Genomic DNA, 115343 nt, shown 5'->3' with positions numbered 1-115343 from the left:
AAATCCAATTGAACACCGGGAAGTGATAAGTTTGTGCGGGAATTATTTTCTCCCGACATATTATGAAACTCGCCCATCACCATCACCACAACATCAGAAGCGGAAGCTACTCTAACAGCTTCGGCAAACCCTTTCGTATCATCACTCTGTATATCGCAGCCTTTGGCATAAGAGATTTTGTCTTTACCGATGGCTTCAACCAAACCATCATACACACTTACAGGAATCGTATCACGATTTCCCATTGCAGACCAACAACCCAATATTTCATACTTATCTTTCGCCAAAGGGCCAATCAGTGCTATTCTCTTATTTTCTTTCAATGGTAAAGTTTGCTTGTCATTCTTTAAGAGAACCATCGATTTGCGTGCCATGTCCCGGACAGCCTCTTTATTTGCAGGTGTGAGAATATCGGTCTTCTCTCTGTTGGCATCACAATATCGATACGGATCTTCAAACAGTCCTAACTTATATTTTATTTTCAGAATTGCCCGAGCCGCCTCGGTTACATCTTTCTCCGAAACTTTTCCTTCATCTATAAGAGTTTTCAGATGATTCATATACACACCTCCCTGCATGTCCATATCTACACCGGCATTCATCGCTATTTCAGCAGAATGCTTCTCGTCTTTAGCATATCCGTGCGGTATCATTTCATTGATAGAGGTATAGTCTGTAACTACAAATCCATTGAAATTCCATTTATCATGAAGAATGTCCTTCAGCAAGTATTTATTCCCTGTGGCTGGTATTCCGTTCAAATCATTGAATGAGGTCATTATCGTACCACATCCGGCATCGAGTGCAGCCTTGAATGGAGGAAGATATGTATTCCACAGTTCATTGAGAGACATATCCACCGTATTGTAATCTCTCCCTGCCATAGTCGCCCCATAAGCAGCATAATGCTTCACACAGGCAACTACAGTATTTACAGCCGATAGATTATCCCCTTGAAACCCTTTTACACGTGCTGCTGCAATTAACGAGCCTAAATAAACATCCTCACCCGCACCTTCGGCTACACGTCCCCAACGAGGATCACGAGAGATATCGACCATCGGAGCGTATATCCAGTTTATACCTTCGGCTGTAGCCTCGGAAGCGGCAATTCTAGCAGAACGTTCCATAGCTTCGAGATCCCAACTGCATGATTCGGCAAAAGGAATAGGAAAGATAGTTCGCTGTCCATGGATCACATCGTAACCAAAGATGAGAGGAATACCTAAACGGGTTTCTTCGACAGCTATTTTTTGCAGACTACGTGTATAGTCCGCACCAACAGCATTAAAGATACCTCCAACCATTCCTTTCTTGAGGTATTCTTTGTAGTTTGGGTCAACTGTGGGGCCTGTTATAACATCATAACCGCTGGTATATAAAACCGTTTGCCCGATTTTTTCTTCCAAAGTCATTCGGCTAAGCAAGTCATCAACAAATTTATCCACCTCAGCATCCCTCTGATCTTTGTCTTTACCACAGCCCGTAAATATAAGCAGACAGAGCAAAGCAAAAGATGTAATCCAATTCAATCTCATCTTCAATTTATTTAATAAACACTTCTTTTACCATTCGCTGAACATCGGGATCTTTCATAAACAAATTCCAAATAAGTCCTGTACGGTAATTCTCTATCATCACCGTTACCGGAGCTTGGTTAAGCCCCATATAAATGTTAGCACACCAATTCTCGTTCAGATTGAACGCATCACGGAAACCATATTCACCCCACAAGAAAGAACCATAATTACGATAATAATTCTTCAATGCCGCCATCGATTGCTCTGGCAGATAAGGGAATGAAGCCAAAGCCCCTGTCGGTGCCATCGTTCCCACATCCTGATGATCTACCGGTTCGGCGGCACGATAACCCCAAGGTCCGTCACTCGCCGTAAGACCCCAATTATCTGCTCCATATCCGATATTCTTTTTAGGATTCTCTACACAGTAACGGTAGTTTATAAGAGCTATATTCCGAAAGTTCTCGAAGTAATTTTCAGAAACATATTTATCTTTTATCTTGTGCGGATCAAGCCCCAAGTATGAATAGTGAATGAAAAACAATGGCCCACCATTAGACACTCCCACATCGAGCTTTACTCCGAAATATGTATTTCCGTTAGAGTACATTGCCCCATCACGTGTTTGTCCCCAGTCGACACGATAATCCTGCGCCAGCTTTTCCTGACTAGCCCATCCCGAATAATACATGTCTTTGCCTATACCGTGGGTTGGTGAGGCTATTGCCAGCAAATAAGTTATCATTGTCTCGTTCCAGCCGATAAGATTGTGGTTTATCACCCATTCCTGGTCGGGAGACCAGTGCCAATACAAATATTTACTATCTTTTGTCTTTTTGAACCAATCCCATTCTATATTTTTCCACAGTTTGGTGATTGTATTTCTAATGTATTTCTCATCATCACTGTTCTTGTCAAAGTATTGACGGGCTGTTAATAGCCCTTGAAACAAAAAGGATGTTTCTACCATATCGGCTCCATTGTCACGCATTCCGAAAAATGGTTCCACTTTACCTGTTGTTCCATCTATAAAATGAGCATAACCTCCATGAAAAGTTTCGGCTTTGTCGAGAAATGCGACTATTTTTTTGAACCGTTGTATGGCTTCCTCCCGAGTGATATATCCTCTCTCTACACCGGTTACAATTGCCATCATCCCAAAACCCGAAGCTCCTGTTGCAATCATATTTCTGCGTCCCGGAATATTTTCGAGGGCTAGCCCTGAATTTGGTTCTGCACCATCCCAATAATATCTGAACGAGGCTTCCTGCACCATATCCAAGAGTTGCTCGTCAGTCATATAGCGGGTTGTTGCTTCTACGATATTAGATAGTTGTGATTCGGAGTAGTCATAATTTACACAAGCAATGCGGTAGCTGAATGTCTTATTAGGTTCGTTTGTGAAATCTGCATAACGTCCTGTATAAGGATATTGTATGCCTACCTGCTTGAACTCTCTCCCATCTTCGGAGCGATATATTTTTATATATTTTATATTTTTCAACCCTGATTTATCCCACCACAAGTCTACATGACGCTCATAGGCCTTTGCTTTTATCGCCGGGACTATCACGTTTGAAACAGGTTTTTGGATAGGACTTAATTCTACCTGATCTATATATAAAGTATGCTCTTTTCCGTCTTGTGAATTTTGTTTGAAAAGAACTTCTTTTATTTCTTTTGTATTTGTGTAGCTTAAATTTTTAAATTCAGATAGAGGGATGGATACTGATACCCATTCCTCTTGTTTGAATTGAGATATATAGTCGTTAAAGTTGATAAAGGACGATGTAGTTGTTTCTTTCTTGTTAATAGCACCTATGGCAATAAGAGGTAATTCTTCTGCTTCTGTTCCCGATTTGACAAATAATTTAAAGTCCAGAGATTTACCCTCTTTCACAAAGTCTTTTCCCCGCCAATCATGATAAAGAATCGACGCCGACCAGCTTCCATTAGGTGCAGACACATAGTTTAATAGCAGTGAGTTTTTTGCTGTAAAGTATTCCTTTTCGGATACAGGTAGTTTATTTTCTATATTCTGGATATAGCTAGGAGATGTATAATCGGCTCTACTGTAATAGTAACGCCCTGTCATCAAACCATTGTCAAAAAAAATGTGATCGTATTCCGGTTCTTGCGCGGGAGCAGATAAACATCTTATAACTAACAGACAGAAAATAATTCTTAATTTCATGATATGGCATTTACGTTGATAATAAAAACTTACACATTACAATATATTCAGTACAAGAAGAGACGAATACCCAGCACCTTTTCAAGTACTGAGTATCCTCTCCTGATAGTTTCTTATTTAAGATTTGGATTCAAATCTTTTTGAGCTTGAGGTATCGGATAAAATTCGGACTTACCTTCGGTAAATCCAGGAAGTGTTCCGGCAGCCTTACCTGTACGAACAAGATCGAAGAATCGTTCGCCCCATTCGCACGCTAATTCAACTCGTCTTTCTTCCAAAATCTGATCCAATGTAACATTAGTCAATGTTGGCATTTTTGCTCTGGTTCTCACCAAGTTGAAAGGAGCATCCCCATTTTCATTTTTACGAACTTTTGCTTCGGCATTCAATAGAAGGATGTCTGCATATCTCATCACACGGATGTTATTACCAAATCCATACCCTGTTCTTCCTTCCGGAAGCTGAGTGCTAGGCAGATACACTTTTCCATTAAATACTCTATCGTTTCCGTCTGCTGCTGTACTTGGTTTTAGCACATCCCCTTCCTTGGTTGTAGATCCCGCATACAAGAAAGTAGTTTCTTTACGTACGGTCTCACCCCTGTCTTGGAATAGTTTTTCTAAAGAAGCACTAGGAACCATGAAGCCCCAGCCCCCTTCAATATTTGTTCCTACAAATCCATTTCTTGGACCTTGGAATGCAAACCACGCATCAGACTCTATTGCTGTGCTACCAACCAAACCGTATTGTAGTTCGAATAGATTTTCGTTTGATAAGCATCCCGGCTTTTTGAAATAATCATAAAAATCGGGATAGAGCTCAAACTTGTTACTGTTGATAATCTCATTTGTTGCAGATAGTACAGCATCCCAATTGTTGATATCAGAGTTTGCTTTTGCCCTCAGTGCCAGAGCTGTATATTTAGTAACCTGACCTTTCAGAGGCATTTCGTTAGGACGTAAAGCCGGAAGATTGGCTTCACAGAAATCCATCTCATCATTAATAAACTTGTAGATATCAGCCCGAGGGGTAACATTAAGTGTACCTAATACTTCTTTGTTATCGGTAACAAGCAATGCATCGCCCCAGAATCTGGTTATCTGAAAATAAGCAAAAGCTCTGATAAAACGTACCTCTGCCTGATATTGAGTATTCAGTTTTTTATCCGCCTCAGTTGTTGTATACTCGTTATATCTATTCAGGTCTACCAAAGCAGAGTTACAACTCAACACCAAATTGTATAATCCTGTCCATGATGAGTTTAATGCCCAATATCCACCAAGCTGATTGTATTCGAATGACTTTGCATAGTTTAACTCTCCCTGATCGGAAGGTGAAGAACCTTTATTTATATCATCACCTCTTACGCTCAGTAGGCCAAGTCTTCCCCAGAAACTAAGTCCACTTCCTCCACGCATACGTGCATAGATACCGATTAGCGGCTGGTTCATATTTTCGGTCAGAGTATAATCAAGCCCCTCGACATCTAATACATTTTCGGGTTCCTTATTTAGCCAGTCGCTACAACTGCTTAATAACAATAATGCTGATATAATGTATATATAAAATTTCATAACTATAATTTCTTATTTCTTTAATTAATATACCAATCTGAAACCAATACTGTAAGTTGAGGTTAAAGGATAAACATCGTTATCTATTCCATCAGCCACGTCTGTAGTAAATCCATTATAGGAGAAGAAGTTGAATGGTCTTTCTGCCGTAAAACTTACTCTTAAGCTAGATTTGTTTCCACTCTGAGGGAAAATATTCTGGAAAGTATATCCCAACTGTATATTCTGAATCGTAAATGTATTGGCACTTTCAACAAAGAATGAGTTGAAGCGGCTATATGTCCATGTATGTCCCAAAGCTGCGCCTGATACATATTTGTTTGTAGAGCCTTCACCTGTCCAACGGTTTTTAACGATATCTTCGTCGAAATTTATATCAGTTTGTTTTTGTCTTAAGAACCGTTTCTGATTCAGGATCTTATGACCAAACTGTCCTTGGAATGCAGTACTAAAGTCAAAAGCCTTGTAGGTGAACCCGAGATTACCACCCAAGAAGAACTTAGGCAGTGGAGAACCGAGCAATGTTCTGTCTTGGTCTGTCAGTTTTCCGTCGCCATCTATGTCTTTAAACTTAATATCTCCCGGAACCGGTTTGCTGGCAATATCTGTTAAAGTTTTATCATTATCAATTTCTGCCTGATTCTGATAAATACCTTCCATTACATATCCATAGTAAGAGTCTACTGTCTGACCAATCTGTCTGATACGTCCATAGTCCCCGGATGTAATTATGCGATCCAAACCATCAAGGTGAGTGACCTTATTTTTCAAAGTCGACATATTTACACCAACATTATAAGTAAAATCACGCCCGATCTTATCATCCCAGTTTAGAGATACTTCTACACCCGAGTTTTGGATCTCACCGTTATTCATTAATAATGATCCGGCTCCTGCCTGAAGGCTTTTCAAGAACACGGCATCTTTTGTTATACGTTTGTAATAATCAAGTTCTCCCGATAAACGGTTATTCAGGATAGTAAAGTCCAAACCAAAATCCAATTCTTCTACTTGTTCCCATTTCAGAGAAGAGAAAAACGAAAGGCTGGATGTACCAGGCATAAGTTGTCCGTTGAAATATCCTGTTTCTTGAGTAATGGAAGCAAATCCATCATTTCGTTGTATCTTATCGTTACCCAGCATCCCCCAGCTTCCTCTTAATTTCAGGAAGTCAAATACTTTCTGATTCTTCATAAAGTTTTCTTCCGAAAGTACCCATCCAAGACCTACAGAAGGGAAATACCCCCACGTCTCTTGATACTTTGAGCTGCCATCGGCACGGATTGTAGCAGATAATAAATATTTGCCTGCATAGTCATACATCAAACGTCCGAAAAACGAAGCGCCTCTATTTTCTTCTGCATTGTCGTACCAAGTATCGGCATCTGCTCCTTGCTCGATAATAGAACCGTTGTGTAAGTACCAGTACTCGTCTCTTCCATCAGGGATACCTTCGCCTTGCAAGCGCATTCTTTCCCATCTCTCTTTTCTTATAGAATTACCTGCCATCAGAGTCACATTGTGTTTCTCAGCAAAAGTATCTCTATACGTCAGGATATTATCTATCAACCAATTGTTTGTATATTTCTGAGATTTAGTCAACTGCGTTTTCTTATTTTGTTGACTGGCCGAAACGGTGTATATCGGCAAGAATAAACGATTGCGTTGGAAAGACAAATCCTGATTGTAAGAAGTTCTGAATGTCAACTTATTTTCTAAGAAAGACAACTCCATGTAAAGTGCCGGAAGAACTTCTGTCACCCCCACTTTGTTGTTATAATAATCAGCAATAGCCACCGGATTCCAAAAGTAGTTTGTTAGCCCGACATCTTGTGCCGATCCATATTTGGTAGGCGATGCAATGCTATTATTCGCATCATAAGCCGGATATATAGAAGGTGATGTATACGCATTACCAAAAGCACTGTTATTTGCAAGCTTTTGATCACTGTTTACAACAATAAAGCTACCTCCTACTTTCAACCAGTTGGTGATACCTATATCTACCTTAGAACGCATATTTAATCTCTCATAACCATTGTCGCTATCCAAGATACCTTTCTGGTTCAAGTAACTAATACCGATTGAATACGTTGTTTTTTCTCCACCTCCGTTAACATTTATAGCATGGCTATGCATAGGTGCTACTCTCAATATTTCGTCATACCAATCGGTATTTACAGCGGGAATACCATTAGTACCACCAAACTTAGCGATAGACTGATCGATAGTATTTGTATTACCTATTTCTTTCATCACTGTCGCATATTGCTGAGAGTTAGCCATCTTTACCAGGTTAGAAGCTTTTTGCAAACCAAAGTAACCATCGTAAGTAACCTGAGGTTTTCTGTCTGTCAAGCCTTTTTTAGTTGTCACAATGATAACTCCATTCGCTGCACGTACTCCATAAATAGCAGCAGAAGAAGCGTCTTTGAGTACGCTCATGTTTTCGATATCACTGTTATTCAAGAAGTCGATATTATCGAAGAACATACCATCTACAACATACAAGGGTCCGGTTTTAGAATCATCATAGTTTCCGACACCACGAATACGTACTTTAGGCGAACTTCCCGGTTGACCGGTATTGATTACCTGTAGTCCGGGTACTTTACCCTGCATTGCTTGCATCGGCGATGCTGTAAGATGCCTGTTGACATCATCCCCTTTGATAGTAGCAATAGGAGATGTCAAGTCTTTTGCTTTTGCACTACCATAACCGATCACGACTGTTTCGGCAAGCATCCGGCTGTCGTTTTTCATAACTACATCGATACTTGCTTGTGAGCCAACAGTTACTTCTTGTGTTTGCATTCCCACATACGTAAATACTAAAACATTGCCTGTAGCAGCTGCAATAGTATATCTACCATCGATATCGGTAATAGTACCATTGTTTGTTCCCTTTATTTGTACAGTAACGCCAATCAGCGGTTCATTGGCTTCGTCCTTTATAATTCCTGAAATAGTTTTCGTTTGAGCATAAATATTTCCTGTGGTTAATAGGAAACAAAACAGGAATAATAAATACCGCAAAATCAGTGAATTCAGATTCCCTGAAATAAAGTCTTTTTTGGATTTTTTCATAGTTCAAATTACTTTAATTAACTGTTAACCAATTAATCTAAATAATAAGGCAGGAGTAATGTTTACAATAGCCAACCGGCTATAGAGTGAGGTGACTCTTTCCATGATATTTAGATTTATGCCAAAATTAAAGCACACAGACAAAATGATATAAAAGGAGGGTTCACATCAAATACGCACACGCTCTATTTAACGTACATTAACAATGCACACTTTCCACTCTAACATACATAAATACATGTATTACAGAATATTATTTTAAATTAATCGAGATTTAAAATAAAATCATTTAGATTCTGTGTAGACCTGAGGTTAAGTTTCTTCCTTAATCTATAACGATTGTTTTCGACCGATCTGGTCGATAAGTTCATAAGAGAGGCAATGTCTTTTGTCTCGAGATTTAGCTTCAAACATGCGCAAAGTTTAAGGTCGTTCGGGGTGAGTTCGGGATATAGAATCTTCAATTTCTTGAAGAAATTAGTGTGTTTCTGTTCAAATTTTATTAGTAAGATTTTCCAGTCATTATCATCCTCCAAATTATTGTTTAAGATAGGCAATACCTTCTGATATAAAAGCTTCAAAGTTTTATTATCACTTGAAAGACAAAACTCATCAATCACTTCTTTTATAGACAGTATAATCTCATTCTTTTGGATAGTAAATGAAGTCTGGTCGAAGATTTCCGCATCTTTTTTCTCTATTTCACTTTGCAATTCCTGATTTATGGTTTGTAGTCTTTCGGCTTCTCTCTGTCTTATTTTTTGCAGGTGTTTATTCTTATATCTCCTTAGGATGATAACCCATACGATATATGCAACAAACATAATAAGTAATATATAGATCAGGTAAGCCCACAAAGATAAATACCAAGGAGACAATACAACAAACTGAGATGTAGTAATCTCAGATGTGTAGCCAATATTGTCTGTAGTACGAAGCATGAACGTATATTTTCCGGCAGATAAACGGTCATAGGTTACTTTATCTATCTTCTGCGGTTTCGACCATTCATTATCGATTCCTACCAGCTTGTACTGGAATAAAAGATTCCGGCTTAATACCTGATCGGATATAAAACTAAAAGTAACCGAATTATATTCGTAAGGAACCTCAGACAATGTTGCCGGATCTCTAAAATCGAACTTTCCTTTCGTTGACTTTATCTCTAAGGTTTCCAGATATGGTCTATCCTGAACGGACTTATATTTCTTTGCAGGAATTTTGTCATTATAGAGTAGGAAGCCATTATCTAAACAAATGAAGTTTATTGAATCATTCAAGATAGAAATATTCTCGTATCCTTCTACTAACGACAGTTTGTGAACACCAATATTATATCTTTCTTCAATTTTGGCATCACTTCCATCGTAACTGAATTTGAAAAGGCTCTTATCCGTTATAGCCCAAAAAGAATTATCTTTGATATGAATAATCTTCTTTATTTTATTAATAGACTTAAAGCAGTTGTTCAGCTTCTCGTTTGGCTTGATCGTATTATCTATTTCGTCATACGTCAGAAAATTATTATCCCCGAATAAGATTATACGCCCTCCCACTTTAAACATGGATAATTTATGAGGAAGATTTTCTTGTGTATTATCTCCATAATAACTCCAACTCTTTACACCCATCACATCCTCATTGAATAGGTATCTGTAAGTCCCTTTGTATGGATGCTGAACCCATATATTTCCCAGATGATCGAGTTCACTCTTGAAGACAGGTCCTCGGCTATCGTCTATATCATACACCTTATTTGTTCCTTTATGAACTATCTTCAGGTGATTGTAAGTTGATACAGCCAATATTTCAGCTTTATTTACCGTATATTCTTTTATGTCATAGATGCCAGACATTATAAAAGGCAGGTAAGGATATGACTTATCATCCTCGATAATCATCGCACCACGATTGTGGCAACATATCAGTTTATTGTCTATAACACGCAAGCTCCATACTTGTCCTTGCGTTCCGTTTACCAATCTAAGGTTTTCTAGAGAGTTTACTGATTGCAGTTTACCCTCAGGCATATAAAACAGCCCCTGATTAGTTCCTATATAGAGTTTATTTTTCCAATAAAAAGCATCATATACAGCCCCTATATTTCCATTCGGGTCAGTATAATAGCTCATGTTGTCGAGATACTGTATATATGCTATCCCCCTATCTAATCCGGCCCAAAAATTTCCGTTTTTGTCTTCGCGCAACGATAATACCGTATTGTTGTTAAGCTCTGTGGCTGTAGAAAAATGATTTAATATATTGCCGTTTCCGTCAACCTCATATATACCGTTAAGGATAGAACCAAAGAAATATGTCCCTCGTGAAGTGAGTAATCCACAATTAAGTTCATTTAGCTTCAACGCTGATGAAATGGGAGTATTCCAAGGGGAGATTTTCACCCCATCATAGATATAAAGACCGTTAGTTGCAGTACAGATCAAATATTGATCTTTTTTGTAAGGTAAAATCGTTCTGACATCTTTCCCTGTGAAAAACGCTCCATCGTTTATTTTTGTAAGCTTATCGTCTATCAATCGGAACAATTCGCCTTGCATTTCTTGTACCCAAAATTGTCCACGTACTTTCAGCAAAAAAAGAATATTCTTATTTATCTTTATTTGCTTAACAGTTTTATAATCATATATGAAAATGGAATTAAAAGATTGAAAGTACACCTTATTATCATTAAACCATATCTTCCAGAAATCATTTTCCTGCATCGATTTCTGATCAACCAAAGATTTTAATGATGTATATTTCAATTGCCCGGAAATGTCCCTTTTCCAAAGGCCAAATTCTTCATAACCGCCGGTAAATATCGTTTGATGATCGAGTACTGCCACACTCCTTACCACAGACCTGTTGGCCATCTGAAAAAGCTTCCACTCTACGCCATTAAATTGTAGCAACCCGATATCATTTCCAAAATAGGTACACCCTCTTTCATCCTGATCTATAGACCAGTTTTTGTTTGCTGCACCGTATGTGTTTCTATCAAAGTTTACAATATATGGATTATTTGCTTTTGCAAAAGAGGAATATAAACAAAGCAATAGGATACATAATAAATAACTAGCATAACTCTTTTTCATGTGATATCTTGTGTTACATATTTGTCTATATTACTACTTCTACGAACTTGTACAAAAATAACAACATAATTTCAAATAAATAAGATGATATATGACTTAAACTTTTTGGATAGAGAGTATACTGTGGTTAAAAGCCTTTCATTCGGTAGACAGTAGAGATTGTACTCCTTTTAAATAAAAAAGAAATGCTTGTGTTTTTATTTAACACAAGCATTTCATAAGTATTATCTTTTTTATAAGTTACTTCTCAAGGCTTATCGTAAAGTTGTAACTATATTCTTTATCAGTAAAACTATACTTGCTTAAAGGTCTTGCACCCCACGAATCTAAGCCGGCTACACCGCGTTGAAACAAATCAACACAAAGCACGACTTCATTTCGAGGCAATACATCCGACCAGTGCTGTTGCTTTTTGGTTCTACCCGGATCCAGATCTTCCGGCTTATAATTAGTTGCACCTACAGACAAAGGTTGTCCTCCTTCAACACGAATGCCCTTATTCTGGACATTTGTGAGAGTCAACCAACGCACATCAGTTTTATTTCCTGTTTCTTGTGGACGATAATAACTAAATGCCTGATCTTCTACTTTTCCTTTCCAAACACCCATGAATGTATCATGTTTGCGATCTATATAATTTTCATGAGGACCACGTCCATACCATGCAAAGTCATTGTATTCTCTAGGCAAAGTCATTATCATTCCAAATCGCATCATATCCGGCAAATTATCTGACAATGCCTTATAATCAGCTTTTATATTCAGGCTTCCATCTTTATTCACGGTATACGTCAGGTCTACTTTTGCTTCTATGGCAGACAGTTTGCATTCATATTTTATAGCAATATTTCCGTCTTTCTCTTCACTGCCCAAATAGCTGTAACGCGTATTATCTCCTGCCACTTCCCACAAGCGAAGATTAATCTGATCGTTTGCTCCAAAGTCATTATCGGTAGGCCCCCTCCAGAAGTTGAGACGAGGCAATTCGCGCATTACAGGTCTTCCGTCGCTCTCAAACCGGGTAAGTCCACGACGAATGTCTTTTGTCGCAAACTGATATTTCAGAGTGCCTGCTGTTACGATTATCTGATCCTGCTCTTTAGAAATATTTAATGAGCCTGACTTTCCTTTTTCAGTAAAATAGTTGTTTGTATCGTATGCAAATTCTTCTTTTGCTACTTCAAATCCGGCCTTTAGGAAAGCTGTTTCTTTCTTATTGTAAGCGTAAACTTGCAAGAAATGCTCTACTCCCGGCTCAGCCTTTATTTGCGGTATATTTAGTTTCACATCTTTCTGAGAGTCGGCAGGGACGGATACGTCAAATATTCCTTTCGATTCCACGTTGCCATTCTTCAACAACACCCATTCGTAAGAGTAATTGTCATTTGTAAGATCAGTGAATTTATAATCATTTATCACTGTTATGATACCATTATTCAAGTCTTTCACTTTGAATAGTATATTCTGATACACTTTCTTTACAATGTGAGTATGTGGCAAATAATTCTGATCGGGGCTAATCATACCATCCATACAGAAATTTCCATCATTGACAAGGTTATATCCTCCCAGATCGCCACCATACGCCCAGAAGAATCTGCCCTGATCATCTTTTGCAGGGAAACCATGATTGTACCATTCCCAAATAAAACCTCCTTGCATATTCTTGCTGCTACGCATAACGTCCCAGTATTCTTGCATATTACCCATACTATTTCCCATAGCATGTGCATATTCACACATAATATAAGGTTTCTCCAAATCTCTGGCAGCATCACGCTTCATAGACTCCCATGATGGATACATAGGGCAGAATATATCAGTATTCCTGTCTCTTTGATGTGCTTGTTCGTATTGCACAGGGCGACTCTTATCTCTTCCTTTTGCCCAATCATAAGTATCGAAAAATGCTTTGCCATTGCCGGACTCATTCCCTAACGACCAGAAAATAACAGACGCATGATTTTTATCTCTTTCCACCACGTTCTTTATTCTGTCCATATGAGTGGCATTCCATTCAGGAAGGTTAGATACATTGCTCGGACCATATCCCAATCCATGCGACTCTTGATTTGCCTCATCCACCAAATAGATTCCGTATTGATCGCACAGCTTATACCACAATGTAGGCTGAGGATAGTGAGATGTACGCACGGCATTAATATTCAATTCTTTCATCAACTGTATATTGCGCATCATCACCTCGCGGTTTACAACCTGCCCTGTCTTATAATTATATTCGTGCAGATTGACTCCTTTAAAGTACACCTTTTTGCCATTAATAAGGACTTGCGCATTTTTGATTTCTATTTTACGGAAACCTATTTTACTAGATGTAACCTCTACAATATTGTTTTTCTCATCTTTGAGAGAGATCAGCAAAGTATATAAGTTAGGCGTTTCGGCTGTCCATTTTAACGGGTTAGACACTGTACCGCTAAAAGTTGTTTCTTTCAAACCATTAGAAGGAACCGTTACTTTTTGAGATTTACTAAATACGCTTTTTCCTGCACCATCGAGCAAAGTAACTTCTACTGTTTGGTTTTTATTCTGGGTAGCATAATTTTTCAATTCCACATCAAGACTAAACAACCCATTCTTGTAATTAGCATCCAAGTCAGGATGTGCAAAAAAGTCTGATATACGTGTCTCTGCTGTGCTATAGAGATAAACACTGCGGTTGATACCTCCCAATCGCCACATATCCTGATCTTCAATGTACGACCCATCACTATATTTATAAACCTGACAAGCCAAAGTATTTTTTCCTTTTCGCACATAAGGAGTAATATCAAATTCAGCCGGGCTCTTCGCATTCTCGGTATACCCTACCTTCTGGCCATTTATCCACAGATACATAGCGGTAGTTCCTCCTTCAAAGTGAATGAACACTTTGCGTCCGTCCCATGTCTGAGGGAGATCAAATTGATGCTTATACGAACCTACAGGATTATCGTTATCATTTACATAAGGGGGATTTGTTGGGAATGGGTAAATTACATTGGTGTAAATAGGAATACCAAATCCGTTAAACTCCCAATTTCCCGGTACAGGCATATCTGTCCATTTGCTTACATCATAGTTTTCTTTATAAAAATCAGCAGGAGCTTCGGATGGCTTAGCCACCCAATGAAACTTCCAGGTACCATCTAACGACATAAAGTAAGGTGATGCCGAATAGTCATCTTGAGCTGCAAGCTTTGCATCGGGATAGGGCAAGAACGTGGCTCTGGGTTTTTCTTTATTGATAGCAAAAACTTCGGGATTCTCCCAATCTCTTGTTTGAGATGTTGCCATAACAGCAACCAAAAGGAATGCTAAGATCAAGTTTAATTTCATGAATTTTTATGATATAAAATTAACAATTAAATAATTTACACTGGCATTTGACTTAAAGATGTTAAATATAGTCATTTTCAACCATCCTTGCAAAATGTTTCTATGCTTTTGTATTCGGTTGTTATACAACAATAGCGGCTATAAGCATTCTATAAGCCGCTATCTGAAATCAAATGGGTAAAACTTAGGAGGAACTCATTCTCTAATGATCTACCAAAAGATATTTATTTTCTTTGAGGCAGAGAGGTTGTCAACTCTCTTTCTTTGCGAAGCATTTTACCTGCTTCCCCTACCAACCATAAATAATGATCACTCTGCAATCCTTCTTCGATAGGAACAAAGGTACTTCCCGATATGCCAACAGGAACTTGTGTTGCACATTTGAAGATGGCTGTTCCCTCATCAATTTCATCAAACATTGCTATATATAGAGACTTTGCACCTGCTTTTATCGACTCACTCATCTGTTTCCACAAGAATGAACCTCTATTGCGAGGTATCTGCAAGGTATTATCACCTTTCAGATTTTTCCAAGAGAAGCCGGGGAAGGCCAAAGGAACATAATCTACTTTATTTTCTTTACACCAGGCTATGTCTTCAGATATAAGCTTGGCAAAAAGATGATATGAAGCCTCATTGTAACGCCCTACAAACCAAGGCATAATTATATCACTTTTTCTTATCAACTCATGGAGCTTCGAATCTTCCATAGTATCTGAAGTAAGAGTACGCCAGTATGTAGGGACTCCCAGCATAATACTAAATCCGCTTTCTTTAAGTTTATCCACCATGATTTCTATATCAGATAATCCGTATGCTCTATTATCATTAAATCCTACGCCCCATATCACCACCAATGGTTTTCCATTGTGATGGAGATAAGACGGATTTTTCTTTTGATCTTTGATGTCATAAGCTTTTACCAACTCGTCAAAATCGTCCAGCAAAACTTTTTCATCACCCGAGCGCATGCCACTCAGGTCGTACATCACACATATAGCCCGTTGATATTTCTGCGCTGCCTTCATTGCCGAGGTCAGCACTTTGTTGAAATGATTCTTGCCGCTCGGATTCTTTATTTCATTCACAAACCGTTGCATAAATACACCATCGAGTCCATATTCTTTCATCCATCGAAAATGAGTATCAACAGTAGACTCGTCATACGAACTAAAGGTATATGCAGGACTTCCATCGGGAAAAACAAACTCTGTCTTATACGTCTTCTCATATTCCGATACATCAGGCCAATAGTCCACTGAGCTCGATCCGGGACAGAATCCTTTTTTCCCTTTGTAATGATACCAACCCCTGTTAGCACCATCATCCGGGGCATTGAACCAACCCTGATAGCCCGCCATTACCAAACCATTATACGAATCGTACTTATAGTTCTTATCATTCTCTTTCGAAGTGCTATTTTGTTTCTGTCCACAAGAGACTATACAAGTCAATATGAAAAAGGATAATAATATCGATTTTATTTTCATGTCTTATTCTTTCTTTATTTCACGTTATCTTACTACAGACGATAATATCTGCTTCATAAAGTTTTTATCTGCCGAGTTGAAACGGATGTTCGTTTTTATCTGGGAATTATTCCTCGGATTCACCAATTTTATAACCATATGATTCCATCCTTTATCCAGCATTATATTAGGAACCTTAGTCTCTGCCTGCCCAACGCTTTCTTTTGAAAATACTTTATTCTTGTTCAAGTAAACTGCAAATCCACCTTCAAAGTCTAAAAACATATCCAAACTCGGCATATCAGGCTCAGCCAGCAGATTACTCAATGAGCGTGGGCTATATATCCAAAAACTCATATAAGCCACAGCCGTTCTGTCTCTTTCGGGCTTTGCCAATGAAAACAATCCATTTTCGGCAATTGCTACTGCCCACGATTGATTGTCAGATATTGTATTCAGTTGAGGAATAATATCCGCCTCACCCTTCAGAAAATCGGTTGACAATAAATCTTCTACCGAATCAGCATCTTTACTTAAGGATACAACTAGTGACTTTTGTAACTGCGCCTTAGTATCTAATGCCTGCATGCTTTTTATATTATCATTGGAAATAGCAGCTCCCAGATTCAACAGCATTTTGGTAAGCAAAGACTGAGTCTCCAAGGCTATTTCTGAAAGGTCGAGTGTAGAAAGAATTATTTCAGCATTCCCCTGTTTGAGAGAGGCTATTACCACATCTGCTCCTTTAGATTCTCGCTCGCTACGGAAGACATTTCCGGTCTTCGATGTCTCAGCCTGATAATTCCAACGTTGCCAATCGGTATTGCATGATCTCAATAATACATCCGATTTCATTACAAAATCTCCTGACATACCATAATGCATTGCCGTTTTGCCTCGTGGAATAAGTTCTGAGAAATAAAAATCAGCATGATTTAATCCTTGCAACAAAACAGGTGTTCCCTCTTTCAGAAATGAAGTAGCTTTTCTGCCTTCCAACGATACAGAATAAGGAAGGATAGCATTGATGAAATCTCTTGATTGTGGATTTACTCCCATTACGAGAATTTTTGCTCCGGCTTCAATCGCCTTCTGTATTTTTAACTGTTGTTCTTTAGTGTTTGTCGGAGGATTATTTCCGTCTATTATTACCAAAGTTTTATTTGTGATCTTTGCATCAGTGAGGATTTTCAATCCTAAATTTTCAAGATTTTCCTTTAGTTTCGAATCTGCCGAGGCATATAATACAATAGCATCGACGGCTGGGACTACTTTTTCTATTTCTTTTTTATCCTTTATCTTTCCGCTATACGGCAGCATCGGCGTTGCATTAGCTTTACGCACAGCGTCTAGCAAAGGCCATTCTCTATAAAGCGGCAGCGACATATCATATCCCGGATTGAGAGTAGTAGTATATGGGCCTAAGCGCTCCGGCTGCATTCCATATCCGCCTTCTTCGAAGTCGAAGAAGATACCATCATCTGCAACAGGAGGGCGTGTTGTATCTTTCATTCCCAGCTCAAGAGGTTGTAATCCATACCATACCAGATTGAATATACTGCTATACGAAGCATTCAGCTCACGTTGAGTTTTTATAAGTTCATAGCTTTCTATTGCTACACCCTCCATCCTACCGAGCATACTCTCGTAAGATCTATTACCGTTATACTCTGACGATTGTTTAGGAGTTCCGTAATATGCCATACTCTGCTCTCCTATCCCCCACGGTTTTCCTTCCGATGCCCATTTCCGCATACCGCCCATACCACCGTAATGACCGATAACAGTAGGCAGATCGGTTGGTCGGTCGGTTTCTCCATCGCCCGATATCCAAGGTCGGGTAGGGTCTAGTTCGGCTGTCACCTTTACCCATCGATTTATCTCATCTAGTTGTTTTTGAATGAGCTCTTCAGGTGCTTTAAATACATGTACCGCTACAGGAACTGTTTCGTTGCAAACACTCCAGCCGAACACCGATGCATGGTTCTTATCTCTTTTTATAAGACGGCGAATATGCTCTACACAACTCTCCCAATAATCGTCGCTATCGATCTTCGGTCCTCCGTCGCTCGACCAGATACCCGTTTCATCCAGTATGCAGATACCCATTTCGTCGGCAACATCCAGATAAAAACGAGGGAAAGGCTGAGCATGTAAACGAACTGCGTTTGCATTCACGTCTTTAAGCATACTAAACCACGCCCAAGGGTAGCGGCGCGTCATCTGAGGTACTCCCATAAAGTGCCATGAGTCGCCTCTTAAGGATATCTGTTTGCCATTCAGCAACAACCTATCTCCTGAAATTGTAAACTGACGCCAACCAAAACGGTTATACTTCTTATCTATTGTTTTATTGTTTTCGGTCAGATTTACGACCAAGCCATAAAGATTTGGTGTTTCGGGTGTCCAATATTCGAGTTCTCCGTTTACAGCCTTTTCGATTGTAACTTTTGTAGTTGAGTTGGGTTGTAATACAATCTTTTTTTCTGTAGGAAAAGTCAATGAAGCGAGAGAAGCGACCTCTCCTTTCTGTTCGGGACTTTCATTAATTGTACGTCCAGCCAGATTGTACCATTTTTTTACCTCTGCATCCAAGGTTACAGTTCGCTTCTGCGAAGATGCGTTTTTTATATCGAGCTCTATTCTTAATTTTTTATTCTGTACATCGGGCTGAATAAACAAGTCTTCTACATACACCGGATTATAGGCAAACATATATACATCTTGCCATATCCCTGCCATTTCGATACCCCACATAGACCCTCCTACGTAGGTTCTACGCCCATATTTTCCATGATTATCAAACAAGCTGCCTTTGGCTACACCCACAAGTATTTCATTTTCTTGTCCGGGCTTTATGAAAGATGTTATATCAGCTTCGAAGGGTAGGAATAATTCAAAGTTTTCAGCCACTTTCTGACCATTTACATACACCTCGGTTTTTCCCATCACAGCTTCAAAATGAAGAATAACCTGTTTACCGCTCCAATCTGAGGGTACAGACACATTCTTCCGCATCCACCCTATCTCGGCTTTTTCCCACTCTTTGGGATAACTTCGATAAGCGGTAAAGTCTCCCCCCTGTCCGTCTGTAAAATGATTTACATTCCATGGTGACGGTATCTTTATAGCAACGTTTTCTTTTTTGAAAGTCACAGGCTTCTTAAAGTCTGACGCTTTCGCTCCGTATATCGGCATAAAGTCCCATTTACCATTCAAGCATAATTCTTGTCGGTATGGCTTTTCCACATCATTTACCAACCCCTGCATAGGGTTGAACGGGTAAGGATATTTTATTCTTTCCGTTGCATACATACTAATGGAAAGGGCAATCAGAACAGTTAGTATAAAATACTTTCTCATTTTTATTTTGTTTGGCATTTATTCAGGTTGCAGAAGCATTAACCTTTTAAATTTATAAAATTATCTCAGTTATTTTTCGTATAAAATCAATATAATAATACACCATAAAGTATTATTCAAGAATATTAATTATTCTCTTTTCGGCATTTTGATACTCAATGGTTTTTCTTTACGCATCATTTTTGTTGCTTCTCCTGTAAGCCACAAATAGTGGTCGGATGGCATACCGTCCATACCTACAAACTTGGCTATATCACTTACCGGAGGATTGTCGCTGCATTTAAATATGGCTGTGCCTTCGTTTACCTCATCAAACATAGCTACATAAAGCATACTAGCCCCTGCATTAATAGCCGTGGATATCTGTTGCCAGTAAAAACGCCCGCCCTGACGCGGTATCGACCCGGAGGGTTTAATATCATCAGGGAACTCGAACCTACTGAGATTATGCCAGCTAAAACCCGGTGTAACACAAGGCACATAATCTATTTTGTTTTGTCTGCACCACTCTATATCTCCGATTATTAAGTCACGATAGCGATCCATATCATTGTGCAATAGAGGAGAAAAACGCTGTACAGTCCACGGAAGAACAATATCTGCCTTGCGTATAATTGTATGCAAGTAAGGATCGGGAAGGCAGTCTGCATTGAGTTCGCGCCAGAAGGTAGGAACTCCAAGCATTACACTACAGCCTCCATATTCAGGATCATTTTTGAGAAAATCGATAAAACGATCAATACCGATATCACGAGTATTATAAGGCCTGTCGGGAAATCCGATACCCCATATCGCAACAAGCGGCTTACCATTAAAAAACAAGTATGTTTTATTTCCTTTCTGGTTTGTCACCTTTATAGAGTCAACCAAGTATTTCCAGTCTTCTATGAGGCTTGAGCAGTCTTCTCCCGACTTGCTGAGTCCCGAAAGATCGTACATGATAGCGATAGCACGCTGATACTTAGACGCTGCGTCAAATGCATTCTTGATAACTGCCGTTTGACCGCCTTGCCGTGCTTTAGCCTGAGCAGCACTGAAGAAGCGTTGCATAAAAACACCATCAACTCCATACTCCTGCATCCATTTGAAATGCAGATCAACTGTACTCTTATCTGTAGAACTGAAAAAGCGTGCAGTAGACCCATCGGCTAGTTTAAGCCCCGTGGGATATGTTTTCTCGTATTCTCGCACATCGGGCCACATGTCTATGCGTACTTGTTTTTCGTCGGGATACATAACTCCATCCGCTGGAGCCCGAAACCACCCTTGGTACCCAGCCATGATCATTCCTTTGTAGCTGGGATATGCTGTTGTTGGCGCATGCTTTCGCCCTTGCGCCAATATTCTACCCGAGGGCAGCATTAATATTATTGCGGCAAGCACAAAAAAGATTCCTTTAAAATTCATTTGGTATTTTATTTAATTAATTGTTTCGTCTTTCTTTGCGATATCACTTAGCTACGACAATTCGTTAGGCGAATACATCTCCCCAATCAAGAGAAGAGATGAAGGCATATTTCATGATATTTTTTACTTTACTACAAAAAAAAAGGGAGATACTTAAATTTACATAAACACGCCTATTAATTAAGAATTAAAATTCAGTTAAAATGCTCTTTAAAGATAAAAGCTATAAAAACTCCCGTATTCCTTTATTTTTTAAATCACTTATTATAAAGTTCTCATAACTTATCATGAAAAAAATCATTAATTTTGTATGTTACTTATTGGTTGTATTGTTCACACAAAGACCTTTTTAAATAAAAGCTTCCATGAAATACACACTCGCCCTATTTCTCCTGTTATTCAATATTGTCGAACCCTGCATATCAGATAATTCTGAGTACGGATTAAGATTTAAATCGTACGAGGTATTAGCAGCAGATCGGACAGGATTGCTTTTGGAAAACGGAAACTATATCGACATCAAAGACGAATTGACTCTGGAGTTTGATTTGAAATATGAGAATACATCTATATTATATGGCTCCACTGTAAAAATAATCAGTGAATCGAAATCCTCAGTAACTCTCGGATTTAGTTCGGGCAATAGTGGAAATTTTCCAATCATGGTAATTAATGATGAAATTATCCCCATACTAACAGATCTCAAACTAAACGAATGGTTTCACGTAGCAATAACGATATCAAACAAAGATCAATCACTAAAAATAAAGTATAAAGATTTTTCCAAAACTTTGACATTAAAGAAAGGAGATTGGAAGGAAGCCATTATCTGTTTCGGGAAGTCAAACCTTACAGGTTTTTCAACAGAAGAAGTTCCGCCGATGATCATAAAGGATATTAAGCTATCGCATGGAGATAAATTATTCAGGCATTGGATTCTAAAGCAGCACAATAAGACCGAATGCTATGATGATCTGAAACAAGCCCAAGCCACAGTAATGAGCCCCGACTGGATAATAGACTCTTACGCCAACTGGACCAAGCATTTTTCATTATCTACAAATAATAAAACATATATACAGTATGCATTCGATGCAGGAAGAGGTATTATATATTTTATTCCTGACAATAAACAGATTATTTCTTACAATGTAATCACCAACCAGCAAGATACTATATATGTAAAATCTGGAAGGCCTGCAAATATAAATACGAATCATGTTGTTTTTAACCCTAAAAAGAATGAACTGATTTCGTATAATCTGGAGGAAAAGTTTATATCTGTTTTTTCTTTCGAAAATAAAACATGGAGCAGCAACCGTGCACCTGCTTTAGAGCCGTCGTATTGGCATCACACGTCCGCTTTGTGGAATTCAAATTCCTCAATAATTACATTCGGCGGCTATGGGTTCTATCGATATAAAAACGATTTGACCGTGATCAATCCCGCCACCAATGAATGGAATACCCAACAACTAAATGTAATTTCCCCTCGCTATTCGTCGGCATCGGCAATCGTTGGCGATACATTGTACATTTATGGAGGAGAAGGAAACCAAAGCGGAAAACAGGAATTGACTTCTATCATTACCGCCGACCTTTATGCTATCGACCTGAAAACAATGAAAGTATCTCTATGCTGGGAATATAATAATTCTAATCATTTTCTGCCATGTGGAAATATGATCTATAACAAGGAAGAGGATTCATTTTTGGTTATATCAAAAGCTCTTGGAAAACAAATATTGCTAAAGGTGGCCAGAAAAAAACCTGTAATTGAAGAATTGGCCTATATAGACTCTTTGGAATTGAATGCTGATTACAATTTTTCGACTCTGATGAAGCCCGAAAAAGAAAACAAACTGTACGCTCTATTCTGTAAAGATTACAAAAGAGGCAATTCGGAAATCGATCTGTATAGCATAGCATATCCGCCTATAGCATCTGGCCAAATATTGCAATCGGCTAAAACCTCCGAGTCAAATGAGTCTAAAACAATATATATTGCAGCAGCTTTCGCTGTGATATGCTTAGTCGCAGGATACACCATTTATAGAAGAAAGAGAAAGAAGAAAGAGAAATCTATTCATTCCGCTTTCTCATTAACGGATGATCTTACAGAAGATGAATCCCTGATAAATAACGATGAAATATATTACGATCGTTCTCGTCAGGCTATTTCCCTACTCGGTTTTTTCAACGTAAAAGACTCTGAGGGTAAAGACATTACAGATCTCTTCACTCCAACACTAAAAAGTCTGGTACTTGCTATAATCTTAAATAGTGAAAATGGTCCCGGCATAAACAGTAAAGTGATAGATAGCCTGATATGGCCCGACAAAGATGAAAAATCGGCAAGAAACAACAGAAATGTATCCATGAACCGACTCAATCAGGTGCTAGAAAAGATTGGGAATGTGCAAGTACAAAACAACAATAGCTTCTGGAAGATAGCCATTGAAGACAACTCTATTTGCGATTATCTTGAGGTACTTAAATACATGAGGCTACCTCAAAAGGCAATAATGGAAGATACAGATTCCGAGTCCAAGCTATTGGAACTATTAGGTTATGGACAGCTCTTACCTTTCACTCAAGAAGAATGGCTGGACTCTTATAAAGCCACATATTCAGATTTTGCAATCGACTTCTTATTGGGCATACTTCTGCGTGAAATTAATTCAGGAAAAGCCAACGCTATTCTTAAGGCATCCAACCTGATTTTCTTATTTGACACACTCAATGAGGAAGCTCTTTTTGCGAAATGCAGGGTGTATTACAAACAAGGTAAAAAAAGTCTCGCTAAAAGTACATATAACAGTTTTTGCAAAGAGTATGCAACGCTGTTAGGCGAAAAATATCAAGTATCTCTGGCTCAGATTATCAGCAGTAATTAGTGTAAGGATAGAAATACTATAAAGAAAAGGCTGCCTGAAAATTACTTCTCAGGCAGCCTCTTTTACATTTATGAACATTAATAAGCAAATGCTAACTTTAATTTCACCCCAATAGATATTGGATACATTTTTTCGGTAAGCGCTTTTGTACCCTCTGCTTTAAGATACTTTGATGCAGTTATACTATTTACTTCGAAATCGGATGGATGTTGCTTATTATACCCCAACAAAGAACCCTTTTCTTTGTTTTTCCGCACATCGTTAAGTCCGTAATCACAGTATACACCCGAGTAAAGAGCTAGCTTATCGGTAAGCCTCCATTTATTTCCAACCTCGGCAGATAACATAAAAGACAGCTTCATATCCAAATCAGCTTTCTTCTCTGCCCCTGCAAAATGACCTATACCATTTACTTCATTATCTTTATCGATAAGAAGATCAATGTCGGCATAATAAGCAGTAGTAGACAAATTGGAAAGAGTAGTTGTATATTTTCCACTGACCGGTATTCCTATTTTCCCTCCAACGGCAGCATAAAAACCTTTCGATACAGATTGTTGGAATTGAACCATAAGAGGTATATTCAGGAATATAGCATTCTGCTTCTCTTCAACCGAATGAATGGAATATGCAAATCGAAATTCATCGTTATTGGCATCTATAGCATTATACTCATCAGAGATATTATCCATAAGTCCTTTCGAGTTCATAAAAGATAATTCGAGCCCGGTATTCAACGCCCAGTTTTCTGAGAGAAAGTAATTGTAACCCACCCCAACAGAAGAACCAAACGCCAGCTTATTATCTCCTTCATTTATTTTATATTTCAATGAAGATATTCCTCCAGTTGCAGAGAAAAACACTTCATGTTTGTTATCCTGCGAGCGTATGGCAAAACTGGTAAGTAATGCCATAGCCAACAGAATTGTAATTTTCTTGATTTTCATATATTATACTTATTTTGCTATTATCTTAAACTCTTCTTCAAAGCCACTCTTTGTTCGAAGTTTTACTATAAATGTTCCTGCTTTGGATAGTGTAAACTGTGTTACTTTACCTACCACAGGAATTGATTTTTCTAAACTTCCCGCAATAGTGTATACTTGTAGTTTTGCCCCTTTCAACATATCCTCATCCAAATCTGTTTCCAAACTGATTACTTCTAAAGCATTTACCGGATTAGGATATACCTTTGTTGACGAACTCTTAAGGAGTGCACTTCCCTGGCAGGTAGAAAAGCTTTTCCCGTCTGCTGTCGTCATCCTTACAGAATACAAAGCAGCTTTATCGAGAATGTCGGTTTCTTTACCTCCGGCAGAATAATATTGTTTGTTGGTTCCAATCTTTTCTCCATTTCTAAACCATTGGTAATCTTTGAAAACGTAACCTCCATTTGTAGCCGCATTATTATTAACAGCTAAGATATTGTTCCACTTCTGTACTACTATACTATTGAAAGGAATTGGCACTTCTACTTTCAGCGTATAGCTTTTGCTTGCTATACCATCTGCGGCAGTTACTGTGATAACCTTCTCATACAAACCCGGCTTTTTCACATCCATAGAGAAAGACTTGCCTCCACTTACTGTGGCTCCGATAGCAGGAATAACGGCCACATCGATCTTATCCGCTGAAGAACCACAATCTAAAACATAAGTATTCTCAATATTCCAATCATCACCATTTACCTTCAGCGAGCTTATGTCGGTATCTGAATACATATCACTCAGGTTAGGAACAATATATTTATCCTTGTCTGCATCTAACTTGTAGTAGAAAGCAACACTAAAATTATATAATGGATAATGTTTTCCATCAATAACATTCCCTGAAGCATCCATTGGTTCTCCGCTTGTAGTAGGAGAATTGTTCCATGTTTTATGTTCGTAATTGAAGAATGCCTGATAGTCATCGCTATCGCGCAGATTCCCATGTCCTCGCAAGTTTCGCCCCGACAATGTAGCATCTACACCCGCATAAGTAACCTCGATAGCTCCATCCAGGTTATTGGCACAAGTAATAAGAACACAATCCTGTTCCGATCCGTCTATCACTACGTTCTGAATGCTTTGCTCTACATCGTTCAGATAAACGTTAAATCCATAATTAGGCATTTCTAACAAGGTTTTGGTATCAAGCACCAATGGCAGCTTCGGAGCAATGTATTTTATGCGCACTTGCTTTTGATTTCCTTCAACACGAGAAATTTCTATTGGTTGCAGTGGTGTAAAAGTTTCACCTAAAACCTTCGTTTTATATATCACCTTCCCTATCATTTCACCGTACCAACGGTAACCATTTGCATCCAAGTGCCCTCCAACGTCTGTCATCGGATAAATGGGTCCAACACATATAATATCACTATTTGCATTCGCAGCTTCCAGTTGTGCCATTCCTATTTCTAAGCTTCTACCTTTTGTATATTGAGCTCCTGCCTGATAGGTATAGAAAACCGGATTGTCAGCCTGCTGGTACTGTGCTTTAGCATCTGCTTGCATATTATTTTTTAGCGTCATAAGCAAATTCTTATATGTCGCTTTATCTCCCGATGCAGTTCCCTCGTGTCCATCAAGTCCTGTACCATACTCGTTGTAATAATTGAATTCTCCTTGCATGAATATGATAGCCGGACAAGAAATAGTACTGTTGGTTCTATGAACAATCGTTTTTGCTTTTTCCAGAGCTGTGATATAATTATTATATAATACTTCCGAGCCTTGGTATTCTTTCGAAAGCTCTTCTATATTCTTTCCACTTGTTCCACTCGATGTTGCCAAAATACGATTCTCTTTACCCGTAGCATCATGTATTAACGGAATTTGCTTACGTAAATGATTGACAGCACCGTGCAACGGACTCTCACCCAAAGCTGTACCATATTCAGTAGCTACTAAAGGGCTCAATGTGTTCAGTGCCTGATTTCCATAATTTATCCAGACTTGGCTTCCTATCATATAGTTTCCATCAAGATTATCGGTAGACAGCTTATCCGATTCATGCCCTGTAGACAAGCTTTGTCCGTACATGATGTAATGCTCATAGTTGTGAGAGTTGGAGATCGGAGTCGTTGCATTTGTGTTATATACCCTAAATTCATGTATCGACCAGTAACCACCCGGATTAGTTCCTGTCTGAACAATGCGGATATATCTGTACTTCTGCGACTCAAACTTTATAATAAAGCTATTCGGGCTGCCATTACCTGTATGTATAGGGCTTCCCCATGTTGTACCGTCATTAGAGACATATACTTCGTAAGAAACAGGAAAATCATTCGGACTTTTGGTACAGTCCAACACCAATTTATCAAACTCCTGTTCTTTTCTCATATCTACCATAAACCACTGTCCCGGAGCTTGAAGAGCTTCTGTATCCCATCGGGTTTCATCATTATAATCTATTGCATTCTGAGCCGCATTCGTATTATTCGATGCAGAAGCAATCCATCCTGTCATATCCAGAGGAACTTCCTCGGCTACTTCTTCAGACTTATAAACATAAAATTCGTGGATTGACCAGTACAAGTCTTTCGATCCGGTCTGGTTTATTTTTATATATCGTCCTTTTACTGTTTGGTCTAAGATAACAAACAACATGTTGCTATTCCCTTTTCCTGTAGCTACACTATTCCACGAAGCCCCATCGCTTGACACGAGAATCTCATAACCTACAGGATAATCTCCCGAGCTGGCTGAATAATCAAGAATAATAGCATCAATATCTTTTTCTTCGTTCATATCTACCAAGAACCATTGCCCCGGAGCTTGAACCGCTTCAGTATCCCATCGGGTAGCAGGATTGCCATCCAATGCGTTTCTTGCGCCATTTGTATTATTCGATGCAGAAGCCGACCAGCCTGTACGGTCGTAAACATTTTCGCCTGACAGCTTTGGAGAATGGGCAAGGTTATTTTTCCAAAGTTTCACATTGGCAGTATTAATTCCCGAAGAGTTTGTTATCGACGAAACGACTGACAATCCCGCTTCTCCTCCACCTATCAAAAGGTTGTTGACAGGCATAACAGATGAAGCCTGAAGGCTCAACTCTGAGCCGGAAGCTAATGATGCCAATCCTGTTTGTCCGGGGTGATGGAAATGTGCCGTTTGCATTTCTACCTTTCCTCCCGACAATGCAAGTCCTTTTGTTGGATTTCCCCAATAGTCAGAATTAAAGAAAGTAACCTTTCCTGTAAAGTTCGGGCTTGTTTCAATATATCGGCTATCGCTACCAAAAGCAACGATCTGGGTATTGATAAGATCAAAAGACTCGATTCCGCTTCCAACTACCTTGAATGCACTTATACTACCGTCTATGCCCAATCCTAAAGATGAGCCTTTGGCATTGTTATTCAGTATAAAACCATTATGCCCTCCAAAGATAAAGTCGTTATATAAGCGTAAGTTTTCACACGAACCTACCTCTAAAAACTGAAGATGATTTGTTCCATGCACGTAAGAAGCGTCGATGAGATTTCCTTCACTACTCGGATTAGGCGAATTTGGCCAGCTTCCCCATTTCGATTCGCCACCGTAGGCATAAGCGTTTACATTCACATGCACATTTTGTACAATCCCGTCTTTGGAGTTGCCACCGATCTTTACACCGGATGTAAACACATGTCCCATGACATAGTCTACAAAATGATTATCGCATTTGTAAGTAAACATATCGAGAAATTTATCTGTAGCCCTTACCCCTATATTTATAACATACGTATTAGCTCCTGTAGCCTGGATACAATAAGGATATGATGGCATATTAGGTAGTAAACGTGCATCCTGTTCGGGATAATTAAACGCCAGTGCACGAATACCGCTATTTGAAGACAACTTAATAAATGGAGTTCCGTTCGGATTGCCTTTGTCTGCATAAACTTCTATAATACTACCTTTGCCAAGTGGAGAAGAAGGTATATCAGACGCCCCTCTTAGTTCTACCCCCGAAGGAATTGTCAGGTGTCCCAAGACTTTATACTTACCCGGAGGAAGAAAAACAATCCCTCCGCCATCAGTTCCGGCCTGATTCAAGGCTGTTTGTATGGCATTCGTATTATCAGTTGTCCCGTTTCCTATAGCATTGTATGGTGCAGCCGCAGCATTGTAAAGCACTTCTCTCGATGGCTTTCTGCTCTGATCCTGTATTTTATCAAAGCTTGGTACTTGTGCCATAGAAACAGGTGTATGGTCTATTACATTTTCGAGAATAGATTTATTCTTGATATCAACCCCTTTCGAGAAACGATTTCCATTTAAAATAGACCTTGCAGCAATACCAATAGTTATCTGCGGCTTATCATTGTTGAAATCATTATTATTGGCAACAAGCGAACCTCCGCCGATGTTGATTGCACCTTTGCTTACTAACGACTGATTCAACAAAATTTTTGTACCCGATGATTTATCCACTGAAATAGCCTCGGAGGTAGCTTCAATCTGAGAAGCTTGTATCTGAAATACTCCGCCTGTATTCGGTCTGAAAGAAAATCCGGTTTCACAATTTTGTATTTTCAGATTAGAACACAAGAGACCTACATCATTCACCGCTTCGGCATAGACTGCTGTCTTACAATCCTTAAACGTCAAATCATAATAATGCCCGTTTGGAGTAAAACCTTCGCTGCCTGCCGACATCGAATAGCCCAATAGTATTCCTTTATTGTATTGTTCTATATGAACATACGTAGTATACGACCAGTCGTTCCTGCGCATTACTATTCCTGTCCCATGCTCGTATATCCAGTTGGCAAAAGCACTTCCGGCAGCAGGAGAGCCTGTCAGCCCTGATGAAGCCCAATAACTTGGTGAGAAATCGATATTCTCAATTCGCCCTACATCACCTATATTATCTATTTCTACACCTACCGAAAGCGGTGTTCCATACATTCCGTTTACAATAGGGCAGCCGCCTGTATTTGTTCTCGAATACATGAGCCCGATATATGAATTTACAAATGTCACGTTCTTTGCATTCGCAAAGTCATTACCCCAATAGCCGGGTTTTCCGAACAAAATAGATGGAGGATATGCAACTATATTATCGGGGTTCTGTTCGGGATACCAAATAGCGATATCCATAACAGCCGATGCAGATTCGAGAGTGAGCAAAGGCGAGCCATTCACATCGCCCCTACCGGCAAATCCCATAAGGATCGTACCACCTATCGGCTCTCCTTTCACAGGCTTTTTCCAATCGCCACGGAGAATAACTCCTTTAGGAATTATCAGTCCGCCATTGATTACATATTTGCCATCGGGCAGATAAAGAGCACCTCCACCCCATGTTGCTATGTCGTTTAAAGCTGTTTGCATCGCAGCTGTATTATCGGTGACTCCGTCGCCCACAATGCCCCTATCGGTAGCCGATAAGGCGGAAACAAAAGTTTCTAATTTAGGATACTGATCCGATCCCGAAGCCTTCCACGATTGTCCGTACAATGGACTATACACTCCAAGAATAAAGAGTATAATCCAAACAAGAGATTGTCTTGTAAACACTCTGTAATGTGAAGAATTTTCCATGATTGATAATGTTTTTGATAAAAAATTAGATTATATAGGTATATAAAGAGCGTGTAGACGGCTCTAACGGTTACGTTTCGAGCCGACCACTTTAATTGTTTACGACAATAAGCTCTTCAACAGTTTTTCTAAGAAATCAGTGCTTTCTGAAGATGAAAAGAAGCTACTGAAATCTATTTCGCTGGCATTAGATTATACTTTTCAGATAACTTGATATCGGAAGAAGACGCTCCAACCATAAATTCATATACTCCTTCAGGAACTACAAATTTTCCCAACTCTTCATTCCAATATCTCAACTGTTCTTTTTTGATTTCAATTTCAATTCTCTTTGTTTCTCCTTTCTTTATAAAGCTTCTTTTAAAACCTTTCAATTCTTTAATAGGCATTATTACTCCTGTTTCGGGTAACTTTACATATACCTGCGAAACTTCATCACCATCCATCTTACCGGCATTCTTCAGGTCGAAAACCAGATTTACGAATTCGTTATTTTCGGTCAGTCTAAGATTCTTATATACGAAAGATGTATAACTTAGACCATATCCGAAAGGATATAAGGGTTTCTCCTTGAAGTACTGATAGCCCCGTCCTTTGGTTACATCATAATCATCAAAAGCAGGAACTTCATTCAAGCTGCTATAATATGTAAGAGGTAGTCTTCCGGCAGGATTATAACGACCAAATAATACCTCGGCTACAGCCTTTCCTCCCTGTTCGCCGGGATACCAAGCATTAACAATCGCCGGAATTTTGTCTTCCATCCAATTGATTGCAAGAGAACTTCCCGCAACCAATACAACCGTAATATTTGGATTCACTTTATAGATTTCCTGTATAAATTCCATCTGATCAGCAGGCAAGTGTATATCGTATCGGTCTTGTCCTTCCCTTTCTATCGTTTTATTGATACCTAATACAGCAACTACCTGCTCACACTCGCGAACAGCTTTACCCGCTTCGCCATACATATCAAGTCGCTGTTGTGTTCCTATAGTTGGTATTTTCCAGTAAAGCTTAGCAACAGAATTATCCCGATTATTAAAATATTCGGCTCTAAGATCATACTCCTTCCCTGCTTCAAAATAGTAAGTAACTGAATCTGTAGCAATGCTCCTTTCTTGCCAAGCATCTATGAGTTTTTCGCCATTGATGAAAAGACGAGAACCATCATCGGCAGTATAGTACAACGTATAATTTCCCGACACGGTGGGTTTGAGTTTCCCTGTCCAACGGATAGATAAAGGAAAAGGCGGAATAAAGGGATCGGGAGCCTGATTAGCAGGCTCAAAGTTTACCCACTCCTCGGTGCGCACCTTCGGTGTACCCGATAGTTCCATATTTGTAAAATATTCCGATTTCAATCCTTGTGGAAAATAAGACGCAGATATCATTTCTTTTCCATCGGCAGCAGATTTCCATGGTGCATATACGACTTTCACATCCTTCCCTACCTGATCTTTTATTCCTTGCAGTATAGAGATGGGGGCATTGGCGGGAATACCGCTATAATCTCCGAACACACTATTACCGGCATTTATACCTACAACTGCTATTGATTTTATCTTTTTAGGATTTAATGGTAATGCCTTGTCTTTGTTTTTCAACAAGACAATACTCTGACGTGCCGATTCGAGAGCCAGCTCTTTGTGCTTTTCTGCCCCTATCACCAAAGGCGATATTTTGCTGTACGGGTTATGGTCAGGATCATCAAATAATCCTAATTTCATCCGTGCCCGCAGCACTCTGTATGCAGCAGAATCGATGTCAGCTTGCGAAACCATATACTGATTGTATGCATTCAAAAGAGGTTGCATATATACATCATCGCCACACTCGAGATCAAGTCCGGCTTTGATTGAAAGTGTTGCTGCGGCTTCTTTTGTCTTTACATATTTCATCGCCGAAACCAGAAGACTTGGACCTCCACAGTCTGAAACAACATATCCGTTAAATCCCCAATCGTTCCTTAAAACTTTGGTCAACAACCAAGGGTTTGCCGTACACGGAACATCATTAATGGCATTGTAAGCCGACATGATGGACGCTGACTTCCCTTCTCTTACACACATTTCGAAGGCAGGAAGATAATATTCCCTCAATTGCCTTTCCGATATCTGAGGATTCGCCGTAAAACGATTATGTTCTTCATTATTTGCAGCAAAATGTTTTGGAGTAGCTACTATTTTCAGATAAGTGGGATCGTCTCCCTGCAAACCTTTTACAAATGCAGTACCTAAAACGCCCGACAAATAAGGATCTTCACCATAGGTTTCGGGAGTACGCCCCCAACGTGGGTCACGAGCCATGTTCACGGTAGGAGACCAAAATGTAAGAAGGTCTGTAAAGCGTTCTTTTTGAAGCCTACCTTGCTCCAGTTGATTCCATCTCGCACGTGCTTCGTCAGAAATGGCTGTTGCTATCTGATAATGCAACTCCGGATTCCACATGCTGGCAAGTCCTATAGCTTGCGGAAATACAGTGAACCGTCCGGGGCGTACTACTCCATGCAGAGCCTCATTTCCATGATAGTATTTAGGAATTTCTAAACGCGGAATACCGGGCGAAGTGGCGGTAAGAAGGCTTATTTTTTCTTCTATCGTTAGTTTTGACAATAAGTCTATGATACGATCGTGCATAGGAGCTCTTTCGTCTCTGAATAATTGCTCTTGCTGTGCACATAATGGGATATGACTAACAAGTACAAACCACATGATAAACAGCAGTTTACCATAACGTTTTCTAAAAAATATCATGCTTTATAATGTTGAATTATTTGTTAAATAGTTTTATAAACAGAGAGTATCAGAGCTTGTTCGGTTTCGGTCTATTTATTTGATTAAAACAACGATACAGAGAAAATATATTTTGTATACTTCTGTACCGTTGTTACTTCAACCTTTTTTACCTAAATCTACATCATTATATACATCGACTCCCATCTATAACTTTTTCTATCTTTTTAAGGCTGCCTGAGAAGTGATTTTTGAACTTCTCATGATAGCCTCTTAATCATTATGGTATTGTTATTTCTTTAATCTCAAAATAATTATATCCCTTTACGATAGGATCTGCAACACGTGCTCCGGCTCTGAGGTAGAATTTGCGCCCCGACTTAAGCCCGTCGATAGTCATAGAATGCTCGGTTGCATAGATCGTAGCATTAGTCATACCTTTCAGGTCTAATTCGTTTCGTCCGTAATCGCTTATGTATGCACCATTACCCACAAAGGATGTATTGTTTACAAAAACCTTCGCATCGGTAACCTGATACATATCCACCTCGCTCGAAATCTTGAACTTGACAGTAGCAGAAGTTCCGTTCTGAATGATATCTGTTATTTCGAGATGTAAATATGGTTCAACAGTGAAATCTTGAGTTACTGTACCTTTGATATCTATTTCTACCGGATCGATGGGAACAAAAGGTCCATTTTCTAAAGTGACTCTGTAGTGTCCTTTGAAAATCATGGAATTGAAATATGTCCCATCCTGCTTATTCCCAAAGTATTGAGGGGTTGGAGTATCACTCCAGCTCAATTCTTCGAGCTTAATACGCATATGCCCTGTTTCGGTCATCATCGGTTTTCCCGTAAATTTGTCATAAACAGTCCCTTTGAGCGTTTCTTTCGGTGAATCAAAATCATCAATATCTGTCATACAAGATGTAACAGTGAATGCGATTGTGATAAAGAATAAATATTTAAATATCTTTTTCATAACTCCTGATTTTTAATATAGTGGATTATTAGGTAATAGATTAGGGTTCTTACCTATTTCACCACCAGGTATAGGTTCGTAATATTGTATTATATTGAATGTGTACCCTGTACGATGAGGCTCTTCCGCCTTCTTAAATATCCATTTATTCTCATTGATGATATAATATGGATAAAGGGCATGGTAGCGTTTCTCTCTTATTTGTTCACCTATTCTCCAACGACGCAAATCCCACCAAGTCTGGTTTTCGAAGGCTAATTCACATTGACGCTCTGTTCTGATTTTATCTATTGTCAATTCAGAAAGGTTTAACGAGTTGTCGCCCCCCCTGCTTCTTATCTTGTTGATCTGAGCCAAAGCATCTGCTTTCATTTCGCCTGTTCCCAATTCAAATGCAGCTTCTGCCCTATTAAGGAGTACCTCTGCATAGCGGATATCAATCCATGCCTGAGTAGATTTCCAAAGATTTGCTTCAGCAACACTTACTTTGTAATTGTTGTACTTCCTCATGTGCAAACCAGTAGGACTGGATGGCGATGCAGCTGTACCAATACCATCATAACCTATAATGTTGTATTCTTTACCATTGGTCGCTTTATATTTTGCATAAATATCATTGGTTCTTATCGGCTCTGCTGTAAGGCTATAATTCTCATAGAGTCCTGCCTGGACATCAACCACTTTTCCTCTGAAAACTTCTCCCGGGAAGAGGGCTATTGCTCTCTGACGTGGAGCTAAAGTAGTCAACAGGTCTTCTCTTGCATTGAATTTTATAGGATTGCCTTGCGTGTCGTTTACCTTTACTTCTCCAAGCATTTCAACAACATCTAATGTAGGGCAAAGAGCACCCGCATAGCTACTCGAACTAGACCGTGGTGAAGCAAATGCATCCCAGCTGTGACGTGATCCCTCTACATTGTCCATATAAACGAAGTCTTTTATAAACACGTTTTCGGGGCTATTCGTATCCAAGAATACATCTACATAGTTTTGCACCAAATCCGAATTTTTTTGATACAGATCATAATGACCTTCAAGCAACTTAGCGGCATCGTAACTCTGCTTAAAATAATCTGTAGCTCTACCTTCAGGTATACCAACCAATCCGGCATCGTGAGCAGGAGTTCCTACAAAGTAATCTTTGCCATATTTGGCGATAGAACCCGCAAACAACATGGCTCTGGATTTCAATGCAGCTGCAACATATTTATTAGCTCTGCCGGATACGCTTCTCTCGGGTAAGTGATCGACAGCCCATTGCAAGTCTTCGCTAATAAAATCATAGACAGCTTCTTCCTTATCTCTCGGAACTCTCAGCTCCTCAATGGATTGTTCAGGATATGATTGCAATTCTTTTACGATAGGCACTCCACCATAGCGTTTTACCATTCCAAAGTAATAATATGCCCGACAAAAACGAGCCTCAGCCAACCATGCATTCACTTGCTCTTCGGTATACTTTGAAGCATATTCTCCCAAGTATTTAAGAAAATAATTTGCATTACGAATATCTGAATAAGGCCAGTAACCAAAACCATTTCCATTTATATCCCACTGTCTGAAATCATTTGCCTGAAGCCATTCTCCTGTATTTGCTCCTAATCCCCAGAAAGCTGTAAACTTATTAAAGCCTTCTGTTCTGTTATATTTGAAGTCCTCAATGGGCAACTCACTATACAAACGTGTCAAGTAGGCTGTTACACCCGATTCTGAGTTGAAGATATCTTTATCAGTCAATATATTAGGGGGATCAACTTCGAGATCGTTACAAGCAAAGAATCCTCCAACAACCAAAGCCAATAATAAATATTTTAATTTTTTCATAATAGTATATCTTTAAAAAGTAAGACTAAAGCCGACATTATATGTACGAGTTAATGGATACATATAGCCATATAAGTCATTTTCGGGTTTATCATTAGCATCTGCTCCTCCGCCCGGATGCTCCGGATCGATATATTTCAACCCTGTAAGAGTAAACAGGTTATAAGCATTTACATAGATGCGGGCATTGCTTACCCCAACCTTTGTTGTCAGTTTTTTAGGCAATGTATAGCCAAGCTCTATAGACTTCAGACGCAAATATGCCGCATTCTGAACTGCTCTTGTACCTTCGCCCCATGCCGACCCGTTACCTGTCATCGGGAAGAATCCAGAAGTCCATTCCGTATTCGGATCATAAACATCGGCATTAGGATCTGTCGGATGCCAACGATCCATAAAGAAATCTAAGGTGTTCTTATCAAACGCTAATGGCACATTTAACATTTCGTAATATCTTGTCCACGACTTAGCTGTTCCCTGAAATAGCATATTTATGTCTATCCCTTTATATTCAGCAGCCAGAGTAATACCATAATTTATATAAGGCAATTCTCTTGTGGCAATAGGAGTTTCGTCCCAACCATCAATAACACCGTCTCCATTCAGATCTTTATAGTAATAATCTCCCGGCAATGTAGCATGATTTCCTCCGCCTGCATTGACGTCATAATTAAGGATCTGGTCGTAAGAGGTAAATTGTCCGCCATAGGTTTGTCCCCACCAGATGTTTTTGTAACGATTGTTGTAATTGCCTTTCCAATGTTCGTATGAGTTACCTGCACGTCCTTGCTCGAAATAGTCGTTTTTGGTACGAGTAAGCGACATGTTTGCAGACACATTATAAACAAAATCACTAACTTTATTTCTGTGAGTCAAAACAACCTCATATCCCATTGTTTTATCACTATTCAGGTTCTCCTGAGGAAGTTTAGCTCCATAAGTTCCCGGTAGTGAAAGTAGACGGTCTGTAAACAGCCCTTCTCTTTTTCTGATAAAATAGTCATATTGGAAACCAAGTAAACCATCCCATAGGTCGATATCTACTCCAATATTAAATGTCTTAGAGGTGTACCATGTAAGGTATGTATTGGCTATACCACGGAATCCAATACCATTAATAAACTCACCTCCAAATACAGCACCTCCCGAAGGATAATCATATCCGGTAAGGAATTGATAGTTTAATGCTCCGTCATCACCCATTTCACCATAGCTGGATCTGATCTTCAGATTATTAATAAATGATAGTGGCTCAAACTCCTTCACAAACTTTTCTTCCGAAATTCTCCAACCGGCAGACGCAGATGGGAACCATCCCCAACGACCATTTGAACTAAATTTGGATGAACCGTCACGTCTGAAGCTGAATTCGAGTAAATATTTTGACGCATAATCATAGTTAATACGACCTACAAAACTTTTTCGCTGCTGATCATAAAGTCCTCCTGCATCCATACCTGCAATCTGACCGTCTGCATCACCCGCAAACAGGTGCAAAACCTCTAAGGAAAGATTACGTTGTGCATTGAAGTTGTCTCCTTCATTACCACTTTCTTCATAAAGGAACAACGCCTTCACATTGTGTTTTTCGAAGAATGTACGATCATAATTTAAAGACAGCTGCATCAAATTTGAAATATTTTTGCCAAATCCACGTGCAACTTTAGACGGTGTATTTTTCACATACTCATTATATGTATCATTTCCTGTATCATATTTGTAAAGAGAGTATGTTCTCACATAGTTCTTCCAGTCATTATCTTTATAGTCGTAGCTATACATTGCTTTTGCCGAAAGACCTTTCACACCGGGTACATCAAAGATCAAAGCCAAAGATGACTGAAAAGAACGTCCTTTATTATTAAAGTATCCCGACTTGTTAGGGTCCATCAACAACAACGGGTTTTCGTCTGTTTCGGCTGTGGGATACAATGGATTGTTATTGGCATACATCGATTCTGTTGATTTTGCCAACCATGTATTCTTAATCAGGTTCCAAGACCCGCCATTGATATCGTTGCGTTCGTCCATCATACCCGCTACCCTGAATTCACTTCTCAAAAAGCTTGTAATCTTAGCATCAACATTGGCTCTTACATTCCACTTATCATAATTCGGATATTTAGTCTTGGTTATACCATCTTGTTTCATATATCCAAGATTAAAGAAGTATGATATATTTTTAGAAGATCCGGCCATATTCAACGAATGTTGAGACTGTGGAGTTATATCTCTCATAACAGCACCTCTCCAATCAGATGAAACACGAGTACCATTATTGAAAGCTTCAAACTCACTCTCTCCATAAGGAAGAGGTACAGGGTTAACATAGTTATTGTTGAAATTTCTTCTTGATGCCTCGTTCTTCAATGTCATATATTGAATTGCATCAGTACTGTTAGGAAAGCCAATAGGTTGCTGGAATCCGAAGTTAGCCGAATATGTTATATCAAACTTACTGCCTTCCGAGTTTCCTTTTCTTGTAGTGATAAGGATTACACCGTTAGCTGCACGTACACCATAAATAGCGGCAGACGCATCTTTAAGTACCGATATACTCTCTATTTCGTTCGGGTCCATTCGGGCAAAGTCGTCACGCGGCACGCCATCTATTACTACCAAAGGATTTCCTAAGCCTCGAATATCGAAACGGTTATTAAAGCTACCGGGCTCGGAACTTCTCTGAACAACCCTCACTCCGGGAATTTTCCCGGTCATCATGTTCACTAAGCTCTCATTTTTTGTTGTACTTATTTCTTTATTATTTATTGCAGAAACAGCACCTGTGAGGGTCGTCTTTTTTTGAGTTCCGTAACCAACCACTACAACCTCATCTAAAACCTGACGATTTTCTTCTAGTATTATAGACAGATTATTCTGATTATTTACAGGCACTTCTTTCTTACTGAATCCTATATATGATACAATTAGTACATCATTTCGGGAAGTTTCGATACTAAACTTACCATCAACATCTGTCATTGTTGCTTTTGTAGTACCTTTGATGGTAACCGATGCTCCTATGATCGGATCATTTGATGAATCATATACAGTACCCTTTGTTATCTGGGTTTGTGAATATGCCAAAAGCGACATAAACATAAATAAGAGAAGAAATAGAAACCGTGTATGCAAGTTCCTGAATCTTTCTTTCGGAATTGATTTTTCTTGATATTTTTTCATAATCTATTTATTGTTTTTCAAAAAAACGGTTAAACAATTTTCATTACAATTTTAAGGCTCAGTCAGGAGGTGTTTAATAAGAACATACTAAAAGGAAATTTTTAAGGTTATAAAAATATGATTAGTCGTTAACGTTCGTCAAAGTAAAAGAGGAGTACTTAAAAAAGCAGAAGAATAAATGTTAGTTCTGTATTAAATATTTATTAAAATGCATTTAATTAGAATTAAGCATCCTTTTATGATTGTATCTCTCTCATTAGTAACCAATACCAAAACCGACCAATTTTCTCAAACCAGTCTATTTTATTATTAAGTATAGTCTCTTGCTATCATATACGAGAGGAACATCCGAGCATTTTAATTCAATAAAGGCATTTATCTCTTCTAACTTCTTATTTATAGAGACAAAAATAATCAAATGCTTCATAGAATAACTTCTTTTGAGAAATTAAAGAATGTAAAGCAGATACTATGAATTCTTTCCTGATAACAAAAAATATAATATCTTAGAACCTAATTAACGACATATTGATGAATATAGAGAAGATATCGGAAGAAAGGCTTTTTCAGAACAATACAAAAGAAGAAATAACTCGCTGGTGCCGCCAATTGCAGTTTTTCCATTACATGCGTTCGCGTGGAGGACACAACTGTGAGGGCGATTCGTTCTGTGTTTACTTCCAATATGACAACAGAGAAGACTTAATTGCTAAACTTTCGCGGATAGGAATAACCTTAAATGCCTTGCCAGAAGGAGCTATTGCTTTCGATCCGTTAGAATCGTACTCTATCGATGACCTGGACAAACTTAGAATAGTAATACCACACTTCTGTGATTTGGAACAGCCTCAATACGTAGAGATATACGGATACAAAGCGCATGTGTGGGTAATGAACAACCGTTTCGAAATTTCGGTATCAGGGAATAAAGACGGACAAACATATAAAGTCTCAGAAAAAGACTTCGAAGTATGCCTTGCTCTGGAAAAAGAATTTGACAAACTGGGATGGGGATCAATCTTAGACGAAGAGATCAAAAATCAAACTCATTGCATATCCAAAGAGAAGTATCCTGAATTATTCGAATAAACATCTAATATTTTACGTACACCATATTCTACGGAGGAGTGCGATATAAATGTTTTAAAACATTTTTCAGCCATCAAAAACTTTATAACAATCTATTATATTGATATTTACCCTACACTACATAAAATATGTGTGCGCACACATATTGATTAGTTATCATTAATAGTTATATTTGCAATAATTTGTGTGTGCGCACACAATTGATAAATGAAGTTAACTGGCAAACCTGATTCAAGAAAATAAAACCATAAAGCTCATGAAACACTTTCTAGATGACAATTTTGTATTGCAAAATGAAACAGCTCAGCAGTTATATCACGAGCATGCTAAATCCTTGCCTATTATAGACTACCATTGTCACCTCGATCCTAAAATGATTGCAGAAGATTATCAATTCGACAATCTGGGAGAGATCTGGTTGAGTGGAGATCACTACAAATGGCGTGCAATGCGTACAAATGGCATTAGCGAAAGATTTTGTACAGGAAAAGACACCAGCGATTGGGAAAAGTTTGAGAAATGGGCAGAAACTGTACCCTACACCATGCGTAACCCTCTATATCACTGGACACACCTGGAATTAAAGACAGCTTTTGGTATTACCAAGTTGCTAAAACCTGAGACAGCAAAAGAGATATATGATGAGTGCACAGCAAAACTTCGCACACCCGAATTCTCAGCTCGGGGATTGATGAAGCATTACAACGTTGAGACTGTATGCACCACGGATGATCCTGTAGATTCATTGGAATATCATGTAGCCTTAAAAAATGAAGGCTTTCCTATAAAAGTACTCCCCACATGGCGTCCCGATAAAGTAATGGCAGTAGAAGTGCCTCATGTATTTCGTACCTATGTGGAGAAGCTATCTCAAGTTTCGGGGATATCTATCAGTAACTTTACTGACTTAATTACAGCTCTCCGCAAACGCCACGACTTCTTTGCCGGTGTAGGCTGCAAGCTCTCCGATCACGGTATGGAAGAGTTTTATGCCGAAGACTATACTCAGAGGGAAATAGAGGCTATTTTCAACAAAGTATATGGAGGCAAAGAGCTATCACGGGAAGAGATCATCAAATTCAAATCTGCCATACTTGTAGAAGGCGCAATCATGGATTGGGAAAAAGGTTGGACTCAGCAGTTTCATTATGGTGTCATCCGAAACAATAATACGCGCCTGTTTAAGCAAGCAGGAGCAGATACAGGGTTCGACTCCATGGGCGATTTCACAGTAGCTAAAGCATTGTCAAAGTTTCTTGACAGACTGGACGTTGACAACAAATTGACTAAAACAATCATATATAACCTAAACCCGCGCGATAATGATATGATTGCAACCATGATTGGCAACTTTCAGGATGGTTCTGTTGCAGGAAAAATACAGTTCGGATCGGGCTGGTGGTTCCTTGATCAAAAAGCAGGGATGGAAGCTCAAATAAATTCTCTATCAAATCTTGGACTACTGAGCCGCTTTGTAGGCATGTTAACAGACTCCCGAAGCTTTTTGTCGTACCCTCGTCACGAGTATTTCCGTCGTATACTATGCAACCTCATCGGAACAGATGTTGAACAAGGGTTACTCCCTTATTCCGAATTGCCGTTTCTGGGCAAATTGGTTGAGGACGTGTCGTATTACAATGCTAAAAACTTCTTTAAGTTCTAAAGATCAATCTTAAAATATAAAATCGGACTGATGACGATATGGGCACTTTCTCTACTGACAAGTTACATTAAACCTTAAGCAGATATTGTAAACTCAAAAAACAATAGAAATGAAGAAATTATATCTCATAATACTATCTACGATATTCTTATTAGCCTGTTCCGAAAAGGATGTTATAATCACGATCGAAAACCCGACGGATTTTGATCGGATGACAGAATTGGTAGAAATACCCATCGATAGCATCAAGAATAGGATTGTGGTATCAGATAGTCTGGTTTATATCATTAAAACGACCGAAGGTGAAATTATACCTTCGCAAGTGACATACGACCGCAAAATTATTTTTCAACCACAACTAAAAGCAAACGAATCAAAGTCATTTATGATAGAAACAGGCGAGGTTCAGCACTTTACACCAAAAACATTCGGACGGCTTCTTTCGGGACATAAAGATGGCTTCGTTTGGGAAAACGACCGTGTGGCGTTCCGGATGTATGGTCCTGCCGGTATTGAAACAGATAGTCCCGGGAACGGTATAAATATCTGGTATAAACGCACCAATAACCTTATCATAGACAAATGGTATAAAGAAGATACCTCTGGAACAATATCTTATCAAGAAGATCCAAGCGAGGGGCTCAATGATTACAAGACAGGATATAGCCTTGGAGCAGGTGCTATGTCTCCTTATGTAGACAGCAAACTTTGGCTGAACGAAAACTTTGTATCAGAAGAACTGCTTGATAATGGGCCTTTGCGCACAACATTCAAATTGACTTATAATAACTTGAATATAAACGGACAATCAGTCGCCGAAAGCAGAACAATATCTTTAGATGCAGGCTCTCAATTATCAAAAGTTATTCAGGCATACACCATAAAAGAAACAATGCCTGTAGCTGCGGGCTTTGTTAAACGAGAGAAGGGAGATTCAATTGTCAGCTCTTTAGACAAGAACTATATTATTTACGCCGAACCAACAACGCCCAAAACGTCCGGCGTATATCTAGGACTTGTTTTTCTTCAAGGTATGACAGAAAGCAAGATAGACACGTATGAGATAATTAATCCTGTAACAAACAAAAAAGAAAGACAAACCCATGTTCTGGGAGTTACAGCCCAACAACCCAACATTCCGGTAACATATTATACAGGTTACGGTTGGTCTGAATTTGGATTCCCTATGTTGAGTGATTTTGAGCGATATATCCAAACCTTTTCGGAAGGGTTAAAACATCCATTGATAATTAAATATAACTAAACGCTAGAATATTATTAGAATCATAACAATGAAGAAAGTTGTAACATTCGGGGAAATCATGTTACGCCTTAGTGCTCCCGGATATCAAAGATTTATACAGTCAACAAGCCTGAATGCTACATTTGGAGGCGGAGAGGCCAACGTAGCCGTATCACTATCCAACTATGGTATTCCTACCGACTATGTAACCCGCCTACCTGAGAATGATATAGCAGAATGGTGCATCTCTGATCTGAGGAAATACAATGTAGGTGTTCAGAATATTATACGAGGTGGTGACCGTGTCGGCATTTATTATCTGGAGACAGGCGCAGTTGCCCGTGCTTCGAAAGTTATTTACGACAGGGCCAATTCTGCTATGGCAGACATAAAACCGGGAATGATAAACTGGGAAGAAGTATTTAAAGATGCCCAATGGTTTCACTGGACAGGCATCACACCGGCTCTATCGCAAGGAGCGGCAGACGCATGCTTGGAAGCGATCAAAATAGCAAACAAAAAAGGCATTACAGTTTCTACAGACCTCAACTACAGAAAAAATCTCTGGAAATATGGCAAGTCAGCCTCTGATATTATGCCGGCCTTGGTTGAAGGTTGTGATATCATTTTAGGCAATGAGGAAGATGCTGAAAAGGTTTTCGGTATCAAACCCGAAGGTTTTGACGTAGCACATACCGCAGGAGATGTGGATGCCGCAGAATTTGAGTCGGTATGCACTCAGTTGAAGAAACGCTTTCCACGTGCTAAGAAAGTGATTATCACATTGCGTGGATCGATTAATGCAAACCATAATACATGGGGAGGTTGCTTGTATTCCGATAAGCTTTATCAATCGAAAAGATACGACATTACACACATCGTTGATCGTGTGGGCGGAGGAGACTCTTTTATGGGTGGCCTTATCTACGGACTTATCACCTACCCTGCTGACGACCAGAAAGCACTCGATTTCGCGGTTGCAGCATCATGTCTGAAACATACAATATATGCCGATTATAACCTTGTAACAGTAGCCGAAGTAGAGAACCTGATGAAAGGGGATGGCTCGGGTCGTGTTTCAAGATAAAGATTGAAAAAATAGTAAACAACTAAAATATGAACAGCAAGCGGGTATGATAACTCGATCCATTGTTTTTATTGATATATATGTAAAACATACCTGCTTGTTCGTTCATGCTCTTTGATACAATACCTTTTAATTCTAAAATAAAACGACTATAGATGGCACGATTTTCAAGAATAAAAGCCTGTCAGGTAATGGCAGAGACAGGAATGGTTCCTGTTTTTTATCATAACGACCTCGAAACCTCCAAACAAGTACTCAAAGCCTGTTATGAAGGAGGTGTAAGAGTATTCGAGTTCACCAATCGAGGTGATTTTGCGCATGAAATATTCGGAGAGCTTAATAAGTGGGCAGCTAAAGAATGCCCCGAAATGATATTGGGTATCGGATCGGTTGTCGATGCCGGTACAGCATCTTTGTTTTTACAGCTTGGAGCCAACTTTGTGGTAGGCCCATTATTAAATCCCGACATCTTCAAAGTGTGCAACCGCAGGCAAGTAGCGTATATTCCCGGTTGCGGATCGGTATCCGAAGTTGGTTATGCACAAGAGTTGGGTGCAGAAGTGGTAAAAATATTTCCGGCAGGCGATGTGGGAGGTCCTTCTTTCGTGAAGAACCTAAAAGCTCCGATGCCATGGTCGAATATTATGGTGACAGGCGGAGTAGAACCCTCTGAAGAAAATCTGACGAAATGGTTTAAAGCCGGTGTTACTTGTGTGGGTATGGGCTCAAACCTATTCCCGAAAGAGATTATCGCAGCAAAAGATTGGAGTAAAATAACGCAAATGTGTAAGATGGCTCTTGAGATAATAGCTAAAGCAAAAACAATATAAAAACACCTTATGAATACCGGAAAAACAAAAATGACAAATTACAGGTGGACCATCTGCCTGATGCTTTTCTTTGCTACTACGATCAACTATCTCGACAGACAAGTACTATCCCTTACTTGGGACGAATTCATAAAACCTGAATTTCATTGGGATGAAAACCACTATGGAACAATCACTTCCATGTTTTCTTTTATATATGCAGTCTGTATGCTGTTTGCAGGTCGCTTTATAGACTGGATGGGCAGCAAAAAAGGATTCCTTTGGGCTATCGGAGTATGGTCGGTAGGAGCATGCCTTCATGCTGTCTGCGGACTTGTAACTGAAGCACATGTCGGTCTGCATAGTGCAGCAGAATTGGCTGCGGCAACAGGCGATGTTGCTGTTGTAATCGCCACATTCAGCATGTATTGTTTCTTACTTGCCCGCTGCATTCTGGCCTTGGGCGAGGCAGGTAACTTCCCGGCTGCAATCAAGGTAACGGCGGAATACTTCCCGAAGAAAGACCGAGCTTATGCAACCAGCATCTTTAATGCCGGAGCATCTATTGGCGCATTAGTCGCACCACTGAGTATCCCTTTGCTGGCAAAGTGTTGGGGATGGGAAATGGCTTTTATCGTAATCGGAGCATTAGGCTTTATTTGGATGGGGTTTTGGATATTTATATATGACGCACCGGCAAAGAGCAAGCATGTAAATGAAGCTGAGCTGACATATATAGAACAAGACCGAAATGAAGAAGGTATTATAGATACCGGAAAAGTGGAGGATGAGAAAAAGATACCTTTCTGGAAGTGCTTCTCATACAAGCAGACATGGGCTTTTGCCGCAGGCAAATTTATGACCGACGGGGTATGGTGGTTCTTCCTTTTCTGGACACCTTCATATCTGAATACACAGTTTGGCATAAAGACCTCCGAAGGATTGGGTATTGCATTGATATTTACGCTATATGCAATCACCATGCTTTCTGTTTTGGGAGGAAAATTACCAACCATCATTATGAACAGGACAGGAATGAATCCATACGCCGCACGCATGAGAGCGATGCTTATCTTTGCTTTCTTCCCGCTGGTTGTATTATTTGCACAACCGCTGGGTACTATTTCGCCGTGGCTACCTGTCATAACCATTGGTATAGGCTGTGCAGCACATCAATCGTGGTCGGCTAATATTTTCTCTACCATAGGAGATATGTTCCCAAAAGGAGCTATCGCATCCATCACAGGGATAGGCGGTATGGCCGGAGGAATAAGCTCTATGATCTTGCAAAAGTCTGCCGGAAAGCTCTTTGTCTACTCAGACGAAGTACAGCTTACATTTATGGGATTTGAAGGAAAGCCGGCAGGATACTTTATTATATTCTGTATATGTGCTTTTGCCTATCTTATAGGTTGGGTTATAATGAAGAGCTTAGTTCCTCATTACAAACCAATCACTGATTTATAAGGTTTTAATTTTTACACACTAGGTCGATTAATAAAATGAGGCTATTCTAAAAAGAGGAAGAGGCTGTCCCCCAGAAAAAAGGACAGCCTCTTTAGTTTTGTTGTCTCACTAGGATTCGAACCTAGACAGGCAGATCCAGAATCTGCAGTGCTACCATTACACCATGAGACAATATTACTTTTGCGAGTACAAAAGTAATAATTATTTTATTTTGCGATCAACAGGAAGTAATTTTTCTTCCCTTTTTGTGCTATTATATATTTTCCGGCTATAAGAGATGAAGCATCAATAGCATCGTCAAAGTTTTCCAGCTTCTCTTTATTGATCATTACACCTCCCGCTTGCACAGTCTTACGCATTTCTCCCTTCGACGGAAAAACAGCAGCTTTCTCTGTCAACAGATCAACAGCCTTGATTCCTCCTGCAAGCTCATCTTTCGAAATATCAAATGTGGGAACACCTTCAAACACCTGAAGGAAAGTTTCCTCGTCCAGCTTCTTCAAAGCATCAGCAGTAGCATTCCCAAATAGTATGTTTGAAGCTTCCACTGCTTGATTGTAATCCTCCTCAGAGTGAACCATTATAGTTATTTCTTTAGCAAGACGCTTTTGCAATGCTCTGAGATGAGGGGCTGCTTTTTGCTCAACAACCAAACCTTCTATCTCTTCTTTATCGAGTGCTGTAAATATCTTGATATATTTCTCTGCGTCTTCATCGCTTACATTCAACCAAAACTGGTAAAATTTATAAGGAGATGTATATCTTCTGTCGAGCCATACATTGCCCGATTCTGTCTTACCGAATTTAGTACCATCGGCTTTAGTTATCAGAGGACAAACAAGGGCAAAAGCCTCTCCTCCCGCTTTACGGCGAATAAGCTCTGTTCCTGTGGTGATATTTCCCCACTGATCGGAACCTCCCATCTGAATACGACAACCTAATTCCTGATATAAGTGAAGAAAGTCGTAACCTTGCATCAACTGGTATGAAAACTCAGTAAAAGACATTCCTTCCGAAGACTCTCCGTTAAGACGTTTCTTAACAGAATCTTTAGACATCATATAGTTCACTGTGATATGCTTTCCTATGTCGCGGATAAAGTTCAGGAAAGAGAAATCTTTCATCCAGTCATAGTTATTTACCAATAAGGCTGCATTGGGTTTGTCAGACTCGAAATCGAGAAACTTAGCAAGTTGCTTTTTCAACGATTCCTGATTATGGCGGAGAGTTGCTTCGTCCAATAGGTTACGTTCGGCTGACTTCATAGAAGGGTCACCGATCATACCTGTAGCTCCTCCGATGAGAGCTATCGGGCGATGTCCTGCACGTTGAAAATGCTTCAAAATCATTACGCCCACCAAGTGTCCGATGTGCAATGAGTCGGCTGTAGGGTCGATACCCACATAGCCCGAAGTTAATTCTTTTTGCAGTTGCTCTTCCGTACCCGGCATGATTTCATGGATCATACCTCTCCATCTTAATTCTTCAACAAAATTCATCGAATCAGTTTTATTAATGTACTATGTAGCTAAATTTTAGTTAGTGTGCAAAAATACGACCTTATTCCGAATAGAAAAAAAGTTATTACAAATAATTTAGTATCCATACTTTACTTCTTTTTATTTAATAATCATATTTCTAAGATCAGTGAGGAACAAAAGGTGACAATTTTCAAAAACCACATCAAGCTATACAACAGTACCTTAACCCTAAAAAGGTGACAAAAGTGACACTTTTTATCTCATTTATTTCTGTCACCTTTTTATTGAACCTCTGTTCTTATATAGATAATTTTTTAGGATACTTGATAATAACGAACTCCAACAAAAAAAAGAAGGCTCACAAATAATTTGTGAACCCCCTTCCATGAAATAGTTGCCTAAAACCTATTTACTTCCTTTTAATTTTTCTTCCAGCATTTTGATATAATAGCCTCCGACTACCGAACGGGCCTTAAACCCTCTGTAGTTTGGCTTATCTGTAAATACCCAGTCGGACATCGGTATTCTGTCTACTGTTTCGTTCATAAACAAATGCAAAGGATCTATAAACTTCTCGAATGTCGCTTTATCATCAGCAAGCGTAGCAGTCCATATTATCCAGTCTGTCTTGGTATATGTTTCACGATTGTCGAGAGGTAGTCCGTATTTGTTTTGTTTGCCTAAATAGTAAGCGATTTCTTTCTGAGCCACTTCGTCAGGGAATATATTCATCTTTAGAAGCTTATTCCATACCAGATTATACTTCTGGCTCCATGTTCCCGGTTTGTCGAATGTAAGGCGATAATGATCTCCATCATCGGCCATCTTCATCCATTCCTGTGCCATTTCTTTAGCCTTAGCGGTATACTTTTCGGCAACATCTTTTTTCCCGAGCATATCCGCAAGCTTGCCATACGAAGCAACACCCATAATGGCCTTCACCGACAAATTCACATTGTGAGCAAAGTGACCGGCAAAGTCGTCTGTACACAACTGGTTCTCAGGATCGAGACCGTATTCCACAAGGTAATCTGTCCATGTAGTCAGTACATCCCAATGTTTCTCCGCATACTTGGCGTTGCCTTCCATTGCAGCGATAGCAGCTGTAAGAGCGAGCATATTACCTCCTTCTTCTATCGGCATGTCTCCCCCGTAGGTTTGTCCGTTAGCCAATGGATAAGTACCAACATCATGAGCAGGGAAAGGTTTTGTCCATTTACCGCTTTCGCTATAATAGAATATATGGTTCAATAGACCTTTAGCCAGTTCAGGATTGTAATACAAGAACAACGGCGCTGACGGATACGTTACATCCACTGTACCAATAGAGCCATTACTGTTGTTTTCTTTCGACAAGAATAGTAAATCACCATTCGGTGCTTTAACCAATTTGTGAGCTGTAATAGCTTGACGATATGCCAAAGCACAAAGCTCCGCATATTTCTTCCCTCCCGCCAGAGATGCTTTATCCATTAGCTCTTTGTCAAACGCATAACATTTCTCTATCAGTTTGTCGTATTCTTTATTTGCCGCGTGAAATTGTCCTGCGATAGTCTGATTGCCGTCCTGATTCCAATATGGACGAAGGTTATCTCCAAAGTATTGTATCGAATAAATATCATCATAACCAATCATTACTTTTCCTGAAAAGCTTTCGACAGAGCCCAGATTATGAGTCAAAGACATTTTCGACTTTTCATTTTCTCCTGTGGTTACTTGCCCGTCCTGAACGTTGTTGACGAAATTAGTTCTCAAAGTATTACTCTCTCCAATATTAACCGATACATTATTTTTTTCGGCTACCAAATAGAAATACCCCCAGTCGATGCGCAGATCGTCGCCTTTTTTAGCGAGTATATTCTGTTCCTTGCTTCCCGATTTAAGGAATAACAGGCCGTTATCTTCAAAGATCTGGCTTACAGACTCCTGATAAGGTTGATCAAGAGCCCAGCGTGGAGAAGCTTCGAAGTATACTTGTACATCATGAGCCTTTCCATCATTAGCCACAACCTGATAGGTAATGTAATTTACAGGACGAGTCAGTAGGTTCAAATCATCCATAAACAGAGGAGCAGAGAAAGTCAATTTCAGATCAACCTCGCCACAAACAAATGTGTAATGCGTCTGCGTGGCTTGCACATCTACAGACTTTTGCACAGCAGTTTTTTCGAGAGCTGTATGCATCTCTTTCTGTACCAGTAAACCAAAATCTAACAGACCGTTACCCACAGGGTTCTTACACTGAGCAGCTATCAAGTTATCCCCTTTCTTTAGTGCATTCACAACATCTGCCGACAATTTAATCATTGCATTTTTGTTGCATGTCGAACCTGTATTATGTACTTCAATACCATTGATGTAAAAAACGGCATCGTCATCATTCGAAAACTCCAGATAGATTTGTTTTCCTTGTACATCCTCATCTAAAACGATATGTCTTCTGACCCAGATATTTTCGGTTGTCCAATCTGTTTTAGCTGTAGGCTCATTTATTTTTGTACCGAATGCACCTTTATCTTTTTTCCAAGACGAATCGTTGAAATTATTATCTTTCCAGTTTGCTGCCGGTTGGGTAGTCGTATAGCTTCCATACCATTCGCCTTGCTCCGATGTTGGTACAAGGGGATCCAACTCTACATCTTCAGTACCCATAAAACGATAGGCAACGCCATCCACCTTTATGGCTCCTATAAGCGGAAAGTCTTTTCCTGTCCAGTGCTTTACAGCTCCATCGTACAGATTATCTGTCATAGACCACGCACTGGTGTATGGGTCTATTGTAACCAAAGGGTACGCTGGTGCTCTTAATTCATTTTTAACCACTTCATAATCTTTCACACCACTGCTTTTACATGCGAGTAAGCCAAACAGCGGAAGAAGATATAACACAATGCTCTTCATGCGATTTTCTTTTTGTTTTGTATATAATTTACCATTTAATATTAACAGATACTCCCTCAGGATTATTCTCAAATTCTAATAAATAAGTCTTGGTCTGCTGATCCCATGCATTAGCCAAGAATTCTTCTTTGCCGTTTACGGATACGCTCACAGGTTTTCGGGGTAATAAAACACGAGATGCATTCGTAGTATTTATAGGACTTTTTGCAACAAACGAATAAGAACCTTTACCTACCTTTTCTTCATATACACGGCATGCAGCGGCAAGCACCTGAGGACGTTGTTTGTTTGGCACCCTGTCTATATTCAGCAAGAACGCTTGTTCTCCCGGATTTACAGTCTTAGATTGGTATACAGGTAGCTTCGGATCAAATAAGTCAATGAAATTCCCTTTTATTATATAAGGCTCATTGCTCACGCTTTCGTCGAGCACGGCAACCAGATCATACGCTCCTCTTTGGAGATAGAAATTGTTTTTAAAGATCAGCTTCCCTGCATTTGCCTTTTGTTCGTACATTTTTTTCACTACATCGAGCAATTGCTTATCGTTATCGGCTTTTAGAACAAAGTCTTTCGGATCGGTTCTGATAATATAAACAGTTCCTTTTCCATAACTATATTCACCTTCTTTAGGCGACACGGCAATATTCATTTGCTCGAACAGATGGTTAGACGGAGCAGTATATTTATTGCCTCCTGTATTCCACCATTCCTGTACAGTCTGAAACGGATCGCTATCGAGCCCGCTATAAACCAACACACCTCCGGCCTTCACCCACTGAGCTATATATGTATGAGCTTCGGGAGACAAAGGTTTCATATTCGAATAAGACATAAGCAATACTTTCGTATCGGCTAATGCTTCTTTATAGCCTAAGTTTTCTATATGGGCTGTTTTCACAGGTATTCCTCGTTTAAGAAAAGGTAACGCTTGTCCGTAGAAATTTGCCAACTGAGGGTCTTCATATCCTGCGTGTGTAGGAAATCGCTGAAACATCAGTGAGTTGGCCATCAGCACGCTTATACCTCGCGAGCCTGTCACCTTATTATCAGACAAAGGCATGCTGTTCAGCGAGTTTACCATTATTTGCATTTGTGTAGAATAGTGCCTTGGTATTCTTTCCTTTTTGTCACTATTCGCACTTGTTCTGTAAAGTCCTTCATAAATACGTTCGGGCCAAGGCATTATTTCATAATCTGCAATATTGGGGTATAGCAATTGAGCGGTAAAGGTTGCCTGATAGTTCTTTTTGTAATCAGCCCAGTCTCTCGGCCAGTCTTCGATCGGATCGGTGAGGAAGAACATCTTTCTACCTGTGGGAGCAGTCATCGACTCCATCGAGCCATATTCGAGAAACGCTGTTTCGAAGACTCTCTCTTTTACTTTTCCATCAAAGTAGTTTGGTTCTCTTGACGTACCCGTCCATACTTGGGCTATATATCCGTCTACACAATCAAGAGACGCCAAACTTGCTTCAGGGCTAACTATCATCCATTGCGAATAATTAACCAGTGAGTGTGTGGGCACATAACACTTCACATCTATTCCCCGACTCTTACCATATTCTTTAGCGTATGTAAACACTTCTTTGAGTGCATTGTAATACAATTGATATTTTAGTTTATTGGCTAAGTATGTGTTTTCGGGAGACTCGTGTTGTGGTCTCCAGTCAAAACCATAATAGCTTTTCCATTCTCGTTTGAAGGCTTCACTATAGCCTGCACGAGCCCAGAATTCGGGTTCTTCCATAAATATGGCGTCAATGCCTGCATCGATCACCCGCTTTACATGTCTTTCTTTTATATATTTCAGGTAGTTCTGCGTAGGAACGATATAAGGAACCATATGTCCATGCCATATCGTATCTCCATTTTGCTGCACCTGACCTTCGTCCAGATGCATTTTGCCATCCCATTGTCCTGTAAAGTAGTCTTGGTATTCGCCCCAAGCTATGCCTGTCATGAAGTGAGCAATATAACCTCTGTCGCGCCACGATTGTACACGTTCTTCAAACGGTATTCTTTTCGATTTATCAGAAGGGTTTCCACCTACTCCATATACCATCACCGCATCGGCTCGGGTATCTATTGTTGGTCTCCACTCTCGTGAAGTCTGGAATGTGGTTTTAACATTGTCTTTGGTTTGAGCCCCCAGCTGAAGGCCAAGCCCCAAAAGGCATAAGATTAATACATTCTTTTTCATAATAAGGTAATAGCCAAGTTAATTTAATTTGTTTAAGATCAGTATCAAGTTACATAGAAGATAACTTTTTGCATAGAGAGCAAAGGCTTGTCAAAGGGCATTTTCTTTATATATTACAAACCTCATTAGTATACATCTGCAAATATAACCTGATTTAGGATAATAAATAAAAATTTAAGGTTTAAAGCCTAACCGGCAGGTCAATTACTTTAAACCTTAAATCTAATTTACTTTCTCTACATTATGGAATCATCACCTCCATTGGCTCATTATAATTCCATCTGCGTGTTCCACTTCCTTTCGGTGTATCGTAATTGATACGTGCAGCAGCACGAATAAATACAGTTCTTCCGGAAGGAATAGGCTTTTTGGGATTAGATTCGATCGTAATCGTTTGACCAAACAAAGAGTTAAAAGCTGAACCTGTATATTCTATTTGGTTCGACCATCTCTCGTCACGGGCACGGTATCCTACTGTTGACGAATAGCTGACGAACAACTGAATATCAGTCATATTCAAAAAGCTATTATTATAACTTCCCATCGGTTCTATTTTTGCACGGAAGTCTTCTTCAGACACAGCGCGCGTAACCTTAACCTTGGCTTTAATTATACCATTTGTAACAGTAGGCTCTTCTACCCATTCTACTTTGAGAAAAGGTTGAACTTCAAACTTAACCTTAGTTTTGCCCTTTATATCCATTGTTTTGGTATCGTCTGCCAAAAGAATGCCATCGGCTTCGCGGATGAGAGGAATAAAAGGTCCATCGATACGGATATTATAATTTCCTTTAAACAATTTTGTATTTCTAAACGATCCGTCAGGCATACAATAAAAATAAGGATTATGTAAAACATTATCGCCCCAACTAAGTTCTGTTAAACTCACACGGATACCTTCGCTACCTTGATCGGTAAGCACACGCTCGCCGGTAGCCACGTCTACTACTTCTCCTTCCAGTGTTTCGGCCGGCTCATCGTAATTGTCCATCTTGAACAAATCGCAGGAACTGAAAGATAGCAGTACGCATATTAAAGAATAAAATACTATTTTTTTCATATTCTGTGTTTTATTATTGCTCATTATCTATTTGGCTGTTGATCAATCACTAAGCTCTTAGCAACTTCTCCATTAGGGATTTCGAAATAATAATCGATCGGATTATACTCGAATGTTCTCAAACCTACCATTTGGAAATGGGCATCGAAGAAATATTTACCTGTTTGAGTAGAAAGGAACGGATACAATCCACGGAAACGATAACGAGAGTTATTGCTGTAAGCATCCTTATTCCGTGTTTCACCCCAAAAGCCATCACGTCCATCGTAATGTTGTACACGCCAGCGTCTCAAGTCCCATTTAGTCTTATGCTCAAATGCAAGTTCCTTACGTCTCTCTTTGCGCACAGTGTTGCGTCCTTCTACAGATGAAGTAAGGTTAGAAGTAAGCTTGGTTGCTCCTGCGCGTTCACGAATCTCGTTTACTGCATCTGTTGCTACTTTCAACAAGTCTGATCCGTCAGGAGACGGCTCTCCTGCCAATGACAATTCTACAGCAGCCTCTGCGGCATTGAGCAATACATCAGCATAACGCATCAGGATAAATGGTTGCTCCGATTTTCCTTCTGCTGCCACAAAAGCAGGGTCAGGATTTAGCCATTTACGTCCATAAAGCCCTGCCATTGCAGATTCTCCCTGATCGTAGAACGGACCATTTGCTCCGGAAGCTGTTATTGTTTGCCCATTGAATTCTACCTTTTCAGGATTTTCTGATTTTGGACTCAGATACAATGTCTTAGGTTTCTGTGTATAAACATCCAAATGCTGGTAATACGTTTCGGCATTAGCATACGAATAATCCTTGAACAAAGGCTTAACCGGTGTTGAGCCTGTGTATACTCCCGCACGAATTTCAATTTCTTTGCCCTTAAACATATCTCCCGGGAATATTACATAAGCACGTAATCTTGGCTCTGCATTTTTGAAGAAGTCCATTGGCTTGTCATACAATATATAATCACCGTTTGTATTCGATGTTCCTGTTGTTACCTTAACTGTTCCATCAGCGTAGCGAGCAAATCCGTCAAACAACTCAAGGAAGTCAAGAGTAGGACATGTTCCAGACGACAACGGCGCACGAAATATAAATGGTGCACTATAAGCATCATACCCGTGAGTTAGAGTTGGATACATATATTTTCTCACATAAATATTTTCTGGGCTTGAAAGGTCACTAAACATATCCACCATATTCTGGTATTGTGCTTCACGATCTGTAGCCGACCATTTTTTCTTATAGAGAGAATAGCCTCCGGTCTGCATTACTTCACGTGCGGCTTTATATGCTTCTTTGAAATATCTCTTGGATGCACTTTGCCATGTATCTTCACCGAAACCAATTACACGAACACCGGTCTTCTGACCAAAGCCGGTAAGGCGTCCTGTTACATTTTCGTTGTATTTAGCTACGCTCCCTGCATACAACATTGCTTCCGATTTGAAAGACAGAGCTACGTATTTGTTAGCATATCCGGACTTTGGACTGGTTGGGCTCAACAATGAAGCTGCCTGATCGAAGTCTGCTAGAATCTGATCCCATGTTTCCTCTTCGCTGGCACGTGGTACTTCGAGTGCCTCTTTATCATTCGGATACTGAATCACCTTTGTTACCAATGGAATTCCTCCAAAACGACGAGCCATAGCATAAAATACAAAGGCACGTACAAAGTATCCTTCTCCTAAATAATGATTGTATGTCTGTTCCTGAAACGAATCCTTATATTTAGGTAGTGTCTCAAGCAAATAATTGGCTTTGCGCAACAACGAAAATGCATTTCCCCAATAGGCTGTGCGTTCACCTGTGAAAGTCTTACATATACCGTCACGATTAAGGGCTTCTCCTGTTCCTTCTATACCCATAGATCCCAGCCATGAGTTGAATTCTACACCCCATTCGCCCATATATTTAAAATCCTCAAAAGGCATGTTGCTGTACATAGTCGCCATGTAAATATCCATACCCGATTCATTGGTAAGAAGGTCTTCGTCGGTTATCAGATTTTTTGGCGGAATATCTAGATCGTTGCAAGCAGCAAAGAATAACATGCTTAGCAAAGACAGTATTAATATTTTTTTCATATCTATCAAATTTATTATTTCGTTACTAATACAAGTTTTTAGAACGTAAGAGACATACCGACGGTGTACGTTTTATTGAGTGGATACAAACGTCCCAATTCATCATCCGGGTGCTCAGGGTCAACAAATTTCACTCCTGTTATAGTAAATAGGTTGTAAGCATTGGCAAACATGCGCAATCTCATAGACGACAATGCCTTTATCTTAGGCAATGTATACCCTAGTTCGATACTCTTTAGACGCAGATAAGCTGTGCTTACACGGTTGAACTCAGAATCTGGGTCAGGATAATGTCCTGTATAGCCATAGTAACCCGATACCCATTGTGTTGCCGGATCGTAAGGATCTGCAAACGGATCTACCGGATGCCAACGATCAAGGAACTGAGTAAGTGTACCACCACCATTGCTACCCCATATAGCATACAATGGTTCTTGGTATTTCATAGAACCAAGTGCTGATCCTTGCAACAATATATTCAGGTCGAAATTCTTGTATTCGAAATCAAAGTTGAAACTGTAATTCAACCACGGTGTTTGGTCATACGCATAAGGGTGTTTATCTAAATCACTTATTTCACCATCACCATTCCAGTCTACATATTTATAGTCGCCCGGTAAAAGTCCACGATCTTTATAGATCGGATAAGACCAGATATCTTTCCAGTTCTGATAACGTCCGGCAGAAGTATAACCGAACTGTACTCCCTGATAACGATTAGTCAAGTTGTCGCTACGCCATCTGTCGTACGAGTTTGCCCAAGGTCCTTTTTCGGAAGCGATCATGTGTTTTTGACGGGTAATTGTACTAATCGCTTTTACACGATATGAAAAATCATTTATCTTGTTACGGTGCGATAGTTCAAGATCTATACCGAAATGACGGTCACTGTCCAGATTTTCATTTGGAGCCTCAGCACCTACTACGGTAGGCAGATCTCCTTTGCGACGGGCAAACATACCTTCGCGACGACGATCAAAATAATCGGCGGCAAAACCAAACAATCCGTTCCATCCTTCAAAGTCTACCCCAACATCGAATGTGCGAGACTCGTACCAAGAAATGCCTACATTAGGAAGTGGCTTGGTAGATGCGGCAGAAATATATTTATCTCCGATGATGAATCCCGGTGCATACTGATTGTAATATCCCGATGCTGAGTTAGAGTTTGTAGCAGGATAGTTATATCCATTTGCCCACTCATAATTCCAATTACTAGACAAGTCATCTCCTAACACCCCGTAGCTAGCACGCAGTTTCAACTGATTTATAAATGACAAGGCAGAAACTGACTTGAAGAAAGGCTCTTCAGAGATACGCCATCCTGCCGATACAGAAGGGAAGAATCCCCATTGGTGTCCTTTTGCAAATTTAGAAGATCCATCGTAACGAAATTGGGCTTCGAGAATATAGCGGCTGCCATAAGCATAATTTATCCTACCTATCATTGCAGCATTAGCTTCTTCATAAAGGTCATTGTTGCCAATATTCATACCGCCCAACTGGTTTTCGTCAACACCTGCAAAAAGATAATCTGTAGAAAATGCAAGCTCACGCTGTGCATAGAAATTATCACCGGTACGCTTTTGTGTTTCCATACCAACTACTCCACCAAAAGTGTGCTCACCGAAAGTACGGTTGTAGTTCAATAATAGCTGGCTCAATATCTGTTGCTTATTATATGATTCGCGGCGAAGACGGCTTGGCGAACTGGCATTGAACAATGCCTGATCATAAGAACCGGTAACCTCATTGTATGCATACTGATAGTATTCTTTACGATATGCCTTATTGTTATCCATACGGTAATTGAAGCTCACTAACGCTTTTGCCGATAATCCTTTCAATACGGGAGCAACAACACCTAAATCGTAATTAAGCGATGCCGAAGATTGAAAATATTTTTGTTGATATTTTCTATATCCCGATATATCGGAAGTCATTTGTGCTACGGCATTTTCCTGCATTTCCAACCCTTGATAATTTAGCATTGTGTTTTCAGGGTCAGCATACGCCGGATTCAAAACACCTTGTCTCCAATAAGTACGAATGATATTTACAGCATCTGTATATGGATTGTTGCGCTCATCGGCAACACCGCTTAAATTAATATCAAAAGTTAATCCGTCAAGAATCTTAGTAGTAACGTTAGCTCGAAGATTATATTTATTATAATTAAGGTCGCCCGACTTAAAGAACCCTTCCTGATAGAAGTAACCCATACCTACATAGAACTGAGTTTTGTCATTACCACCGGTGATGCTTAGGTCATGTTGCGTTTGCGGTGCATAATTAGAGAATAATAAGTCTGTCCAATTCGTTGTGCGGCGAGTACCGTTGCGAAAAGCTTCAAAATCTTCCTCCTTATAGATGATGCTTCCTCCATTGATATTGTTCATCGACCTTTCGTTGTACAATGTCATAGTTTGGTAAGGGTCAGCAAGAACCGGCATACCCGATGGTTTTTGGAAAGTATATGTTCCATTGTAAGAAACTGATGTTTTTCCATCTTTCGATCCTTTTTTGGTAGTTACCAATACAACTCCATTTGCCGAACGAACCCCATATATAGCCGCCGAAGCATCTTTCAGAACAGAGATATCGTCAATATCATTTGCATTCAAACGTTGAAATTCTTCTGTAGTACTCGGAATACCATCAATAACCACCAATGGTGAACCTAGTCCGCGAATGTCAAAGTTGTTATTGAATGTACCCGGCTCAGCACTCTTTTGCCATACACGCACCCCGGCAATTTTACCGGTAAGCATATTCTGAGGGTTTTCGTTCTTGGTTTTCAACATCTCGTTCCCTTTGATGCCTGCCACAGCTCCGGTTAAAGTAACCTTCTTCTGTACGCCATAACCCACAACCACAACATCTTCGAGTGTGGTTTCGTCAACGGTCATTGCCACATTGATCAGGCTACGTCCGTTCACCTTCTCTTCTTTCGTTCCATATCCTAAGAACTTAAACACCAAAGTAGCATTTGCAGGGGCATCGATCGTATATTTACCATCTATATCTGTGATTGTACCAACAGTCGTATTCTTAATTGCTACACTCGCTCCGGTTACAGGCTCATTGTTTTCATCTGTAACTATACCCGATATGGTCTTGTTTTGAGCCCATAGCGAAGGCGCAAAGACAAGAAAGAGCATCATTAAAATGCAGGAACACAAAAATTGCATCCTTCTGGCATGATGTGTTTTTATCATAACAATATAAATTTAAGTTAGTTAATTTTTCTCCAATTCGTATCGTGCTAAGGTTGCGTATTCGGCAGCAAAAGCGAATGTAAACATCCCTTCGAGTCTGTTATTTACATTTTCGCGACTCCAACCAACCAGCAGATTTGCAGGAAGTAATCCTCTATAGAAGAAGTTATCGTATCCGTAATCCAAATTCTTCTGGAAGGTATCGATATATTGCGATGCGTTTTTGTAAGATGAGTATGCATCTACATATCCACGCATCAGTACGCCATTAAACCAGTTCTTGAAACCAATCAGGTCGTAGGTATAGTATCCCGGAACATTAAGACCAAGTTTTGCAAAATATTTGAAACTTGCATCCGATAGTTTTTTTCCATCTTCCAGATATACATTTTCCCCTGTTGCACGATACAGATCGGCTGCGCCTGAAATCATCGAACCGCAATTGTACGAATAAGGAGTCCCTGTACGATCGCGCAGATTGGTGTGCTTGCGATATTTTACCCCATTTACGGTTTCGTATGCCACATCACAGTTAGGGTCGCAACCACCCATCATATCATGGTATACACCATCTTCACGCAAGAGGTTTGTTTTTTGCCAGTCATAAACTGCTTTAGCAAATTTCAGATAGTAGTCGCTCTTTTTCACAGTTGCTGATTTACGGCTATTATCTGTAGCAATATACTTATAGGTAATTTCATCATTCTTACCTTTATAGAGCTCCGACAGCCAAACTAACGGACTAACCACAGGACCGTTGCTACACGAGTGTTTTGTTACATAACCGGGACCCCAAGGGATACCACCATATTCTTTACCATTGCTGTCGAGAACACAGTCCCAACCATCGAGCACGTATTCTGTCAGATACTCGGCTTCTGTGAGATAAGTATTATTTCCGGTAAGCTTATATGCTTCCAGTAATTCACGTATCAGCCACTGCTGGTCGTCATATACGTTGTGTATACCCTCTACCAGTGCCGTTCCTTTGGCATTGCCTCTATCTACGCCGTATACAGACCAGTCTTTAGTCTGCGTATATGAAGTTAGACTAAATGTTCCTTTATAATACGCGGCATTGGTATACAGCTTGTTCAACAATTCGGTATAGCGGTTGAAATTCTTATCATAAAGTTCGGCTTTGCCTTTCTCCTTGTGAGCTTTCAACCCATGTAATATTGCATTCACAGCCTCGATAGAGCTGGTGTACATCCATACACTTCCCTTTTCGTCAGAGCCGTCTCTATTCGCATTGGATTTAGTATAAGGATTATAAAATCTCGACATTGCCATTCCTTCGCCTTTGAAATGATAAAGCATTGCACTATCTACCATTTGCATAGCACGAAGGATGTTCTGCTCAGCAAGATTATCGGAAGTAATAGTTCCCGGTTTTTTGCCTCCTCCATTGTCTATTTCGGGATTATCGCTGCATGCAACGGTTATTACCAACAAAGAACAAAGAATAGTTGTTACTATTTTTTTCATTTTTTCTATTTTTCTTGTATCTCAGTGTACTCTCTGCATAGACAATACTTTTTATAGTACTGCCTTACGCAGAGGATTCACTAAGGCCACAACATTTTTATTAATTTAGATTGATACTATAGAATACCAGCTTGCTTTCGTCACCGTTGCTTTCACCTTTGTATACGCCGAACACCAATACTACATTGTTGCCGTTGAACTGTGACAGATCGTATACAAATGAAGCATAAGCTTCAGGTTCACCGGCTCCACCCGCACCGTGTTTGAATTTCCAACAGCCATCTGCGGCAGCGGAAGCTTCTTGAGCGGTATTAGATTTTGGAGCGACATGCACAACTGTTCCGTCTTCTTTGATTGCAGTCAGCTTAAAGAATGTATAGTTACTTCCAAAGTTACGAGTCTTCAATGTCAGCTGATTATTACCTGCTCCTATCGCAAACTTAGAATAGAAGTATGCTTCGGGCTCTTTGGTATTAACAGCAGTGCCTGAACCTCTGGTCTTAATCAAGTAACCTTCGGAAGGGAATACTTCAGGATCTTTATGAAGAGGAACAAAAGCCCATTCAAACGCTATATGAGAATTTTCGCGCCATGAACGATAAGCAGCTTTATAGTTATCTCTACCACCACTTACTTTACTTATTCCACTAAATGATTTCTTTGGATGTACCATCGTAGAGCGTACCATTTCCTGAGTAAGCTTCCATCCATCTACGACATCTGTTCCCGGTAACCAATCCCAGTTTTCTACTTTTTTATCAGCAAAACGGATAGCACGAAGAACTAATTGTTTCCAATAATCACCTGTTTTTTGTCTATAGATACCAACAGCCACGATCACTTCTTTACCGACATATGCACTCAAATCGAAATCATAGTCAGCATAATTACCAGAGCCATGAGTCTTTGTATCTCCTATTTTCACATTAGTAGGTTCTGCTGCCGAAAGATCGATAACCTGTACTCCAAAATAGGCTGGAGAAGCCTCATCAGCATCATGGGTACGTACTCTAAGAGAAAGTATTTTATTATCCTCTGTTATTTTTTTACTACCGTATACAAAAGAGTCAAAAACATCAAGATTAGCCGGATTGTTTCGCTCATCACCAGAATTTCGGATTTGTAATGTTGTCCCCTCATTCTGCTCATCCCAAGCTCCTCTTAAGTCAAGGGCACACATGTAATCGCCAGACCAATCCCAGTGAGGATATGCATCGCCATTACGTCCACCACGATATTCATTGTAATACCACTTATCGGCAGTTGCCAAATCTTCAGCGGTTAAACCTCGCAGTAATTCAACACCGCCCATTCTGAGGTCTACAGTTGCTACTCCATCAACGAAATCACTTTCGTTTAGTGTTTTGGTTATTGTTACATAGTCTGTTTTGGTAAATGTTACTGTATAAGTTCCTTTTACCAAATCTTCGATAACAAACTTACCATCACTCCCCGATGTTGCAGAAACATCAGCACTTATGCTAACAACAACTCCGGCAAGAGGTGCACCACCATTTTTAGCATCAGTAAGCGTACCTACTATTTTAGAATCCGCATTTACCATTTTCACACTTGTAGATGCTACTTTGTTGGCATCGAATTTACCGGCAGTAATAGTTACACTAATTGTTTGAAATCCCTTCTTTGAGAATTTTACCGAATGGGAATCAATAGATACGTTCTGGGCAGTATATTTGCCGTCACTTCCTGTTGTCACCGTTTCCTCTACACCCGATATGGTAACAGTAACACCACTAATAGGAGCATCCATCTCATCTAATACAATCCCCGTAACAGTGCCATAATCGACATGTTCCGATTCATCATCATTACATGAGGTTGCTATAGATACTACGCCGCCAAGCATAGCTACGAACAGAAATGTTCGCAAAATTTTCTTCATTAAAATCATGTTATAAAAGTTAAGAGTTAACATTAATTAGAAACATCAATGTACATAGGCTGATTTTTGGTTGGTTGATTAATAGATTTTGGTTATTAAATTATTTTTCTTTCATGATATGGCTCGACATACGTATTGCCCGCTATCATTTTTACCAAAGATTGGCGCTCGAAGGTTAATTATTGGGTTAAATTTGGGTTATTAAGTAAAAAAAAACATTAATCTTATGCTTTTTACCTTATTATGTGCACATTATAAGAAATCTTAAAAAACCAGTTAAAACGGTATTAAAAGGGAATCTCTTTCTATTAAAAAGATTTTAATATCTTTATATCTTGATAAGACACCTCTACCCCTTCTCCATTTATCACAAAACAGAGTATTACAATAGAGGTCACCCGGAAACAATCTTATTAACTTGAAAATTGTATTTTCTATCCCATGAAACTGTATCTATATATATTTTTCATACTTAGTTGTTTTTATTCACAAACAGCCTTATCTCAAGGTCTAAAATTTTGTGGAGGGGAACAATCTATAGATAAAAGAACCTCTTACGATGTTTTCAAAAATTCATCCGTTGCCTTTTCCAACTATTTCAATATTGACTTTAAGATAGCCCTTTATCCTGCAAAAGAAATTGGATACATTCTTCGTATAAAAAATGAGAAATCCGATAAAATCTATAATTTATTTTATGACGGACAAGGCAGTAGTTTTGTATTCAAATTCAATGAAGAAGGGCGAAGCAGCTTGATCACAGCCGAACTAAATAAAGAAGAACAGCTTGATAAGCATTGGCTCAGAATGATAATATCATTTGATCTAAAGAGTGATTCGATAAGATTAACTGTAAATGACAGAGTATTTAGAGCTGTAGCCTCAGGGCTTCCGGAAAAATACTATCCGATTATTCTCTTTGGTAAAAGCGACCACATTATCGATACTCCTTCTTTTGCAATCAAAGAGCTCTCGGTTGGGAATAATGAGAAATATATATTCCCTTTAAGAGAGAATGAGGGAAGTATAGTACACGATTCGAAGGGGAAGGCATTGGGAGAAGTATTAAATCCACAATGGCTGATAAATGATGCTTATCACTGGAGCTTTAAGACTTCATTCAAATCCGAAACTGTAGCCGGAGCAAACTACAACGTAAGAAAGAAAGAAATATATTATTTCAACAGGGATGCGATATCTATATATAATGTAAGATCGGGCGAAACAAGAACAAAAGTCTTCGATGAAAAATGTCCGGTAAACCTTGCTTTGGGTACAAACTTCATAGACACGAAAAACAATAGACTATATGCATATGAGGTGTATCACAATATAACGGATGAACAGCCCATGATTGCCAGTTTGAATCTGGATACCTATCAATGGACAACAGAAAGTACTGAGCGACTTCCCAGACAACTACATCATCATGGGGCTTACTACGATTCTTCAACGGATAAATACACCATATTTGGAGGATTCGGCAATATGTATTATAGTAAGAACTTTTATTGTTTCGACCTAAACGAGAGAAAATGGTCAACACTCGATGGCTTTAGCGGAGATACAATACTTCCTCGTTACTTTTCGTCAGTAGGATATCTGAAGAAAACAAATTCCATATATGTATTCGGAGGGATGGGCAACGAATCGGGCGAACAGGTGGTAGGACGAAAATATTTCTATGATCTGCATAAAGTTGATTTAAATACAAAACATATTACAAAGCTCTGGGAAATTCCATGGGATAAAAACAATGTAGTACCTGTACGGGGAATGGTTATCCTTGATGATTCTTGTTTTTATACATTGTGCTACCCGGAGCATTTTTCGAAGTCATTTCTACAATTATACCGCTTCTCGCTGAAAGACGGGAGTTATGAAATACTAGGAGACTCGATTCCGATATATTCAGATAAGATTACAACAAATGCTAATTTGTATTACGACCATCAGCTAAACAACCTGTATGCAATTGTACAGGAGTTTGCCGATGATGTATCTTCCGATCTTAAGGTTTATTCGTTAGCATTCCCACCCATTACAGCAGACGATCTTACCAATTATCCCAAAGAAGAATCAGGTATTATTGTTTTAATAATTATCGGCCTAACTTGTATATGTATCTCTATTATAGGGTATCTTATATATCGGAGGTTTGTTCAGAAAAATAAGAACAGCAGAAACAGCAGCCAAACATTAAGAATGCTGAACAACGATAAAGAAAGAATTGATAAGCCTAATTCCATTTATCTATTCGGTGAGTTTACTGTACGCGATAGAAACAATAAAGATATTACCTATATGTTCAGTACAAAGCTAAGGCAAATGTTCTTTCTTGTTCTGCAATATAGTATCGAAGACGGTATCACCTCTCAACGACTTAGCAACCTCATATGGCCCGACAAACCCGAAGATAAAGTAAAAAATTCAAGAGGAGTTACTATCAATCATTTAAGGAAAGCACTAGGTGAATTGGATGGAATTGAGTTTGTATATGACAAAGGCTATTTTAAAATAGTATTAACCGACGAATGTTATTGCGACTTTGTAAGATGCATTCAAATCATATCTACCGGTATAGAAGAAAACAGAGAAGAATTAATAGAGATATTAACACGTGGAAAATTCCTAAGATCTTCAGATCAGGCTCTTTTTGATACATTCAAGATAGATATGGAACATAAACTGGAACCTGTATTATTAATAGAAATCGAAAAAAGCTTTACCACGGAGGCCTACCAGACAACGATAAATCTAACAGAGGCATTGTTCAATATAGACCCGTTGAACGACGAGGCCTTAGTTTTCCAGACCAAAGCTTTACAAAGATTAAAGCTAAATGAAGAGGCTCGCATCCGCTATCAGGCATTTGTGGTAGAATATAAGAAAACAATGGGTAGTGACTATCCTCATCCTTATAAGGATTTGATTTAAGATACTCAAACTCTATTCTGTTCAAAAAATCAATCAAGTATATAAATAGAAAAAGATCCCCAAATGAGGATCTTTTTCTATTATATTATATTATCTTTTTATAGCATGTCAATACATTTCTCAAGTTGTACTCCCCTCGAGCCTTTGAGTAATATGTAACTATCTTCAACCGGATCTTTTTCGAGATATTCTTTCAGGTGGTCAAGATTTTTAAATCTCGGATACTTTGTTTTTACCCTGCTGAAATTATCTCCGATAAACATAACCCTGTCAAAGTTATGATCGCTTATATAATCTGCAATCTTCTGATGCTCCATATCTGTATCAGGTCCCAGCTCCTTCATATCTCCAAGGATAAGAACCTTATGATTTACATCCATATGGTCAAAATTTTCGAGAGCGGCATGCATACTTGTCGGATTGGCATTGTATGCATCTATTATAAGCATGTTTTTTTCTGTCTTTTTTAGTTGCGAGCGGTTATTAGTCGGCACATACTCCTCTATCGCTTTACATATCAAAGAAGCCTTTACCCCAAGATACTTGCCAATAGTTATTGCAGCCAATGCATTAGAGAGATTGTACTCTCCTATCATATTTGTTTGCACCTTATTCCGTTTATTCCCAAATTTCCATTCCAATGCAAGGAAAGGACTGATAGATGTTACTTTTCCTGAAATAAATAAATCTTCCTCCAATCCGTAATATATAGACGTTATCCCTTCCGACATTTCACGTAAGAGCAAATTGCTGTAGTCTATAAATATCTTCCCATCTTTGGTACTGCGGATAAATTCATACAACTCCCCTTTGGCCTTCACCACATTTTCGAACGAACCAAACCCCTCGATATGTGCATGTCCCAGATTGGTAATGAGCCCATAGTTAGGCAAAGCCATCTCGGCAAGAAAGCGGATTTCACCTACATGGCTCGCTCCCATTTCCACAATCACAATCTCGTGTTCTTTTTTTATCCTCAGCAAGGTTAGCGGGACTCCGATATGATTATTCAGGTTTCCCTGAGTTGCCAATACATTATACTCCTGAGACAAAACAGAATAAATCAACTCTTTTGTAGTTGTTTTTCCGTTTGTTCCGGTGATAGCGATAATTGGCTTTTTTATAAATTGTTTCCGGTGATGGCGGGCTAATTCTTGTAGTGTTTCCAGACTGTCTTTTACCAATATTATATTCGGTCTGGTTGCGTATCTCTCTTCATCAACAACAGCATAGGCACAGCCCTGATCGATTGCTTTTTCAGCGTATTCATTCCCGTTAAAATTTGCACCTTTTAATGCAAAAAATATTGAATCTTTAGGACTATTACGTGTATCAGTTGAAATTTCCGGGTATTTCTTATATATATTATATAGATCTGATATCTCCATAGCGTTTATACAAATTTATTGTTTCCTTTCAAACGTTTATTAATGTATTACTTTTTAGATTTGTAAAGTTCCACAAGATTTGCTTAAAGCACTACGAATATACGTTAATAATTTCTATCAAACATTCTTCTTAACGTTTTTTACTTTATCAAATATCTCAGCAAAATATACCATAAACATGGTATCAAAATACCTTACTTTAGCGATTTTATATGTACCTCAAAGTATGTACCTTTGTATCAATAATTAAACAAACAAATCAACGGTTATGGGAAAAATTGCAAAAAAATTAACTGATCTTATCGGAAACACTCCGCTATTGGAGCTATCGAATTATAATAAGAAACATGGAGTAGATGCTCATGTAATTGCTAAATTGGAATATTTCAATCCGGCATCGAGCGTCAAAGACCGTATTGCAAATGCGATGATAGAAGATGCAGAGGCATCGGGACTACTTCACCCCGACAGCGAACTGATAGAACCAACCAGCGGAAACACAGGGATAGGGCTTGCTTTTGTAGCTGCGGCAAAAGGCTATAAGCTTACATTAACAATGCCTGAAACTATGAGTATAGAGCGTAGGAATCTACTTAAAGCACTTGGTGCAAATATTGTTCTTACTCCGGGCCCCGATGGCATGAAAGGTGCTATAGCAAAAGCCGAAGAACTACAAAGACAAAACCCGAAAGGAGTTCTTCTTCAACAATTTGCGAATCCTGCAAACCCTGCAATACATAAAAAAACGACTGCTGAAGAAGTCTGGCGTGACACCGATGGTAAGGTCGACATCTTTGTAGCGGGAGTTGGTACAGGCGGAACTGTAAGCGGTGTAGGTGAAGTTTTGAAAAAATACAATCCAAATGTGCAAATAGTGGCTGTAGAGCCAACAGACTCACCTGTATTATCAGGAGGTAAACCCGGCCCGCACAAAATACAAGGTATAGGAGCAGGCTTTGTTCCAAAAACATACAATGACTCTGTTGTAGATGAAATCATTCAGGTAAGTAATGACGATGCCATCCGCACAAGCCGTGAACTGGCTCGCGAAGAAGGTCTATTGGTAGGTATATCTTCGGGCGCAGCAGCGTATGCAGCTACACTGTTAGCGAAAAAGCCTGAAAACAAAGGTAAGAATATCGTTGTAATCCTTCCCGATACAGGAGAGCGTTATCTGTCTACAGTATTGTATGCTTTCGAAGAATATCCACTTTAATCAACATAATACGATCTTAAAGGTTATCTTTATTTAGTTATGAGTAATTGATTTTAAAATCAATTACTCTCATTTTATAAAAACAAAAAAATATGAGCAACTATAAATTTGAAACGTTACAAGTACATGCCGGACAAGAGGTAGATCCGGTTACACGATCACGTGCTGTACCTATTTATCAAACAACGTCATACACTTTTGATGACGCACAACATGGAGCCGATTTGTTTGGACTTCGTAAATTCGGGAATATATACATTCGTCTGATGAATCCGACTACAGATGTATTTGAAAAACGTATAGCTGCTCTTGAAGGCGGAACATCTGCTCTGGCAACAGCATCAGGTCACTCCGCTCAATTTTTGGCGCTTAACAACATATTGTCACAGGGAGACAACTTTGTTACTACTTCCCATCTGTATGGTGGTACACACAATCAGTTCAAGTCACAGTTCAAACGTTTGGGAGTAGAAGCACGCTTTACACCGGATGACGAACCGGCTTCGTTTGAAAGGCTTATTGATGACAGGACAAAAGCTCTTTATCTGGAGACAATCGGAAATCCCGATCTGAATATCCCTGATTTTGAAGCTATCGCTGCTGTAGCCGACAAATACGAAATACCACTAATTGTAGATAATACGTTCGGTGCAGGAGGTGCACTCTTCCGCCCGATAGAACACGGGGCTACCATTGTAGTAGAAAGTGCTACCAAATGGATAGGCGGACATGGAACATCTCTTGGCGGGGTGATTGTAGATAGCGGTAAGTTCAACTGGGGCAATGGTAAGTTCCCTGAATTTACAGAGCCATCCGACAGCTATCACGGACTCGTATTCTGGGATGTATTTGGAGCAAATGGTCCATTCGGCAATATAGCATTTACGATACGTGCCCGCGTAGAAGGACTTAGAGACTGGGGTAGTACCATCAGCCCGTTCAACTCATTCCTTCTCTTGCAAGGACTGGAAACACTTTCTCTTCGGGTAGAACGTCATGTGGAAAACACATTGGCTGTTGCTAAATGGTTGGAGAAACACCCTAAAGTAGAGTATGTAAACTATCCGGGACTAGAAAGCAGCCCATACCATGCATTGGCTAAAAAATACTTCAAAAAGGGAGCTGGTGGTGTACTTTCTTTCAAAGTAAAAGGATCGGGAGAGAATGCCGACAAAGTGATAAATTCACTCCAACTGATAAGCCACTTGGCAAATGTAGGTGATGCCAAATCTCTCATAATTCACCCTGCAACTACAACTCACGAACAACTTTCGGACGAAGAAAGAGTTTTGGCAGGTGCTATTCCGGGATTGCTACGCTTGTCTGTGGGTATCGAAAACATTGACGATATCATCGCTGATCTGGATCAGGCGCTGAACAATATATAAAATAAAGCCGTGATTATTTTTTTATAAAAGAGGCTGTCTCACAAAATAGTTGAGACAGCCTCTTTTTTTATAATAGAAGAATAATTATTTTTATTTCTTTGTTATTTTCACAACATAACCTCCACCCGGAGCCATTGATATTGGAAGCTTCCGATCGGCAGGAATATCTATTATTTCTTTTTTGTAGTCTTTAGCAACACGATCGGCGTTTATACCGTCTTTAAACACTTCTCCTTTAAAGTTTCCTTCGCCCAAGAATGACAAATCCAGTTCCATAGTACGGGCATCCCAGTTTGTCAATGCACCCACATACCATGCATCTCCCTTTTGACGGGCGATAGCTACATATTTTGCAATTTCGCCATTCAAAGCAACTGTATTATCCCAAACGGTAGGTACAGCAGCGATAAACTCAGTACACTCCTGTTCTGCCATATAGTTTGACGGGCTGTCGCAAAGCATATTCAACGGTGATTCGAAAATAACATATTCAGCGAGCTGACGGCAACGTGTACCTTGGCTCATGGCTTCGTTATTCACGCTTCTGTAATTCCCCTTTGTAGCATTGCGCATCGCACCTTGCGTGTAATCCATAGGCCCTGCTACCTGACGAATAAACGGAATAGTAACATCATAGGTAACCTGATCGAGGTTTTCTGCCCATTTCATTTGCTCCAATCCATTTACGCCCTCGAAGTTAATCACATTAGGATATGTTCGTTGCAAACCTGTAGGCTTGTAAGTACCGTGGTAGTCTAACATCATCTTATATTTAGCAGCCGTTTCTGCACCACGACGGTGAAAATCAACCACAACCTGATCGTCTCTATCCATAAAGTCTACTTTAAAACCTTTGATTCCCATCTCGCTATAATGCTTGCAAACGGCTTCCATATCACGATCGAAAGCATGAAACCCTGCCCAAAGGATAAGACCTACATTCTTCGATTTAGCATAAGCAACCAGTTCGGGCAAATTAATTTCGGGAACAACCTGAAACAGATCGGCTTTCAGGTTCACAGCCCATCCCTCATCCAGAATCACATATTCTATACCATATTTAGATGCGAAGTCTATATAATATTTATACGTCTGATTGTTCACTCCTGTCTTGAAATCTACATTATAAAGGGTCCAATCGTTCCACCAGTCCCATGCTACCTTACCCGGTTTTACCCAAGAGTAGTCACCCTGAGACGGTGTTGCCAGCTTGTACACCATATCGCTATCTGCCAGATCTGAATCTTTTTCAGAAATTATTACTACACGCCAAGGGAAATTAGTAGCACCATCAAATTTTGCAAGGAAATTCTCACGAGATTTTACAACCATCTGCAGATTGTTGTGTCCCCCTTGTTCTACATCTTTCGGAAACGGTGCAAAAATCCCTTTCAGAATATTGGCTTTATCTCCCGGATATAAGAACATTCCCGGATAGTTAAGAAGGTCAGCTTCTACAATGCAAACCTTTTTACCCTTTACTCCCTCTACTACCAAAGGGCTTATGGCAAGTCTTTTCTTATTCCACTCAGACAAAAGATTATGAACATACGGTTGTTCGAATGAATTAAAGAATTGTTCTTCAAAAGACGCCGATTCATATTTATTCGTATAATTGATAAAAGCTTTGCTGTCTGGAGGAAAATTAAACTCAACCTGTTCGCCTTGTACCGCAAATGGCTTCTTAGACGCAGACACAAAACGGTAAGCAATACCATCGTCGTATGCTCTAAAGAGAATACTGTGATCTTTAAATTTGAGCGTAAGCTCATTATAATTATCTTTTATTTGCTTACGTTTATATACATGAGCACTAATTGTCTGATTTACGGTCTTTGTCGATGACCCCGACAACTTCGCGTCTTTTCCATAGAAAGTTCCGTCACTGAGTGACATGGAAATTGTAGACTTGTCGAGCATAAGATCGCCGTTATGCAAAACAGAATAATCGATTGTTTTACCTACATTAATTACAGCTTCCAGCTTACCATTCGGAGATTTAAGATTAAATAACTTCTGGGCTGATACTGTCATTGAAAACAGAGCCGTGCAGAATACGGCTAAAATAATCAAGTAATTTTTTTTCATAAGTATATTTAAGTTTAGAATATAGAGAGTATCACTCCCTTTTGCTAAAATAATTCTTTTTCAAATTTATCCCTACCCCTTTTCACTAAAATGAATACCGACAACTCCTTTTCCTTTATCCTTTTATAAAGGTCTACGAAGGGGATTACTGAGCAAATTTCAATCCTTTTATTTTATTCCACCCTCCACGTGTGAAGTCGGGAATCTCTACAGGAGCTGAATTATTGTCGAGCGAAATTTCCGTTAATGGTATCAGGCTGCACCATTCGGCAAGGTCATACACATCCATATCAAGCGGAAGCCCCCTTTGAAGACAATATATGAGACGATAGTCCATTATGAAGTCCATTCCTCCGTGTCCTCCGACTTTCTTAGCCTGATCTTCTATATCTTTTGCTATAGGGTGTTTATATTTCTCCATCAATGCCACTTGCACATCTTCGGGTACGAAGCTGTGAGCCGTCAAGTTTTCATGATTCTTGGTCAATGCAGGGTCAAGCTCTTCACTGTCTAATGCATATCCTTCTATCGGGTATCTGTTCGCAAATCCCTTTGTCCCGGTAAGCTGATACATACGGTTGTATGGACGAGGTGATGTTACATTATGCTCTATCAATATAGATTTCCCATTCTCTGTTCCAATCATAGTGGTGGTATGATCTCCATTGCGAAAGCCTTTTACTTCTTCATTTCTATTCTTTTTCAAAAATTCAGGATTGCCTATCGCCTTCGTATCCATCGCAACCAAATAGTTCAGTTTATCACCACGATGTATATTCATTGCCTGACATACAGGCCCAAGTCCGTGCGTAGGATACACATCACCTCGGTGAGCTTTATTAAAGTCCATGCGCCAGTCGTTCCAGTACTCATCCCAATATGGTTGTAAACCATGAATATATGCACCTTCGCCATGAATCACTTCACCCAACAATCCTTGCTGTACCATATTTAGGGTTGTGAGTTCGAAGAAATCATATACGCAATTTTCTAATTGCATGCAATGCTTTCTGGTTTGCTCGGAGGTGTTGATCAATCCCCATATTTCATCCATTGTTACAGCAGCGGGAACTTCAATTGCCACATGCTTGCCGTCTTTCATCGCCTGAATACCTATTTTTGCATGCGACAACCAGTCTGTTGCCACATAAACAAGATCTACATTGGGAAGGGCTGTAACCTTACGCCACACAGAGGTGTCTCCATAAAACTCCTGAGCTTTAGGAAGGCCTTTTTCTTGTAGCATTTTATTTACTTTCTCTGTATTTTTTTGCTCTACATCACACAATGCAACAACCTCCACTCCCGGAATATAAGTCATTCGGTTCACAGCTCCGGGGCCTCGCATGCCTAAGCCGATGAATGCTACACGCACCACATGTAAGGGTTCGGTTCTCAACTCGAGTACATCTGTTTGTCCTGCCGGACGCTCTTGAACAGGAGTTTTCAATAAGAGAGATTGTTCTTTTGGTTGCTGAGCTCCACAGTTAAACGTTAACAAACATGAAGAAAATAAAATAATGAATTTTTTCATGGTGAATATTTTATGTTTAAAATATTTTACTTCAAGGTCTATATTTACAGATTAAAGATTAATCTTCTATTTTCTGAATATAAGGAAGGTATAAAGATAAGGGAAATCTTACATATTATTTTCTTAATTAACATTTAAGCCTGAAAATATATCATACATTTGCAGGATGTTTGTTATATATCAGTTTTCGAATGGAGAGGGAAAACACATATGATAGATTGTTTGATCTGATAAAAGAAGATGATCACAATGCCTTCGACAGGCTATATAATCTTTTTTATGCACCATTATGCGTATTTGCAAACAGATACATATCCGACCAAGACTCTGTTAGAGATTGCATACACGATGTGTTCTTAAAAATGTGGAGAGACCGAAAAAATATATTTATCAATACCTCTGTCCGTTCCTACCTTCTTACTGCAACACGAAATCACTGCCTCAATTTGATAGAAAAGCAAAAAACACAAATGACATACGAGCAGTATATATTGAATACGTACGACCCCTACACTTCTGACGATTTATATTCTGTTGAGGAACTGGAAAATTTGATTGAAAAAGCAATAAATGAACTTCCCGAAAAATACAGGGAAGTATTCAGAATGAGCCGATTTGAACATCTTACTTATAAAGAAATAGCCGAAAGAAAAAATATTTCGATAAAAACAGTAGAAGCATACATGCATAAATCGCTGATTATATTATCGGTATCATTAAAAGATTTCCTACCTTACGTTCTCCTTTTCCTTTTCTTCAACAAAAATTAATTTTTTTCATAGGGTGACCTATGAGTTATCTGTCTTATATATAGAAGCCACTAAATTCTATTATGGATAAAGAAAAATTTGAAAAGTTAATATTCAAGTTTCACAACAAAGAACTAAGCTCTGAAGAAAAAGTAGAGTTTGAGTCTTTTTTGTCGTCTTCTGACGAAGCTCGTAAGATATTCCATCAATGGAACCTTGTGTATAAGGCTTCGCAAGCACTGTCTATAAACAAAGAGATTCCTGAAATACCGTTCTCTTTGGCGGAAAAGAAAACAATCAACTGGCGTCGCTGGCTAGCCAATTCGGCTGCAATCATCACAATTCCTTTGATATTAGGCTTCACATACCTGCTGATAGATAAATACAAGACAGGCCCTGTGGTCTATAACGAAGTAGCTGCAACAAATGCCAAAGTAGTAAATATCTCTCTACCCGACGGGTCGAAAGTATCTCTGTATGCAGGGTCAACACTCAAATATCCTGATCGGTTTTCTGATGAAGAGCGGCTTGTTATTTTAGACGGTGAAGGAACTTTTGAGGTGAAATCAAACCCAAAGAATCCTTTCTATGTAGAAACGACAGACGGAACAAGGGTAAAAGCATACGGGACTAAGTTCTCGGTAAGAGATTATGATGCAGATAATACAATACAGGTATATCTGGAACGAGGTATTGTAGACTTCAATTCGCCAAGGCTGAATCACCCGATAACAATGAAGCCTGATACCCGATTGGTGTTTAACAAAACAGATAGAAAATATACAATATCAAACAGTACACCGAACGAGTATGACGCTTACGAACAGGGGATTTTATTATTCAACAATAGGCCGCTCGAGGAAGTCGTACAAAAGTTGAATAGGGTTTATGGGGTAGATATTGTGATACAAGATGAGAGCTTGAAAGAATATCGCTTTACGGCGACGATCAAAGATGAATCAATATATCAGATAATGAACATGCTATCATTGAGTACACCTCAGTTGGAATGGAAAAGACAAGGACAAAAAATAATATTAACTCAGAAACTTAAATCTAAAATTTAAAACCTAAAATCGAACCAGTATGAACAAAATGTGTTATTCCTTTTAATTAAAACTTAATATCGTCGAAGTGATTCCTTAAGAATAAGGATATTCATTTGTATGATGTTTTTTAAAACAAGAAAATTTATGAAAAGACATTACCACTTACTTCTAAGGGGGCTGGATTTTTTTGCTCCATCTGAACCCGTATTTTTCAACATTAACCTTAAAAAAAATATACCATGACATTAATGAAATTTATTTTAGGAGGGAAAAGCAAATATCTCTTATTTTTAGGGCTATTTTTAATGTCCTTCACCGTCCAATCGAAACGGATAGACAGCATTTCCATCAATAGAACTGGAGCTATCCGCTCTGTACTAAAAGAAATAGAAAAAGCGTCTTCTTACCACTTTATGTATAACGACAAACTTATCAACACAGATAAGATTGTATCGATAAATGTAAAAGACAGACCGGTAAATGAAATACTAAATTCACTATTCGAAGATTCGAACATCACTTATACCATAGTAGATGATCAGATTATATTATCTGTTGCCGGAACAAACGAAGTAAAAGATAGTAGACAATCTACACAACCTATTAAAGGTACGATAAAAGATGCTACAACCAACGAACCAATGATTGGAGTTTCTGTTGTGGAAAAAGGAACCACCAACGGTACAATTACAGACATAGATGGTGCATATACTTTAAGCGTAAAAGAGAATTCAACTCTAATATTTTCATTCCTTGGGTATAAACAGCAGAGCATAGCTATAGGTAATAGAAGCACTATAGACGTATTATTAGAAGAGGATGTACATCAACTATCTGAGGTTGTAGCTATAGGTTATGGATCTGCACGCAAGCAAGATTTATCAATGGCTGTTTCAACTATACAGATTGATGAATCTATGAAAAGTCGCCCTTCTGACTTTAATACACTTTTGCAAGGTAGAGTTTCAGGTCTTACTATACAATCGGCTGGAGGAGATCCTCTAAAAGCCGGAACTATTTCTATCCGTGGACGTGGATCGAGAGGTAATGATGGAGATCCAAGCAGTGGTGACGGAATCTTATATGTTGTAGATGGGGTACCGAATGCTCCTTTTAATATGGCAGATGTAGAATCTGTAACTGTATTAAAGGATGCTGCTTCTGCCGCTATCTATGGTGCATCAGTCGGATCTGGAGGTGTGATCATTATCACAACAAAACAAGCGCAGGCCGGCAAAGCAAAAGTTAGCTTGAATATTTACCAAGGTATTCAAAACGTATCTAAAATCCCAGATGTACTTTCTGCAGAACAATATAATCAAGTATGGGCTAAAGCCATTGCTGACAAGTCTCCAGGAAGCTCATCGGTATTACCCACGGTTGCTAATCCACAAATATATCCCTATGGAAATGTAACTCGGACAAAATGGCTTGATGAAGTATTCCGAACTGCATATCAACAACACTATGATCTGAATATAACAGGAGGTACTGATATTATTAAAGCTTTAACTTCTGTTTCATACGATCGTAACGAAGGTATTCTTCTAAATACGTATAAAGAAAGTCTGAATGCAAAGATGAATTTGGATTTTCAGTTAACAAAATGGATGAAAGCTACTCAACGTGCAACATTCCAATATACAAATGGACAAGGAGATGTAAATACCAGTAGCCATCAAGGTGTTCTTATAGGATCGGTATTTTACCCTAGTTCGGCAACGATCTACGAATATAGTGAAGATGGAGAACTTGTATACGACAGTTATGGAAAACCATTATACGGAGGCACTATTCCTAAGTGGGCCGCCGCAACAGGTATCTCCGGATATGGAGAAATAAGAAATCCTGTAGCAACACTTGAACGTCTTAGACAGAATAGGCCATCTTCAACAATATATTCAACTACTAGCATAGAGATAAAGCCAATTAGTCGTTTGACTATCAAATCGGACTTTACAGCAGGCCTAAGATCCGATCGGTATGAATATTTTAGTTCAAGAGTACCTGAAATAGGACTTATTATTGACGATAATTCACGCGGCATATCCACCTCATGGCATACAAACTGGGTATGGGAAACTACCGCAACCTACGCTCAATCATTCAACGACAAACATAACATCAGTTTATTAGGTGGGTATACAATGAGTAAAGATAATGATAGATGGACTAGAACAGTAGTTACAGACTTTGACAAAGAAGATGAACATTCTACGGTTTTTCCTAGCGGAAACAATTGGACAAAAAACAAACCGGAAGAGACAATATGGGATGAGTCTTTGATATCCATGTTTGGACGTGTCGGCTACTCTTTTGACGACAAGTACTTTGCAACAGCGAGCATACGTCGCGATGCGACATCAAAACTCTATAAAGATAATAACTCAGGAGTATTTCCTGCATTTTCTGCATCATGGAAAATTTCATCCGAACCGTTCTTCCATGGATTAAAGCAACATATTGATCTGCTAAAGATAAGAGGGAGCTGGGGACAGGTCGGTAACGTTAAATTGGTACCTCGATACTCTTCAGACGTACCACTATCTTATGTTCAATATCCTCTTATATACGGAGAAAACCTTGATCAAGTTTATTATGGAGTTTACTCAAGTTCTTTATCCAACAAAAACCTGAAGTGGGAGACTACCGAACAAACAGGTATAGGATTAGATCTTACAATGTTGAAAAAATCTTTAGATATCACTGTTGACTACTTTCACAAAACGACAAAAGACCTGATTGAATATATGGCTGTACCTTCTGTCGCTGGGGTCGAAACAGCCCCTTTCGGAAATGTAGGTAAGGTTGTAAATAAAGGTTGGGAATTTGCTGCTACATATAGAAAGACAATAAATGATATAAACTTTAACATATGGGGAAATCTTAGTAGTGTAACAAGCGAAGTAAAAGATCTTGGAGATCTACCTTTCTTACAACACAGTACAACAATGAATAGTATGCAACCTCTACGCTCTGCTGTTGGTGAACCGTGGTATTCTTATTATCTAATAAAAACAGATGGTATTTTCCAAAATCAGGCAGAGATAGATAATTATACAAAAGATGGTAAAAAAATACAACCTAATGCAGTTCCTGGAGATATCAAATTTATAGATTTCAATAATGATGGAACCATTTCAGATAATGATAAACAATATCTAGGGAGTTATTTACCTAAAATCACTTACTCATTCGGTGGTGGTTTCAATATGAAAGGATTTGACTTTAGTTTTATGTTTCAGGGAATATCCAATGTGGAAATTTTTAATGGATTCAAACAGATGGGAATGACTGGAAGGGATGTTGGTAACAATATGTTAGCTGATGTATTGAATTCATGGAATTATAATCCGAATTCAGGAATTCCTCGCCTTTCTATAGCCGGAGATAGTAACGGGAACTATTCTAAAGTATCTGATTTCTTCCTTGAAAGCGGATCATACCTACGCCTCAAAAATATAACATTGGGATATACATTACCCGTAAAAACAATGACCTCTCTAGGCTTAGCAAAAAGTAGCGTACGGTTCTATATAAGCGGAGATAATTTAGCAACTTTTACAAACTACAGTGGTTTTGACCCTGAAGTTGGCAATTTCGGTCTTGATGGAGGTAACTATCCTGTTGCCAGATCATTCAGACTTGGATTAAATGTAAATTTCTAACATAGCATTTTTCAAAAAAAATTACAATTATGAATATATTAAAATATAGCAGAATAAGTATCATTTTAGCAGTTATGTTCATTACTGCTAGTTGTAGCGACTTTCTTCAACCCGATCCATATGGAGCAGGAACAACTGGTAATTTCTGGAAAACTGAAGACGATGTAAAACAGGCTATAAATGCTTTTGCCAGTAGATATGCATATTGGGAAGGTACAGCGGGCCGTGGAATAATGTGGTTTGAGAATTGTAGTGATAACATGGTAACAGGCCGTAATAGCTCGGGAGGTGACGCCATTAAAAATTTTGAAATGGTAGCAGGCAACGACCGTGATGTAAAACAATTATGGCCTCGTATGTACCAACTAATAGCTATGACAAACGATGTATTCCGTTATGTGCCGGGAATGAATATATCAGAGGCTCTAAAAAGTAATGCTCTAGGTCAAGCTCACTTTTATAGAGGATTTGCCTACCTATGGTTATCTCCGTACTATGGCGACAATGGAACTAATGGAGGAATTCCTATTATGACAGAAAACACACCTTTAGATAATTTAGATCAGCCTCGTCCTGCTTCTGTCCTCGAAAACTACGATATGATAATAGATGACTTATATAAAGCAGGAGATCTGCTCCCTCTCTTCTCTCAATTAAGCTCTAATGACTATGGGCGTCCCCACAAAGCTGCAGCTTGGGCTTTCGGAGCACGCGCAGCACTATATGCAGCCCAGTATGATGCAAAATACTACGATACTGTAATCGATTTTTGTAATAAAATTATGGCTCTAACAGGGGAAGATAAGCGTGAATTATTTGATGACGGATCAGCTAATCCTTTTGCAAAATTGTTTACAAAAGAGAATAATTTTTGCAAAGAGTATTTATTCTCTATATTGGGAAATGAGATAGAGGGGCCTAAATTCCATGGAATGTCTTTCCAAAATGGAGGTTTTGGGTATTACAATACATGGGGATACTTCCAACCAACTAAGGAGCTGTATGATGCTTTTGAACCAAATGATGTCCGTCGCGAATCTACAATATTGTCTCCAGGTGAAGAAATCACATTCATTGGTCATAAAATTACATGGGCTGTTAATCCTGCAAATATATCAAGCCCTACTGGTATGACCTTCCGTAAATTTATGTCCATATTTGAAGCTGCTGACTGTATTGGAAAAGATGTAAGTACAAATGGAGATAATCAAAGTAATAGATTAGGGCAGGTACTTATCCGCTATGCTGATGTATTATTAATGAAGGCTGAAGCTCTTATTTGGAAAAACGGTGAAGGTGATGCAGAAGCGAAAGCCCTTCTCAATCAAATTCGCAAACGAGCCAGAATACCAGAGAATAGTACAGCAACCAAAACAGAATTAAAAAATCAACGTCGTTGCGAACTAGCGTTCGAGTTCATGCCTAGTCGTCATTTAGATTTAGTTCGCTGGGGAGATGCTAAAGAAACCTATGCAAGTCCTTTGCATGGTTATCAAACAACTACAGATGGAAAGGATATCACCTCCAAAACGGTGATTCAAGTATGGAAAGCTCGCTCTTATGATCCGAACAAAAACCACGTATTTGCCATTCCAGCTGATGAAATATCAAAAAGCAAAAATCTGAAACAAAATAAAGGATATTAATACCCTTATTTACAATATTCCGGAGGGATTAATCTCTCCGGAATATTAAAAAATCTATTTTAATGAAGAAATTAATACACTCATTATTTGTCGCAATTTTACTTTATAGCTGTACAAATCTACCTAAAAACCCTATCGACTATGTAGACCCATTTATCGGAACAGGTTTTCATGGACACACATATCCCGGAGCTACCACTCCGTATGGAGCAATACAGTTGAGCCCCGACACCCGTACAGGAGACTGGGATGCATGTTCGGGCTATCATTATAGCGATTCTTCTATTTTAGGATTTTCGCACACACACCTTAGTGGAACAGGCTGTGCCGATCTGGGCGACGTGCTTTTCCATCCTACCACCAAAGACATAAAACCGGTATCGAAAGGTTATATTTTCGAGCCTCTTGCCTTTTCGCATCAAGACGAAAAAGCCTCACCCGGATATTATTCGGTTGATTTCAAAGAAGAAGGAATTAAAGCTGAACTGACAGCTACAACATATACAGGTGTACATCGATACACTTTCGAAAAAGATAAAAACCAAGCCATAATTATAGACATGGCGCATGTGTTGGCCGAAGAAGTTATCGACTCGCTCGTTATCAGGCAATCGGCAAACAATGAAGTGTCGGGAATGAGAAGAACTCAGGGATGGGTAACCAATCAGTATGTGTTCTTCGTTGCTCAGTTTTCAAAAGATATTCAGTCTTTCGACTTAGTTAACGATGGTGTCATTCTGGACAAGGATACCAAACCTAAAACGAATAATCAACAAGCCGTTCTCAAGTTTGGCTCTTCGGACGGTACACCCATTATAGCTAAGGTTGCTTTCTCGGTTGTAAGTGAAGAGAATGCACGAAAAAACCTGAGCCACGATGTAGAAGATTTCGACTTTGATGTAGTACACAATCAAGCCCGCAACCTTTGGTCTGAAGCATTATCGGAAATCGTTGTAGAAGGCGGAAACGAACATGATTTGAAAAACTTCTATACTGCCATATATCACTCAAAAGTAGTACCCAATATAATGAGCGACGTAAACGGACAGTTTCGCCGCCATGATATGAAGGTTGGTATATTGCCTGAGGGAGAGAAATATTATTCTACATTTTCTATTTGGGATACATTCCGTGCATGGAATCCTCTCATTACACTAACAGATACTACACTGGTAAATAATATTATCAACTCTTACCTCGATATGTATGATGCCTCGGGCGAGCTTCCTATCTGGCCGCTATCTGCCGGAGAAACAGGCACTATGATCGGCTACCACTCAGTATCTGTAATAGCCGATGCTTACATGAAAGGAATAAGAGGTTTTGATATTGCTAAGGCTTATGAAGCCATGAAGGTTTCGTCCGACAAAAACAAAAAAGGTTCTGACTATTATATCAAATACGGATTTATACCTTCAAACATAAAACGAGAGTCAGTGTCATGCCTTCTCGAATATGCATACGACGATTGGTGTATTGCGCAAATGGCAAAAGAGTTAGGAAAAGAGGATGATTACAAAGTATATACGGAAAGAGCTCTATCATACATCAATGTATTTGACGGACATACCAAATTCTTTAGAGGTAAACGTATGGACGGAAATTGGGACAGCCCTTTCAATCCTTTTGAACCGGGACGTGCATATACAGAAGCTACTGCATGGCAATACCGATTCTTTGTACCGCATGATGTAAATGGTCTTATACAGCTCTTCGGGGGGAAAGATGAATTCACCTCGCAGCTGGATAGCCTCTTTGTTGTGGAGTCAAAAGTTGACGGACACATGTCTGATATCACAGGACTCATAGGGCAATATGCGCACGGCAACGAGCCGAGCCATCATATGGCATACCTATACAATTATGTTGGTCAGCCGTGGAAAACGCAGGCTATGACCCGCCGCATACTATCGGAGATGTATCAGCCAACCCCTGAGGGAATCAGTGGCAACGAAGATTGCGGACAGATGTCTGCTTGGTATATCCTTAGCAGTATAGGTATTTATCCTGTATGCCCGGGCTCGAATGAATTTTCGTTGACAACTCCGCTGTTTGAAAAAGCAACAATTAAATTAGCGAACGGAAAAACATTGACTATAAAGGCTAATCACCCTGAAAAGAATGTGTATATCAACAAGGTTTCTCTCAACGGAAAAGAAATAGCTGCTAATTACATCACCTACCAAGAACTAATGCAAGGAGGGGTGCTCGATTTCAACTTATCATCCACCCCAAACAAGTCCAGAGGCATAGCAGAATCTGACTATCCGCATTCGATGACCACAGGAAAGATTGTTTCGATACCATATACAACAAAAGATCTGGATCTCTTCATTGACAATACAACTGTTGATTTGCATTCGGCGACAAAAGATGTGAAAATTTATTACACCCTCGACGGGAAAGAGCCAACCGAAGAATCAGCACTCTATTCCGAGCCAATAGAAATAGCAGCAACTACAACGATCAAAGCTCGTGCATATAAAGATGGATTTATTCCGAGCCGTATATTTACGATTCAAGCCACAAAAGCTGTATTTAATAACCCTGTAGCAGCCTTGGCGAAAGAGAATGGTACAAACTTTCATTATTACGAAGGATACTTCAGTGCTGTAGACCAGATACAGAAGGCACCTCTCGTAGAGAAAGGAATAATAACCGAACCATCAATAAACGGAGCAAAACAAGCAGATCATTTTGCATTTATATTCACAGGTATTATCTTTGTACCAGAAGATGGCGTCTATGAATTCATGACTACCTCCGACGACGGCAGTGTCTTGTATGTTGATAATATAAAGATAGTTGACAACGATGGTTCGCATGCAGCCATATCTGCCACCGGCCGAATTGCCCTGAAAAAAGGCCACCACACATACAAGCTCCAATACTTTGAGGATTACGAAGGAGAGCACCTGAGTTGGGGTTGGAAAAAACCAACATCCGAGAAGTTTGAGAATATACCAGCATCTAATTTATTCATAAAATAAAAAACCTTGATAAGATGAAAAAGTTATTTTATTTTCTTGCTGTAATCGTGCTATTGACTTCATGTAATAGCAAGCCGGTAGACCTCAATGTAATGAGCTTCAACATTCGTTACGATAATCCTGACGACAGCCTAAACAACTGGCAGTACAGGAAAGATGTTGCGGCAAAGACGATAAAGAATCAGAATGCAGACATCGTAGGAACACAAGAGGTACTTGTAAACCAGCTGAACGACTTAAAATCTCGCCTACCCGAATATAATGCGATAGGAGTAGGTCGTGAAGACGGTATCGAAAAGGGAGAATACAGCGCTATATTATATAAGAAGGATAGATTCAAGGAAATAAAATCCGGTTACTTTTGGCTGAGCGAAACACCCGAAGTGGCGGGGTCTAAAGGTTGGGATGGAGCTTGTGAGCGCATAGCTACATGGGCTATACTGGAGGATATAAGCAGCAAAAAACAACTTTTCTTTATCAATACACACCTCGATCATGTGGGTAAAATAGCGCGTCAGGAAGGTGTAACTTTATTGCTAAGCAGAGCGAATGCTCTTGCTAACGGTTTGCCTATCATTATGACGGGAGACTTTAATGCGACACCCGAATCGGATGTAATCAAACACGTTACAGATGTGAATAGTCCTGAACATCTTATTCATTCGAAAGATATTGCAGTAGAGAAAAGCGGTACAGACTGGACATTCCACGGATTTGGAAAAGTACCTATGGAAAGACGTGAGTTTATCGATTATGTTTTTGTAAGCAAGGGCATCAAGGTAGCTAAACACAGTGTACTCCCTGAAAAATTGGACGATACATTTATTTCAGACCATTCTGTCGTAGTTGCTCAAATAGAAATAAAATAATTATAGAATTTGTGCTATCCTGCGTGTAACGAAGTATAGTCAACAACAATCAAAAAAGGTTTTTAATCATGAGACATATTTTAAACAAAATATATTTATTAGTCTTGTTGACAGGGTTGATAAGTATATCTATCAATGCACAACAACGGATACTCATTCACTCTCATAACGATTACGAGCAAAGAGTTCCGTTTTATCAGGCTTATGCGCAGCAAGTAGCATCTATAGAAGCTGATATTTACACAACAGCGAAAGCCAATGAGTTGAAGGTAGCACACGACCTAAAGGACGTCGCCAATGCCCCGACTATAGACGAGGCATACATCACCCCATTGGTCCATCTATTTAAACAAAATGGCGGGAGACCTTGGAAAAACTCAGATAAAACGCTTATTCTTTTGGTAGATCTGAAAACTCCGGCAAATCCGACTTTGGATATATTAGTATCCAAACTGAAAGCCTATCCTCAGGTTTTCGACGCTACGGTTAACCCTTATGCCGTAAAGGTTGTTATATCGGGGAATCGTCCTGCCGAGAAAGATTATTCTAAATATCCATCATTTATTTCATTCGATGGATATAAAACAGACTATACGCCCGAACAGCTGAAAAGAATAGCAATGATAAGCCTTTCTTTTGCCGACTATTCGGTATGGAACGGTAAAGGATCTATTAAAAAAGCCGAGTTGGAGAAAGTGGTAAAAGTAATCAATGAAGTACACGCATTGGGCAAGCCTATCCGTTTTTGGGGAACTCCCGATGGCGTTACCGCATGGAATACATTCCACAATCTAGGGATAGATTACATTAATACCGACCGCCCTGAAGCGTGTGCTGATTATTTCTCGCATTTCGACAATAAGAATTACCAAATAGGGAAGAATGAAGATATAACCGATGATGTAGCACGTGCCAAAAGGCTGGATAGAACAACAGTTGGATTTCAAGGTTTTAACAACAAGCTTCTGCAACTATCGAAAGGTATCAATGTATATACCCCTACTTACAAAAATGATGGAAGCAACAAGCCTATCAAGAACATCATATTCCTTATTGGTGACGGTACAGGACTTGCTCAATTACAAGCGGGAGCTACAGTAAATAATGCCAATTACAAAAATGGAAACGGACTGACAATCTTCAACATGAAATATGTGGGATTGCAAAACACCAGTGCCAAAGATTCCTATACAACCGATTCTGCCGCAGGAGGCAGCGCATTAGCAACAGGCGAACTCCACAACAACCGCCATATCAGCATGAGTGAAGATGGAGTAGCATACCCATCGATGGCAGATGTAATGTATGCTGCGGGATATGCTTGCGGGGTTGTAACACTGGGTAATGTTGCCGATGCTACCCCTGCCGCTTTTTACGGACACTCGGTAGAAAGAGATAACTCTGATGAAATAACTTCGTATTTGCTCGATGGAAAACTAACCCTTCTGAACGGTGCCGGTATGTCTGTTTTCACACGTCGGAACGATGGCAAGGATATTTTAAGTGAATTGAAAAAACAGTATAGAATCAGCACATCTATTGACGATATCAATGCCGACAACAAGAAGGTTATCTGTATTGACGAACGAATGGATCTGGCTGCATCGGAAGAAACGCTGACAATGCTTGCCGACGCCACAAATCAGGCTATAAAAAAATTATCGACAACAAATGACAAAGGGTTTTTCCTGATGGTAGAAGGTGCAAAAATAGATTATGCCGGACATGCCAATTCTTTTCCGGGCTCTGTAATGGAAACATTAAGCTTCGACTTGGCGGTAAAAGCAGCCCTTGAGTTTGCAGATAGTAATGAAGAAACATTGGTTGTAGTAACAGGCGACCACGAAACAGGAGGTCTTACATTGGTGGACGGAAATGTTGCCAACGGACATCTCACAGCACGCTATATGACCGACGACCACACTCCGCTTATGCTACCTGTTTTTTCTTACGGGCCGGGCTCGTCCGAATTCATAGGAGTGTATAAGAATACTCAGATTTTTCATAAGATGAAAAAATTATTAGGATTGTAAAAAATAATTATACCATCTCTGCCATGCTGAGGCACGAAGCATCCCAAAGCTGAACAGTTTTATAAAAGGGAACAAGACACTTCGTTACACTCGGTATGACAGAGAGAATACAGATAAAGGCCATGAGAAAATATACACTAATACTCGTAACTCTCTTTTGCGCAATTACGTTATTCGCACAAAAGAATAACATACAACTGAAATTCAATAAGGACGGTTATTTTAAGATCGCCCAATTTACAGACCTGCATTGGAGCAACAACTCTCCTAATTGCAGCAAGACTGTTGATGTGATCAAACATGTTTTGGCAACCGAAAAGCCGGATATCGCTATCCTTACGGGTGACGTAGTAACCGATATGCCTGCCAAAGAAGGATGGAAATCTATTGGCAAAATATTTGAAGAGGCTAAAACACCTTGGGCTGTCACCTTGGGAAATCACGATGAAGAAGCAGGGCTTACCCGTGATGAGGTTTTTAATCTTATCGCAAACTACCCTTACTTTATCGGAGAAAAAGGGCCGGAGCTATCGGGATCGGGAAACTATCCGTTAGAAGTTAAGTCGTCGAAAGGAGCTAAGACTGCGGCTGTATTGTATTGCATCGACTCGCACAACAAACCTTCTGCACACAAGTACGGTCATTACGACTGGATACACTTCGATCAGATAGACTGGTACAGAAAAACCAGTGATAAATATACCGCACAAAATGGCGGAACACCGCTTCCTGCTCTTGCATTCTTCCATATTCCTGTATTGGAGTATAACAACGTAGTTGGAAAAGAAAAGACCATCGGCAATAAAGAAGAAGAGGTTGCTTCTCCCGAAATAAATTCAGGAATGTTTTGCTCGATGGTAGAGAAGAAAGACGTAATGGGTGTGTTTGTAGGGCACGACCACGATAACGACTATATAGGTATCGATCAGGGAATAGCTCTCGCATTCGGACGGACAACAGGTGTAGACGCTTACGGTAAATTAGAGAGAGGCGGACGCATTATCAAAATGTATGAAGGCAAGAATCAGTTCGATACATGGATACGCACACCGAAAGGTATCGAGTTTGAATATTATTATCCTTCAGGCTTGTCTTCTGCCGACGAACAAGCAACGGAGTATTTACCTGCAAAAAACATTCAGGTAAAACAACAAGGAGTAGAGTACAAGTATTACGAAGCCGATTTTAAACTAACCCATACAGACATGATCGCTTCTGCCAAACTTGTAAAAGAAGGTACGATGAACAATTTTTCGATTGCCTCTGCTACAGCTAAAGATTCTATGGCATTTGTATTCAAAACATATATCAAAATACCCGAAAAGGGCGTTTATCAATTTTATACTTTCTCCGACGATGGTTCGAAGTTATTGATTGACGGCCAAACTGTTGTTGACAACGATGGTTCTCACAGCCTGAAACGTGCCGAAGGAAAGATTGCTCTCGAAGCCGGATATCACGAATTGAAGTTATTGTATTTCGAAAACTATATGGGAGAATTCCTCGAGGTAGGTCTTTCGAGCCGCAGTATCAGAGAAGATATTATTCCTGATAATATGTTGTATATTGCAAAATAGTTTATCTATATAAGGACACTGTCTTATGTTTCTTATTCTATCCTACCGGAGATGATACTTCTCTTCGTTGAGCGTGATAAAAAATAGAGAAAGGTGACAGATAAAAAACAGAATAAAAAGTGTCACTTTTGTCACCTTTTATTTATATCATACAGGTTATAAGGCTTATATAAAAACAGTATATTTGTAAAAAGTAACAATAAAAATCGATTATAATACCCTAAGATGAAAAGACTTGTTAGTTTAATTATTCTAAACTGTATCGTAACATTCAACCTCTTCTCTCAAGAAAATGAAGAGGTACCTCCAAAATACAACCTACCATACAAAAATACGTATGTAAAGGAAGCGTTGGTTACGGAGAATGAATACCGTATAGCAAAACCCGAGGAAGTAATTCCTAAAAGCTTCGAGGAGGCTAAGGATATATTGCCCAGTCCTATTTGGGAAGGACATGCGAAAGAGATAGAGATGTATTGGAAAGCATGGCAAATAGCGATCAGCAATATCCGTCAGCCACAAAAAGGTTCGGGCTTTGTTTCCAGTTATCTGGATACAGCTTATAACGGAAATATCTTTATGTGGGATTCATCTTTTATGATGATGTTTGCCCGCTACGGATACCGCTTTTTCCCATTCCAACATACATTGGATAACTTCTACGCCAAACAGCATCCCGATGGGTTCATTTGCCGCGAAATCAAAGCCGATGGAGCAGATTGCTTCGAGCGTTACGACCCGACAAGCACCGGGCCTAACCTTCTGCCATGGAGTGAGATGTTATACTACAAGCAGTATGGCGATAACGAACGCTTAGAAAAGATATTCCCGGCACTATGCGCATATTACAAATGGCTGAAACTAAACCGTACATGGCCTAATGGAACATACTGGTCGAGCGGTTGGGGAACAGGTATGGACAACATGCCACGTGTACAGCCTCAGTATAATATGATATATAGTAACGGACACATGGTATGGCTGGATGCATGCCTGCAACAAATATTGATGGCAAATGTATTGCTCGAAATAGGTTTCTATCTGGAACGCTGGCAAGAGATCGAAGAATTTGAGGACGAGATAAAAATGCTTACCAAATATGTACACGACAATCTTTGGGACGAAAAAACGGGATTCTTGTACGATCAGTATGCTGATGGTAGTCTGAGTACAACGATGGGGATGCCTGCATTCTGGGCATTGCATACCGATGTATTGGATGCTAAGCAACTGGATAGAATGGTGAAGCATTTGGACGATCCTAAAACATTCAACCGTCCCCACAGAGTTCCATCTCTTTCGGCCGACAATCCGAAATATAACCCGAGAGGACGCTACTGGCAAGGTGGTGTTTGGCCGGGAACCAACTATATGGTCATCACGGGACTTGATAAGAAAGGATACACCAAACAAGCGAAGGAGATAGCCAAAAACCATTACAATAATGTTTTTGAAGTATACAAGAACACAGGAACATTCTGGGAATATTATGCACCCGAAGCCGCCGAACCGGGATTTATGGCTCGCAAAGACTTTGTGGGTTGGACAGGTCTTCCTCCTATTGCGGTATTTATAGAGTATATCTTAGGTATCCGTTCCGACTACGCCAATCATTCTGTAATATGGGATATTACTCAGACCGAAGCACACGGGATGGAGCGCTATCCATACGGCCCCGACGGCTTGGTTTCGTTTAAAGTTAATAAGCGTAATTCGGCTGATGAAACTCCATCGGTTACGATTGATTCGAACGTTGCTTTCGAGCTAACATTGCTTTGGGGAAAAGACAAGAGTAAAAAGGTAAGTGCTCAGGTAGGCAAGCAAACTATTTGATAATCATATAAAAGGAACTGCCTTAGGTATTGGATTCCTAAGGCAGTTCCTTTATTATTTTATATTCGTCATCTTAAAGTAAGAGAATTCAGCAGGCTGAGAAGTGTCTCCTATTTGTATTATTCCTGGACGGGCAACTCTATCCCATCGGGTTAAATAATCGGCTTGGATAGGAGTCTCATTTATCTTCGTCCAGTTTTCCCCATCCTTACTCCAATAGAAAGTCATATAACAACCTTTCTCTACCTGAGCTCTGAGATAGACAAGCTTCTGTGATATTATTGAATTATAGATCAACGATTGCTGACCATCTTTTATTGATTTCAACTCTAACTTTCCATCCGATACACCCCATACTATGAGATTCTTATCATCTCCATACATGGTAAGTCCTTTTATACTCTTATTGCTATTATTCACCAATGTTTCATAAGTATAATAAGGCGTTTGCGGACGTAGGCATAATGCTGTTCCCCAATCATTCCCTTGCTTTGGTGTGCCACTAAGCAGAAGTTTTCCATTCCGAATTTCAGTCTTTATATCTGAATAAGGGAAGTTCCAAGTCCAATCTATTTTCAACGCACTACCTTCGAATCTATCTTCAAAATCACCAACTCCCATCTGCACAGTTCCGGGATATGGCATAGCTTGCTCTGCTTTACCCACTGTTCCTGTGCGGAAATGTGGCCAACTATCGTCTCCCATGTACATCTCTTGTAATACAGGTTGTCGTCCGGCAAAAAAGCCCTCACCTTTGAAGTAGGCATGAAACAGATAAAACAAACGCCCATCGGGAGTATTTACTGCTGTTCCATGTCCGCAGGATAGATAATCTCCACCACCGCTATGCAGAATCGGATTGCCAGAATACTTCTCATAAGGCCCTTTAAAACTTTTTGAACGGGCAACATATACATCATAATCACTTTGCGGGCCGCAACAACTATGAGGTGAGTAAACGATATAATAATAATCTCCTCTTTTGAAATGGTACTGGCCTTCCATCCCGATCCGCTCATCATCCTTCAATAATGAGAAGGGCTCTCCAATCAATTTTAAGCCATCATCAGACAATTTACTAGCGAGTATCTCTATCGGTCTATCATCGAGCCCGTACGCCTTCCATGATATATACAGCTGCCCATTGTCGTCATAGATAAATGCATCGATCGCTTCTTTTCCTAATTCGACCAAAAGGCCATGATCTGTAAATTCATCTGTAGGACCATTTACTGTAGCAACACCTATGTATGATATTCCATCCGACTTTCGTCGCGCCGTATAATAGCAATAGACCTTATCGTTATGATAAAACAATTCGGGAGCCCAAAAAGAGTTGGAAGTCCATTCGGGTCGCTTGTCAAATATATGTCCGATCTGCGTCCAGTTAACCAAGTCTTTTGAAGTAAATAGCGGATAGTGCGGAGCCCATTCGGAAGAGGTAGCAGTTGCATAATAGGTATCACCTATTCTTATTAAAGACGGATCTGCCATATCTCCACGAATAACAGGATTCAGGAAGTAGTTCTGCTGACTCTTTAGACTAGAAATAAGGGTAAGGCTAAACAAGAGGATAAAACAAACTTTATTCATGATAAAATATTATTAGATCTTTACTTTTCTCGGAATTGTTCTCCGTTAGAAAGATATGTTTCAAATGTTATTTCCGTTAGATTTTTTATTGGGCTTAAGGAATCTGGATTTTCCTTTATTCTAAATATATGACGAATATACAAAGAAACATTGGTATTGTAAAAAATAAAGGATCTCATTGGCTTATGAGATCCTTTATATAAAGTTTAGATAATCAAAAGAAATTCAATCATGTTCTCCAAAACCATTTGATACGAGTAAAGAACATTGTTATAAACATAGCAATAGATGTAAGTATAACCCCTTGCAAAAAACCAAGCCAAGGGCTAGTTGAAAATACAGAAAATAAAGGCATTATACCTAACAAGTTTAACACAGGACCTGTAAATAGACCTGTAGCCACATAGGCTATCATCGGATTTTGTCCTATCATTACCAAGAATGACGTACTACGATAGCATTTATAATAATCACAGATAATGCTAAAGATCATCAATGCCATAAAAGCCAACCCACTACTTACAAAATAGTAGCTGAATGTAGTTGGATCCTTCTTTATCCCTCCTTCGTATGCTTCAAAGAATAATCCCAGTATTATCATAAAGCCTCCCGCTATAAAAAGATTCTTCCATAAACGAATGAATCCAGAATCTTTTTTTCTAAGAACGAAATACCCGGCAAACAGTAACAAGCTGTTAATAACAATATTCATTGCTAACCAACGGTTATACAAACAGCACAGGTTTACCAGAATATGAGCGAGTCCAATAACCAATAATAAATAGGATGTAGCTTTGTCTTTTATGCAATTAACGTTTCCATCCTGTTTTCTCGTTTGTATATTCTCAAGCAGATATTCTCCGGCTATGCTCCCCGGAATAATGATAAATAGATATTTTAGATATTCAAACTTAAAAAGCCAAGCAGCCGGCGTGAAAGTCCAAATAGCATGATTTATACTACCTTCCACCCCGGAACCAAGCTGTATTGCCATAATGAAGAACAGAACTGCTATTCGTACAGTCTTATTATACATCGTGAAAACATATATCAAAGTTCCAAACCCAGCCATATGTGCCATGATAAGGATTATGATATCAGCAAAGTGAGGATCAAATACCCTATCCCCTGCATAATGAACTGTATACATCAATACAAAGGCAATAACAAATGCTACAATTTTTACAGTCGAGTGAGCCCATTTGGGCATCTGGATAGGGATTCGCATAAACATAGGAAAAAGTAATGCAAAAGCAAGCAATGCTAGCCCCCATGCTCGGGAATCCTGAGGACTACTTAAAGCCCACGGACTAAGATGGTAAATAAAAATAGCGAAAAATGCTAACTGGAAATATCGTTTAAAACCTTCGAGTATAGCTTTCTTTTTTGTTTCTCCTTTCTCTATTTTTCTCTTTATGGAGAAGGGAAAAGCAGCTCCCATAGCAAACAAAAAAAACGGAAAAACTAAATCAACCCAAGTTAACCCGGGTACTGTAGGATTAAAAGCATGATCCGGAGGTGGTGTCTGAGCATGGTACATCCATCCGGGTAAAATATGAAAACTAATAGTAGCAGAGAGCACCATAGTAAGTATAGCATACCCTCGTAATGCATCCAAAGCAAAGGATCTATTATTCATATACGTATATTACTTAATCATGTTCCCGTTTCTCATCCCTTCTTCCACTTCTTTCCACATATTTTTTTGAATAATATGAACGATATCAAAAATCATCACTCCATCCGATTCTTTCAAGTTCATTTCTATAGAGCGAGCAAGTCCGGCAGGATTACTATAAAATTGATCTGCTAAGATTCCTCCACTAAATTTATTTTTACCCAAGATCACGCGTAAGTTTCGGTTCGATCCCTCTACACAGTACCATTCACCACTATGTACACGACTATCTGTCTCGTTTTTGATCTGAGGGTTATTTGCTTTTATTTCGTCAATAGTAATGCTCGTATAATAATTCCCTGTAGTGTATAAATCAAGTAACTCTGCGTAGCCATAATTCTTATACTCAGGCGTAGCCCAATCATAATCGGCAGAAGAGTCATAGGTATTGCTTGCAAAATTAACACCAACTTCATAATATGACGGATACCATGCTCCGGTATATGTTCCGAACGAAACATTCTTATTTGCCAGCTTCACCTCTTCTCTAGCCAACTTCATGAAATCATAGATATTCTTTGTTCTCCACTCGATCCATTTTTTAAAATGCTTGCCATCGATACGGTTATACTCGCCGTTTGAACCTTTTGCCCATTCAAAGATATCCTGAGGAAACCTAACTACTTTTTCTCCTATATATTTTTCAAACTCTTCTTTTGATGCTTGAGAGAAATCAGCATTGATACCATCGTAGCGCACACGATCGAGAATAAGACCATCAATTGTAGGATACATTGTGACTACCTCTTTAAGAACATCAAGGATATGGCGCTGAAATTCTTTATTTATAGGGTTTACCATAGCTGCATATTTGTCCTTCCCTTTATCTTGAGTTATAGATATTATTCCTTGGGTAGGAGTATAAACAGTAGATGCCCATTCAGAATGCCCATCATACACCTGTCCGCGAGAAACATAATTATTCCCGGCCGAAAAAACATTCAACGAAGCATGCACCTCCAACCCTAGCGAATGCGCCTTTTCTATAAAATATTTTAGAAAATCAAAATCAGCACTTTTCACACCATTCCATTCTTTCATTTTAGGTGCTATTTTACTATCGTAAAGTACTTCTCCTGATATGGGACGAATATCAACCACAGCGTGTGTAAAACCTAGATCTTTAATCTTTTTCAGATAGAAATTTATAGAGTCTTTATTATTAAGTCGTGGTAAATTGGCTGTACCATCAAACCACATCAAAGCTTGTTTCTTCTGCGGTTTGCTTTGTTTTTCTTCTTTTTTGATATTACATGAAATTGTAGCGAATCCTGTAATTAAAAGCAGTATTAAATATAATTTTCTCATAATATATTACTTGTTGATTAATATTCTGAATGGAGCAGCAGGTAATCCTGCATTATTTTTTAAGGTTCCAAGTTTATAATTTCGAAAACAATAGCGAACCTCAACAGGATTCTGTACTCTATCGCTCCAAACTTTAACCATATTTGTTGCAGGTATAATCTCAGCACATGCTTCAATAAAATGACCATCCGTTCCAGCAAGTTCAAATCCTACGATATTTTCCTGTTCGGGATTAAGTCCATCATCCCCAAAGTCGAAAGTCAGTTTAATGGAAGAACCTTCCTTTTCATAACTTTTATATATAGGGCCACTGTATGTAAATCCTTTTTTATTATACGTTTTTGCTAAAGCCCAGTAAGCTAAACGCTCTCCCACTTCTATCTTATATGGCGGATGGATAAATTTCTCTGCACCCAAATCGGCTGTAATCACCATACCTGTATTCGGGATTTGGCTCAGCAACTCGAGTTGTGCTTGGCGAAAGATAGCCCAATCCAGTTCGTCCTTATTCGCCGACTGCCATGGTGCAATCTGAACATAGTAAACAGGTAAGTCTTTATTATTGAAAAATCTCCTCCACTGGCTTACAAAGGCAGGGAATAGCCTCTTATAGAGCTCGGGGGCGCTACTGTTCGCCTCCCCTTGATACCAAAGGATTCCTTTAACAGCGAATCCTCTGAAGGGATGAACCATTGCATTAAAAAGTAAAGTAGGAGTACCATTCGGATAGCCGAAATCGTTTTCCTTCAGAACAGAAAGATCAACCCCCTCAATATGTGACAGAGTCTCTCCATCAATCCACGATTCAATTTTAGATGCGCTCCACGAGCAGTTTATCAATCCTACAGGTACATTTAGCTCTTCTTCTATTTTATTTCCAAAAAAATATGCAGCTGCGCTAAAGTTGCCCACATTCTGAGAGGAATGCAACATCCATTCTCCTCCTACATCATCCTTTAGCTCCTTACTCCATTCATTCTTTACGGAGAACAGTCTCATCTGACGAGACTCTTTTGCCTTTACGATATAAGGATGAGATCCAAAAACAGGCTGTCCCTTATATCCCTTTACGGGCATTTCCATATTGGACTGCCCTGAACAAAACCATAATTCACCTATTAGAATATCATTTATTACATAAGGCTCTCCATCTGAGAAAGTCATAGAATAAGGGCCTCCGGCCACAGGTGTAACAACAGTAAAACTGAATAGCCCTTGAGAGTCACTTCTTGTTATATATTTCTTTCGATTCCAAGAAGTAACGAGCGTTATCTGTTTGTTCGATTCACTCTTGCCATGTATTATATTCTCTGTCTGCTGTTGTAATACCATGTGATCACCAAAATACGAAGGCAACCAAACCTTTGATTGTACAGTTTGAAGTATACATATAAGGCAAGCTATTTGTATATAAATTTTACGCATGATTTCTGTATTCTTATTCAACAATGATTTCGTCGACAAAAAGGGCTGACATTTCTCCGGAATTTGGTTCTGTATTCGGAATTATTCCATACATGTCAATCTCCAATTTTATCTTTTTTACTTTTTTAGGTGTAAATGAAACAATCGCCTTTCCTTTTGCAGCTGCCATTTGTTGATGCCAAACAGCTCCTACAGGGAAGAATGTAGTCCCATCTTCAGACACTAAAAAGTTTATTGATTTTGGAGAGTAAACCAATACATTATTTTGATTAGCTGAACTAAATGTAATTTTACTTATCGATGTCAGTTTTTCAAATTCAATAGTGATACTACCATCAGCTCCTGCATAGCTAAACCAATCGGGTCGACTTACAGGTCGTCCACCCATAGTGCAGTCGGTGAGGTTCGCTGATCCGTTTTGTTCAAACCTTACTCCATCTGTATTTTCAAATACCACCTTTTGTCCACCTGCTTTGTTTGCAATAAAGCTACGTTCGTATGGGATATACATAACCTTATTATTTTTTACCGAAATGGCTTTTACCACCATCTCTTTTTCTCCTACCGGGATAGGCTCACTATAAATAGGGCTATTAAGTGTTGGGTCTGAACCATCAGTTGTATAATGAATGGATGTTTCAGGAGCAATGGTTGATAGTTTTAGTTTCAATCCACCGTCATTAATTGCAGTTCCCACAACACTATAAAATGCTCTGGAGTAGTTTATGCCCATTATATCGTAACGCTTCATAAGCTTAGGGAGGCGTATTGCAAAAGAATCAAAATCTTTATTTTTTTCCGAAGTCCATCCGACCTCTGCCAATGCAGCCACTCGAGGGAAAACCATCATTTCTCGGTGTTGAGCATCGGGCATATACTCAGTCCATGTATTTGCCTGAACACCGAGTATGTGTTTTATATCTTTCGTATCAAGTTCTTTTACATATGGGTTGAATGCGTATACTCGTTCGATAGGTAAATAACCTCCTATAGCCAACGGCTCTGTGAGTAGCGAGGACTGATAGAAATCAAAATACATTGCTTCGGACGGAGTCATTATCACATCATGTCCCTGCTTTGCAGCGGATATACCTCCTGCAATGCCTCTCCACGACATAACTGTAGCATCAGGAGCAATTCCTCCCTCGAGTATTTCATCCCAACCGATAATACGCTTACCTAATTTGTGAACTACTGTCTCCATTCTTTTCACAAAGTAAGATTGCAACTGGTGCTCATCTTCCAAGCCTTCATCTTTCATCCGTTGCTGACATGCGTGACATCTTTTCCAACGAACTTTAGGGCACTCGTCGCCACCTATATGTATGTAAGGTGATGGAAATAGTGCTGCAACTTCAGTCAGTACGTCTTCGAGGAAAGAAAAAGTCTCATCTTTAGTACAGAATACATCATTGAATACTCCCCATCTACCTTCAACGTCGAAAGGTCCTCCTGAACATGAAAGCTCGGGATAAGAAGCAACAGCTGCGGTAGCATGACCGGGCATTTCTATTTCGGGGATAATGGTTACAAAGCGCTTTCTGGCATAGTCGACCACGTCTTTTATTTCCTCCTGCGTATAGAAACCTCCCGTAGGAGTATTATCCCACACTCGTGGACAATCGTTATTATGCCCTTGTAATGTGCGATTACGATAAGCTCCTACAGTGGTCAGTTTAGGATATTTTTTAATCTCGATACGCCATGCCTGATCGTCGGTCAGATGCCAATGAAACGTATTTAATTTAAGCATTGCTATCTGGTCTATATATTTTTTCACTTCCTCCACAGATACAAAATGACGACATACATCCATATGCAATCCACGATAAACGAATGTAGGAGCATCATCAATCACGCAACATGGTATATTCCACTTTGTGCTAGTTGAAGGTGTTGTCTGCTCTAATTCCGGAGGAAGAAGCTGTCTGATAGATTGCAAAGCATAAAACAGCCCTATGGGAGTTTTAGCTTCAATTTCAATTTTGGATCGTGATACTAATAACTTATAGGCCTCATCCTTTTCCAAATTAGTATTTAGTTTACATATAATTATATTCTTTCCCGAATTTGTATTCGATTTTGGAAGGTCAAATCCAGCCGATCGCTTCAGATGCTCACGAAACAGATAAAAAGCCTCCTCGAACGAACTATCCATCGTATTTTGAAAATATAACTGAGTCTTGTCATTCAGAGTGAAGCTCCCTTTTTGAGGTACTAATTTAGCGGGAACCGGAATAATAGGATATTCATTACTCTGAGTTCGAACGATTACAGAAAAAAGAGAAAAAAAGGAAAATAAAAGAATAGTTTTTATTGTAATAAAATTCATTATCATTTAGTTATTTAATCAAAAAGAAAAAGATTTCAAATCTAATATCGCAAGCCCCAATTGTGTCCCTACATATAGTTTATCTGCATGTACTCCAATTGTCTGAATACGATTGTCTATCAAATTACTATTTTGGGTGGTAAATGAACGGAAACAATTTCCTTTAATAGCGGTAATACCTTTATTAGTACCAACCCATAGAATACCCTTCGAGTCAACAGCCAATGATAATATTGTGTTAGATAGAAGGGGAGAATTATCAGTGCCATATATCTTCCATTTACCATTATTATAGTTTGCCAACCCACAGGCTGTACCAATCCAGATACTTTTATCGGTATCTGTAGCCAATGCATATATATCATTTGAAGGCAGTGCACTGTTTTTGATATTATAAAGAGTCTCCTTTCTTCCATCAAATAAAGAAACGCCTTGCAATGAGCCAACCCAGATTCTACTTTGTTTATCTTCAGCAAAGCATGTTATGGTATTATCTCCTATTGTCGTATTATGAGTTGTGTAATTTTTGTATGCACTGCCATCTAGCAATACTAATCCTTTATTCCATGTACCAATCCATACTTGACCTTTGCTGTCAACGAAAATACTGTTTGCGGACATAGATATAGAAGCTTCATCGTTTTTTACCCAATCGTTGTTCTCTGGTGAAGACTGATAAACTCCACCACCCCAAACTCCTGCAAACTTAGTTCCGTCACGATCTACAAGTAAAGATTCTACATACACACCTTCAGGCGACTGTAAAGAGAATGAATCTGATTCTTGTTTGTAAACTCCGTAAGAAGTACCTAACCAAAGATTACCCACCCGATCGAAACAAATAGCCCTGATATCATTCTTAGACGAACTGCCTTTCTCTACTTGCTCTATCGTCCACTGCGCATGACTACATACACAAATCGAAATAAAGCATATATATGTAAATATTCTTTTCATACCAGTCCTCTCTGCTTGTTAAACCATCGCATATAATCCACGTAAAGCTTTTCAGCTCTTTTATGTCCGGCTCCGGCTATAGAATCCGGCTTACTCATGAGCCCAACATACTGATAGATTAATATATTTTCCACAAATGGTGAAATATCTTCCAACTGTGTTATAACACGATCGAATGAAGACGAAATAAGGGCACTATCATAAACATCTTTTTCGAATTCAAAGACTTCCAAATCGGCCCATAAACGTGAGCGTCCGGCTTTATTATGCATATAATAGAGTTCTTCAAAGTATTTTCCTGCTGTTCCCGCTTTTGTCTTTTTTACTCCTACCTCATCCTGATAGGCTATAATATCTACATCGAGTCTCTCGAGTTGTCTTACATAAAGTCATTATACCTGATAGATTTTGTTCCATACGGAGCTATCAATGTTCGGGCTTGAGGTGTCAGACGATGTGCTATTTCAGAACAACGATTCACATAGTTTACCGTAGTTTCGTCTATCGTATTAAAGATTCCTGTTTCATTCGGATAATACCATCCATAAAAACTTTTGTGATGAGAATATTTAGCAGCTATTTCCTCCATTCCTTTTTCCCTCAGGACAGCTATTTCTTTATTGGTCATCATATTGTTGACATCTCTAAAGTCTGACCAATAATCGTTGCTTATAAAGAATTTAAGGCCATATTCATCTGCGGCAGACAAAACAGCTTCGAGCGGATCAGCCGAAGTATAATCATATTGTGGTTGCAGTTTAGACGGATAAAATGTTTTTCCATTATCAGCCACCGACATCAGCACCATATATTGCATACCTGTTTCGCTGATATCCCTGACCAATGCTTTCCATTGCTCGTCTGTAAATTTGGCCAAGGTATTATTCCAATAAATACCTTCAGAGTCGAGATGGTGCTTAAACTCGAACCATGATCCCATTATTGGTTTTATATTGACATTACGCCCATATATTGAAGGCTGAGAGTTGTTTCTTTGTGCGAATACAGAATTATTCATAGCAAACAAAGCTGCACCTATACTCCCTAGCTTTACAAATCTACGCCTATCCATTTCACATTATTTTATTACATCTGTATATACTTGCCCGAAACGGTCTGTAACACGTACTTCTATTTTTGCTTTCGGGTTTTGAGGTTTAGCCCTAAACATATGCTCATTCTTGATTGGTAAAATCCAGTCATAAACAACTTTTTTCTTATCTGCACATAGAATTTCTGCATCAGGATCAAAGCCTGTATACTTCTGCAAACTACCCATCACTTTTCCATTCTCAAGCCATTCCACCTTCCATGTAGGATCATAATTCCAAACATTTACTATTATATCAAAAGGATATTCGGCGGAGGTTCCTACAGGATACCCTCTGAACTGATATTCTTTTTTATACCCTGAGCCTTTATAATACCACTTCACATCGTTGCCATCTACTTCATAAACAGCATATCCTTGAGGGGTACCATCAAGGCATATTTCGCCTCGCCACCATGTACCGCAAATTGCAGCTGTATTATGTTCTATAAGATTTGGGGAATGCTCTATATTCAGATTATAGTGCATATGACCTGATATTATATGAGCCTGATACGGTTTCATCATTTCAGATAAAGCCCCGAAATTAATGGTCTGATCAGCAATAAGATCATAATTATACTGAAATTGTGTTTGCTTATCCTTCAAGCGTCCCGGAATATGCATTATAAGAAAGACCAATGAACCTTTAGGTACATTCGCCAGATCTTGCTCAAGCCATGTAAAAGTTTTTTCATCGATATATCCCATATAAAAGTAATCACGCCCTATATAGAAGTTATTATTCACTATTATATAATGAGCGTTCCCTTTATTGAAAGAATAATGTGTAGGTCCGAAATAGTTGCTAAATGTATGATCTGACGTTTCGTGGCTACGTCCGTAATAATCCATATCATGATTGCCTATAGCTCTGAAAACAGGATATCCAATTTCTTTTATTGTATTAATATACTCCGGAAAAAGAAAAGGGGAGTCACCCACTATATCACCGCAATCGACGCCAAAAGTATCATGGCTGCTATAGTCGCGCATCAATTGTTTACAATCGTTTACAATACTCTTATACTTTTCTAAATCAGACAAAGCTGTTACTTGCACATCGGCATGAACAAAGAATGTATGCCGACTATCTTCTTTTGGATTTTTGATCAATTCAAAATTATAAACATCTTGATCCTGCTCTATTTTTTTATAAAATAAAGGAATAGTTCCCTTCTCAATATCTGTAACATATCCTGCAGGAATAGAAATGTAAACAAAACCATCTTTATTTACACTCTGGAAAGAGTATTCGCCACGTTCATTGGTATTTATACATATTGAGCCATCAGTAACAATTACATTAGCAAGCCCTTTTCCCTTGCAAGATACTTTTCCATGCAACAAACGACATTGAGCCTGTACTGTGCCTACACACAGTACCAAGCCCAATATCATTATGTATCTGTTGATGTATCGTATCATTTCTTCGATTTCTCCAAGCTAGCAAGATATAAGTCGATACCGGCTTTTACATCCGACCAGTAATTATACTTTTTCATGTGTATAATATCAAATAAGAAATATCCATTGCCATTGTTTATAGAAGCACCCACTGTTTGTTTCACTGCAGCTTTCACATCCGTACCGGCAGGTACAGTCCAGTTACCGACATCAGGACCTCCGGCATACTTTACATCACCCATTAACTTTTCACCGGCCAGTTTGCAGAAACCTTCGATCGTCCATTCAGTACTTCCGGTAATCTTGTCTGCACTAGCGTATGCTCCAAGCAATAAGAAGTCGAGATGATCTGCATAACCATATTCCATATATTTGGCTGTAGCCCATTTAGGATAATAAGCTGAGGTATTATATTTAGGACTAGCCCAGTTTACCCCTACTCCGTAATAATTTGAATACCAAGCTCCAACATACACTCCAAACTGAATATTATTATTTACGCCTTTAACTTTTTGACGAGCCTTTACTATAAAATCATGAATAACTTTTACCCTGAACTCCAGCCATCTTTTAAAATATGGAGGTAAGGCAGATGGCAATGCATTGTATTCCGACATATCGGGCTCCATTACATCCGCCGGAAAGTTTGTAACTTTTTCACCAATATATTCTTCAAATTTTTTATGGGTATACTCCGAGAAATCACTTGTCATTCCATCGAAACGGCAACGATCTAGAAAAATACCATCTACATCATATTTGGCAAGGTCTCCAAGAATAGACAAAATATATTCCTGCACATCTTCATTTACAGGATTCAAAAACTTAGTAGAGTATTTATCTTCTGAAACATCCATAACATTTTTCACCCCTGAACCTATGTTAACAGTTGTAGCCCAATCTCTTTTTGTCTCATCTCTAAACAATAAACCTTGTTCTCCCAATCCATATAGATAGCTATTACCTGCAACAAAAGTATTGATAGCAGCATGAACTTTCAGCCCCAGCTTGTGACCTGTGTCTATAAAAGCTTGCAGATAGTCCCATGTTGCAGTTCTTTCATAAAAAGCATAGCCACCACTTTCGGGCCAATAGTCGAGCTTCTTTACCTCTTGCACTGCAGAACTTTTAAATAAGACATCACCCATTGTAGGTCTGACATCAACTACAATATCTGTAAATCCTGTATTCTTAGCCAGAGTCAGGTCGCGTTCTATATTTTCTTTACTATTTGCATAGTCTGAAAAATTTGCAGCAGCATCGATCCAAATATAGCGAGGCTTAGCATCTCCGTCTGTTTCTCCTCCACCCCAATCCCAATCGGGGATTTTAGGATCATCATTGCTACATGAAACGAATACAGTAAGAGAAAAAATAAACCAGAAAAAATAAAAATATACTTTTTTCATATTCTTTTTATAAATACCGATACTCCAACTTAAATTAGAGTATCGGTGATAAATATTCAATATCAATTTTGATCTATACAATTGAAACTAGTAGCACCCAGCATTTTGGTGTTGTTATCCCAATAGTACAAGTGCATATAAAAGCCATTTGTAGAAGGAACCAGAATTACATCACCATTAGCCGAAATGCCATCTGATCCTGAATTGGAATCTAAATTTTTCTTGTAAACTAATGCCGGTGAATTGGTCACATCGCCGGTAAGTATGCTAAGACTAGTGACATCATACAAATAAACAGCGGCATTCATTCCCCATTGAGGGAAGTGAGACATTAGTCCCATAGTCAGATAGCGAGCATTATTAAATACCCTAACATCTAAACGGTTGAGATTATATCCCCAGCTAGAACCATCGCCATAAACTATTTTAGAACTTCCTGCATTAGTACTACCATCAACATGATAAAGAGTGTTTGCACTATAATAAGACAAGAAATATCCGTCTGATTTAGTGGTCGAAAGAGGAACTACACGCGTGTTGCTGGTTCCTCCACCCCATCCTCCAACATTAGAGAATGTTATAGTTTGAGGAGCACCTATTACTCCACCCGCAATATCCCAACGAACAACCTGACTAGATGAGGACACTCCACTTACTCCATCGCATGTGGCAAGTACGACTGCATTCCCGTCTATATTTCCTCTGACTACAACTCTCGATATAGGCAACCCTGATGTATTAGTCCATGAAAGGAATAGTGTAGGGGTTGCTGTTACTGAGTTTGTACGGTATATATTCAAAGCTTGTCCTGCTGCTGCTTCGTTTACAATTAGCAGGTTATTATTATCATCATTAGTAACACACCCTGTAGCTTTTGCCGATCCCATATTTATTTTACCAAGCAATACACCTGTCATTCTATTCAGATAAACCGGAGCCGTACCATCTCCTGCAGAAACTATTAGGTGATTTTTGATAGCTGCAAGAGTTGTATTGCCGGATCCCCATGTTAAGCCAACAGATACAGGATTTATTGCCCAAAGATCTGTTTGACTACCGTCTACAAATCCATAACTAATCTTATCCGGTACTTCCTTCTTCACTGTATAGGTTTTCTTAGTTACCCCATCGTGAGCAGTAACCGTAAATTCTTTAGCAGAATTGAAATCGAAGGTCTTGCCTTCTATAGAAGGACTAAATGTGGCATGTGGTGATACACTCATATCTACAGTCACGTTTGACAAATCGTCCGGAGATATCAATGTAATAACTCCTGTCTCATTATTTATAGAGCCTGTTACTTCTATATCGTTTGCTACATCAGATACTGCAAAATAAGTGATTTCACATTTTCTGAGTTTATATATAGATCCTTTAATATTTATTTGACGTTTACTTCCGTCGGGATAAGTCAATGTATAATAATTATCCTTCGTTAGGTCTACAATCCCTAGACCAGGAGAGAGAGTACAATTATTTCCTAATTCGGCACGTAGCCTCATGCGGGTAATGTCTGTTAATTCATCTGTATTTTCGGGATAATACCAAGGCACTTCTATCACATATTCCGAAACTGAAGGGTCTGTGATATTTAAGGTAAAAGTACCTGCATTGTCATTTCCTTCCATGTATTTACCTTCGGTGAAGGTTGCATTTAGACTTGTCAAAGCATTACGTTCTACGGTAGGTGTCAGTGTATCCGGATCTTGACAGCCAGCAAAGTATAGCGATAATAATGCTATAAATATATATAGATATACTCTCATAATCTGTGTTTTTTTAGTTATTAGGTTATTTCCATTCAGCATATTGTTCTACCTCCGAGTTTGAGTTCAGTTCGTCTACAGGTAAAGGTATTTGATACATTTTCTGAGGGAAGTGACGATCCTGCAAATCGCAATCAACATACGTATACACAAAAGTACCTGCATCATCTTTCTCTATTTTCAGTCCATGAACTCGCGTTCCTGTAAATGCAGTATGAGCCAACTTCCAACGTTTCATATCCCAGTAATATTGACCTTCATAAGCAAGCTCTACTTTTCTTTCCTGACGGATAGCATCAAACAATGAACTACCGGCCTTATCTGAGTATGGCAATCCAACGCGAGTACGTATACGACGTACCGCATTATTAGCCTCAGCTGTTTTGTTGAGATTATAAGAAGCTTCTGCATAATTAAGGATAACCTCGGCGTAACGAATAGCCACCCATGGAAGAGTAGATTGAGATTGTTCCGAGAAATCGTGTGTCTCATCAACCAGTTTTCTCAAATAATATCCGGTTGTTGTACGTCCCGCTGGAACAGCATCAACCTTCCATGCAGCCCATCCATCTTTTCCCCCTACATAAGGCTCTATTTTTCTGCCTTTCCACGAAGCGCCATTGTATAATACAGTTGCTTGAAATCGAGGTTCAAGATCAGCATAAGGCGGTGTTTGATCCGTTCCTGATGTAGTATGCCAAGCAGACCAATCCGGGAATCCTCCTGTTGCCAATTCAAATGATTCTACCATTTCCTGCGTAGGCGTTCCCATACCTCCGGATACGCTATTGTTTTCGTCTCCACCGGGAGCAAAATAATTATCAAAAGAATGTGATACGCCATTTTTGTCATAAGCATATACCAAAAGAGTTTCTTTTCCATTCAGGGCTTTTTCGTGATCGAAAGCATCAGCAAAATCATCAACTAGTCCATAAATATTTTGTTTTTCTAGAGCTTCATAAGCCTCCACAACAACATCCCACCTTTTAGCATATAACATCGATCTTGAAAGAAGCCCATAAGCAGCACCACTTGTTAACCGTGTATTATTAGATGTGTTTTTATTTGCTAACGGTAGATTCGCAGCTGCAAATCGAAGATCAGCTTCCACCATATCCCACCCTTCGCTCTCAGGGCTTAACGGTTTATCTTTCTTTATCTGAGTCAAATCTTCATTATACAGGATAACTTGTTTGTAGCGCTTTAACAAGTCTGTATACAACCATGCACGGAAAAATCTGATTTCTCCCTCCAACCTCTTAAACTCGCTATCTTCAATACCTGTACCCCATTTTCTCAAATCGGATAGCCCTTGATTGACAATACGTACATATTCATACATCTTGCCCCAATTTCCCAGATAAGCCGAAACGTAAGTTGGAGTCAATACTGTCCCTCCATAAGCCAATTCGTTTGGTACATACATGTGAGCATTGTATGTCATTGCTCCATATTTCAACATATCGGTAAATCCTTCTGTAATACCGGCAGTAGATTGTCCGGAGTCAAAGTTGCTCAGATAACTTATGTAATTATAGTAATTATTTATCGCCATTTCTGCATTTGGTACGCTACTCCATATCGTTTTATCCGAAACCGAATCGGTAGGAGTCATATCCAAATAATCGTCACACGCACAGAATGTCAATATTCCGCAAAAGAGTGCAATTTTTAATATTTTTGATTTCATAATTCTGGTATTTAAGGTATTTAAAACGAAACAGTAATCCCACCCATAAAGGTTTTCTGTTGTGGGTAATAACCATTATTAACTCCTGGAGATTCCGGATCTATTCCTTTTGGCAGCCCGCTGAGAGTAAATATATTTGAGCCTTCGGCAAATATACGAACCTTACTTAACCCTGCTTTCTTTACTATTTTATTAGGAATAGTATAGCCAAGCTGAGCCGATTTTAGACGGATATATTTTCCATCACGAAGCCAGAATGTAGAAGCTAATCCATTATCACCGCCATGTCCCGGAGAACCTAATGTAAGTCGAGGGAATGTTCCATTCGGATTATCAATATTATAAGCATTCTCGACAAGGTATAAAGGAGAGTTTGAACCTTCCTTAAATGTTTGAGTCCATATTGTATTATCGTCGTAACCATTATAGTATGTACCTGTCATTGAAACATCAAACATCGCCCCTCCTGTAAATTGAGCATTGAAATCGAATCCATTCCAGTCTCCACCTATGTTAACACCAAAGGTTAGTTCAGGGCGATTGGTACGACCAATAAATCCGCGATCCTGACTATCAATTTTACCATCACCATTCAAATCTTTATATTTGATATCACCTACATTCGGACGTGAGCTATACCAAGCAGAGTTGTCTATCTCTTCTTCTGAGCGATACAAACCTTCTGCGACCCATCCTGAAATAGATCCGTATTTACGTCCTGTAAGCTTTTGATGTTCGGGAGAATTTGCTTGCTCTGCTACCCGCAACCATCTACTTCTTGCAAAAGTAACATTAGGGGATATTCTGTAGCTAAACTTCTTATCGGCAAGGGTTATCGAATTTTGATGATACAACAAGATCTCAAAACCTTTGGTATCCATTTTGTTATAATTGGCATATGTCTGATAATATCCACCCATAGACGGGGAATAATTACCACCCATATATGTTAAGATATCGTAATTATATTTATAAAACAGATCAAATTCAACTCCGAATTTTCCTCCCCACATAGAAAGGTCAAACCCTGTATTATATGATAATGTTTTTTCCCATGTTAAATCAGGATTAGCTATTACACCCGGTTCTACAATATTATTTAGACTACCATTGAGTAACACCCCTGTGTTAGTCAAATTATAGAGATTTAAAAAAGCATATTCATTAATTGTAGCAGAACCTAATAACCCAACAGATGCACGAATCTTAAGATCATCGATGAAAGAAAAATCTTTCATAAAATCTTCTTGTGATATTCTCCATGCAACTGACCCCGAAGGGAAAAGTCCCCAACGTTTACCACTACCTGCAAATAAATATGAACCATCATACCGTCCTGTAACTTCAGCTAAATATTTGCTGGCATAATCATATCTTGCACGGAAAACATAACCTACATTTCGCGATGCAGAGCTCTTTCCTCTAGATGGAGAATCCTGTGTGCTACCAAAATTTATCTCTGGAAGTTCTGCGATAGACAACCCTTTTACATAAGCTGAAAAAGAGTTTGATTTATAGTCTCTCATTTCTCCCAAAGCCATCAAATCCACATTATGTTTTCCAAAAGAGTTTACATAATATATACCGGCTTGTCCTACCATGGTTTCGTATGTCGTTTGTCCTTCACCCAAACTTATCGTTGTATTAGATCTAGGATCTATTGTTTTGGCATATCCAAGTTTGCTATTAGAATCCGGTAAACTAATTGCTGATAAATAGTATGGTGTGTTCAAATTCTTATTGTGAGATGTTCCATAGTCATAAGCTCCTGTAGCTTTCACACTAAGACCTTTTATCGACGGAATTTTATATTCCAAGATGATATTTGTCTGTAAATCTGTAGATCTTGTCTTTTTAAAACCTGATTCATAGATTGCCGATAGCGGGCTATGTGGCAATCCTGTATTACGCAACGGAGTAGCTGTGTACAAACCATCGTATGTTATGGGTAAATAAGGATGCATTGCTATTGTTTGCCGTGCTATAGACAACCATCCTTTTTCTCCTGCCCAAGGATCATTGTCGCCACCTCCTGCTGAGAATCCCGGAGTTTGTCTTCTGCCTATATTGCCTGCAAGTCCGATAGATATAGAGAAATTATTAGAAACTTGAGCATCAATCTTTGTTCGTAGATTATATCTGCGATATTTAAAATTATCAATATTCCCTTTTTGACCCAAATAGCCAAAAGAGGTATAATATTTTGCATTTTCAGAACCTCCCTGTAATGTAACATTATGATTTTGGTTCGTTCCTGTACCAAATACCTCGTTTATATAATCTACATTATCCCATCCGTCTGTCGGATCGCCATTGGTCATAGCCGCAATATCCGCATTTGTAAAAATAGGAACATATTGTTTTCTATCTGTAATAGCTCCACTTGCCAATTTGTCCATTAAGTCCGCCATATTGTAATAATGAGCAAACTGAGGTCCATTCATAAACTTAGGGAAGTTTGCATTCAAAGAAGCTCCGACAGACCCGGTATAAGTAACTTCAGGCTTACCTTGCCTACCTCCTTTAGTAGATATAATAACAACCCCTCCTGCAGCATCGAGTCCATATACAGCAGCGGCTGCTCCATCCTTCAATACAGATACCGATTCTATATCATTCGGATTTATATCATTTATAGATCGAGGCATTCCATCTACAATATATACTACTCCATATTTTGACCCGCGTACTCTCAGTACAGCTTGGTCTAGTCCCGGCTCTCCTGTTTCTTGAACAGAAGATATTCCTGGCAAACGTCCACCTAGCAAGCTGGAAACATTTGTAGCGGGAGCTTTTATCAAATCATCTCCCTTTAGCGCCGAAACAGCACTAGTCATGCTCGATTTCTTTTGTATTCCGTAGCCTACAACAATAACTTCGTCTATCAGCTGAGAATCTTCCTCCAAAACGACATCTATTATCGACCTGTTATTTATCTTTTCTATATGTTGTTTAAAACCTATATATGAAAATTCAAGAGCTCCCTCTCCATTAGGTACCGTAATCGTGTACTTCCCATCAAGATCTGTAATTACTGTCGTTTTTGTTCCTCCAAGTTTAATACTTGCTCCCACCAAAGGTTCTTTGTTGGAATCAAATACCGTACCTGTCACCGTTTTTTGTGCTTGCAAACTTAGAAACAAGCATGATAGCAGAATTGAGAATAATACTCTCATCTTACATGTCTGAATACGTTTTTTCATTATGCATTTTTTAAGATAAGTTAACAATCATGTTTTCAAATTAATTAGTTTATATTAATTACTCTTTTAGCGTAAGACTTCACTTTTGCAACTAGAGCTCTCTGCTTGAGAGTTCTGATTTATTCCTTCAAGTGTTTTCCAACATTGGTACAAACCGCGAGGTACATGAAAGCATCCTTTCCATTTTCCGCCCTTTAGCGTAAGAGAAACTTCACTCCTGCGATTGAGATAACCAAACCATTCGGGATGTTCTTCATCTTTGAAATTAGCCCATGTATAATTATGTACCTTTTCAAACCACTCCAGACACTCTTTCGAGCCTGTTAGTTTATATCCTTTTAGCAAAGAAATCAGGGTTTCCAAATGTACCCACCACAATTTTTGATCCCATTCTAATTGTTGAGGAGGATACCCAAGCCTATCTACATAATAGAAAACTCCACCATATTTCTTGTCCCATCCATACTCTAACATTGTAAGGGTAGTCTTAACAGCCTTATCTATCAGCTGTTTATTATTCAATCTTACACCCAGATCCATTATAAACCACATAGCTTCTATTGCATGCCCTGGATTTACCAATCGTCCATCGAAAGTGTCGGACAGTTTTCCATCGAGTGTTACATTCTCAATTATGATACCGCCAAGCTCGGGCCGTAAGAAGACATCCATCACCTCATGAATACATGTATCTATCATGTCATTCAATGTTTCGGGTGGAAGAAGATGTTCTATTTCTAAAGCCAGATTACACAAGATCATCGGCAATGCAAAATTTTTCAGATTCCGTGTTCCCGGATAAGCTTTATTCCATTTTCCCTTCGGATTGTCCGATTTAGAAAGAATTATATCAAATGTCTTACTTGCTATTTGAGCATACTCTTCATTTCCTGTTGCTTTATAAAGCTGTCCGAAAGCCATGGTAGCAAACGTGTACGAAAAAATATTATATGGCTCTACCAAAGGTTCTCCTTGTCTGTTCAGTGAGAAATACCAATTATAATTGCCATCATGTCCATATTTTTTCAAGAACTCTCCTCCTTGTACTGCACAGTCAAGCCACTCTTGTTTCTTCTCTACTTTATTGTAAAGCATTGAGAACATCCACACTTCTCTGCCTTGCAACCATATGAATTTGTCAGTATCGAATATACTACCATCTCTTTCAAGACAAGTGAAGTAACCCCCATACTCTTTATCTATTGAATGTTCGATCCAAAAGGGTAAAACATTATCTAGCAATTCCATTTTGTATTGCTTCTCCAGTTCTAATAAGTTCATTGTATTATTGTATATTATGGTTGTTTTTTCCAGTACTTTTCTATTTCCTCAAGCGACTTTCCTGTAGTTTCAGGTACAAGTTTCCAAATAATATACATATAAGGAATACACATGACAGCAAAAAGGATAAAAGTTCCGGCTGAGGTAAGATTTTTTAATAACCAAGGTGTTAATTGCCCGATCAGATACGTTCCGAACCATAAAGAAAATCCGGCAATAGACATTGCAAGTCCACGCACTTTTATAGGATACATTTCTGATAATAACACCCATATGACAGCACTAATAGATATAGCGCAAAAGAAAACATAAGCAAGAAAACAGATCAGTAAGAATACGCTAGGTATCCCTAGTTCCGAGCCTTTCGTAAAATATCCCGCAATAAGAAGAAGCGATATAATCATACCCGAAACTCCGAAGTAAACGAGTTTCTTTCGCCCAACTTTGTCTATTATAAAAACTGCTAGAATAGTAGTCAATACATTTACTAACCCTACAATTACCTGATAAAAGAGTGAGTCATCACCAGACAGACCACTACTCTCGAATATCGAAGGCCCATAATACAGAACAGCATTAACTCCCATAAACTGACCAAGTATAGCTATCGCTGCACCTATCAATACAGCCTTCGTTATTCCCGGCTTTAGTAAATCGCGCCAATTAGCTTTATTTTCATTTCCTAATACACTTTTAGTCTCATTCAATTCATATTTGGCCATCTGATCAGATCCGTATATATTCTTCAATATTGCAAAAGACTTCTCTTCTCTTTTTTTCAAAATCAACCATCTTGGACTTTCAGGTATAAAGAAAATAATAACAAAAAATAACATGGATGGTATAGCCGCCATACCTAACATACTACGCCAAACCTGCTCGTGAAAAATGAGAGATAACCAAGGAGAATTAAGATCTTCTGCTCCTGCCTTAGAATAACTCAACAAAGCAAAATTAACGAGGTATGCACCTAAAAACCCAACTGTAACAGCCAATTGATAAAGAGACACCATACGTCCCCTATATTGGGCAACAGATATTTCAGATATATACAAAGGCGAAACAATAGATACAATACCTATTCCCACCCCACCTATCATACGAGCATACACCAAATGATCGAAATCAGAAGCTATGGCACACCAGACAGATGATACTGCAAATAATATTGCTGAAACAAGTAGAGTTCTTTTACGTCCAAACGTATCGCTAATTACTCCACCCATGGCTACTCCCGCAATAGATCCTATCAATGCACACCCCACATACCATCCTTGCATTATCTCATCTAATGAGAATTGTTTTGATATCTGGCTTATTGTTCCTGATATTACTGCTGCATCATATCCAAAAAGAAAACCACCTAAAGCCGCAGCAAGAGACAGAAAACTTACATATTTAAGATTTGCTTTCGAATTCATACTTTATATTCGGGGGTTATTTTATTTCAAAATATTCTTTATATCTGTCATATAGATGTCCGGCTTGCAAGTATGCAGATTGAGGGCTCATAAAGTGAGAGAACTCAAAAGTAATAGCCTTATCATAACCTGCACGACGAGCTGCTTCGAGCTTCATTCTCAATTTGTCAAATTTTATAGGCAAAAATTTTATAGGCATATCACGATCAAAAGTTTCAGCATTAGTCCAACACTTTAAGCCATACTTGTCTGCCATTTTTTTATTTACCTCAAAGAAGGCATCTAACTCATCGTAATCAATATGTCCATCCTGAAAAGCACAGGCATCCACAACACCTTTTATGCCATCGAAGATTTCACTCCATTCACGTTCGTGCTCCTGTACAGAAACTGAATCATTCTTAGACAATGTTCCCGATGCTGCCATTACAGCCTTTTTCCCATCAATCCATGGAGAAATAAAGGTAGGTAGACCTCCCGAAACATCTTTACACTGTTTGCCCATCGTATGAAAAGCATCTATCGCTCCTTTAGTCTTGCGGCTTATCTCGCCACTAACATACCAGCCTCCAAAACTCTTATACTTTTGTCCATATTTTTCCCATACTTCATCTATAACAAATCTATTATGATCGATCTCGGCACGTAAATCACCCGTATCCCAGTATTCTCCCGAATCGTATAGTCCAAAATAAAATTTCATATTATATTTGTCAGCAAGACGTAGATACATATCCAACAAATCGACAGAAGGCATGTAACATCCTTTTCGCAAAAGATATTGGGAAGGATATGTAATAAATTTCCTGTAACCGGAACGTATCATAATAACAGTATCGATACCAATACTTTTCATATATTGAAAATCTTTATCCCACTCTTTCTCACCCCAATTTTGATGAGGTATATCATGTGAGATCTCGTCTAAAAAGGTACCGGATATATGTAATCCTTGATTTTTAGGTACAATCAATCCTGATTCAGACAAAGAAGATTCTCTGACCGTCGTATTACCGTAACTGTTTATTGCAGGTACTACACTAGCAGCAATTCCAGCCAAAGCAGCATTCCTTAAAAATTCTCTACGACTTTTGTTTTTCATTGGAATATTTTGTGTTTTCTTAATACTAAAAAAATTTAACGAGAATGGTTTATTTAGAGTGTCCTGAGGACTTATTCGCTACAAATATATAAACTATTTTCAATAATAAGACTTATTTAATTATATTTTTTAGTTAATATTGAATATATAATCTGTTTTTTAAATATATCAACATCAGAAACACATAATAATATACGTGTAAATCAAATAAGACCCATTAAATAAAATATTTTAAAATAAAGCTATTATTTATTTTAATTATTAAACAATAAAAAGAATAATAGGTAAGATTTTATTATCTTTGTAAATAAGCATCTCTCTTTAATCATAAATTAAAATGGATACTAAATTGCTTCAAGAAATAGAGAAGGGTACAAAATCTGCCCTAATAAAAAAAAATATTATTAATTACTATATACAATCTGGAAGTTCTACGATTACAGAGCTTTCAAAAGTATTGGATTTAAGCATTCCTACTGTTACCAAACTAATAGCAGAAATGTGTGATGACGGTTACATTGAAGATAAAGGAAAATTAGAAACTAGTGGGGGACGTCACCCTAGCCTTTATGGATTAAATCCCGAATCAGGATTTTTTATTGGCGTAGATATTAAACATTTTAGAGTACATATCGGTATTATGAACTTCAAAGGAGATTTAATAGACGAAGAACTGATCCCTTACTCAATAGAAAACAGCCCTGAAAGCCTTGATCATCTATGCAAGATAATATTATCTTTTATCCATAAACAAGATATAAAGCAAGATAAAATATTAAATATTAATATTAATATTTCTGGGCGTGTAAATCCTGAATCAGGATACAGCTATAGCATTTTTTATTTTGAAGAGAGGCCTTTATCCGAAATTATAAGCTCTAAAATAGGTTACAGAGTTACGATTGATAATGACACTCGTTCTATGACTTATGGAGAATACTTAGCCGGATGTGTGAATAATGAAAAAAATATCATATTTGTAAATGTTAGCTGGGGTTTAGCTATAGGTATTATCATTGACGGTAAGATTTATAGCGGTAAATCTGGATTTTCGGGAGAATTTGGCCACATACAAGCTTTCGACAATGAGATCCTTTGCCATTGTGGAAAAAAAGGGTGCCTTGAAACAGAAGCTTCCGGAGCTGCCATATATAGACATCTAAAACAAGCTATTAAGGACGGTGCTTCATCTATACTGTCAAAAAAAATTCTTGAAGGAAAACATATTACTCTACAAGATATTATAGAAGCTACAAACAAAGAAGATATTCTTTGCATCGAATTAGTTGAAAGAACCGGACTTGAATTAGGAAAACATATCGCCGGATTAATTAATATATTCAATCCTGAGATGGTTATAATAGGGGGAACCGTATCTCTAACTGGTGACTACATTATGCAGCCAATAAAAACAGCTATTCGAAAATATTCATTAAATTTAGTAAACAAAGATTCTAAAATAGTATTATCTAATTTACGAGATCGAGGAGGAATGATAGGAGCATGCCTGCTTGCAAGAACACGTTTGTTTGAAATATAAGAACTTAATTATTTACTTGAGAATACAAAACAAAAAAGGAGAGCTATGATAGGCTCTCCTTCTCTTATGCTGTCTGAGATGTATTTGTATCTTTCTATTATACTTTGTATGCTTGGGATTGTATAAATAGCAAAAGTCCGTATACAATTAGATGTATACGGACTTTGCATTTAAAACGGCGGTAACCTACTCTCCCACTTTTACGCAGTACCATCGGCACGACCGGGCTTAACTTCTCTGTTCGGAATGGGAAGAGGTGGAGCCCCGGTGTTATAACCACCTGAATATCGTTACGG

62 protein-coding genes, 1 tRNA gene and 1 rRNA gene (1 of these 64 running past the window's edge) are annotated in these 115343 nt (G+C 39.0%); 20 read left to right on the top strand and 44 right to left on the bottom strand.

The genetic code is table 11. The features are described from left to right. From bglX to QOX35_RS08960, 9 genes are all read right to left on the bottom strand, one after another. A protein-coding gene (gene bglX / locus QOX35_RS09000; protein WP_283686641.1) for a beta-glucosidase BglX crosses the window boundary here: on the bottom strand, positions 1-1538 show its 5' portion. The gene continues 700 nt to the left of window position 1, outside the view; only the first 1538 of its 2238 coding nucleotides appear in the window; the start codon lies at positions 1536-1538; its stop codon lies beyond the left edge, outside the window. A gap of 7 nt (positions 1539-1545) precedes the next feature. Continuing rightward, positions 1546-3714: a glucoamylase family protein gene (locus tag QOX35_RS08995; protein WP_283686640.1), complete on the bottom strand. Its 2169-nt coding sequence runs from the start codon at positions 3712-3714 to the stop codon at positions 1546-1548. Positions 3715-3827: 113 nt separating this feature from the next. Continuing rightward, positions 3828-5288 carry a RagB/SusD family nutrient uptake outer membrane protein gene (locus QOX35_RS08990; protein ID WP_135104521.1) on the bottom strand — a complete coding sequence of 487 codons (1461 nt, stop codon included), beginning with the start codon at positions 5286-5288 and terminating at the stop codon, positions 3828-3830. Between the two features lie 24 nt (positions 5289-5312). Further along, on the bottom strand, positions 5313-8375 hold the full coding sequence (locus tag QOX35_RS08985) for a SusC/RagA family TonB-linked outer membrane protein (protein ID WP_283686639.1): 3063 nt from the start codon (positions 8373-8375) through the stop codon (positions 5313-5315). 263 nt (positions 8376-8638) lie between these two features. Next, positions 8639-11470 carry a triple tyrosine motif-containing protein gene (locus QOX35_RS08980; RefSeq protein WP_283686638.1) on the bottom strand — a complete coding sequence of 944 codons (2832 nt, stop codon included), beginning with the start codon at positions 11468-11470 and terminating at the stop codon, positions 8639-8641. A gap of 240 nt (positions 11471-11710) precedes the next feature. Beyond that, positions 11711-14809: a beta-galactosidase, LacZ type gene (gene lacZ / locus QOX35_RS08975; protein WP_283686637.1), complete on the bottom strand. Its 3099-nt coding sequence runs from the start codon at positions 14807-14809 to the stop codon at positions 11711-11713. 224 nt (positions 14810-15033) lie between these two features. After that, on the bottom strand, positions 15034-16299 hold the full coding sequence (locus tag QOX35_RS08970) for a glycoside hydrolase family 99 protein (protein WP_283686636.1): 1266 nt from the start codon (positions 16297-16299) through the stop codon (positions 15034-15036). A 24-nt stretch (positions 16300-16323) separates the two neighbouring features. Next, a complete protein-coding gene (locus QOX35_RS08965; protein ID WP_283686635.1) occupies positions 16324-19641 on the bottom strand; it encodes a glycoside hydrolase family 2 protein in 3318 nt (1105 codons plus the stop codon). 129 nt (positions 19642-19770) lie between these two features. After that, positions 19771-21003 (bottom strand): glycoside hydrolase family 99 protein, encoded by a 1233-nt coding sequence (locus tag QOX35_RS08960; protein WP_283686779.1) that lies wholly within the window; start codon positions 21001-21003, stop codon positions 19771-19773. A gap of 410 nt (positions 21004-21413) precedes the next feature. Here QOX35_RS08960 and QOX35_RS08955 point away from each other — a divergent pair, with 410 nt between their 5' ends. After that, positions 21414-23945, top strand: coding sequence for a Kelch repeat-containing protein (locus tag QOX35_RS08955; RefSeq protein ID WP_283686634.1), 2532 nt, complete (start codon positions 21414-21416; stop codon positions 23943-23945). 77 nt (positions 23946-24022) lie between these two features. Here the strand turns inward: QOX35_RS08955 and QOX35_RS08950 are convergent, their stop codons facing one another. The 6 genes from QOX35_RS08950 to QOX35_RS08925 form a co-directional block, all read right to left on the bottom strand. After that, entirely contained in the window at positions 24023-24892 is an 870-nt protein-coding gene (locus QOX35_RS08950; RefSeq protein ID WP_283686633.1) for an outer membrane beta-barrel protein, read from the bottom strand. Between the two features lie 9 nt (positions 24893-24901). Continuing rightward, complete coding sequence (locus QOX35_RS08945) at positions 24902-30463, bottom strand: discoidin domain-containing protein (protein ID WP_283686632.1); 5562 nt, start codon at positions 30461-30463, stop codon at positions 24902-24904. 173 nt (positions 30464-30636) lie between these two features. Beyond that, a complete protein-coding gene (locus QOX35_RS08940) occupies positions 30637-33219 on the bottom strand; it encodes a glycoside hydrolase family 3 C-terminal domain-containing protein (protein ID WP_502846761.1) in 2583 nt (860 codons plus the stop codon). A gap of 259 nt (positions 33220-33478) precedes the next feature. Continuing rightward, positions 33479-34183 (bottom strand): DUF3823 domain-containing protein, encoded by a 705-nt coding sequence (locus QOX35_RS08935; protein ID WP_283686631.1) that lies wholly within the window; start codon positions 34181-34183, stop codon positions 33479-33481. A gap of 12 nt (positions 34184-34195) precedes the next feature. Beyond that, complete coding sequence (locus QOX35_RS08930; RefSeq protein ID WP_283686630.1) at positions 34196-36007, bottom strand: RagB/SusD family nutrient uptake outer membrane protein; 1812 nt, start codon at positions 36005-36007, stop codon at positions 34196-34198. 12 nt (positions 36008-36019) lie between these two features. Then, entirely contained in the window at positions 36020-39190 is a 3171-nt protein-coding gene (locus tag QOX35_RS08925) for a SusC/RagA family TonB-linked outer membrane protein (protein WP_135104509.1), read from the bottom strand. Positions 39191-39721: 531 nt separating this feature from the next. On the opposite strand from QOX35_RS08925, the gene QOX35_RS08920 reads away from it, so the two are divergent. From QOX35_RS08920 to QOX35_RS08895, 6 genes are all read left to right on the top strand, one after another. Then, the gene (locus QOX35_RS08920) at positions 39722-40279 is read left to right on the top strand and encodes a hypothetical protein (protein ID WP_283686629.1); all 558 of its coding nucleotides are present in this window, start codon (positions 39722-39724) and stop codon (positions 40277-40279) included. A gap of 256 nt (positions 40280-40535) precedes the next feature. Beyond that, entirely contained in the window at positions 40536-41942 is a 1407-nt protein-coding gene (gene uxaC, locus QOX35_RS08915; protein WP_283686628.1) for a glucuronate isomerase, read from the top strand. A 109-nt stretch (positions 41943-42051) separates the two neighbouring features. Further along, on the top strand, positions 42052-43206 hold the full coding sequence (locus tag QOX35_RS08910; RefSeq protein WP_283686627.1) for a DUF4861 family protein: 1155 nt from the start codon (positions 42052-42054) through the stop codon (positions 43204-43206). 28 nt (positions 43207-43234) lie between these two features. Further along, positions 43235-44272: a sugar kinase gene (locus QOX35_RS08905; protein ID WP_283686626.1), complete on the top strand. Its 1038-nt coding sequence runs from the start codon at positions 43235-43237 to the stop codon at positions 44270-44272. Between the two features lie 155 nt (positions 44273-44427). Continuing rightward, positions 44428-45102 carry a bifunctional 4-hydroxy-2-oxoglutarate aldolase/2-dehydro-3-deoxy-phosphogluconate aldolase gene (locus QOX35_RS08900; protein ID WP_283686624.1) on the top strand — a complete coding sequence of 225 codons (675 nt, stop codon included), beginning with the start codon at positions 44428-44430 and terminating at the stop codon, positions 45100-45102. 9 nt (positions 45103-45111) lie between these two features. Beyond that, entirely contained in the window at positions 45112-46548 is a 1437-nt protein-coding gene (locus QOX35_RS08895; RefSeq protein ID WP_283686623.1) for an MFS transporter, read from the top strand. Between the two features lie 100 nt (positions 46549-46648). On the opposite strand, the gene QOX35_RS08890 is transcribed toward QOX35_RS08895, so the two are convergent. The 9 genes from QOX35_RS08890 to QOX35_RS08850 all read right to left on the bottom strand — a co-directional run bounded on the left by QOX35_RS08890 (position 46649) and on the right by QOX35_RS08850 (position 62880). Continuing rightward, positions 46649-46719, bottom strand: a tRNA-Gln gene (locus QOX35_RS08890). A 35-nt stretch (positions 46720-46754) separates the two neighbouring features. After that, a complete protein-coding gene (gene tyrS, locus QOX35_RS08885; RefSeq protein WP_283686622.1) occupies positions 46755-48047 on the bottom strand; it encodes a tyrosine--tRNA ligase in 1293 nt (430 codons plus the stop codon). A gap of 387 nt (positions 48048-48434) precedes the next feature. Next, complete coding sequence (locus QOX35_RS08880) at positions 48435-50930, bottom strand: glutaminase domain-containing protein (RefSeq protein ID WP_283686621.1); 2496 nt, start codon at positions 50928-50930, stop codon at positions 48435-48437. A gap of 28 nt (positions 50931-50958) precedes the next feature. Beyond that, positions 50959-53133, bottom strand: a complete 2175-nt coding sequence (locus tag QOX35_RS08875; protein ID WP_283686619.1) for a hypothetical protein — start codon at positions 53131-53133, stop codon at positions 50959-50961. A 241-nt stretch (positions 53134-53374) separates the two neighbouring features. Beyond that, entirely contained in the window at positions 53375-54193 is an 819-nt protein-coding gene (locus tag QOX35_RS08870; protein WP_283686618.1) for a DUF3823 domain-containing protein, read from the bottom strand. A gap of 23 nt (positions 54194-54216) precedes the next feature. Beyond that, positions 54217-56271 (bottom strand): RagB/SusD family nutrient uptake outer membrane protein, encoded by a 2055-nt coding sequence (locus QOX35_RS08865; protein ID WP_283686616.1) that lies wholly within the window; start codon positions 56269-56271, stop codon positions 54217-54219. Positions 56272-56309: 38 nt separating this feature from the next. Then, positions 56310-59489: a SusC/RagA family TonB-linked outer membrane protein gene (locus QOX35_RS08860; protein ID WP_283686615.1), complete on the bottom strand. Its 3180-nt coding sequence runs from the start codon at positions 59487-59489 to the stop codon at positions 56310-56312. A gap of 21 nt (positions 59490-59510) precedes the next feature. Then, the gene (locus QOX35_RS08855) at positions 59511-60977 is read right to left on the bottom strand and encodes a glycoside hydrolase family 76 protein (protein WP_283686614.1); all 1467 of its coding nucleotides are present in this window, start codon (positions 60975-60977) and stop codon (positions 59511-59513) included. A gap of 100 nt (positions 60978-61077) precedes the next feature. Then, entirely contained in the window at positions 61078-62880 is a 1803-nt protein-coding gene (locus tag QOX35_RS08850) for a carboxypeptidase-like regulatory domain-containing protein (protein WP_283686613.1), read from the bottom strand. 441 nt (positions 62881-63321) lie between these two features. On the opposite strand from QOX35_RS08850, the gene QOX35_RS08845 reads away from it, so the two are divergent. After that, complete coding sequence (locus QOX35_RS08845; protein ID WP_283686612.1) at positions 63322-65817, top strand: Kelch repeat-containing protein; 2496 nt, start codon at positions 63322-63324, stop codon at positions 65815-65817. Positions 65818-65915: 98 nt separating this feature from the next. Here QOX35_RS08845 and QOX35_RS08840 read toward each other — a convergent pair whose 3' ends face one another. Continuing rightward, positions 65916-67205 (bottom strand): UDP-N-acetylmuramoyl-tripeptide--D-alanyl-D-alanine ligase, encoded by a 1290-nt coding sequence (locus tag QOX35_RS08840; protein WP_135104494.1) that lies wholly within the window; start codon positions 67203-67205, stop codon positions 65916-65918. A gap of 268 nt (positions 67206-67473) precedes the next feature. Between QOX35_RS08840 and cysK the strand changes: the two genes are divergently transcribed. Together cysK and QOX35_RS08830 are read left to right on the top strand one after the other, a co-directional pair. Beyond that, complete coding sequence (gene cysK, locus QOX35_RS08835; protein ID WP_283686611.1) at positions 67474-68421, top strand: cysteine synthase A; 948 nt, start codon at positions 67474-67476, stop codon at positions 68419-68421. 92 nt (positions 68422-68513) lie between these two features. Beyond that, complete coding sequence (locus QOX35_RS08830) at positions 68514-69809, top strand: O-acetylhomoserine aminocarboxypropyltransferase/cysteine synthase family protein (RefSeq protein WP_283686610.1); 1296 nt, start codon at positions 68514-68516, stop codon at positions 69807-69809. Between the two features lie 90 nt (positions 69810-69899). Here the strand turns inward: QOX35_RS08830 and QOX35_RS08825 are convergent, their stop codons facing one another. Together QOX35_RS08825 and QOX35_RS08820 are read right to left on the bottom strand one after the other, a co-directional pair. After that, positions 69900-71897, bottom strand: coding sequence for a retaining alpha-galactosidase (locus QOX35_RS08825; protein WP_283686609.1), 1998 nt, complete (start codon positions 71895-71897; stop codon positions 69900-69902). Between the two features lie 145 nt (positions 71898-72042). Next, positions 72043-73431, bottom strand: a complete 1389-nt coding sequence (locus QOX35_RS08820; RefSeq protein ID WP_283686608.1) for a Gfo/Idh/MocA family protein — start codon at positions 73429-73431, stop codon at positions 72043-72045. 191 nt (positions 73432-73622) lie between these two features. On the opposite strand from QOX35_RS08820, the gene QOX35_RS08815 reads away from it, so the two are divergent. The 9 genes from QOX35_RS08815 (at position 73623) to QOX35_RS08775 (ending at position 89845) form a co-directional block, all read left to right on the top strand. Next, positions 73623-74201, top strand: coding sequence for an RNA polymerase sigma-70 factor (locus QOX35_RS08815; RefSeq protein ID WP_135104489.1), 579 nt, complete (start codon positions 73623-73625; stop codon positions 74199-74201). Between the two features lie 62 nt (positions 74202-74263). Continuing rightward, on the top strand, positions 74264-75247 hold the full coding sequence (locus QOX35_RS08810; RefSeq protein ID WP_283686606.1) for a FecR family protein: 984 nt from the start codon (positions 74264-74266) through the stop codon (positions 75245-75247). A gap of 221 nt (positions 75248-75468) precedes the next feature. Beyond that, the gene (locus QOX35_RS08805) at positions 75469-78897 is read left to right on the top strand and encodes a TonB-dependent receptor (protein ID WP_283686605.1); all 3429 of its coding nucleotides are present in this window, start codon (positions 75469-75471) and stop codon (positions 78895-78897) included. A gap of 29 nt (positions 78898-78926) precedes the next feature. After that, entirely contained in the window at positions 78927-80543 is a 1617-nt protein-coding gene (locus QOX35_RS08800; RefSeq protein WP_283686604.1) for a RagB/SusD family nutrient uptake outer membrane protein, read from the top strand. Positions 80544-80605: 62 nt separating this feature from the next. Then, complete coding sequence (locus QOX35_RS08795; protein ID WP_283686603.1) at positions 80606-83533, top strand: GH92 family glycosyl hydrolase; 2928 nt, start codon at positions 80606-80608, stop codon at positions 83531-83533. Positions 83534-83547: 14 nt separating this feature from the next. Beyond that, positions 83548-84402, top strand: coding sequence for an endonuclease/exonuclease/phosphatase family protein (locus tag QOX35_RS08790; RefSeq protein ID WP_135104484.1), 855 nt, complete (start codon positions 83548-83550; stop codon positions 84400-84402). Positions 84403-84470: 68 nt separating this feature from the next. Further along, positions 84471-86435 (top strand): alkaline phosphatase, encoded by a 1965-nt coding sequence (locus tag QOX35_RS08785; protein WP_283686602.1) that lies wholly within the window; start codon positions 84471-84473, stop codon positions 86433-86435. A 122-nt stretch (positions 86436-86557) separates the two neighbouring features. Next, entirely contained in the window at positions 86558-88012 is a 1455-nt protein-coding gene (locus QOX35_RS08780; RefSeq protein ID WP_283686601.1) for a PA14 domain-containing metallophosphoesterase, read from the top strand. A gap of 225 nt (positions 88013-88237) precedes the next feature. Then, positions 88238-89845 (top strand): MGH1-like glycoside hydrolase domain-containing protein, encoded by a 1608-nt coding sequence (locus QOX35_RS08775; protein WP_283686600.1) that lies wholly within the window; start codon positions 88238-88240, stop codon positions 89843-89845. Between the two features lie 54 nt (positions 89846-89899). Here the strand turns inward: QOX35_RS08775 and QOX35_RS08770 are convergent, their stop codons facing one another. From QOX35_RS08770 to QOX35_RS08695, 16 genes are all read right to left on the bottom strand, one after another. Beyond that, a complete protein-coding gene (locus QOX35_RS08770) occupies positions 89900-91438 on the bottom strand; it encodes a family 43 glycosylhydrolase (protein ID WP_283686599.1) in 1539 nt (512 codons plus the stop codon). Between the two features lie 229 nt (positions 91439-91667). Continuing rightward, complete coding sequence (locus QOX35_RS08765; RefSeq protein WP_283686598.1) at positions 91668-93077, bottom strand: DUF5009 domain-containing protein; 1410 nt, start codon at positions 93075-93077, stop codon at positions 91668-91670. 9 nt (positions 93078-93086) lie between these two features. Next, a complete protein-coding gene (locus QOX35_RS08760; RefSeq protein ID WP_283686596.1) occupies positions 93087-94424 on the bottom strand; it encodes an alpha amylase family protein in 1338 nt (445 codons plus the stop codon). Positions 94425-94430: 6 nt separating this feature from the next. Continuing rightward, the gene (locus tag QOX35_RS08755; RefSeq protein WP_283686595.1) at positions 94431-95849 is read right to left on the bottom strand and encodes a sialate O-acetylesterase; all 1419 of its coding nucleotides are present in this window, start codon (positions 95847-95849) and stop codon (positions 94431-94433) included. Between the two features lie 13 nt (positions 95850-95862). Next, positions 95863-98181 (bottom strand): beta-N-acetylhexosaminidase, encoded by a 2319-nt coding sequence (locus tag QOX35_RS08750; protein WP_283686593.1) that lies wholly within the window; start codon positions 98179-98181, stop codon positions 95863-95865. Positions 98182-98199: 18 nt separating this feature from the next. Next, complete coding sequence (locus QOX35_RS08745; RefSeq protein ID WP_283686591.1) at positions 98200-99138, bottom strand: ligand-binding sensor domain-containing protein; 939 nt, start codon at positions 99136-99138, stop codon at positions 98200-98202. Beyond that, entirely contained in the window at positions 99135-99488 is a 354-nt protein-coding gene (locus QOX35_RS08740; RefSeq protein WP_349630711.1) for a DUF4434 domain-containing protein, read from the bottom strand. Before QOX35_RS08740 ends, QOX35_RS08745 begins: the two co-directional genes overlap by 4 nt. 29 nt (positions 99489-99517) lie before the next feature. After that, positions 99518-100210, bottom strand: a complete 693-nt coding sequence (locus QOX35_RS08735; protein WP_283686589.1) for a DUF4434 domain-containing protein — start codon at positions 100208-100210, stop codon at positions 99518-99520. A gap of 6 nt (positions 100211-100216) precedes the next feature. Beyond that, positions 100217-101656, bottom strand: coding sequence for a calcineurin-like phosphoesterase C-terminal domain-containing protein (locus QOX35_RS08730; protein ID WP_283686588.1), 1440 nt, complete (start codon positions 101654-101656; stop codon positions 100217-100219). Next, on the bottom strand, positions 101653-103044 hold the full coding sequence (locus QOX35_RS08725) for an alpha amylase family protein (protein ID WP_283686587.1): 1392 nt from the start codon (positions 103042-103044) through the stop codon (positions 101653-101655). Before QOX35_RS08725 ends, QOX35_RS08730 begins: the two co-directional genes overlap by 4 nt. A 62-nt stretch (positions 103045-103106) precedes the next feature. Beyond that, entirely contained in the window at positions 103107-104810 is a 1704-nt protein-coding gene (locus QOX35_RS08720) for a DUF5018 family protein (protein ID WP_283686586.1), read from the bottom strand. A gap of 25 nt (positions 104811-104835) precedes the next feature. Then, positions 104836-106500: a RagB/SusD family nutrient uptake outer membrane protein gene (locus QOX35_RS08715; protein ID WP_283686585.1), complete on the bottom strand. Its 1665-nt coding sequence runs from the start codon at positions 106498-106500 to the stop codon at positions 104836-104838. A 20-nt stretch (positions 106501-106520) separates the two neighbouring features. After that, on the bottom strand, positions 106521-109703 hold the full coding sequence (locus QOX35_RS08710) for a SusC/RagA family TonB-linked outer membrane protein (protein ID WP_283686584.1): 3183 nt from the start codon (positions 109701-109703) through the stop codon (positions 106521-106523). A gap of 66 nt (positions 109704-109769) precedes the next feature. After that, a complete protein-coding gene (locus QOX35_RS08705) occupies positions 109770-110984 on the bottom strand; it encodes a n-acyl-d-glucosamine 2-epimerase (protein WP_283686583.1) in 1215 nt (404 codons plus the stop codon). 14 nt (positions 110985-110998) lie between these two features. After that, positions 110999-112405, bottom strand: a complete 1407-nt coding sequence (locus tag QOX35_RS08700; RefSeq protein ID WP_283686582.1) for a sugar porter family MFS transporter — start codon at positions 112403-112405, stop codon at positions 110999-111001. A 16-nt stretch (positions 112406-112421) separates the two neighbouring features. Beyond that, entirely contained in the window at positions 112422-113507 is a 1086-nt protein-coding gene (locus QOX35_RS08695) for a DUF4434 domain-containing protein (protein ID WP_283686581.1), read from the bottom strand. Positions 113508-113844: 337 nt separating this feature from the next. Here QOX35_RS08695 and QOX35_RS08690 point away from each other — a divergent pair, with 337 nt between their 5' ends. Beyond that, positions 113845-115047, top strand: a complete 1203-nt coding sequence (locus QOX35_RS08690; protein WP_283686580.1) for an ROK family transcriptional regulator — start codon at positions 113845-113847, stop codon at positions 115045-115047. Positions 115048-115220: 173 nt separating this feature from the next. On the opposite strand, the gene rrf is transcribed toward QOX35_RS08690, so the two are convergent. Then, a 5S ribosomal RNA gene (gene rrf, locus QOX35_RS08685) occupies positions 115221-115331 on the bottom strand. Positions 115332-115343: the final 12 nt, after the last annotated feature.

Source organism: Dysgonomonas sp. Marseille-Q5470 (assembly GCF_951230145.1).
GTDB lineage: Bacteria > Bacteroidota > Bacteroidia > Bacteroidales > Dysgonomonadaceae > Dysgonomonas.
This window is presented reverse-complemented; position numbering and strand designations above follow the sequence as displayed.

Bases quoted from the DNA above. Each gene is read 5' to 3' on its own strand.
- QOX35_RS08690 (WP_283686580.1), top strand. From the start codon at position 113,845: ATGGATACTAAATTGCTTCAAGAAATAGAGAAGGGTACAAAATCTGCC.
- QOX35_RS08770 (WP_283686599.1), bottom strand. From the start codon at position 91,438: ATGAATAAAGTTTGTTTTATCCTCTTGTTTAGCCTTACCCTTATTTCT.
- QOX35_RS08815 (WP_135104489.1), top strand. From the start codon at position 73,623: ATGGAGAGGGAAAACACATATGATAGATTGTTTGATCTGATAAAAGAA.
- QOX35_RS08920 (WP_283686629.1), top strand. From the start codon at position 39,722: ATGAATATAGAGAAGATATCGGAAGAAAGGCTTTTTCAGAACAATACA.
- QOX35_RS08775 (WP_283686600.1), top strand. From the start codon at position 88,238: ATGAAAAGACTTGTTAGTTTAATTATTCTAAACTGTATCGTAACATTC.
- QOX35_RS08845 (WP_283686612.1), top strand. From the start codon at position 63,322: ATGAAACTGTATCTATATATATTTTTCATACTTAGTTGTTTTTATTCA.
- lacZ (WP_283686637.1), bottom strand. From the start codon at position 14,809: ATGAAATTAAACTTGATCTTAGCATTCCTTTTGGTTGCTGTTATGGCA.
- QOX35_RS08785 (WP_283686602.1), top strand. From the start codon at position 84,471: ATGAGACATATTTTAAACAAAATATATTTATTAGTCTTGTTGACAGGG.
- QOX35_RS08900 (WP_283686624.1), top strand. From the start codon at position 44,428: ATGGCACGATTTTCAAGAATAAAAGCCTGTCAGGTAATGGCAGAGACA.
- QOX35_RS08805 (WP_283686605.1), top strand. From the start codon at position 75,469: ATGACATTAATGAAATTTATTTTAGGAGGGAAAAGCAAATATCTCTTA.
- QOX35_RS08710 (WP_283686584.1), bottom strand. From the start codon at position 109,703: ATGAAAAAACGTATTCAGACATGTAAGATGAGAGTATTATTCTCAATT.
- QOX35_RS08935 (WP_283686631.1), bottom strand. From the start codon at position 34,183: ATGAAAAAGATATTTAAATATTTATTCTTTATCACAATCGCATTCACT.
- QOX35_RS08865 (WP_283686616.1), bottom strand. From the start codon at position 56,271: ATGAAAAAAATATTAATACTGTCTTTGCTAAGCATGTTATTCTTTGCT.
- QOX35_RS08875 (WP_283686619.1), bottom strand. From the start codon at position 53,133: ATGAAAAAGAATGTATTAATCTTATGCCTTTTGGGGCTTGGCCTTCAG.
- QOX35_RS08960 (WP_283686779.1), bottom strand. From the start codon at position 21,003: ATGCTGCCCTCGGGTAGAATATTGGCGCAAGGGCGAAAGCATGCGCCA.
- QOX35_RS08855 (WP_283686614.1), bottom strand. From the start codon at position 60,977: ATGAAAAAAATAGTAACAACTATTCTTTGTTCTTTGTTGGTAATAACC.
- QOX35_RS08970 (WP_283686636.1), bottom strand. From the start codon at position 16,299: ATGAAAATAAAATCGATATTATTATCCTTTTTCATATTGACTTGTATA.
- QOX35_RS08700 (WP_283686582.1), bottom strand. From the start codon at position 112,405: ATGAATTCGAAAGCAAATCTTAAATATGTAAGTTTTCTGTCTCTTGCT.
- QOX35_RS08715 (WP_283686585.1), bottom strand. From the start codon at position 106,500: ATGAAATCAAAAATATTAAAAATTGCACTCTTTTGCGGAATATTGACA.
- QOX35_RS08905 (WP_283686626.1), top strand. From the start codon at position 43,235: ATGAAGAAAGTTGTAACATTCGGGGAAATCATGTTACGCCTTAGTGCT.
- QOX35_RS08940 (WP_502846761.1), bottom strand. From the start codon at position 33,219: ATGATATTTTTTAGAAAACGTTATGGTAAACTGCTGTTTATCATGTGG.
- QOX35_RS08870 (WP_283686618.1), bottom strand. From the start codon at position 54,193: ATGAAAAAAATAGTATTTTATTCTTTAATATGCGTACTGCTATCTTTC.
- QOX35_RS08925 (WP_135104509.1), bottom strand. From the start codon at position 39,190: ATGAAAAAATATCAAGAAAAATCAATTCCGAAAGAAAGATTCAGGAAC.
- QOX35_RS08750 (WP_283686593.1), bottom strand. From the start codon at position 98,181: ATGAATTTTATTACAATAAAAACTATTCTTTTATTTTCCTTTTTTTCT.
- QOX35_RS08930 (WP_283686630.1), bottom strand. From the start codon at position 36,007: ATGAAAAAATTAAAATATTTATTATTGGCTTTGGTTGTTGGAGGATTC.
- QOX35_RS08895 (WP_283686623.1), top strand. From the start codon at position 45,112: ATGAATACCGGAAAAACAAAAATGACAAATTACAGGTGGACCATCTGC.
- QOX35_RS08705 (WP_283686583.1), bottom strand. From the start codon at position 110,984: ATGAACTTATTAGAACTGGAGAAGCAATACAAAATGGAATTGCTAGAT.
- QOX35_RS08795 (WP_283686603.1), top strand. From the start codon at position 80,606: ATGAAGAAATTAATACACTCATTATTTGTCGCAATTTTACTTTATAGC.
- QOX35_RS08695 (WP_283686581.1), bottom strand. From the start codon at position 113,507: ATGAAAAACAAAAGTCGTAGAGAATTTTTAAGGAATGCTGCTTTGGCT.
- QOX35_RS08945 (WP_283686632.1), bottom strand. From the start codon at position 30,463: ATGGAAAATTCTTCACATTACAGAGTGTTTACAAGACAATCTCTTGTT.
- QOX35_RS08990 (WP_135104521.1), bottom strand. From the start codon at position 5,288: ATGAAATTTTATATATACATTATATCAGCATTATTGTTATTAAGCAGT.
- QOX35_RS08850 (WP_283686613.1), bottom strand. From the start codon at position 62,880: ATGAAGAAAATTTTGCGAACATTTCTGTTCGTAGCTATGCTTGGCGGC.
- QOX35_RS08760 (WP_283686596.1), bottom strand. From the start codon at position 94,424: ATGAGAAAATTATATTTAATACTGCTTTTAATTACAGGATTCGCTACA.
- QOX35_RS08725 (WP_283686587.1), bottom strand. From the start codon at position 103,044: ATGAAAAAAGTATATTTTTATTTTTTCTGGTTTATTTTTTCTCTTACT.
- QOX35_RS08980 (WP_283686638.1), bottom strand. From the start codon at position 11,470: ATGAAAAAGAGTTATGCTAGTTATTTATTATGTATCCTATTGCTTTGT.
- cysK (WP_283686611.1), top strand. From the start codon at position 67,474: ATGGGAAAAATTGCAAAAAAATTAACTGATCTTATCGGAAACACTCCG.
- QOX35_RS08965 (WP_283686635.1), bottom strand. From the start codon at position 19,641: ATGAGAAAGTATTTTATACTAACTGTTCTGATTGCCCTTTCCATTAGT.
- QOX35_RS08745 (WP_283686591.1), bottom strand. From the start codon at position 99,138: ATGAAAAGAATATTTACATATATATGCTTTATTTCGATTTGTGTATGT.
- QOX35_RS08790 (WP_135104484.1), top strand. From the start codon at position 83,548: ATGAAAAAGTTATTTTATTTTCTTGCTGTAATCGTGCTATTGACTTCA.
- QOX35_RS08840 (WP_135104494.1), bottom strand. From the start codon at position 67,205: ATGGAGATATCAGATCTATATAATATATATAAGAAATACCCGGAAATT.
- QOX35_RS08825 (WP_283686609.1), bottom strand. From the start codon at position 71,897: ATGAAAAAAAATTACTTGATTATTTTAGCCGTATTCTGCACGGCTCTG.
- QOX35_RS08955 (WP_283686634.1), top strand. From the start codon at position 21,414: ATGAAATACACACTCGCCCTATTTCTCCTGTTATTCAATATTGTCGAA.
- QOX35_RS08810 (WP_283686606.1), top strand. From the start codon at position 74,264: ATGGATAAAGAAAAATTTGAAAAGTTAATATTCAAGTTTCACAACAAA.
- QOX35_RS08755 (WP_283686595.1), bottom strand. From the start codon at position 95,849: ATGCGTAAAATTTATATACAAATAGCTTGCCTTATATGTATACTTCAA.
- QOX35_RS08765 (WP_283686598.1), bottom strand. From the start codon at position 93,077: ATGAATAATAGATCCTTTGCTTTGGATGCATTACGAGGGTATGCTATA.
- QOX35_RS08950 (WP_283686633.1), bottom strand. From the start codon at position 24,892: ATGAAAATCAAGAAAATTACAATTCTGTTGGCTATGGCATTACTTACC.
- uxaC (WP_283686628.1), top strand. From the start codon at position 40,536: ATGAAACACTTTCTAGATGACAATTTTGTATTGCAAAATGAAACAGCT.
- QOX35_RS08720 (WP_283686586.1), bottom strand. From the start codon at position 104,810: ATGAGAGTATATCTATATATATTTATAGCATTATTATCGCTATACTTT.
- QOX35_RS08730 (WP_283686588.1), bottom strand. From the start codon at position 101,656: ATGATACGATACATCAACAGATACATAATGATATTGGGCTTGGTACTG.
- QOX35_RS08820 (WP_283686608.1), bottom strand. From the start codon at position 73,431: ATGAAAAAATTCATTATTTTATTTTCTTCATGTTTGTTAACGTTTAAC.
- QOX35_RS08735 (WP_283686589.1), bottom strand. From the start codon at position 100,210: ATGGATAGGCGTAGATTTGTAAAGCTAGGGAGTATAGGTGCAGCTTTG.
- QOX35_RS08995 (WP_283686640.1), bottom strand. From the start codon at position 3,714: ATGAAATTAAGAATTATTTTCTGTCTGTTAGTTATAAGATGTTTATCT.
- QOX35_RS08985 (WP_283686639.1), bottom strand. From the start codon at position 8,375: ATGAAAAAATCCAAAAAAGACTTTATTTCAGGGAATCTGAATTCACTG.
- QOX35_RS08800 (WP_283686604.1), top strand. From the start codon at position 78,927: ATGAATATATTAAAATATAGCAGAATAAGTATCATTTTAGCAGTTATG.
- QOX35_RS08910 (WP_283686627.1), top strand. From the start codon at position 42,052: ATGAAGAAATTATATCTCATAATACTATCTACGATATTCTTATTAGCC.
- tyrS (WP_283686622.1), bottom strand. From the start codon at position 48,047: ATGAATTTTGTTGAAGAATTAAGATGGAGAGGTATGATCCATGAAATC.
- QOX35_RS08880 (WP_283686621.1), bottom strand. From the start codon at position 50,930: ATGAAGAGCATTGTGTTATATCTTCTTCCGCTGTTTGGCTTACTCGCA.
- QOX35_RS08780 (WP_283686601.1), top strand. From the start codon at position 86,558: ATGAGAAAATATACACTAATACTCGTAACTCTCTTTTGCGCAATTACG.
- QOX35_RS08860 (WP_283686615.1), bottom strand. From the start codon at position 59,489: ATGATAAAAACACATCATGCCAGAAGGATGCAATTTTTGTGTTCCTGC.
- QOX35_RS08830 (WP_283686610.1), top strand. From the start codon at position 68,514: ATGAGCAACTATAAATTTGAAACGTTACAAGTACATGCCGGACAAGAG.